The following is a 115,343-nucleotide window of genomic DNA, read 5'->3' as shown; positions in this document are numbered from 1 at the left end:
TCGGAAGTCCACCGGGCCACTGTAACGAACCGCCGGTCTGTTGTTCAGCTCCGGACGGCCAGGTCGAGCCGGTCCAGGGCGTCCGCCCAGGGCCGGGCGGCGAGCACCGGCAGCCCGTGCCGGCGTGCCTCGGCGGCCAGCCACTCGCCGTAGTGCGCGCTGTCCGCCGCCCGCTTGCGCTGCACGCCCGCGTCCGGCTCCCGGCTCGCGTAGTTGCGTTCGAGCTGCGCGGGATCCGGCTCGTGCACGAACACCGCCCGCACGTCCCCGTGCGTCCACTTGGCACAGAACGCGGGCAGCAGGTAGTCGCCTTCGAGCACCAGCGGCAGATCGGTCTCCAGGTGGTTGGCGATGACCGCCTCCAACGCCGGTTCGATCGCTTCGGCGAGCGCCACCTGGGCCGCCGTGACCTCTTCCGCCGACATCCCGTCGTCGGACCGCGTCCGCCAGTGGTGGAGTGCGGGGTGCTGGGCGGCTGTGGTGATGCTCTGCAACGCGACCACGAGGTCGTCCACCTCCACGAGCGCCGCTCCCCGCGCCCGCGCGACCGGATAGGACAGCGCGCTCTTCCCGCTGCCCGACGCGCCACCCAACAACAACACCCGCCACTCCGCCATGCCGACACCCTCGCAACCGGCCGTGAACGCGCGCAACTCAATAGGACTGTGCGGCGTGAGGTGCGCCGCAGTCCCTTCGCCGAGACGTGGCAGCTTTGCGCTCAGGAGTACAGCACGCCCAGGAACTCGACCAGCAGCCGTTCGCGCAACGCCGGTGGTGCGGCGGCCAGGAGCGCGTTGACCGTCGCCATCCGCTCGGGCAGCACGCCGTCGCCGCCCAACCCGGCCGCCGCCGGCAATCCGGCGAACTCGGGCGGTGTCACCGAATCCGGGTCCAGCGCGCCGAGCGCGGCGACCACCTCGGGGGCGACCACCACCGGGCCGGCGGCGACCGCCGCCGCGACCGAGTCACGCAGGTCGGCCAGCAACTCGGCCTCGCTGCCCGCGTTCGCGGCGGTCACGGTCAGGTGCAGGTTCGCCGGAGACCGGCCGTGCGCGAACTGGGGCTGTACGTACCAGTTCCGGGCGCGCATCTCGTCGGCGACGGTGAACACGTCGAAGTCGTCACGGGTCACGGTGACCGCGAGCAGGGTCGACTCCGGCTCGCCCAGCACGCGCAGGCCCGCGATCCCGCCGACCCCGTCGCGGATCACCCGGGCGCTGTCCAACGCCCGGCGCGCGAGGTCGCGGTAACCGTCGTCGCCGATGTGCCGCAGCACCGCCCACGCGGCGGCGAGCGGACCGCCGGAGCGGGTGGACTGCGTGGTGGTGTTGAGCATCGTGTAGCCGGGCCAGTCGGCAGCGGCGAAGTACTGCGCGCGCCGCAGGTCCGCGTCCGCGTGCAACAGGACCGACGTGCCCTTGGGGCAGTAGGCGTACTTGTGCAGATCGACCGAGAGGCTGGTGACGCCCGGCACGGACAGGTCGAACGGCTCGACGTCGGCGTGCGGCAGGACCCAACCGCCGATGCACGCGTCCACGTGGCACCGCACCCCGCGCGAGCGGGCCGAGGCGGCGATCGGCGCGACCGGGTCCACCACGCCGTGCGCGTACGACGGCGCGCTGACCACCACCAGCACCGTGTCGTCGGTGATCGCGGCGGCCATGGCGGCCGGATCGGCGCGGAACGTGACCGGGTCCACCGGCACCACGACCGCCCGCACGCCGAAGTAGTGCGCGGCCTTGTGGAAAGCGGCGTGCGCGGTCGCCGGCAGCACCATCGACGGGTTCGCCGCGTCCGGCCGGGACTCCCGCGCGGCGAGCACCGCGAGCAAACACGACTCGGTGCCGCCGGAGGTGACGGTGCCGACCGCCGCGTCGGTGCCGCCGAGCAGCCGGGCGGCGTTGGCGACCACCTCGTTCTCCAGCCTGAGCAGGCTCGGGAACGCGGTCGGGTCCAGGCCGTTGACCGAGGACGCCAGGGCGTGCGCCCGTGCCGCCAGGTCGTCCAGACCGGGCACCGCGCTGTCGTAGACGTAGGCCAGGGTGCGTCCGCCGTGGGTCGGCAGGTCGCCGGCGCGCAGCGCGCGCAACTCGGCCAGCACGTCTTCGGGCGCGGTCATGCGGTCTCCTCGCTTCGCGGTGCCCGCGACGGTTCCGGGGGCAGCAGGGGCAGTGCGACGACGGCCAGCGCGGCCGGTACGGCGGTGAACCCGAGCAGGGCGGCGAGCACCGCGCCGGGGGACTGGGCGACCGCGCCGCCGGCGCTCGCCGCGTAGCCGCCGAGGGCGAGCACCAGGCCGTAGACGCCGGGGCCGAGGGCGAGGCCGAGCGTCTCGCCGGCCGTCCACACCCCGGACAGCAGGCCGGCGCGGGCGGTGCCGTCGCGGCGCTCCTGCGCGCTGATCACGTCCGGCAGCATGGCCAGCGGGAAGACCTGCATCCCGGCGTAGCCGACGCCGACCGCCGCCATCAGCGCGAGCACGCCGGTGACCGGCAGCGACCGCGCCAGGCCCAGGCCGGCCACGGCGGCGGCGAACAGCAGCGACGCCGCCACCAGGCCGAACCGCTTGCCGCGCCGCCGGCCGACGCGCTGCCACAGCGGCATCACCACCAGCGCGGGGCCGACGAACCCGGCGAACAGCAGCGACTGGAGGCCCTGGTCGCCCAGCACCAGCCGGGCGAAGTAGTCCACGCCCGCCAACATCGTGCCCAACCCGACCGCCTGCACCACGAACACGACCAGCAGCAGCCGGAACGGCCGCGACCCGCGCACCACCGCCACCAGTTCGCGGGCCGACGCGGTGGACGGGACCCGTCGGGACGCCGGCACGCTTCGCGTGCCGACGACCGTCGCCACCGCGCCCGCGAGGATCAGCGCGCCGACCGCGACGCCCACGGCCCGGTAGCCGCCCGCCAGGTCCCGCACGGCGGGTGCCCCCGCGCCGCTGACCAGGATCGCCAGCGCGAGGAACGCCATCCGCCACGCCATCAGCCGGGTGCGCTCGTCGTAGTCCTCGGTGATCTCGGCCGCCATCGCGACGTAAGGCACTTGGAAGAACGCGTAGGCCGTCGCGCACAGCAGGAAGACCACCGTGACGTACACGGCACCGGCCGCACCCGTGAACGGCCCGGCGAACAGCAACGCGAACAGCAGTGCCACGGCGATCCCGCCGCGCAGCAGGAACGGCCGGCGCGCACCCGCCCGGTCGCTGATCCGACCCGCGATGGGGTTGAACAGCACGTCCCAGGCTTTGGGCGCGAGCACCAGCAGCCCGGCGACGCCGGCGGGCACGGCCAGCGAGTCGGTCAGGTAGGGCAGCAGGAGCAGTCCGGGCACGGTGCCGAACGCGCCGGTGACGACGGAGCCCGTCGCATAGCCGGCGCGGACCCGAGCGGTGGTCTGCGGCATAGCCCAAGAATCTTCGCATTTTCCGGCGGTCCCGCCCAGCGGTGATTCCACGGGAGGTGTGAACCGTCGCCCGAGGGGGTATTACGCAGGGCGATCTCCGAGGGGAGCACGGGGCATGGGCAAGCACAGCATGGGCGCGACCGACCGCCAGTGGGGCGGTCCGGAACTGGTGGAGGACGCGGAGGCGGCGGCGGAAGCGGCGACCGCCCCGCTGCCCGCCGTGGAGGACGCCGAGGGCCGCACTCAAGTGGAGTGACGACCGCCTCCGGGCGCGACAGCCCGTGGTCGGCGCGCACAGGTGCCGCCCTCGAACGGAGCGCCGTTGCAGCGAGCGCCGAGCCGGGCGGAAGCCACCCGATCGGCCGAGGTTGGGGTTCCGGACCAGGGGTACCCCGGGCCCGGCGTGCCCGACAGCAGCCGGAAGGTGACGTCGTGGAGTGGCTGACCGTCCGCCGGGGCGTGCCCGCCCGCGCGGGCCCGCTGCGCGACATGGACCTGTGGTGGGAGCGCGTCGGTCGCACCCTGGGCCGACCCTGGGACGTGTCCACCGACGACTCCTGCCCGTCGTCGGTGGACGTCGTCGTCACCGAGCGGTCCTACCTGTTCGCCACCTACGTGCCCGGTGCGTGTGCGCACGACGTGACCGTCGAGGCGCACGACCACGACCTGCCGCCCAGCGGGGTGCCGACACCTCGCAGCCGGGTCGGCATCACCGTCCGCCTGGGCCCTGGGCTGCTGTACTGCGCCACCCTGCCCGTGGTCGACGTCGACCTGGTCGAAGCCTGGCTGCTGGACGGCGTGCTGGTGGTCCGCGCCCCGGTCGGCGAGGTCACCAGCCTCGGCGCGTGACCGGCCGGGACCTCAGAGCAGGTCACGCAGCAGGTCCCCGAGGCCGGTGACGGTGTCCGGGCCCAGCCGGCCGGCCAGCGACCGCTCGTGCGCGACGGCCAGCGCCTCCAACCGGTCCAGCCGGGCGTGGCCGAGGTCGGACACGTGCACGGAGACCTTGCGGCGGTCCTCGCCGGACTGCGTGCGGTACAGCAGCGCCGAGTCGACCAGGCCGTCCACGATCCGGGTCAGCGTGGGGTGCGGGATCTCCAGCGCGGCGGCCAGTTCGCCCATCGACCGCTCCTCGGCGGCCAGCGCGCGCAGCACCCGCCACTGGTCGACGGTCGCGCCCTCCTCCTCCAGCGCCGCGCCGAGGTCGCGGACGAACGCGCGCTGGGCGCGGGTCAGCAGGTCGACCAGGTCCGCGCGGCGGGTGTGCTGCTGATCAGGCATGACGGGCCTTTCACCGGGGGACCTGACGGCGAGCATACTGACTCGCATGGACTCGTCGGCGGTCGTGCGCGCGGTGCTGCGCGACCGCCTGGAGGTGGCGGTGGCCGGGCCGGACCCGGGCGCGCTGCGGATCGGGCTGCTGCTGCCCCTGTCCGGCGCGCTCGGCCTGACCGGTCCGTCCGGGCTGCTCGCCGCGTCGCTGGCGGCGACCGAGCTGAACGCGGCCGGCGGCGTGGCGGGCCGGCCGGTGCACCTGGTGCTCCTCGACGCGGGCCGGCTGCCGGGCGAGGTGGCGCGCGACGCGTCCGGGCTGGTCGGGCTGGTGGACGCGTTCGTCGGCTTCCACACCAGCGACGTGCACCGGGCGCTGGAATCCGCGCTGGGCGGGCGCGTGCCGTACGTGTTCACCCCGCCGCACGAGGGCGGCCCCCGGCGGCCGGGGGTGGTGCTGCTCGGCGACTCCCCGGCCCGCCAGCTCGGACCGGCGGTGCGCTGGCTGGTGGCGCACCGGCGGCTGCGGCGCTGGGCGCTGGTCGGCAGCGACTACATCTGGCCGCGCGCGGTGCACCGGGCGGCGGCGGGGATCGTGCGCGGCCTGGGCGCGGAGGTGGTGGCGACCCGGCTGGCCCCGTTCCCGGGGCCGGGGATCGACGCGGAGGAGATCGTCGCGGCGCTGGCCCGCGCGCGGGCGGACGCGGTGCTGCTCAGCCTGGTGGGCCGGGACCTGGCGCTGTTCAACCGGGTGTTCACCGCCTCGCCGCTGGCCGGGAGGGTGGTGCGGCTGTCGGGTTCGCTGGAGGAGAACGGCCTGCTTGCGGCCGGCGGCGACGACACGGGGGAGCTGTACGCGGCCATGCGGTCGTTCGCCGGCCAGGGCGACGAACGGCGGATGGCGCTCGCGCAGCGCCACCACGCGCTGTTCGGCGGTCGTGCCCCGGTGCTCGACGCGTACGCCGAGGGGTGCTACGACGGCGTGCACCTGGCCGCCGCGCTGGCGCTGACCGGTGGCCTGACCGCGCGCGACGCCCAGGCGGGCACGGCGGCGCTGCTGGCCACGGCGGACCGGGGGCCGTGGGCGGCGGCACCGTCCGGACCGCCCCGGCTGGGCGGTTTCCTGGCCCGCGCGGACGGCTTGGACCTGACCGTGATCGCCCCGCTGCTCCAGGCCGGCCACCGCGACTGACCCCGGCACGCGCTGCCCGGGTCGTCGGAGGTCCCACCTGTGCCCGAACGGGTCACGCGCCGACCCGGGAGCACCTCCGGACGACCGGAGGTGACCGGCCCGCGACGCGATGTGGTCGAGTGTCGGCGAGCGGAAAACTCCTTCCACCCGGAATCTTTCCAAATGGAAGGAACGTGTCTAGGCTCGCCGGACCACCGCACGGCAGGAGGACGCATGGCGCAGGATCCGGGCCTCGAACGGTACGGCTACCAGCAGGAACTGCGACGGTCCCTGGGTTTCAAGGACCTGCTGGTCTACGGGTTGATCTTCATGGTGCCGATCGCGCCCTTCGGCATCTTCGGCAGCGTGTTCCAGGGCTCCGGCGGCATGGTCGCGCTGGCCTACGCCATCGGGATGCTCGCCATGCTGTTCACCGCCGGCTCCTACGCCCAGATGTCCAAGGCGTTCCCGATCGCCGGCTCGGTCTACACCTACGCGGGGCGCGGCATCGGCGCCCCGGTCGGCTTCCTGGCCGGCTGGATGATCCTGCTGGACTACGTGCTGGTGCCCGGCCTGCTCTACCTGATCGCCGGCGTGGCGATGAACTCGCTCGTGCCCGCCGTGCCGATCTGGCTGTGGCTGATCGCGTTCGTGCTGCTCAACACCGCCGTCAACTACCTCGGCATCGAGATGACCGCCAAGGTCAACCGGGTCATGCTGGTCGCCCAGCTCCTCATCCTCGCGGTGTTCCTGGTGATCGGCGTCGTCGCGCTGGCCCAGGGCAAGGGGCGCGGCTTCAGCTTCGACCCGCTGTTCAACAGCGCCACCTTCTCCTGGCCGCTGGTCTTCGGCGCGGTGTCCATCGCGGTGCTCAGCTTCCTCGGCTTCGACGGCATCTCCACCCTCGCCGAGGAGAACCGCGACTCCGCCCGCGCGATCGGCCGCTCCATGGTGGCCGCCCTGCTCGTCACCGGCCTGCTGTTCATCACCCAGACCTGGGTGGCCTCGCTGCTCGTGGCCGACCCGGACGGCCTGATCGCGAACGGCGACGCGGGCGGCACCGCGTTCTACGACGCGGCCCGCGCGGCGGGCGGCGGCTGGCTGGCCACGCTCACCGCCGCCGCGACCGCCGTGTCCTGGGGCTTCGCCAACTCGCTGGTGGCGCAGGCGGCGACGTCCCGGCTGCTGTTCGCCATGGCCCGCGACCGGCAGCTGCCGAAGTTCCTGGCCAAGGTGCACCCGACCCGGCGCATCCCGGTCAACGCCACGCTGCTGGTCGCCGGCGTGTCGCTGGTGCTGGGCCTGTACATGCAGTCCCGCGAGGACGGCATCACGCTGCTCAGCTCGCTGGTCAACTTCGGCGCGATGACCGCCTTCCTCGTGCTGCACGTGTCCGTGGTCGCGCACTACGTGATCCGCCGGCGCAGCCGCGACTGGTGGAAGCACCTGATCGCACCCGCCATCGGGTTCGCCATCCTGGCCTACGTGGTGGTCAACGCGAAGGTGGCCGCGCAGACCGTCGGGTTCGTCTGGCTCGGCATCGGCGCGGTGGTCCTGATCGGCCTGCTGGTGGCGGGCCGCAAACCGGAACTGGCCGGCATCGCCGGCGAGGAGGAGGGCAAGTGAGCATCGAGGTCGTCCGGCTGGACCCGGGACCCGCCGACCTGGGCTACGCGTTCGGCGGGCGCGAGCCGCTGCTGACCGTCCGTCCGGGCACCGTGGTGGAGCTGAGCACCGAGGACTGCTTCGGCGGCGCGGTGCGCGGCGTGGACGACCTGCCCAGCCAGGTCTGCCGCTTCCCCTACCTCAACCCGGTGACCGGGCCGATCGCGGTCGAGGGCGCGGAGCCCGGCGACACCGTGGCGGTGCACTTCGTGGAGATCCGGCCGACCCGCGACTGGGCGGTGTCCACGACGTTCCCGCACTTCGGCGCGCTGACCACGACGCACACCACGGCCATGCTGCACGACGCGCTGCCCGAGCGGGTCTGGCTCTACGACGTGGACGTGGAGCGCGGCGTGGTCCGGTTCAACGCCCGGTCGAGCGACTTCCAGGTCGACCTGCCGCTGGACCCGATGCACGGCACGGTCGGCGTCGCGCCCGCCGCGAACGAGGTGATCATGAGCATCACGCCGGGCGCGCACGGCGGCAACATGGACACCCCGGAGATGCGCACCGGCACCACCGCCTACTTCGGCGTCAACGTGCCCGGCGCGCTGATCTCGATCGGCGACGGCCACTGCCGGCAGGGCGAGGGCGAGGTGTGCGGCACCGCCGTGGAGGCCGCCATGTCCACCGTCGTGGTGGTCGACCTGATCAAGGGCTCGACCACCCCGTGGCCCCGGTTGGAGAGCGACACCCACCTGATGTCCACCGGGTCGGCCCGACCGCTGGAGGACGCGTTCCGGATCAGCCAGCACGACCTGGTCGGCTGGACCGGGGAGCTGCTCGGCCTGGAGGCGCTGGACGCGTACCAATTGGTCAGCCAGGCCGGGCTCGCGCCCGCCGGCAACGTCGTGGACACCAACTACACGATGCTGGCGAAACTGTCGAAGGACATTCTTCCGGGTGCTGTGGTATTTGACGGGGTGCATTCGCGCTTGCGTGCCGCGGCGGCCCGCTATCTGTCCGAACGGGGATAGCTCGTCTCGTTTCGTGAATTGGTTGATTCGGAGCAAGGCACGTCCGGGGGCACCCGCTACGTTGAGTGCCAGGCCGCCCACCTAACCAGGAGTGGACGTGCCTGTGATCACAGCGAAACATCGCATCACGGCAGTGGTTGGCGTGGTCGCGCTGCTCATCGGCGGCGCGGCCTCCGCCACCGGGGACACCGCCGGTCACCGGCCCGGCGACTGGCCGGGCTGGACCGGTGACAAGTCCGGGTCGCGGTTCGCCGCGACCGAACGCCGGATCGGTCCGTGGAGTGCCGGAAAACTACAGCTGAAGTGGGCTTTCGCCTATCCGAAGAACGGATTCCCGGCGAAAAGCCAGCCTGCCGTGGTGAACGGCGGCATCTACTTCGGCAGCCCGGACGGCAAATTCCACGCGCTGGACGCGAAGACCGGTGCCGGCCGCTGGACGTTCGACCTCGCCACGGTGAGCGCCGGCAGCGTGGTGATCGACGGGCCGACCGTGGCCCGGGGCAGGGTGTTCTTCGGCGACAACGGCGGGCGGCTGTACGCGCTGGACCAGCGGACCGGGCGGCTCGTGTGGTCCAAGGACACCGAACCGCACGCCGCCGGGATGCACACCAGCTCGCCGCTCTACCACGACGGCCGGATCTACGTCGGGGCCTCCAGCGGCGAGAACGTCAACCCCGACCGCAACTACCCGTGCTGCACCTTCCGGGGTCACGTCGACTCGATCGACGCCGAGACCGGCGACCTGGTGTGGCGCTACTTCACCACGCCGGAACCGCAGGCGGTCGGCACGTGGCCCAGCGGCGCGACCCGCTACGAGCCGTCCGGCGCGGGCGTGTGGAGCTCGCCGGTGGTCGACGAGCGCACCAACACCCTCTACGTCGGCACCGGCAACCTGTACTCCGGCACCACCGGCGACTTCGACACCCTGCTGGCGCTGGACGCCCGCACCGGGTCGGCCAAGTGGAAGCAGAAGGTCACCCAGGCCGACACCTGGCGGCTGCTGTGCGGCTTCCCGGACAACGAGGGCTACTGCCCGGGGCAGAAGGACGGCACCGCGCTGGACTACGACATCGGCGCGACGCCCACCCTGTTCCGGCACGACGGCCGCACGCTCGTGGGCGTCGGCCAGAAGAGCGGCGTCTTCCACGTGTTCGACGCGCGCACCGGCTCGGTCCAGTGGCGGCGGCAGCTCTCCAAGCCGATGCCCGGCGGCGGCCTGAGCGGCATCCAGTGGGGCAGCAGCTCCGACGGCAAGCGGCTGTACATGGCGACGAACTGGGGCAACCCCGGCACGGTGTTCGCCCTCGACCCGGGCAACGGCGACGTCCTCTGGGAGACGCCGAACCCGGAGAACGGCTGCACCACCGGCGGCGCGGCCCAGTTCCCGCAGGTGTGCCAGCGCTCGCACACCCCGGCCGTCACCACCAGTCCCGGCCTGGTCTACGAGGGCAGCGTCGACGGCAAGATGCGGATCTACGACTCCACCACCGGCAAGGTGCGCTGGGAGTACGACACGATCCGCGACTTCCAGGGCGTGAACGGCCTGACCGGGCGCGGCAGCGCGATCTCCGGCAACGGCGGCGCGGTGGTCGCCGACGGGATGCTCTACGTGCAGTCCGGCTACTGGCCCTCGTACCCGAGTGATCACGGCAACGTCCTGCTCGCGTTCGGACTCTGACCTCGCCGCTCCCCGCGCCGGCACCCCCGGCGCGGGGAGCGCACCGCGCAAGGAGTTTCTGACATGCGTACTGCGCACCACCGCCGGTTCGGCGTCGTGGCGCTGGCCTGCCTGCTCGCCACCTCCTCCGTCACCCCCGCCCCGGTCGCCGCACCCCGCCCGAGGACCACCCCGGTCACGGTCAGCGAGGGCACCAACCTCGCGGTCGCCGTGTCGCCGCGCGACGGCACGGTCGTCCTGGACCTCCAGGGGCAGCTGTTCTCGGTGCCGCCCGGCGGCGGCACCGCCAAGCCGATCGGCGGGGACCTCCTCGACCCCTACTGGCCGTCGTTCTCCCCGGACGGCAGCCGGATCGCGATCCAGTCGTTCGCGGACGGCATGTTCCACATCCGGACCGTCGCGTCGGACGGCACCGATCCCCGGCAGGTCACCCGGGGCGAGTACGACGACCTGTACCCCGCGTGGTCGCCGGACGGCCGCACCATCGCGTTCACCTCCGCCCGGCAGGGCAGCGACGACATCTGGACCGTGGACGTGCGCTCCGGGGCGCTCAAGCGGATCACCTCGGCGACGACGGCCGAGACCCACCCGGCCTGGCACCCCGACGGCCGCTCAATCGCCTACGTGCGGGGCAACGCCGTGGAGAGCGTCGACCTGGCCACCGGCGCGGTCCGCGCGGTCGTCCCCGCCGGGCAGGGGTTCATCGGGGCGCCCTCGTGGTCGCCGGACGGCAAGCGGCTCGCGTTCCTGCGCGGCGGGCAGGGCGGCCGGACCCTCCACGTCGTGGAGAACGGTGCGGTGCGCCAGGTGGGCGCCTACCGCGACGTGTTCCCGTTCCCGCCCCGCTGGCGCGACGCGGACGAGCTGGTCTACGGCGCGAACGGCCACATCGCGGTGACCCGGGTGAGCACCGGGGCGTCCCGCGAGATCCCGTTCACCGCCACGTTCCAGCTCCGCCGCGACCGCTACGAGCGCAAGGCGTACGACTTCGACAGCAGGCGCCCCCGGCCGGTGCGAGGCATCGCCGGACCCGCGCTGTCGCCCGACGGCAGGACCGTGGTGTTCAAGGCGCTCAACGACCTGTGGCTGCTGCCGGTCGGCGGCAGCCCGAAGCAGATCACCCGCGACGGGTTCCACGAGTCGGACCCGGCGTGGTCGCGCGACGGCACGCGCGTCGCCTACGCGTCGGACAAGGCGGGCACCATCGACCTGTACGCGCTGGAGGTCGCCACGGGCGCGGAACGGCGGCTGACGTCGCTGCCGGGCGCGGAGATCGCGCCCACCTGGTCGCCGGACGGCCGGTCGCTGGCCTTCCAGGACCAGAACGCGCAGACCTTCACCCTGGACACCGCCTCCGGCGCGACGACCCGCGTGCTCGGGCCGCTCAACACCCCCGGCCGGCCGAGCTGGTCGCCGGACGGCCGGACCCTGGCGATGGCCGTGTCGGCGGCCGAGCGCAACCAGATCCTGCTGCTCGACCTGGCCTCCGGCACGACGAAGACCGTCGAGCCGGCCCCGTTCGCGTCGGTGTCCACCCGGGGCGACGACGGCCCGGTGTGGTCGCCGGACGGCCGGGCGCTCGCGTTCTCCATGGACAGCACCGTCCACGTCCTGCCGGTCGACCCGTCCGGCACGCCCACCGGCCCCGCCCGCCAGGTCACCCGCGAGGCCAGCGACGCGCCGACGTGGGGCCCCGGCAACACCCTGCTGTACCTCAACAACGGCCGGCTCAAGACGGTCACGGCCGACGGCGGCACCTCCACCGACGTGCCGGTCGGCCTGACCTACACCCGGGACAAGCCGGAGAGCCGGGTGGTGATCCGGGCGGGCCGGCTGTGGGACGGCCGCAACGCCGCGCCGCGCACCGACGTGGACATCGTCGTGGTGGACAACCGCATCCGCGGCATCGAGCCGCACCGGCCGGACCGGGCCCTCGCGGGCTGGCGGTACGTGGACGCGAGCGCGCTGACCGTCACGCCGGGCCTGGTCGACATGCACGTCCACCAGGAGATGCGGGCCAAGTACGTCGGCGACCGGCTGGGCCGGCTGCTGCTGTCCTACGGCATCACCACGACCCGGTCGACCGGCGACCCGGTGTACCGGGCGGTGGAGGACCGCGAGGCGCTGGACGCGGGCGCGCGCACCGGGCCGAGGTTCTTCATGACCGGCGAGATGCTGGAGGGCTCCCGCGTGGGGTGGGAGTTCGCCCGGCCGGTGCGCTCCGAGCGCCAGCTCGGCCTGGAGCTGTCCCGGGTCCGCGAGCTGGACTACGACCTGGTCAAGACCTACCAGCGGTTCCCGTTCGACTGGCAGGCCCGGGTCGCCGGCCGGGCGCACGACCTGGGCATCCCGACCACCTCGCACTACCTGTACCCCGCCATCGCGCACGGCGTGGACATGAAGGAGCACCTCGCCGGGCCGACCAAGTGGGGCTTCTCGTTCGCCCGCGACGCCTCGGCGGGCGGGGTGTACGAGGACGTCGTCCAGTTGGCGGCGCGCGGCGGGATGCCGTTCAGCACCACGCTGTTCAGCTCCGGCTCGATGCTCGCCGACGACCCCGGCATGGAGGACGACCCCAGGGTGCGCACCCTCTACACGGCGCAGGAGCAGCAGACCCTGCACGCGAAGGTGCTCTGCGCGCAGGGGCTCGGGCCGTGCGGGTTCCTCGACGGCAACGCCGAGCAGGCGCGGCGCGAGGTCGGTGTGGTCAAGCGGCTGCTGGCCGCCGGCGGGTCGGTGCTCGCGGGCACCGACGCGCCGCTGGACACCATGGCGCTCAGCCTGCACCTGAACCTGCGGGCGATGGGCAAGTACGGCGTCGACCCGTTCCAGGTGCTGCAGAGCGCGACCCTGCTGCCGGCGCGGCAGCTCGGCGTGGAGGACGACCTGGGCAGCGTCGAGGAGGGCAAGCTGGCGGACCTGGTGTTCACCGGCGGCGACGCCTCCCGCGACCTGGCCAAGCTCGCCGACGTGCGGATGGTGATGAAGAACGGCCGCTTGTCCACTGTGGACGACCTGCTGAAGCCGTTCGCCGGTCCCGGCGCGCGGTGACCTGCGGCCCCGGCGCGCGGACCAGCGCGCGCCGGGGCCCGCCGGGCACCCGGTACCGGTCGTCCGGGTTGCGCGGTCACTACCCTGTAGCCCCGTGGCGGACGGCGACGAGCGGGACAAGCCCGTGGACGGCAGGGCCGCCCGGTGGGCGGGTCAGCGGGAGAAGCGGCGCGCGGAGGTCGTGACCGCCGCCCTGGAGGCCATCGGCGAGCACGGGCCGTGGGTGTCCACCGAGCAGATCGCCGAGCGCGCCGGGATCTCCCGCCCCCTGCTCTACCGCCACTTCGCCGACGCCGACGACGTGTACGGCGCAGTCGGCCGGCGGATCTCGGAGCTGATCATCGCCGAGATGGAGCCCGTGCTGACCCGGCCCGGCGGCAGCGCGCGCGAGATCGTCACCCGGGTCGTGCGCACCTTCGTGGTGTGGATGACCGACCACGTCGCGCTCTACCACTACGTCGTGTCCCGCTCGGTGGAGGCCGACCAAGACCGGCGGCTGTGGGCGACCGACATCCGGGCCCGGATCAGCGCGCTGCTGGGCGGGGTGATCGGCGGCTACCTGGCGCTGCTCGGCGTGGACGCACGGGTTGCCGACCCGCTGGCCTACGGGCTCGTCGGCATGGTCGAGTCGACCACCGCGCGCTGGACGGTCGAACCCGGCCCGCTGGACCGGGACCGGCTGATCGGCACGCTGTCGGGCTGGGTGTGGGGCGTGCTGGACGACGTGCTGCGCGACGCGGGGGTGGTGCTCGACCCCGACCTGCCGCTGCCGCCGCTGCCCGACCCCGACGAGCCCGCCGGCTGACACCGGCCCGGTCGGGCCCGCGCCGCCGTCATCACCCTGAGCAGTCGGATTGACACCCTTCGCACTCTTGCTGGTACGTTCGTGTAACCCTTACTTGGACGTACCGCACATTGCGAGGCTGACTCGTGACCGCAACGGGAGCTGTCGCGCGAGGGCACTACTCGGCGGCGAGCGACGACCGGTTGGTGGCGTTGGTGCGGGCCGGCACCGTGGCCGCCTTCAGCCCCCTCTACGAACGGCACCTCGCGGTCGCCCGCGCGCGGGCCCGCCACCTGGTGCCCCGGTGCCCGGCCGAGGCCGACGAGGTGGTGTCGGAGGGGTTCCTGCGGGTGCTGGAGGTGCTGCTGGCCGGCGGCGGGCCCACCCGGTCCTTCCGCGCCTACCTGCTGACCACGATCACCCGCGCCGCGCTGGCCCGCAAACGCCGTGAGGCGCAGGAGCTGCTGACCGGCGACCCGGCGGCGGACGAGGCGGCGCACGCCCGCGCCGATCCGATGCCGTACCCGGAGCGCGCGGTCGAAGGCGTGCTGGAGCGCAGCCTCGCGCTGCGCGCGTTCGACCGGCTGCCCGCCGCCGCCCGCGAGGTCCTGCTCTACACCGAGGTGCTGGGCTACCCGCCGGCCGTCGCCGCACCGCTGCTGGACATCTCGCCCAACGCGGTGTCCTCCCGCGCCCACCGCGCCCGCGAGGCGCTGCGCGCGGCCTACCTCGACGCGCACGTCACCCGGCGGCCCTTCCCGCCGGGCTGCGCGCACGTGGTCGAGGAGCTGGGCACGTGGGCCCGGCGGGCGCTGCGGCCCCGCCGCAGGTCCGTCGTGGACGAACACCTCGGTGAGTGCGGCGACTGCCGGGACCTCGCCGACGAGTTGGCGTCGGTCAACCCGATCCGCGTGCCGGAACCGCCGCTGCGGTTGCAGCCGGTGGGCTGAGGCGTCGACCGGCGGGGCGTCAGCCGGCGCGGAAGGCGGCGCGGTAGGCGTGCGGGCTGGTGCCGACGACCCGGCGGAACCGGTCGCGGAACGCCGTGGGGGAGCCGAAGCCGGTCCGCGCGCCCACCAGGTCCACCGGGTGGTCGGTGCTCTCCAGCAGGTGCTGCGCCTGCCGGACCCGGGCGCGCAGCAGCCACTGCACCGGGGTGTCGCCGGTCTGCTCGCGGAACCGCCGGTTCAACGTCCGGGTGCTCATCCCGGCCTGCCGCGCCAGGTCGGTCAGCGCCAGGTCGCGGGCGGCGTTGTCCTCCATCCACCGCAGCAGCGGCTCCAACGCCGAGCCGCGCGGGACCGGCGGCAGGTCGTGCACGACGAACTGCGCCTGCCCGCCCTCGCGCTCCAGCGGCATCACCGACAGCCGGGCGGCGTCGGCGGCGACCGCCGAGCCGTGGTCGCGCCGGATCAGGTGCAGGCACAGGTCGAGCCCGGCCGCCGCGCCCGCCGAGGTGAGGTACCGGCCGTTGTCGACGTAGAGCACGCCCGGGTCGACCTCGACCGCCGGGTACCGCCGCGCCAGCAGCGCCGCGCACGCCCAGTGCGTGGTGGCGCGCAGCCCGTCGAGCAGCCCGGTGGCGGCCAGGACGAACGCGCCCGAGCAGATCGAGGCGATCCGGGTGGTGCGGGCGGCGGCCCGGCGCAGCGCGTCGAGGACGTCGTCCGGCACGGGCGCGTCGAGGTCGGCGCAGCCGGGCACGATGATCGTGTCGGCACCCGCGAGACCCTCCAGGCCCCACGGCGCCTGCACGGTGAACGCCCCCGCGTCCACGGTCGGCGTCACGCCGCAGACCCGGAGCCGGTAGGCGGGGCGGCCGTCGGGCAGCCGGGTGCGGGTGAACACCTCGATCGGTGTCGACAGGTCGAACGGGATGACCTTGTCGAGCGCGAGGACGGCCACGGTGTGCATGGCCGCAACCTAGCCGGGCCTCTGATTCCCGCCGACCTGGGCTCATCCGGAGAACCGCTGGTCACGCCGTTGGCGAGAATCGGGTGCTCCGTGGCATTCCGGCCGGTTCCGCCGGGTGCGGGCCGTCGTTAGCGTCGGTGCCGCCGACTGCCGAGGGAGGACTGATCCGGAGATGCTCGCCCAGATCGTGCTGTTCGACGGGTTCGACCCGCTGGACGTGATCGCGCCGTACGAGGTGCTGACCGCCGGCGGCGTGACCGCCGGGCTGGTGTCCGCCGAGGGTGCCCGCGAGGTGCCCAGCGGCCTGCCCCCGCTCGGCCTGCGCGCCACCGGTCCGCTGGAACCGGCCCGCGCGGACCTGGTCGTCGTGCCGGGAGCGGCGGCCCCGGTCGAGGCCGTCGCGGACGTGCTGCGCCGCGCCCTCGGCACCGGCTTGCCGGCGCTGCTCGGGCAGTGCCTGGACCGGCCCGGCGTCACCACGGCCACGGTCTGCGGCGGCTCGCTGGTGCTCGCCCTGGCGGGCCTGATCCCGGGCCGGCCCGCCACCACCCACCGCCTGGGCCGGGACCTGCTCGCCGACGCCGGCGCGACGCCGGTGCGCGCGCGGGTGGTGGACGACGGCGACCTGGTCACCTCGGGCGGCGTGACCTCCGGCCTGGACCTGGGCCTGTACCTGCTGGAGCGCGAGTTCGGGGCGCGGGCCGCCCTCGCCGTGGAGGACCTGTTCGAGCACGAGCGGCGCGGCACGGTGTGGCGCTCGGGCGACCGGCACGCCGCGTGACCGGGCTCCTGCTCCTGTCGTCGGGGGCGGCCGCCGGGGCTTGATCGCTTGACAGCGCGCGACCGCGATTGTCATGGTCGGCCCATGGTCCTGCCCGCTGCCGGTGCCGGGGTGCCGCGCCGGCGTGCGCCCCGGCCGCTACCGTCGATCACCGACCGGTTCGGGTGGAGCGCGTTCGTGCTCGGCGGCGATTCGGTGGTGGGGCGGGATTTGCGGGACCGGTTCGCCGCGGACTTGGCCGCGCGGTCGACGGGGCCCGTGCGCGTCGCGTTCCCCGGTGACGATCCTGACCACGAGTCGCCGGACACCACGGAGTTGTTGCAGCGCCCGGAGATCTCCGCGCACGTGCCGTGCGTGGTGGTCGTCGCCGATCCCGGTGTGCACGTGCTGCCGTTCGCCGGACGCGAGGCCGACGACGTGCACCGGCTGCTGGCCGACTGGATCGACCTGCACCACCGCGAGAACGGCGCGTTGCTGGAGCGGTGGACCAACCGGGAGCACGAGATCAACCGGCTGCTCGCCGCGCTGTCGGCCACGCTCCGCGCGGCGCGCAGACGGGCCACCCGCGTGCGCGCCGCGCGGAAGTCGTTGCGCCGCCTCGACAAGCTGAGCACGGCACCGCCCGACGACTTGGACGCCGTGCTCGCCGACCCGAAGGGGCTGCCCGGCGCGCTGATCACCGCGTTGACCGCGTGCCGAACCCGCCTCCGGGAGTGCGCCGCCGTCGAGGCGGCGGGGGAGCGGATGGCCGCTGCCGCCCGGGAACTCGCGGGTTCGGACGACCGGCGGGTGATCCGCCGCGTGCTCGGCCGGCTCACCGACGATTCCGCGCTGCGCCTCCTGCTGGCCCCCGACGCGGCGGAGCGGCTGGCCGCCGCGCGCGCCGCGTTCGGCCGGGACGACGCGGCCGACGTCCGCGAGTGGCGGGCGGAGAACGGGAAGCTGGTCACCCGGCCGGTGTTCGCCGCCGCCGCACAGGCGTGGCGGTGGATCGCCCACCAGGGCCGGCTGCCCCTCGAACCGGCCCACCGGACCCGGCGGCGGGAGTACGACGCGTTCGCCCGCGCGCTCGCCGCGCAACCGCTCGGCCCCGGTGCGGCGGACGGCGTGCTGGCCGCGCTCGCCGCGCACCACGGCGTCACCGACCAGGCGGAGTGGGCTGCCGCGACGGCCGGTTTCCGCGCCTACCTGGTGGACGTGGTGGAGTGGCTGCGCGTCGGCGCACCGGCCGACTTCACCTCGGTGGGCCACTGCCTGCCGACCTCCCCGCCGCCCGTCCGGCCGTTGACCGACGAGCTGCGCGAGCTGCGCGACGGGCTCGCCGACGTATTGCTCCGGGACGTGCCCGGTCCTCAAGCCGACGCCCGGCGGGCCGTGCGCGAGTCCGTGCCGGCGCTCGCCGAGGAGCACCGGGCACGCGTGGCGGCGACCCTCGCCGAACCCGGGCCGGAGCCGACCGGCGCGGCGGAGGCGGCGCGGCTGGCCGAACTGGTCGAGGAGCTGGCCGGCTACGAGGACGCCGTGCGGTCGGTCGTCCTCCCGCACCTGTCCGACCCGGCGGCGGTGCCGGTCGCCGCGCACCCGGCCGCCCTCGACGGGCCGCCGGAGCAGGACCCGGTCGACGCGCTGCGCCGGGTCGCCGAGCAGACCGCCGCCGAGTACCACTCGCTGCGGCAGCCTCGGTGAACCCCTGCGCCCGCAACGGGCGCGATGGCAAGCTGTGCCCCGGCACCAGCGCGTGGAAGGGCACCATGTTCCGAGACCTCGTCATCCGCAAGACGCTCCGGGTACCGGCTTCGGGCGGTCCGCCCGGCGACGGCGGCGCGGTCGCCCGCCAGTTGGACGCGGTGCTCGTCCAGGCCGGGTTCAAGGCGTCGGGGGAGCTGCTGCGGCACGTGTCCGGGCTCGCCGTGCCCGCTGCGCTGGACCTCGCCGTCGAGGTGGTCGGCGCGGTGCGGGCGCTCGTCGGCGACGACGTCGAGCACAACCCGTACTTCAAGGACTTCCCGCACAACGTGCCCGACACCGTGGACTTCTGGGTGTGGTCGCTGCGCACCGCCGTGGGCGGTCCCGGCGCGTCCGACGAGCAGGTGGCGGCGGTCCTGCGCGAGGGCCTGGTCGACCTGCTGCGGCTGCCGGGCTACGGCGTCGTCCAGCACACCTACGCGGAACTGCTCGCCGCGCACGACGAGCTGGTCCCCTCGGTGAAGGACCGCGTCACCGTGCTGCACCTGGGCGGCACGCCGGAGCAGGAGCAGCGCGCGCTCTACCTCGCGCTGGCCGGCAGCCCGGTGCCGCTCGCCGAAGCCGACCTCGACGCGCTGGGCCGGCTGGCCGCGCACTGCCTCGACGGCGAGCAGCCCGAGGAGGTCCCGGTGCGGGAGAACCGGGCCGTGGTCAACGCCTCCCGGTTCGCGGCGGGCCGCCCGCTGCTCGACGTGGACACCGTCACCGACGTGCTCCGGCTGGCCTGCCGGGCATCCGGCGGGGACGTGACCCTGCGCGCGGTCACCCGGTTCCGGTCGTTCCGGCGCCCGGAGCGCCGTGCGCTGCTCGCCGCGCTGGACGCGGTCGTCGCCGAGCACCCCGCCGCGCTCGGCGACGTGGCCGTGCACCGCCGCCGCTGGCAGCGGCTGGGCGAGCGGCTGCACCCGCACGAGCACAAGGGTTTCCCGCACGCCCAGGACGTCTTCGCGGTGGCCCGGGGCGAACGGGAGGTGCGCTCGTCGGCGGGCCGGGTGGAGTTGGCGTTCGCGGACGGCGACGTGCCGCACGCCGTCCGCCTGCTCGCCGTCGCGCCCGGCAGGCTGCTGCGCGCGCTGGACCGGGTGCTGCGGTCCGCCCGCCCGGAGCAGGTGGACGACGTCGTGGCGACGGTGGCGACCGTGCTGGACCGGGTGTCCGGGCGGGTGCTGTGCTCGGTGCGCGAACACCTGGCCAACCGCACCGCACCGGACCCCGTCCGCGTCTTCACCAACCGCGAGCAGCGCACCTGGGTGGCCCCCGACGACCGCGCCCCGCTCGACCCGGGCGCGGTGGCGCGGCTGACCGCCCTGCTGGACGCCGAACTGCTGCGCAGGCTGCCCGCCCACCGCCGGCTGGTGGTCGACCCGGACGTGCTCACCGTCGCGCTCCCGTTGTCCGACAAGGGCACCGCCGACGGGTTCGCGGTGCTGCCGCGCGGTTCGGTCAGCCGCGTCGAGGGAGAACTGCTGCGGTTCTTCGCCTACTGGCGGCAGCACCGGCGCGGCACCGACTACGACCTGTCCGCGACGATGCTGGACCAGGACTTCGGCTTCCTCGGCCACGTGTCGTGGACGAACTACAGCCAGGACGGGGCGTACTACTCGGGCGACGTGACCAACGCGTCCAGCGGTGCGACCGAGTTCGTGGACGTACCGCTGGGAACGGTGTCCGCCCACCACCTGCTGCCGCAGGTGGACATCTACAGCGGCGAGCGGTTCGCGGAGGCGGCGGAGTCGTCGTTCGGCTTCATGACCCGCGCCCTCGACCAGCGCGGCCGACCGTACGAAGCGGCCACCGTCCGGATGCGCTCCGAGCTGCGCGGCTCGGGCCGCGTGGCGCTGCCGGTGGTGTTCAGCCGCGCGGAGGACGGTTCGTGGACGGCGAAGTGGCTGCACCTGTACCTGCGCGGGCTGTCGTGGGGCAACCGGGGCGAGACCAACCGCCTCAGCGCCGCCGTGGTGGCGCGGGCCGTGCTCGGGCGCACGTACCTGACGGTCGGCGATGTGGTGGAACTGCTGCGCGCCAAGGCGGAGGCGTACGAGGTGTGGACGCCGGACGCGGTGTACGACGAGCCGGTGACCTACATCGGCCTCGAACGCCCGGAAGACCTGCCGGAGGGTTCGGAGGTGTTCACGTTGGCCACGCTGAAGAACCTGGTACCCCGGTGACACCGGCCCGGCAGTGCTAACCTGGTGGCGCGAGGCCATGCGGGAACTTCCTCCTCAACTCCCAGACCTAGTCCCCGCCTTCTCCTCGCCCCTCTTCCCCGACCGGCCCGCCGGCGGGACCCGATCACCGGTCAGGCCGCCTTGCGGCCTGACCGCGTCGGCCGCGCAGCAGCCCGCACCGCGCTTCGTCACTGAGCCGGCTCCGGCTGTCGTGCGCACGCGCTCACCGACAGGCGTTGTGGGCGGCGCGGACGAGGGTGTGGGCCAGGTCGGCGGGGTGGCTGTAGAACGGCGAGTGCCCGGCGTGCAGCCGGACCCGGTCGCCGGTCAGGCGGGACGCGTACGCCTCCTGCACCGCCAACGGGATCGCCCGGTCCTGCGTGCACAGCACGTAGGTCGTGGGCAGGTGCTGCCAGCCGGTGGACGTCGGGGAACCGGTCGCGCAGGCGACGGCCACCGGGCGCAGGCGGCGGGCGGCGGCGTGGGCCGGACCGGTAGGGCAGTCGTGGTAGAACAGGTCCAGCGCGTCGGCTGCCGCGACGCGGGTGCGGCCGTCGTCGCCCAGCTCGATCGCGGCGGTCAGTTCGGGGGTCAGCACGGACGTGTGCCCGGCGGGCAGTTCGGACTCGCCGAGGTCCTGCGGCCCGCCCGCCCGGACGACCTTCGCGGTGACGAACACGACGCCCGCCACGCCCGGGGTCGCGCTCGCCGCGCTGACGGGGGAGCCGCCGTAGCTGTGGCCCACCAGCAGCACCGGCCCGCCCGCCGCGACCACCGCGTCGCGCACGGCCCCGACGTCGTCGGCGAACGTGGTGAACGGCAGCTCGACGGCCGTGGTGGACAGTCCCTCCTCGCGCAGCAGCGGCTCCACGCGGGACCACGCCCACGCGCCGTGCCACGCGCCGTGCACCAGGACGACGGTCGTCATCGGACCTCCGGTCGGGTGGCGGCCGGCCCGGTCACCCGGTGGGCCGCGCGGCCAGCTGCTCGGTCGTTCCCGGGTGCCCGCCGAGCGGCCCGGCCAGCGCCCGCCGGGTGTCGGCGAGCGCGGTGCGGACGGGGCGGATCAGGTCGGCCGGTTCGGGGTCGAGCGCGGTCGCCAGCGCCTCCGCGCCCGCTCGGCGGTCGCCGCGCGCGGCGTGGCAGCGGGCGATGTGGGCGCGCACCAGGATCTCCAGGTCGCGCGAGCGCGCGGCGGGTGCCGAGGCGCGCTGGAGTTCCAGCGAGCGGGTCAGCTCCTTGAGCGCGTTCTCGGGCTGGCGCAGCAGCAGGAGCGTGGCACCGGCCAGGTAGGACTGGACGCCGGGCGGGATCATCACCATGGGGTGCCGGCCGCCGGCGGTCTCGGAGCGGGGCAGCGAGCGCCACTCGGCGAGGGCGCGCCGGGCGTCGGCGTCCATCCGCGCGCCCGCCCAGGCGCGCGCCTCCTGGAGCAGGAGGACGGCGTCGAGGCCGTCGCCGCCGGGGCGCGTCGCGCCGTCCGCCGCGAGCTGGGCCGCCTCCACGAAGTGGCCGAGCCAGAACGACTGCCGGGACTGGACGGCGCGCACCCAGCGGCGCGCGTCGTGCTGGTCGGACAGGTCGGCGAGGTCCCACGCGGCGGTGGCGTGGTTGTGCGCGACCGTGCGCTCGCCGAGGTCGTCGGTCAGCCACGCGAGCAGCACGCAGCTCTTGGCGGCGTAGGACAGCAGCCGGACGCGCTGGGCGGGCCGCTGCCGGCCGTGCAGCAGCTCGGCGATCCGGTCGCGGAACAGGGTGGTGCGGTGCGCGAGGGTCCCGGCCGGGACGTAGGCGTAGGACTGGCCGATGGCCGACAGCTCCGCCTCGAACCGGTCGAACGCGGCCTCGTCCACGTTGGTGGCGGCCACTTCCCGGGACAGCGTCAGCGATTCGCACGAGTGCCGGACGAGTTCCGAGCGGTGGTCGTGGACGGCGTGCAGGCCGGCGGCCGGCGCGGGATCGCCCTCCCGCGCCCCTTCGACCGGAACCCCGTCCCGCTGGGCACCGTCGTCGTCCAGCCCGTTGGGCCAGATCACGCTGATGTCGATCGTTTCGTTCAGGTGCTCGGAGAGGATCTCCGCCACGGCGTAGGGGATGCGCCGGCGGGGGTAGGCCCCCTTGAGCCAGTGGTAGGGCGCTTTCGGGCTGATCGTGCCGTCGCCGCACCGGCGGTTGATCTCCCGCGCCAACTGCTCCGGCGGCCAGCCGAGGCGGTCCAGGAAGGTCCTCAGGTGGGTCGGCGTCGTCACGGGTGCCCCTAGTGTCACGGCGATCGGTGTCCGGTGCACTGAATGTACCGAAGCACCCACGCACGGTGAGAGGGTCGCTCATCCCAGGGCTCCCGTCGCGAACACCCGCACCCTGCGCCGATCGCCCGGCAGGTCGTCCCCCAGCACCATCTCCCCGGCCGTCGACCCCTCCGCGAGCCCGGCCCGCCGAGCCCACGTGACCAGCGCGGAGCCCGCCGCGACGTCGACCCGCAACGGCCGCGCCACGTCCCGCGACAGGTCGTCGGCCAGCACCCGCGCGGTGTCGTCGTCGGCGGTCACAAGGGGTCCCAGCACGTGGGAACACGCGCCGCGCCAGGCGATCCCGTAGCCCAGCGGCCCGTCCGGCCCGTCCACCACTCGGGTGGCCGCCGCGACGGAGAACAGGTGGGCGAGCACGGCGTGCCGGGGCACGCCGAGCGCCTCCTCGTCCAGCCGGGCGATCGCGGGCAGGTCGTGCACGGTGGCGGGCCTGCTGCCCGGCGGGCCCGCCACGCGCGGCGTCCCGGAGTACCGGACGTGCGTGGCGATCCGGCGGAACCCGGCGGCGTGGTAGATCGGTGCGCCCGCCGGGGTCGCGGTGAGCCACGCCGTCGCCGTGCCGGCCCGTTCCAGCGCGGCGCGGAACACCGCCGTGCCGACCCCGCGCCGGGCGTGCCGGGGCGCGACCAGCATCGCGCCGATCACGGCCAGCCGGGTCCCGTACGCGACGACGGACACGGTGGCGGCCAGCGCGCCGTCCGGGTCGCGCAGCCCGTAGACCCGGCCGAACTCGAACAGCGGCAGCCACGCGCGGGTCTCCGGCGCCCAGTCCCGCTCGCGGGCCAGGTCGAGGCACGCGGGCAGGTCGCCGAGGTCGAGCGGGCGCAGGTCGGGCGCGACGGTCACGGCACCCGTCCGACGACGGCGGCGACCAGGCCGAACCACTCGGCCAGGTCCGGGCCGTCGGGGGTGGCCAGGAACCGGTGCAGCGCCTGCTCGGTGAGCAGCCCGTCCGCGACCAGGGTCGGGCCGATCTGCTCGACGGTGGCGCGCAGCCACTCGTGGTGCTGCGCGCCCCAGCCGTCCCAGCCCGCGAGCGAGGGCGCGAGCCGCACCGACACGTCGGCCAGGCCCAGCCGGGCGATCAGGGCGGGCAGCCGGCGCGTCCACCGCATGTCCCCGCCCTGCGCGGTCATCCGGTCCACCACGGCCTGCACGACCTCCGCCCACGCGGGGTTCGCGGTCTCGTCGGACGGGAACCAGTACCCGTCCACGGCGACCACCCACCCGCCGGGCTTCACCCACCTCACCAGCCGGGCCAGGACCTCCTCCCGCTCCGGCAGGTGCTTGAGCGCCGACCGGGTGTGCACCAGGTCGAACGACGCGTCCGGGAAGGTCTCCTCGCGGGCGTCGAACGGCAGCACCTCCAGGTTGGGCGCGGCGGTCGGGTCCAGGTAGCGCGGGTCGATGTCGGCCGCCACCACCTCGCCGTCCGGGAACCTCCCGGCCAGCCAGTAGGCGACCGAGCCGCGCCCGGCGGCCAGGTCCAGGCAGCGCGGCGCGGCGGGCAGCGGCAGGCCGTCCACCGCCGCCCGGCTGACCGGGTCCAGCGCCACCTCCAGCAACCGCAGGCGGTCGTCCTCCGCCGGGTTGTCCTTGGTGAGCACACCCGTGCCGTACGGGTCATGGCGCATCGCTACGAACCTCCCCGGTGGACCGCCCCGGTGTGTACCGCACGGCGGTGATCGCCCAACTGAAACCCATCGCGCTGGTGGCGAACAGCACGAGGTCGCCCGGCCGCAGCCTGCGGTCGTCCAGCAGCGACCGCAGGGCCAGGAACACGTCGACCCCGCCCATGTGCCCGAGCCGGTCGTAGCCGAACACGCTGCGCGCCTCGGGGATCCCCAGCTCGCCGAGCACCCTGCGGTGCATGTCGCGGTCGCCGTGGTTGACCAGGAACCACGCCACGTCACCGACCCGGGCGCCGACGTCGGCCAGCACCCGGTCGGTGAGCGCGGTGAAGTTCCGCACGTACGCGGCGCTCAGACCGGGGCGGTGCGGCTCGCGCCGGATCACCACCCGGTCGTCGCGGACCTCGCCGTGGTAGTAGTGCGACCACGTCGGGTCGGTCCGCATCCGCGAGCCGAGCACCTCGAACTCGCCGCCGGCGCCCACCAGCAGCGCGCCGCCCGCGTCGCCGAAGTTGAACAACTCCTTCGAACCCGGGTCGTCGTGGTCGACCATGGTGCTGAGCCGGTCGGCGACCAGCACCAGCACCACGCCCGCCCGGCCGAGGTCGACCTTGTCCGAGGCGACCGCGAGGGCCGCCGCCGAGGCGTTGCAGAAGTTGGTCACCTCGAAGCAGTGCGCGTCGGCCAGCCCCAGTTCGGCGGCGGCGTGGGCGGCGGGCGACCAGAACGGCTCGTCCCACTCGCCCGACCCGGCGTACACCACGTGCGTGACGTCCTCCGGGGCCACCGGCGAGCGCTTGAGCAGCGCCCGCGCCGACTCCACCGCCAGGTCGACGGACCTCTCGCCGGGACCGAGCGCCGGGAACACCGGGCTGTGCGTGATCCGGAGGATCTCCGGCAGCGGCAGCCCGGTGCGCTCGGCGACGGCCCCGAGGTCCAGCCGCCCGGTGGGGAAGGCGACCTCGAAGTCGATGACACCCGCCACGTCAGCCCACTTCGATGCTGACCCGGTGCACCGTGCGCCCCACGCCGGGTTCGACGTCCGTCGCGGCGTGCAGCGTGGTCCGGGTCTTCCACACCACCAGGTCGTTGGTGGTCCAGCGGTGCTCGTAGACCCGCTGCTCGTCCTGGATCAGCCGGTCGAGCAGCTCGAAGAACGCGGCGTTCTCGTTGTGGTCGAAGCCGACCACCGAGTCCAGGTACTCCGGTGCCCCGTAGAGGAAGCGCTTGCCGGTGTGCGGGTCGGTCTGCACGAGGGGGTGCTCGACCTTCGGGTGGTTCTCGTCGATCCACGCCTTGAACTCGGCCACCGAGTAGCCGACGTGCTCGTCGCGGATGCGCAGCCGCTTGGCGACGCTGTGCAGCGCGGTCCGGCCCTCGACCTTGCTCTTCCACTCCTCGGGCAGCCGGTCGTAGACGTCCACCGCGTTGGCGAACAGCGTGTGGCCGCTGGTGCTGGGCACGTTGACGCCGTGCAGCAGCGTGTAGGGCGCGGGGTTCGCCACGAACGACGAGTCCTGGTGCCAGAAGTTGCCGACCCGGGCGACGCCGACCGGCTTGTTGTCGCGCACCTCGTTCGAGGAGATCATGATCTCCTTGACCTCGGGGTGGCGGTAGCGCTCCAGGACGAACGGCACCGGCGTGCCGATCCGGGAGGCGAGCTCCACCTGCTCGTGCGGCGTCAGCTCGATACCGCGCACGATGACCAGCTCGTGCTGGTTGAGAGCGTCGACGAACTCGGCGAACACGTCGTCGTGCTCCAGGTCGGCGTACTCGACGCCGGTCAGCTCGGCCCCGATGAACTCGGTGATGGGCTTGACTGCCATCACACCCTCCTGACTTCTTCGAGCGCGAGACTCTCGTCCAGCGCGGTGGCGAACCGGGTGACGTCCTCTTCGGTGCGGTACGGCGCGACGGTGACCCGCAACCGCTCCGCTCCCGCCTCGACCGACGGGAAGTTGATGGGCTGCACGTAGATCCGGTGGTCGACCAGCAGCCGGTCGGCCACGCCGCGCACCGCCTCGTTGCCGGGCACCAGCACCGGGATGATGTGGTCCTCGCCGTCGACGAACGCGATCCGCCGGCGGCGCAGCTCGTCCTTGAGCTGCCGGGACCGGGCCGCGACCGCGCGCCGCAGGTCCTTGCCCGCCTGCACCAGGTCGAGCCCGGCGGCGGTGGCGTCCATGGCCGACTGGGGCAGCGAGGTGGTGAAGATGAACCCCGGCGAGTGCGACCGCACGTAGTCCAGCGCCGCGTCGGGACCGGCGACGTACCCGCCGACCGTGCCCAGGGCCTTGCCGAACACGCCCTGGATGAACGTGGGCCGGTGCTCGCCGATCTCCTCGGTGATGCCCGCCCCGGTGGGGCCCTTCACGCCGATGGCGTGCGTCTCGTCCAGGTAGGTCAGCGCGTCGTAACGGTCGGCGAGGTCGCAGATCTCGCGCAGCGGCGAGGTGTCGGCGTCCATCGAGTACACCGACTCGAACACGATCAGCTTCGGCGCGTCCGGCGGGCACGCGCGCAGCGCCGTTTCCAGCGCGTCCACGTCGTTGTGCGCGAACACGTGCCGTTCACGGCCGGAGCGGCGGATTCCCTCGATCAACGAGCGGTGGTTCGCGGCGTCGGAGAAGACCACGATGTCCGGCACGGCGGCCAGCAGCACGCTGAGCGTTTCGAAGTTCGCCGTGTACCCGCTGGAGAAGATCAGCGCGCGTTCTTTGCCGTGCCAGCGCGCCAACCGCTCCTCCAGCGCCACGTGCGTGGTGCTGGTCCCGCCGATGTTGCGCGAACCGCCCATCCCGGTGCCGTGCCGGACCGTGGAGTCGACCTGCGCGCGGATCAGTTCCGGGTGCCGGCTCAGTCCCAGGTAGTCGTTGCTGCACCACACCTCGACCTGGTCGCGCCCGGTGCGCCCGGGGTTGGCGGCGGAGTGCGCGGTGGGGAAGAAATGGCGGTAGCGCCCTTCGGCGTGCAGCCGGGAGACGCCGTCGGCGAGCAGCCGGAGCACGGCGGAGGACCTCGGCGGGGTTTCTCCGGCGAGCCGTCCGGCCGCCGATGTCGTTTCGGTGTCAGCAGTAACGGACATGTGCGGTCCACATTCCTGATCGGTCGGCGGAGTTCGTCCGTTCAGCCCATTCCGGGTCACCCGGAAAGGGCTGCGGCCGGGGATGGCCGTGGTTTCACGGAAGTCCCCTCGAATGGTGTTGGATACAGTTCTTACCCGTCCGTCCGGGCGGTCGGAAGGTGAACGGCCGGGTCAACTTGGTCAGCGGCGGCGGACAGCCCGGTCAACACCGCTGACCACGGGCGATCCGGAATGCGTCTGTGCGGGAAGCCGCACGTCGGGTGGAATGGCTGACCAAACTGACCAGGTTGACCCCCCGAACGCACCCGCCGGGTACTCCGAAAGTGCCACAATCGTCCGGCAGTCCGCCGCGCCGGGATCGCTCCGGCTGGGGTGCGGGTTTCGTTCGAATAAAAAAGGGCTCGGTGTCCGAGCTGTTTTCGGGAGGGTGACGTCATGCCAATCGCGGTCTTCGCGCTGGCACTGTGCGGGTTCGGGATCGGCACCACCGAGTTCGTCGTGATGGGTCTGCTGCCCGAGGTCGCGCGCGACCTCGACGTCGGCGTCACCACGGCGGGCGTGCTGATCTCCGGCTACGCGGTGGGCGTGGTGCTCGGCGGGCCGATCCTGGTGGCGCTCGGCATCCGCGTGCCGCGCAAGAGGATGCTGCTGTCGCTGATGGCGATCTTCGTCGTGGGCAACCTGGTGTCCGCGCTCGCGCCGGGCTACGAGCTGCTGATGGCCGGCCGGGTCGCCACGGCGGTGTGCCACGGCGCGTTCCTCGGCCTGGCGTCGGTCGTCGCGGCCGACCTGGCCGACGAGGGCCGCACCGCGCGCGCGGTCGCCCTGGTGTTCGCGGGCGGCGCGTTCGCCAACGTGGTCGGTGCCCCGCTGGGCACGTTCGTCGGGCAGAACTTCGGCTGGCGCACCACCTTCTGGATGCTGGTGGTGATCGGCCTGGTCGGCTTCGCGGGCATCGCGCGGCTGGTGCCCGAGCGGGCGTCGTCGGCCGGCGCGGGGCTGCGCGCCGAACTCGTGGTGTTCCTGCGCCCGCAGGTCCTGCTCGGCCTGGCCATGACCGCGCTGAGCATCGGCGCGCTGTTCACCTCCTTCACCTACGTCGCACCGCTGCTGACCGAGGTGACCGGCTTCTCGTCGGGCGCGCTGACCCCGCTGCTGGTGCTGTTCGGCATCGGCCTGGTCCTGGGCAACACGGTCGGCGGCAAGCTCGGCGACCGGATCGGCCTGATCCGCACCCTGGCCCTGGCGCTGACCGCGCTGACCGTCGTGCTGGCCGCGTTCACCGCCACCGCGCACGCGCAGGTGCCGGCCGCGATCACGCTCGCCCTGGTCGGCTTCGCGGGCTTCGCCACCGTGCCGGGCCTGATGACCAGGGTGATCGGGAAGGCGGTCGGCGCACCGACGCTGGCCGCCGTGGTCACCGTGTCGGCGTCCAACGTGGGCATCGCGCTCGGCGCGTGGCTGGGCGGCGTCGCCATCGACGCGGGCCTGGGCTACACCGCGCCGAACTGGCTGGGCGCGGCCATGGCGGCGGGCGCGCTCCTGCTGACCCTGCTGTCCGGCGCACTCGACCGCCGCACGCCCCCCACCGACCCGGCGCACCCCGTCCCTGCGGACCCCACCCCTGCGGACCCCACCCCGGTCGTCACCGACCCGGTGTCTGCCGCCCCCGCGAGCGCCGCTCCCGTGAACGCCGACCCGGCGTCCACCACTGCGGCACGCGCAGGCGCCGAACCCGGCCCGGCGGCGGGCTGACCCCCGACCGCCTCCCGTGGGCGGCTCGGAACCCCCAGATCCGAGCCGCCCACCACCACGGCCCCCACCACCAACAGCACGTCGGCACCGGGCAGCACGCCCGCCGGCACCCCTGACACCACCGCCGCCACGGCGGCGACCACCCGACCGACCCCGTCCCCACCGCGCCGCCGGCCCGTCCGGCGGCGCTTTCGCGTCTGATCGGTCCCTCCCGGCCCGCCGGTGCCCGCCCACGTCCCCGGCTCGCTGTCAACCCTCCGCCCGGTCGCCGGCCGCCGACGGTATTGGCGGATCTTTGCGGTACCCATTCTATATTTCGGGGAATAGGTTGAGTCGCCCGGTCGCGGCGTGTATACCTCTGCGGGGGTGCGACGCGAATACTGGGGTGGTAAATGGTGGTGGAACGCGGCGTGATCACTTCTCGACAACCCTCCGACAAGACCTCGGCCGAGCTGTTCGTTTTCGGTCGAAATGATCACGGCTCGGCCTCCGGGACGTCCCCGACCTGCGTCGACACCCTCGCTCCGGGCTCTCCGGCAGGTGCCGCCGGGTAGCCCGGGAGATCTGTCCGCCGGTTCTCACCCGGGTCGGCGCGCTGTCACGACCGGTGTTCGCCGACCGGTCCTGGTGACGTGCCCTCGAGGTGGCGAGGATTGCCGCGGTGAGGTCGCCGGCGGGTCCCGTCGGTGTAGGTATCGGTTTTCCGAATAGCTCGTGGGGTGATCTCGGCGAGCATTCCGCCGATTGGTGGAAATGCTCGGCGCGACCACCCGCGCACAATCGATTCACCGCCGTCGGCCGACAGGGCGCGGCGGTCACCGTCCCGGGTCGGTAGCCGCGGGCCGGTCCAGGTCGAAGGGGAGAGGTTGGGATGAACACCAAGAATCCGGAGCACGTGGTCGTGGTGGGCGGGGGGACCGCGGGTTGGATGACCGCCTCGTACCTCAAGGCGGCGTTCGGCGACCGGATCTCGGTCACCCTCGTGGAGTCCGGGCAGATCGGCACCATCGGTGTCGGCGAGGCCACGTTCAGCGACATCCGGCACTTCTTCCAGTTCCTCGACCTCAAGGAGGAGGACTGGATGCCGGCCTGCAACGCCACCTACAAGCTGGCCGTCCGGTTCGAGAACTGGCGGGAGCCGGGGCACCACTTCTACCACCCGTTCGAGCAGATGCGGTCGGTCGGCGGCTTCCCGCTCAGCGACTGGTGGCTGAACAACGGCCCGTCCGAGCGGTTCGACAAGGACTGCTTCGTCATGGCGTCCATCTGCGACGCCGGCCGCAGCCCCCGCCACATGGACGGTCGGCTGCTGGAGCAGGACTTCGTGGAGGGCGCGGAGGAGCCCGTCGGGCTCACCATGTCCGAGCACCAGGGCAAGACCCAGTTCCCCTACGCCTACCACTTCGAAGCCGCCCTGCTCGCCAAGTACCTCAACAAGTACTCCGTGGACCGGGGCGTGCGGCACATCGTCGACGAGGTGCAGGACGTCCGGCTCGACGAGCGCGGCTGGATCGACCACGTGGTCACCAAGGAGCACGGGGAGCTGCACGGCGACCTGTTCGTCGACTGCACCGGGTTCCGGGGGCTGCTGATCAACAAGGCGCTCGGGGTGCAGTTCCAGTCCTACCAGGACACCCTGCCCAACGACAGCGCGGTGGCGCTCCAGGTGCCGCTGAACATGCAGGAGCGCGGCCTGCGGCCGTGCACCACGGCGACCGCGCAGGAGTCCGGCTGGATCTGGACCATCCCGCTGTTCGGCCGGATCGGCACCGGCTACGTCTACGCCAAGGACTACTGCTCGCCCGAGGAGGCCGAGCGGACGCTGCGCGCGTTCGTCGGGCCCGAGGCGCAGGACGTCGAGGCCAACCACATCCGGATGCGGATCGGCCGCAGCGAGCGGTCGTGGGAGAACAACTGCGTCGCCATCGGCCTGTCCAGCGGTTTCGTGGAGCCGCTGGAGTCCACCGGGATCTTCTTCATCCACCACGCGATCGAGCAGCTCGTCAAGTTCTTCCCGGGTCAGGACTGGAACCCGAAGCAGCGCGACATGTACAACTCGGCGATCGCCAACGTGATGGACGGCGTCCGCGAGTTCCTGGTGCTGCACTACCTCAGCGCGAAGCGCGACGACACCCAGTACTGGAAGGACACCAAGACCCGGGTCGTGCCGGACGGCCTGGCCGAGCGGCTGGAGCGCTGGAAGGTCCAGCTCCCGGACTCGGAGAACATCTTCCCCTACTACCACGGGCTGCCGCCGTACTCCTACATGTGCATCCTGCTCGGCGGTGGTGCGATCCCGGTGCGCCCGTCGCCGTCGATCGCCCTGTCCGACGACACGGCGGCGCGCAAGGAGTTCGCGGCCATCCGGGACAAGGCGCGGCACCTGGTGGAGCGGCTGCCCAGCCAGTACGAGTACCACGCCCGCCTGCACTGACCCGCGAGGACCGGCGGCGGGCCCGCACCGGGCCGGGCACCCGGCCGACCACGTCCGCCGCCCCGGTCCGGCGGGTCACCGCGACCCGCCGGACCGGGGCGCACGGCCGGGCGTCCGCCCCGGGCGACCCCGACCCCGCCGCCCGTACCGCGCCCCGCCGCCGCCACACCGGCGGCGGGGCGCGGTCGCGCATACCTCGGAAAGGGCGGGTATTCACCCGTTCGATAGCGGGACGTGTGGTTGCCGGTGCATTCTTTTCCGTGCCGTGGGGAATCCCTGCGCGCAAATAGTTTGTGCACGGGTGCGGACTTCGGGATAACCTGGGGTGGTCGCACTGGGAATGCAACGCGCGACACGCTCGAAGCCGGGGGGTGGAGCGACCGAACAGCGTGGAGTCCCGCCGTGCCGCTGATCCTGGTCGTGGCGTGGTGGTCGAGTGCACAGCGAAGCGATTCGCCGTGCCCCGGCAAGGTTCTGCCGCAGGGGGAAAGTGCGTTGGCCCGATCAGCGGGCGTCCGCCGCAGTGCTCGTCGTGGCGGACGCCCGCTTCCCTGCGCCTTCGGGCGGCCCGGCGGGTCAGAGCGGGTTGCACTCCGCCTGGTGGGTCAGCACGAAGCGGGTGGTCTGGCCCCAGGTGTCGGTGGACCCGTCGCAGAACCGGGTGAACCCGCCGACGACGGACGTGTGCGCGTTGGTGGAGTAGTAGGTGCGCGAGCACTGGTACCCGGCCTTGCACATCGGGATCGCTTGCGCGGGCACGGCGGTCAGCAGCGACGCGGCGGTCAGCGCCGAGACGAGCACGGCCGAGCCGATGGTACGGCGGATCATGGCCACCCCCAGGCTATGTGATTTCGTTTCACGTTAAAGCGCCGGCCCGGCGGGCGAAATCGACCATCCGGCCCCAGCCGGGCCCTCGTGCGACCCGCCGCTCGGACGGCGGCGAAGATGGCCGGGTGACGACTCCGACCTTCGTGTTCGTGCACGGCTCGAACAGCAACTCCTTCTCGTGGGGCCCGTTGCAGCGCGAACTCGCGCTGCTCGGCCACCGGACCCTCGCCGTCGACCTGCCCGGCCACGGTTTCGCCGCCGCCTACCCGCGCGCCTACCAGGCACCGCAGGACCTCGCGGCGCTCGCGTCCGCGCCGTCCGCCTTCGCGGGCCTCACGCAGGCAGACGCGGTGCAGCACGTGGTGGACGTGGTGCGCCGGGCCGCCGGGCACGGGCCGGTGCTCCTGGTCGGGCACAGCCGGGGCGGGTTCACCCTGACCGGTGTCGCCAACGCCGTGCCGGACCTGCTGCACCGGGTCGTCTACATCTCCGCCTGGTGCTGCGTGGCCGCCGACGCCGCCGAGTACGGCCGGTCCCCGGAGAACGCGACCAGCGTGCTCGGCGCCACCACCGGCGTCCTGGTCGGCGACCCGGGCGCGCTGGGCGTGCTCCGGATGAACTGGCGCACCGCCGACCCGGCCCTGCTCGACGCGCTCAAGCTCGCCACGCTCGACGACGGGACCGACGCGGAGTTCCTGGCCTTCCTCGCCACCCTGGAGCCCGACGAGGGCCTGGACGCGGGCACCGACCGGGTAGACCCGGTGGCGTGGGCCGGGCTCGCGCACACCTACGTGCGGTTGGCCGGCGACCGGTCGGTCCCGCCTGCCCTCCAGGACCGGTTCATCCGCGAGGCAGACGCGCTGCTGCCCGGCAACCCGTTCGACGTGCGCACGCTCGACAGCAGCCACGTCGGTTTCCTGGTCCGGCCGGCAGCCGCCGCCGAACTGCTCGCGGACCTGGCGAGCGGTTGACCGCCCGGTGCGGCCCGCGATTTTCACCGTTGTGCTTTCCGGGGAGTCCGCCGAATAGCGCCGGTTGAGCGGGCGGATCCGAGTGGCCCAATTCACGGGCCACTCGGGTCCGAATTCGGGGTAATCGGGCGGTGCGGTGCACTCCAGGCGCGGTGGCGGTGCCGCCGCGCACCCGGCGCGACCACCCCCACCGGCAGTGGTACCGGGCGTGCGCCGGACGCCGGACCAGGGCGCCGAACCCGTCGGCACGGCCGGACAAAGCGGTCCGAACGGCTGTACCGCTTTCCGCCGAACCGGCCATAGCATCCGGTGAATACCCGGCGGTGATGGGGCGTTTGAGCTGCGCGGTCGTTTCCGTCCGAATTTCTCCGGGATGCACCCTGGTGTTGTCGGACGTGCGCCTCTATGCTCTGTCCGAACAGGCGGATCTTGATGCCGTGGTCGGGTGTTCCACGGATATCGGCCCGGCTGTCCGGAAAGCGAATGCAGCGGCGCGTCGGAAGTGGCGGGAACACCTCGGCGACGCCGGGTGCGCACACCGGCGTGGGTGAAAGGCGACTCGTGAACCCCACCGTGGTGCCGGGACTGGTCTCGGTCGTGATGCTCGTCCGCAACCGCCTGGAGTACACCCGGCTGGCGGTCGGGTCGCTCGCCCGCGCGACCGGCGACCTGGAGTTCGTCATCGTGGACAACGCCTCGCACGACGGCACCGCCGACTACCTGGACGAGTTCGCGGCGGCCGGCGGCCGGCCGGTCACCACCCTGCGGTTCCCCGACGACCGGGGCGGCGCGGAACGCCGCAACGCGGGCGCGGCGGCGGCGCGCGGCGAGTACCTCTTCTTCGTCGACAACGACGTGGTGGCCGACGACCCCGGCGTGGTCGAGGCGCTGGCCGCCGAGCTGGCCGCCGACCCGTCGGTCGCGGCGGTGTCGCCGCTGCTGCTCTACCCCGGCGACGACGGCCTGGTGCAGTGCGCGGGCGGCGGCTCCACCGGCGACGGCCGGATCGGCCTGGTCGGGCGCGGCCGGCCGGTCGCCGACGCGCACCGGGTCCGCCGCGAGCAGACCTGGGCCCCGACCGCCGCGCTGATGGTCCGCCGCACCTCCTTCAGCCGGGCGGGCGGCTTCGACGTGGCGTTCGACCCGGTGTCGCTGTGCGAGGACGTCGACCTGTGCTGCCGGCTGGGCGCGGCCGGCGAGCGCGTGGTCTACGTCGGCTCGGTGGCGATGCGGCACTTCGAGGGCACCACGTTCAACCACGTGGGCCACGACAAGCTGCGCGTCTGGAAGCGGCACATGCGGGTGCTGCGCGCCCGCTGGTCCGGCGTGTTCGCGGCCGGGCCCCGGCACCCGGCCACCGACCTGGACTGGACGCCGGTCGGCAAGGACTACCGCGACCTCGACCGGCCCCGGGTGTGGCCGCTCGTGCGGGCCGCCGACCCCGGCTTCTTCACCAGCGACCGGGCGCTGGCGCTGCCCGGCCCCGAGGACGTGCGGGTGCTCGCGGTCGACTGCGCGCCCGCCACCCACCTCGCGCTGCGCACCGTGCCGGGCGTGCGCCTGGTCGGGGTCGCCGACCAGGACCCGACGGCGCTGCTCGCCGCCGTCCGCGCCCACGACGTGCCGTGGGCGATGCGGGACGCGGCCCGGCTGCTCGACACCGTGCCGTGCGAGGGCGTGGTGATCGGGTCGCACCGGCCCGACCTGGCGGTCGCCGCGCTGCGCCGGGGCCTGCACGTGCTGCTCGAACCGGCCGCCATCTCCGACGACGCCGAGCTGGGCGAGGCCGCGCGGTCGTCGGAGGGCCGGTGCGCGGTCGTCCGACCGTGGGCCGAGCACCCCGAGCTGACCGCGCTGGCCCGAGCGGTCGCGTCGGGCCGCGTGGGCGAGCCGACCCGGTTCACCGCCCGCCTGGAGCACCCCGGCGGCGAGGCCCTGCCGCACCTGCTCGACGCCGTGGAGCAGGTGCTCGGCGGCCCGGTGGGGACCGTGGTGAAGACCGTGTCCACGCACCGCATCCGGGCGACGGTCGTGGTCGCGGGCGTGCGCGGCGCGGTGGAGACGACCGGGTCGGCGCGCTCGCGGCTGCGCGTCGCGGTGTACGGCGACGGCGAGCTGTCCATCGACATCGGGCCCACGACCCGGCCGTACGCGGATTTCGTGGAGGCCGCGCGCGGCGGGCTGGTCCGGTGGGCCGGGCTCGGTCCCGCCGTCGCCCGGCTCGTGCGGTGGCGTGACGAGGCGGCGGCGTCCAGCGCCGCCGGGTGACCAACGAGGAGGCACGCGGTGACGGGCAACAGGTCGGCGGAGCGGAACTTACGGTGCCGGTACGACCCCCCGGCGGACGTCCTGGAGCTCGACCTGCGCGACCTGCCCGGCAGGCTCCGCGCGCTGTTGCTGCTCGACGGCACGTTGACGACCGCACTGGAGGCGTACCGGCTCGCACCCGTGGTGGTGGACGTGCTCTCCCACGGCCGGATCGACCTCGACGAGCATTTCGCGCGCTGGCTCGACGCCACCCCCGGCACGTCCGCGCTGGCCCGGCGGACGGCGCTGCACGACGCCCACACCGGTGAGCTGCTGGTCGAGGCCGAGACCGTGATGCTGCCCGACCGGCTGCCGCCCGCCTTCCCCGACGCGCTGCGCGTCGGCGAACCCGGCATCGGCGACGCCCTGACCCGGCTGCGCGTCGCGCACCGCCGGGAGATGCTCTGGTACGGCCACGACTCCGTCGGGCTCGTCCGCTGCCACCGCCTGGTGCACGCGGCCCACCCGGTCGCCTGCGTCCGCGAGTCGTTCCCCGGCCTGGACGCCGTGCCCGAGGCCCGGAGCCGGAGGTGAGGGCCAACCTGGTCGGCGTCCTGCGCGACCGCGCGGCGGCGGGGGGCTGGCTGGACCGCCCGGCCTACGAGGGGGCCGGCACCACCACCCACGCCGAGGTGTACGCGTCCGCCGCGCGGACGGCGGGCGGCCTGCGCGCCGCCGGCGTCCAGGCGGGCGACCGCGTGGTGGTGCTGCTGGACGACGACCCGGACTTCGTGTCGGTGTTCCTGGGCGCGGCCTCCATCGGGGCCGTCGCCGCGCCGGTCAACCCCCGGCTGCACCCCGACGAGCGACGAGCGGCGCTGGTCACCGCAGACCCCGCCCTGGTCGTGTGCCGGCCGGGCGACCTCGCCGCGCTGCGCGACTTCCCGGCCACCGCGTTCGCCGGGCTGCCCGCCGCCGACCCGGTGCGCCCGGTGCCGTGCGGGCTGGACGTGCCGGCGTTCGCGCTGCTCACCTCGGGCACGACCGGGGCGCCGAAGCTGTGCCCGCACCACCACGCCGACCCGCTGGTCTACCAGCGGGCGTTCGGCGGCCCGGTGCTCGGGCTCGCGCCGGACGACGTGGTGCACTCGGTGTCCAAGATGTACTTCGCCTACGGGCTGGGCAACTCGCTGTTCTACCCGCTGCTCAGCGGCTGTCGCGCGGTGCTCGACCCCGACCCGCCGCAGCCCGGCGACGTGCTGCGCATCCTGGCGGAGCACGAGGTCACCGCGCTGTTCTCGGTGCCGACGTTCTACGCGCGGCTGCTGGCGCACCCGGACGGCGGGCGGCTCGCGGCGCTGCGGGTCGCGGTGACCGCCGGCGAGGTCCTGCCGCCGGCGCTGGAGGAGCGGCTCACGGCCCTGCTGGGCGACCGGCTGTTCAACGGCATCGGCACCACCGAGGTCGGCCAGGCGTTCACCTCCACCACGCCGGCCGCGTGGCGGGCCGGCACGGTGGGCCGCGCGCTGCCGCCCTACCAGGTGCGCGTGGTGGACGACGGGGGAGCGGAGGTCGGGCCGGGCGTGCCGGGGCACCTGGAGGTCCGGGGCCCCACCGTGTCGCTCGGGATGCGCGCCGACGGATCACCGCAGCGCAGCACCGGCTGGTCGGCGACGGGCGACCTGGCCACCGTGGACGACGACGGATTCGTGCGGGTGTCGGGCCGGGCGGACGACGTGGAGAACGTCGGCGGCATCAAGGTCCACCCGGCCGAGGTGGAGAACGTGCTGACCCGCCACCCGCTGGTGCGGGAGGCGGTGGTGTGCGCGGAACCGTCGGGCGGCCTGCTCGCGTACGTGGTGCGCGCCCGCGAGACCGCACCCGATGCCGAGGTGACCGCAGCGCTGCTGGCCGCGTGCCGCGAACGGCTGACCGCGTACAAGGTCCCCCGTGCCGTGGTGTTCGTGCCGGCGCTGCCGCGCACCGGTTCGGGCAAGCTGCGCCGCCACGTGGTCCGGGCCTGGGAGCCCACACCCGTCGTGTGACGGGCCGACGTGCCTTGCCCGTGCGTCGGGGGCGTGGCTAGCTTCGGCGGGGTGAGCAGAGCGTTGACGCCCAAGGGCGAGGCGACCAAGGCGCGGATCGTGGCGGGCGCGGCACGCCTGCTGCGCGACCGCAGCGTCGCCGACACCACGTTGGACGACATCCGCGCGGAGACCGGGACCAGCAAGAGCCAGCTCTTCCACTACTTCCCGGACGGCAAGGACGAGTTGCTGCTCGCCGTCGCCCGCCACGAAGCCGACCTGGTCATCGACGACCAGCAGCCGCGCCTGGGCGACCTGTCGACCTGGGCCGCCTGGCACGAGTGGCGCGACATCGTGCTGCGGCGCTACCGCGACCTGGGCGACAACTGCCCGCTCGGCTCGCTGTTCCTCCAGGTCGGCAGGTCCGGGGTCGGCGCGCGGTCCGTCGTGGACGGTCTGCTGCGGCGCTGGGAGGGCCACCTCGCGGACGGGATGCGGGCGCTGCGGGACGGTGGGCACCTCGACCCGGCGTTCGAGGTGGAGCCGGCGGCGCGCGCCCTGCTCACCGCCGTGCAGGGCGGCGTGACGATCATGCTGTCCACCGGCTCCACCGCGCACCTGGAGGCCGCGCTCGACTGGCACCTCGCGCGGCTGCGCGACTCGGCGGTCAGCCGTGGTACCAGTGGCCGTCGAACCGCAGGGTCACCCCGGTGAGGAAGTCGGCCACCGGGCTCGCCAGGTAGGCGACCGCGCCCGCGATCTCCACGGGCCGGGCGACCCGGCCGACGTCGTTGGGCGCGAGCAGGCGCACCGCCGCCCGCTCGACCTCCTCCCACGTCCCGGTGACGCCGTCGGCCGCCGCCACGGCGGTGAACCGCTCGCGGGTCGCCTCGCTGAGGATGCCGCCCGGCGCGACCAGGTTCGACGTGACGCCGGACTCGCGCAGCTCGCGGGCCAGCGAACGGGTCAGGTTCTCCCGCGCGGAGTTGGTGGCGTTGTAGTGCGGCTGCTGCGGGATGGGGTGCGCGGCGGTGGCGCTGCCGATCTGGATCACCCGGCCCCAGCCGCGCTCCCGCATCGCGGGCACCAGCCGGCGGATCAGCCGCACGCCGGACACCACGTTGGTGTTGTAGATGTCCAGCCACTCGTCGGGCGTGGTGGACCACCAGTCGCGGCTGAGGTCGAAGTACCCGGCGTTGTTGACCAGCACGTCGACCGCACCGGCCGCGTCGGCGACGGCGACGGCCGAGGCGTCGGAGCCCAGCGGGCCGACGACGTGGTCGGCCTTGCCGCCGGCGGCCCGGATGTCGGCGGCCACGGCGGCGGCGCGCTCGGCGTCGCGCCCGTGCACGACCACCTCCGCGCCCTCGGCGGCGAGCAGCGCGGCGATCGCCGCGCCCAGGCCGGAGCTGGACCCGGTCACGAGCGCGCGCTTGCCGGTGAGCTGAAGATCCATCGGGGTCCCCTCGGGGTCGTTCGCGGGTCGTCCGCGATCAGGTGGTCGGGATCCACCGTGCACCCGAAAAAATGGACTGGCAAGTCCAGAAAAACCGACATCGCACGGACCTCGGCGACCGCGTCCGGGCCGACCTGCGCGTCCTCGCGCTTGGCCCCGCTCGGCCTCGCGCCGCGCCCGGCCACGTCCGACCCGTCCCGCCCCCGGACGGACGAGGGCCGGTGCGCACCCCGGTGCGCACCGGCCCCGTGGCGTGCTCCGCTACACGCCGGCCGACGCCGGGGCGTCGAAGACGGTGCTCTCGTCCGGCTGCGCGCCGGGTGCCGGGGCCAGGCCCCGCGACGCCCAGAACCGCTGGACTGCGGCCAGTTCCTGCGCGTTCGGCTGGGCGTTGTCGCACCGGCCGCCCGCCATGACCTTGTCGCAGTTGCCGATGTCCTGCGGGTGGTTCAGGCCCAGGATGTGGCCGAACTCGTGCACGACCACGCGCAGCGGGGCCGCGCCCGACGACCGGATCTGGTTGCGGTAGAAGGTGATCGTGCCCCGGGTGCACCCGACGCAGCTCGCCATGCCCGGTGCCGCGCCGTTCTGCGCGGTCGACGCCGAGATGCCGCCCGCGCCCTTGACCAGCTTGACGCTGGTCACGCCCGCGTTCCAGATCTGCGCCGCCTGGTCGACCAGCGGCGCCAGCTCGGCGGCCCGGCTGGAGTCGTAGTAGATGGTGCGCACCGCCGAGGGCTGCGCCTCCCCGGTCGCCGCGGCGGTCGGGGTGCCGACCAGGGTGACCGAGGCGATCGCACCGACGATCGCCGCCACAAGTTTCGCTCGGAACAACGCCCGCTCCTTCGTTCGATGCTGCCGTCGTGTGCCGACCCGTGGCCGTGGCGGTGCGGCTGTGGTGTCGATCTGTGGCGAAGGTAGCGCCACCGACCGCGACCACAGGCATAACACATCGTCATAACGGCCCCCTTGCTGCGGAAACCCGACCCTGGAGTCCACCGTGGACGACTGCCGCGCTTGCTCCGTTCGCCGGCGTCGGACCGCCGCGCGCCGGGGGAGAATGTCTGCCTGCCGGGGACCTCCGAGGGGGATCGATGATCGGGATGCGCGTGGTGGCCGCCGTGTGCGCCGTGGTGTGCGCGCTGGCGCTCGTGGCCGGCTGCGGCGGCGAGGTCGCGCCCGCCGCGCCGTCGTCCTCCGCGCCGGACGTCGTGGCCCGCCTGGAGCAGGCCGTCAGCCCGCTGGAGCGGCAGGGCTTCCGGGGCGTGGTCGAGGTGCGCCGGGACGGCCGGGTGCTGCTGGCCCGCGCGTTCGGGGACGCCGACACCGCCGCCGGCCGGCGGAACGCGCTCGGCACCCGCTTCCGGGTCGCGTCGGTGACCAAGCAGTTCACCGCCGTCGCCGTCCTGCTGCTCCAGGAGCAGGGCAGGCTGAAGGTCACCGACCCGGCGTGCGCGCACCTGCCGTCCTGCGTGCCGGCGTGGTCGGCGGTCACCCTGGAGCAGTTGATCACCCACACCGCCGGCGTGGTCGAGGACGTCGCGGACGCCCACGCGGAGCGGGTGGCGCTGCTGGCCCCGAAGCCGACGCACGCCGAACTCGCGGCCGTGGTGATGGCCCGGCCGCTGGGTACCGCCGGCACGTGGGCGTACAGCAACGCCGGCTACGCCGTGCTCGGCGCGGTGGTCGAGCACGTCACCGGCCAGACCTACGGCGCGTTCCTGCGCGCGTCCCTGCTCGACCCGCTGGGCATGGGCGACTCCGGCACCGACTGGCCCGCCGCCGACCCCACGACCCGCGCGGTCGGCTACGCGGCACCGACCACGCCCGCCGAGCCGGTGGACCACGAACTCCAGGCGGACGGCGCGCTCTACGCCACGACCGCAGACCTGGCGCGGTGGAACACCTTCCTGCTCACCGGCACCCCGCCGCTGCTCACCCCGGCGACCAGGGACCTGGTCCTCGCGCCGGCCGTGCCCATCCCGGGGATGAGCGCGCGCTACGGGTACGGCGTGCAGACCTGGCGGGAGGGCAGGGACGCGGCGGTCGAGCACAACGGGCGGCTGCCGGGGTTCCGCACCTACAACGGCATCCACCCCGGCACGCGGACGTCGGTGACGGTGTTCACCAACCTCGACACGTTCGACCCGTCCACGTCGGGGCACAGCCTGATGGACGTCGCCATCCGGTACCCGTGACCCGCGCGGTGCTACCGTGCGCGGACACCGTGGGAGGGGAGTGGTCGTGACCGCAGTCGAGGAGCCGGACACCGAGTTCCCGCACCGGATCGGGAAGGTCGCCCGGCGCGTGCTCGCGCTCAACGGGTACACCCGCTACGAGCAGCTCACCGCGACCACCGCCAAGGAGCTGCTGAAGATCCACGGCATGGGCAAGAAGGGGATCGCCATCCTGCGCGAGGAGCTGGCGCAGCGGGGCCTCGCCTTCGCCGACGAGTCCTGACCCGGCCGCCGCGCTCGACCCATCCGTCCACTGTGGATGCCCCTGGGTCGTGTCCACGACCGTGAGGAGCTCCCACCGGAGCGGTCCGGCAGGCGAGGGCGTCCGAGGTGGCGCGGAGGTCAGTGCCGGGACGACCCGCGGCGGTGCGCGCGGTAGCGGTCCCAGCTCGCCTTGCACGCCAGGGCCAGTCGGCTCACGCGCGCCGGGCAGAGGTCCGGCCAGTCGGTGCCCGGTGCCCTGAGCCGGGCGGTGGCCTCCGGGCCCAGCAGGTGCTCCCGCAGGAACTCCGCCTGCACCGCCTCGACGCCGGGGAACCGGGCGGCGGTGTGGACGATCTCGTTGCTGCCCAGGTACGGCCGGTTGAGCGCCACGTCGTCCGGGTCGCCGACGGTGAACCCGACCCGGTGCGCGGCGGCCAGCGCCCGCAGCGAGGCGGGGCGCATGGTGACCGGTTCCGGGCCGCGCGGCTCGCCGTGCTCGTCGCCCCGGTTGGACAGGGCGACGACCGGCGGCAGGCGGTCGGCCGGGGGCCGGGGCACGGCCACCGCGCCGTCCGGGCGGGTCGTGTGGTTCATGGTGTCGTGGAACGACAGGAACGTGGCACCGCCGGCCCGCGCCACCAGGTCGTCCCGGGTGCGCTCGTAGACGTCCACGCCCACGGCCGCGACCTCCGCCAGCACCTCGGCCAGTTCGGCGGACCACCCGGTGAACACCGGCAGGAACGAGAACGTCACCGGGCGCACCGCGTCGCAGCCGGACAGGTCGACCCGGTTGCCCGGCCCCGCCGCCCGGACCCGCTCGAACGCCTCCGCGAGCCCGGCCGCCAGGTCGTCGGGCCGCGCCCGGTTGGGGTCGCGGACCAGCCTCGGGTGCGGGTTGACCACGCAGACGACCCCCGGGTCCAGCTCGGCCCACCGCCGCACGACGGGCGCGGTCGAGCAGTCGGTGAAGTCGTACTGGAGCCGCCGGGTCAGCGCCGGGGACAGGAACCCGGCCAGTTCCTCCGGGATGGCCGCCCCGCCGTGCGGGCAGGCGACCACGAGGTCCGCGCCGGCCAGCGCCTCGGCCGGCGACCGGCGGTCGCGGTCCGCGTAGAACGTGATGTCCTCGGCGGTGAAGCGGGTGCCGCGCGGGATGAGCACCGGGGTGGACATGGCCCTCCGATCCGCCGGGGTCAGCCCCCGGCCAGCAGCCCGATCAGGGCACCGAACCCGGCCGTGGTCACGGCGAGCACCACGGCCGGGACGAAGAACGAGTGGTCGACCAGCTTGCTGCCGAGCTTCGTGCTGCCGGTCCGGTCGAAGTTCGCGGCGGCGATCTGCGACCCGTTGGTGGGCAGCACGTAGATCCCCGCGAACGCGCCGCCCCACATGCCGGCGAGCACCCCGGGCGCGAGGCCGGCGGCCAGGCCGATCGGCACGATCGTCCGGGTGGCGGTGGACTGGCTGGTGGTCGCCACGCACACCAGGAACACGCCCAGCGCGAAGATCCACGGCGCGGCGTCCACCCACCGGCCGACCGTGTCGACCACCAGCGCCTGGTGGGCCGAGATGAACGTGTCGGTCAGCCACGCCAGGCCGAACAGGGCGATCGCGGACACCATGCCCGCCCGGAACACGCTCGCCATCGGCACGTCGGCCACCTTGGGCCTGGCGATCAGCAGGATCGCGGTGCCGACCGCGAACATCACCATCTCGATGATCGGCGTCATGCCGAGCTCCGCGCCGCGCGCGTCCTCCGGCCGCAAATCCTTGAACAGCCCGAGCACCACGATCACCAGCACGCCGGACAGGAAGACCAGGGCCGCCGCCCGGCCGGTCGGCGTCGCCCCGGGCAGGTCGCGGGTCGAGCCGGGGGACGCGGGCGGCAGCTCGCCGGACGCCACCTTGGCCGCGATCTCCGGGTCGTCGGCCAGGTCGCGGCCCAGCCGCCGCACCACGAAGAACGACGCGACGATGCCGAGCACGGCGGCGGGCAGCGTCACCTTCACGATGTCGACCAGTTCGAACCGGTACGGGTCGACGTCGGTGAGCGTCACCATGGCCGCCATCGCCGCGCTGACCGGGCTGCACGCCAGCGCGACCCCGGTGGCCACCACCGACAGCGACAGCGGGCGCGACGGGCGCTCGCCGTTGCGGTAGGCCACGTCGCCGATCACCGGCAGCAGCGGGTAGAGGATGTTCGAGGTGCCCGCGCCGACCGAGAACAGGAAGGTCACCAGCGGCGCGATCAGCGTGATCTGCCTCGGGTAGCGGGAGATCACCGTGGCCGCGATCCGCACCATCCAGTCGATCCCGCCCGCGACCTGCATCATCGACGCGGCGAGCACCACGGACAGCACGATCAGCAGCGCGTCCACCGGCGGCGTGCCGGCGGGCTCGCCGAACACGAACACCAGCACGCCGACGCCCAGCCCGCCCCACAGCCCGAGCGCCACGCCGCTGGACCTGGTGCCCATCACGATCGCGCCGAGGACCACGAGCAGTTCGAGCGTGATGATCAGCGCGTCCATGGGCAGCCGGCGTCCCTCGTCTGGCGGAGGGGCCGGGCGGCCCCGGAACGCCAGTATCGGCGAGCCCCGCCGGCCCGGCCCGGACGAGCAGGGCCTTTCACCCCAACGAGCGTCCGCCCGCCGAGGCGCGACCCACGTGGCACCGGCTCGCCGCGACCTGGGCGAGCCGCGACCAGACGCCGGGGCGCGGTCAGCCCGCCGAGAGCCGCAGCTCCGCGCCGTGGTGGGCGGCCAGCCGGCGGGCCGCGCGGTCGAGCGCGTCGCGGTGCGCGTGGGCGAGCGTGGTGAGCAGGTCCAGCTCGACGGTCAGCGTCCGGTGGGTGAGCGTGCCGCGCCACGTCCCGTGCACGACGCCGTCGACCAGCACCACCTGCACGCCCGCCGCGCCCTCGCCGCGACCCGGGTTGGCGCGGCCGGGCACCTGGCGGCGCAGCAGCGGCTTCACCTCGTCGGGCACCACCGCCTCGCGCTGGCCCGAGCCCAGCACCCACGCGTCGTAGCGGGGCAGCAGCCACGCCCCGGTGACCGGGCGTGGCCGGGTGTCGGCGTCCTCGGCCAGCACGCACGAGCCGTTGAGCACGTCGACCACGTCCTGGGCGCGCAGGAGGTCGTGCGCGGCCGGGATGGTCACGCCCAGCCAGCGGGAGAGGTCGCGCGGGGCGACCGGGCCGTAGTTGCGCACGTACCGGCGCACCACTTCGTGCAGCGCCGCGTCCTCGTCCACCGGGTCGGGGGTCACCCGGACGAAGGTCTCCTTGCCGTCCTGCGGCGGGCCGAACGCGAGCACGCCGGCGTGCGCAGCCAGCACGGTGAACTCGGTCAGCGCCTCGTCCACCTCGGTCACGCCGGTCAGCGCCGTCAGCCGGGCGGCGAGCCCGGCGCGGGTGAGCGGCCCGCCGTCGAGCGCCTCGGGGGCCGCGTCGAGCAGCCTGCGCCCGGTGCCCACGACCTCCACCGGGGTCGCCCGGCGCACGGCGGCCAGGTAGAGGCCCAGGTCCCGGGCGGCCAGCAGGTGCGCCGTGCCGCGCATGGCGTACGTGCGCACCAGCACGCCGTCGTCGACCAGCGCCTGGAAGGCACCCCGGCCCAGCCGGGCGGACCGCACGGCCAGGCCCAGTTCGGCGGCCAGCGGCGCCTGCGCGTGGAACGCGCACACCTCGCCGGTCACGGTGGCGGGCCCGGCCCGGGACGGCTCGGCGAGGTGGTTGCGGCGGAGCCGGTGCGCCAGGGCTGCCGCCGTGGTCCAGTTCGATGCCATGACGCCCTCACCCTAGAGCCCCTGCCGCACAACGCGAAGGGGACGCGCACCGATCGGGCGACCGGGACGCGCCGGTCGCGCGGGCGGATGCTGCCCGGGGGTGCCAGGGTGGGCCCGCCGGGTGAACGGGGATGGGGCTGAACGGCTCATGCGCCGGGCACGGCGGCCGGCAAGGTGGGTGACGGATGCAGTCAGCCGCGTTTGGGGGAGCGATGGCACCGCAGGACTTGTCTCGACGGGATCTGCTGACGCGCACCGGTCAGGTGGCGGTGGCGCTGGGCGCTGCGGGCGCCGTGGGCGGTGTGGCGCGCGCGGAGCCCACCGGCAGCGCGCCGGCGGGTGGTCGGCGGGCCGTGCTGAGGGAGGGCACCAACATCTCGGTCACCCCGTCCCCGGACGGGAAGTGGCTGGCCACCGACCTGGTGACGGCGATCTGGGTGCTGCCCGCCACGGGCGGCGAGGCGCGCAGGCTGACCGGCGACCTCCAGGACGCCACCCTGCCGACGTGGTCGCCGGACGGCCGGTCGCTGGTCTTCCAGTCCTTCCGGGACGGGAACTTCCACCTCTACCGGGTCGACGTCGCCGGGGGCGAGCCCCGGCAGTTGACGTCGGGGCGGTTCGACCACCGGGAGCCGGTGTTCTCGCCGGACGGCCGGCGGATCGCGTTCACCAGCGACCGGGGCGGCCACTACGGCGTCTGGCTGCTGGACGTCGCCTCCGGCGAGGTGGCCGCGCTCACCGGCCCGCCGGACGAGGCCGCCGCGCCGCGCTGGTCGGCCGACGGCGCGCGGATCGCGTTCACCGCCGACGAGACGTCCGTCGACGTCGTGGTGGTGGCGACCGGCGAGCGGGTCCGCGTGGTCACCGCGCCCGCCGGCGGCCGGGTGCACGGCGCGAGCTTCGGGCCGGGCGGCGCGCTGTCCTACACGCTGGTCCGGGGCGGCCGGGCGGACCTGGTGCTCGGCGACCGGGAGATCACCTCGGGGGAGGACGTGTTCGGGTTCGCCGCCACCTGGACCGGCGGCAGCGCGCTCTACACCGCCGACGGCCGCATCCGCCGCCGCGCCGAGGACGGGACCGTCGTGGACGTGCCGTTCACGGCGTCGGTGCCGGTGGCCGCGCGCGCCGAGGTCCGGCGGCGGCGCGACCCGGCCGGCCCCGTGGACGTGCGCGGCATCGCCGGGCCGGTGGTGTCGCGGGACGGCTCGAAGATCGCCTTCCGCGCGCTGAACGCCGTCCACCTGGTCGGGGCGGCCGGCGGCCGGCCGCGCCGGCTCACCGACGGCCCGTGGTTCGACTCCGACCCGGACTTCTCGCCCGACGGCCGGTCGGTCGTGTACTCCAGCGACCGGACCGGCGTGCCGACGCTGCACCTGCGCGACCTGGTCACCGGCGAGGACCGGGCGCTGCCCGCCGGGCCGGGGGCGCAGACCGCGCCGAGGTTCTCCCCGGACGGCGGCCGGATCGCCTACGTCGACCACGACGGCGCGGTGCGGGTGCTGGACGTCGCGGCGGGGACCAGCAGGCAGGTGACCCCCGCGCTGTTCATGCCGGGCCGCCCGACGTGGTCGCCCGACGGCCGGGTGCTGGCGCTGGCGGCGGTGAAGCCGTTCTCCCGGCGGTTCCGCGAGGGGACCAGCCAGGTGCTGACCGTGGACCTCGTGGACGGCGGGCTGCGCTACGCCGAACCGATGCCGTTCCGGTCGATCGCCACCCGGGGCGACGACGGGCCGGTGTGGTCGCCCGACGGCCGGCACCTGGCGTTCGTGGTGGAGAGCGTCGCCTGGGTGGTGCCGGTGGACGCGGCGGGCCGCTTCCTCGGCGAGCCGCGCCAGGTCACCGAGGAGGTGACCGACTCGCTGGCGTGGAGCGGCTCGGACGCGCTGGTCTACCTGTGCACCGGCACGCTGCGCCGGATCGGGCTGGCGGGCGGCGAGGCCCGCACCATCCGCCTCGACCTCACCTGGCGCGCGCCCAAGGCACCCGACCGCACGATCGTGCACGTGGGTGCGGTGTGGGACGGCGAGTCCGACAAGCTGCGCCACGACGTGGACGTGGTGGTGGAGCAGGGCCGGGTGCGGGAGATCCGCCCGCACCGCGCGTCACCCGGCGACACCGTGGTCGACGCCCGCGACCTGGTCGCCATCCCGGGGCTGATCGACGCGCACAACCACTGGCACCTGCGCGGCCGGCAGTGGGGCTCGCGGCAGGGCCGGGCGTGGCTGGCGTACGGCATCACCACCACCCGGTCGCCGGGCGACCCGGCCTACCAGATGGTGGAGACCCGGGAGGCGCTGGCCGCCGGAACCCTGGTGGGGCCCCGGTTCTACGGCACGGGCGAGGCGATCGACGGCTCGCGGGTGTACTACAACTTCATGCGGCCCACGCTGTCGCGCCGGCAGTTGGACCTGGAGCTGAAGCGGGCGCTCGAACTCGACTACGACATGGTCAAGACCTACGTGCGGCTGCCGGTGGAACTCCAGCGGGAGACCGTCGAGGCCGCGCACCGGGGCGGGCTGCGGCTGTCGTCGCACTACCTCTACCCGGCGGCGGCCCTCGGCATGGACGGCATGGAGCACGTCGGCGCCACCAACCGGCTGGGCTACTCGCACACCATCAGCCGCACCGGCCGCGCGTACCAGGACGTGGTGGAGCTGTTCGTGAAGTCGGGGATGTCGGTCACCCCGACCCTGTTCCACTCCCGCGCGCTCTACGCCGACGACAAGTCCCTTGTGGACGACGAGCGCACCCGGATCCTGTTCCCGCCGTGGGAGTACGAACGGTACGTGGCCGAGGCGAACGCGGCCGGCACCCCGGAATCGCCGTGGTCGAAGGAGATCCTGGCGGGCTGGGTGGATGCGGTCCTGCGGGTGCAGCGCGCGGGCGGGCTGGTGATCTGCGGGACGGACGCGCCGCTGGACTACGTCGCCACCTCGACGCACCAGAACCTGAGGGCGATGGTGGCGGGCGGCTTCACGCCGGTGGAAGCGCTGCGCACGGCGACCCGCAACCCGGCGGCGTGGCTCGGGCTGTCCGGGCAGATCGGCACCCTGCGGCCGGGCGCGCACGCGGACGTGGCGTTCGTGTCGGGCAACCCGCTGACCGACATCCGGGCCGCTGCGGCGGTGCGCCGGGTGATGGTCGGCGGTGTGCTGCACGAGGTGTCGGACCTGCTCGACCCGTTCCGCACCGCGCCCACGGCGGCACGCGCCGAACCGGTGCCACCGGCGGCGTCGGCGGCCCACGTCCACGAGCACTGGTGGCACCAGCCCGAGTGGTCCGCGCACGTGTGCTGCGGTCAGTTCTGACAGCGGGCCGGGTTCGGCAACGGGCGGTTTTCACGGAGGTCGGCGCGGCGCGCTGCCCGCTCGCCGCGCGGCCTGCCCGCTCGCCGCGCGGCCTGCCCGCCGTGTGACGTCCCACGATCGGAGGTACCCCGGCCGGGCACGGGCGGCCCACCATGGTCTAGACCTCTGCGGTAAACCAGGCCGCCGCAGAAGTGGAGACACCCTGATGAGGCTACGACGCCCCGTCGCCGTGGTGAGCGCCCTCACCTGCGCGTTCCTGGCGCTCAGCACGGCCGTGGTCGCGCCCGCCCACGCACACGGCTCGATGAGCAACCCCGCCAGCCGCATCTACCGCTGCTTCACCGAAGGGCCGGAGAACCCGAAGTCGGCGGCGTGCAAGGCCGCCGTGGCGGTCGGCCAGAGCTGGCCGCTGTACGACTGGGACGAGGTGAACCAGCCCAACGCCAACGGCAACAGCCGCCAGATCATCCCCGACGGCAAGCTGTGCAGCGCGGGCCGCGACAAGTACAAGGGCCTCGACCTGCCCCGCGCCGACTGGCCCGCGACGAACCTGCCCGCGAGCGGCGCGTACACGTTCGCGTACAAGGCGACCGCACGGCACCCCGGCACGTTCGAGCTGTACATCACCAAGGCCGGCTACGACCCGACGAAACCGCTGAAGTGGTCCGACCTGGAGGACGTGCCGTTCTACAAGCAGAACAACCCGCCGGTCACGGGCGGCGCGTACCAGTTGAGCGCGACCATCCCCGCCGGGCACACCGGTCGGCACCTGATCTACTCGATCTGGCAGCGACACAAGCCGGACAGCGGCGAGGCGTTCTACACCTGCTCGGACGTCGTCCTGGGCTGACCGGCCGGCCCGCGCGGCCCCCGGTGCCAATCCGGGGGCCGCTCTCAGAACCGGACTGCGCTTCCCTCGCGGCGACTTTTGAGAGTACACTCTCAAAAGTATGCCGCGTCGAGGTGAGGGGGGAGCGGTGACGGGTGTCGCGCGCCGCAGGCTCGGCCGACCGCCGCAGGTCACGCGGGAGGCGATCGCCGCTGCCGTGCTGGACGTCGGGTTCCACGACCTGACGTTCACCGCCGTCGCGGATCGGCTGGGCATCGGCCAGGCCACGCTGTTCCGGCACGTGCCCAACCGGGACGACCTGGTGCGGCTGGGCCTCGACCTGGCGGTCCGCCGGTACCCGTGGCCGTCCCTCGACGGGACGTGGCGCGAGGTGCTGGAGCGGTACGCGCTCGCCGCGTGGCGGGCCTGGGAGACCCACCCCGGCGCGGTGGTCGAGGCGACCCGGGGCGTGCTGCCGCCGTCCGTCGTCGCCCTGTCCGACGAGGTCGGCGCGGTGCTGCTGCGCGCGGGGTTCCGGCCGGACGCCGCCGTGCGCGCGTTCGACCTGGTCTTCGACCTCGCGGCGGACAGCAGGCGCGGCGTGGAACTGCTCGCGCTGCCGGCCGGGCGCGGCACCGCCGACCAGCGCGGGCTGCTCGACCGGATGTGGGCGGGCGGCGCGGCGGCGGTCGGCCCCGGCACCGCGACCGACGACGAGCGCCGGGCGGTCCGGGCGGCGATGTCGGCGGCGATCCGCGCCGACCCCGTCGAGTGGTTCCTCGGCAAGCTCCGGGTCGTCCTCGCCGGCGTCGAGGCCGAGCTGGCGCCCCGACCCGACGCCGGGAGGGACCGGTCGTGACCGCGCGCACCCACCAGGTCCCCCTGGTGCTCGCCTCGGTGTTCCTGGCCTTCCTCGGCCAGATGACCCTCACCCCGATCATCGCGCCGCTGTCCCGCGAGGTCGGCCTCGCCGAGTGGCAGGTCGGGGTCACCATCAGCGTCGCCGCGCTGATGGTGGTGACCACCAGCCAGTCGTGGGGGCGGCGCTCGCAGTCCTGGGGCCGCAAACCGGTGCTGGTGGCGGCGATGGGCCTGGCCACCGCCGCGATGCTGCTGTTCGCGCTGGTCGCCTACCTGGGCGTCCGGGGCGTGCTGGCCGGCACCTGGCTGTTCGTGCTGTTCGTGCTGCTGCGCGGGGTCGCGTTCGGCACGGCCATCGCCGCCGTGCCGCCCACCGCGCAGGCGTACATCGCCGACGTGACCCCGGACGGGGCGCAGCGGGTCCGGGGGATGGCGGGCATCGGCGCCGTGCAGGGCGTCGCCATCACCGCCGGCGCGGTGGTCGGCGGCGTGCTGAGCGGGTTCGGCCTGATGGTGCCGCTGGTCGCCGTGCCGGTGCTGCTCGCGGGCGGCCTGCTGCTGGTGGCCTGGCGGCTGCGCCGGGAGACCCGTGCGGAACTGGTCGCGGACCCGCCCCGGATCAGCCCGCGCGACGGCCGGGTGTGGCCCTACCTGGTAGCGGGCTTCGGCATGTTCACCGCGCTGGGGTTCGTCCAACTCGTCACCGGGTTCGTGGTTCAGGACCGGTTCGGCCTCGACGCCGGGGCGACCGGCCTGGTCACCGGCGCGGCGCTGCTCGCCTCCGGCGTCGGCCTGATCGCGGCCCAGGTGCTCGTGGTGCCGCGCAGCGGGTGGCGGCCCGGCACCCTGCTGCGGGTCGGCGGGGCCGTCGGCACGGTGGGGTTCGCCGCGCTCGTCCCGGACCTCGGCATCGCCGCGCTGGTGGCGGCGATGCTGCTGGTGGGCCTCGGCCTGGGCATCGGGATGCCGGGCTACACGGCCGGCCCGACCCTGCTGGTGACCCGCGAGGAGCAGGGCGGCCTGGCGGGGCTGATCGGCGCGAACAACGGGCTGACCTTCGTCGTGGCCCCGACCGCCGGCACCTCGCTCTACTCGCTGTGGGCACCGCTGCCGCTGGTGATCAGCGCCGCCGTGATGGCGGCGGTCACCGCGTTCGTGCTGCTGCACCCCGCGTTCGCCCGGCGACCCGCCCCGGTCCTCCGGGAGCCGGTCCCCGACCAGGTGTGACCCGCCTGCTGCCTCCCGGAAGACGCCCGCCGGCACGTCCGTACGCCGTGAACCAGGTCACACCGTTCAACGCGGAGGTGGCCGGCGGGGTTTCCGGGGCGTGGAACGACCCTGCGGCGGGAAGGAACGACGTGCCCGATGACTTCGACCGGTTCGTCGCCGATCGACTCGATCGGCTCCTGGGCTACGCCACGGCCTTGACCTGCGACAAGCACCTCGCCCAGGACATCGTCCAGGACGTGCTGCTGCGCGCGCAGAAGCGGTGGGACCGGATCGGCGCACTGGACGCACCCCACCTCTACGTCAGGCGGATGGTCACCAACGACTACCTGTCGTGGTGGCGGCGCCGGGCGGCACGTGACGTGGTCTCCTCGCACGCCGCGCTGGACGAGGTCGCGCCGGCCGTCGCCGACCACGCCGTCCGGCACGCCGAGCGCGACGCGATGCGCGCCCGGATCGCGGTGCTGCCGCGCCGGCAGCGGGCGGCGGTCGTGCTGCGCTACTACGACGACAGCACCGACGAGGAGATCGCCGCGCTGCTCGGCTGCACGGTCGGCACCGTGCGCAGCCACATCTCCCGCGCACTCAAGACGTTGCGGGCCAACGAGAACGACGCGGTGGAGGTGCTGCGATGACCGACCGGGACCAGCTCATCCGCGAGGCCGTCGAGGCCGAGGCGGCGCAGGCCGTCGACAGCCGGGACGTGCTCGCCGCCCTGCGCCGGGGACGTGCCCGGCGGCGCCCTCGGGCGTGGGTCGCCGTGGCGGCGGTGGCCACCGCTGCGGCAGCGGTCGCGGTCGTGGTGCCGTTGGCGGTGTCGCGCTCCGCCGCGCCGACCGAGCCCGCCGCGCCGCCCGCCGAGTCGCGCACCGTCCTGCTGGTCGGCGTGGACGACGGCACGCGCACCGACGCCGTCGTGCTGGCCCGCGTGGCCGCGAACGGCGCGGTGCACGCCGTGTCGTTGCCGCGCGACGCCTGGGTCGACGTGCCGGGCGGGGGCAAGGCCAAGCTGAACGCCGTCTACGCCACCGCCCACGAGAACGCGACCGGCGACCGGGTGCGGGCGGGCGCGGAGGCGCTGACCGGGGTCGTCGGCCAGTTGACCGGTGTGCACGCCGACCACTACGCCGTGGTGGAGATGTCCGCGCTCGGCCGGCTGGTGGACGCCGTCGGCGGCGTGGAGGTGTGCCTCAACGCCGCCGTGAGCGATGAGTTCTCCGGCGTCGACCTGCCCGCCGGCCGGCACACCCTCCACGGGCAGGACGCGGTGGCGTTCATGCGCCAGCGCCGGAACCTGCCCGAGGGCGACCTGAGCCGCGTGGTCCGCCAGCAGGTGGTGCTGCGCGCCCTGGCCGGGAAGTACCTGAGCCCGGACGTCCTGGGCGACCCGGCGCGGCTGGCCGCGCTGGTGGACGTGGTCACCGCGCAGACCCGGGGCGACGAGGGCTGGGACCTGCTCGACTTCGCCCGGGGCATGACCCCCGGCGCCCCGGTGCGCGCCGCGACGATCCCGGTGGGCGCGGCGGTCTCCGACCCCGAGGCGGGTTTCGTGCTCCCGGTCGACCCGGCGGCGGTCCGGGCGTTCGTGTCCGCCTTCACCTCGGACACCCCGGCGCCCGGCACCCCCGGCACCGCCCCGCCCCCGTCCGGGGACGGGTGCGTGGACTGACCGACCGCCGTCGCCGATCGGCGCCCCTCCCTTGTGGACTACCGTGGACGCGGACCGGGGGAGGGGCTTCGATGGCGGATCTGCGGGGTGTGCTGGAAGCGCACGTGACGTCCGGCGCGCTGCCCGGCGCGGTGGCGCTGGTGGCGCGCGGCGACCGGGTCGAGTTCGCCGCCGTGGGCTCGGTCGACGTCGAGGGGTCCGCGCCGATGACCCGCGAGTCGATCTTCCGGTTCGCGTCGCTCACCAAGCCGATCACGGCCGCCGCGCTGCTGGTGCTCGTGGACGACGGCCGGGTCGGGCTGCACGACCCGATCGGCCGGTGGCTGCCGGAGCTGGCCGACCCGGTGGTCGTGCGCACGCCGCGCAGCGCGGTCGAGGACGTGGTGCCGGCGGTGCGGCCGATCACCGTGTTCGACCTGCTCACCTCGCAGGCCGGGTTCGGGTTCGCGTCGGACTTCTCGCTGCCCGCCGTGCAGCGCCTGCTCCCCGTGCAGCACGACGGCCGCCTGCCGCAGGCATTCCCGCCCGCCGACGTGTGGCTGGCCGAGCTGTCGCGGGTGCCGCTGCTCCACCAGCCGGGGCAGTCCTGGCTCTACGACACGTGCTCGGCGGTGCAGGGCGCGCTGGTCGCCAGGGCCTCCGGCGGGTCGCTGCCCGCGTTTCTCGCCGAACGCGTGTTCGGACCGCTCGGGATGACCGGGGCCGGTTTCTCCGTGCCCGAGGCCGACCGGGACCGGTTCACCAGCTTCTACAAGGTGGAGGACGGCGGCGGCCTGCGGTTGGCCGACCGCCCGGACGGCCAGTGGAGCGTGCCACCGGCGTTCCCGCTCGGCTCGGGCGGCCTGGTCGGGACCGTGGACGACTGGTACGCCTTCGCCCGGATGCTGCTCGCCGGCGGCGCGCTCGACGGCCGCCGGGTGCTGTCCGCCGAGTCCGTGCGCCTGATGACGACCGACCACACCACGCCGGCGCACCGCGAGATCGGCGCGCTGTTCCTGGAGGGCCAGGGGTGGGGGATGGGCGGCTCGGTCGACATCGCCGCGACCGACCCGTGGACCGTGCCGGGCCGCTACGGCTGGGTCGGCGGCACCGGGACGTCGGCGCACGTCGTCCCGACCACCTCGACCACCGCCATCCTGCTCACCCAGGTCGGCGAGGACAGCCCGGTCGCCCCCGCGTGGATGCGCGACTTCTGGCAGTACGCGGCCTGACCGCGCCACCTCCGTGGCACAGTCGCGCCTTCGGCGGAGGGCCCCGCGTCACTCCACAGAGGAGCGACGCGGGGCCTGGTCGCGTACTCAGAACGGCCAGTCGGCGTTCCGGCCGGCCTCCAGCAGCGGAACCATCCGGAACGTGGCGTCGGTCAGGCCGCCGAACTCGTGCCGGTTCCCGCTGCCGGTGGCGAACGCCGCGTGCTCGTGACCGCCCAGGTTGAACCCGTAGACCGGCACGTGCGCCGGCACCGCGTCGGCAACCCCGTAGCCGTACCCGGACAGGGTCTGCATGTCCGAGATGATGAACACGCGGTCGTGGCGGTCGTAGGAGCGCCGGACCGCGCCGACGATGTCCGTGCCGTGCCCGACCTCGCCGGTCCGGCCGAGGAACCGCTCGACCTCCCGGAGCACCGATCCGCCGCGCGGCAGCCGGTGCCGGAACTCGCCGGTGGCGAACCCGCGCACGTCGACGTCCTCGCCCTTCACGCCCAGCGCCACGCCGAAGACCGCCGCGGCCTTGGCCGGGGTCACCTTCGACCGCGCCGAGAGCGTGGCGTTGGTCATCGACGCCGAGGTGTCGACCAGGACCAGCGACCGGCCCGGCAGCGCGGGCAGGTTGGCCAGCGACGCCCGCAGCGCCTTGTCCAGCGCGTGCCCCCAGCGCAGGCCGGGCGCGGACTCGTACGCCGACAGGAACCGGAACGGGAACTGCCGCGAGCGCGCCACCTGGTCCGGGTCGGCCAGCCGCGCGGCGACCTGCTCGGCCACCCGGTCGGACACCCCGGCCTCGTCGAAGTTCCGCAGGTTGCGCAGCACCGCCATGTAGCCCATGGACGGGATCAGCGCCTCCCACACCTGTGCGGTCAGCGGGCCCTGGAGCCACCCGGCCACCGACTCCCACGTCATCCCGGCCGCCCGCAGCACGTCGGTGGCGTCCGGACGCGTGAACAGCGCGCGCCGGTCGGCCACCGGCCACGCCAGCAGCTCCTCCCGCGCCCGCAGCACGCGCAGCGACTCCGGCGCGGCGGTGTCGCGGCCGTGCCGCTGGTCGATCGCGTGCCGGAACAGCTCGCCCTGCCACGGCGCGCGCGGGGCCGGGTGGGTCAGGTCGAGCACGTCGCCGAACCGGAACCCGTGCCGGGCCGAGTCCCACTTCGCCAGCGCCCGCTCGTCGTAGAGCCGGACCGCCGCGTCGGCGACGCCGCGCTTGACCGGCTTCGGGATCGCCCGGCCGTACCGCGAGGTCCAGTAGGCCAGCAGCTCGCCGGGCTCGTCGGCCCGTTGCAACACCGAGTCGACGACGGCGCGGTTGGCGATGGGCGCGTGCGGCGCGTCCTCGGGGGCCGCCAGGCGGGCGCGCACGTACTCGGCCGCGCCGACGAGCGCCGCGGTGCGCATGTTCGCGCCGCCGCGCAGCCACGCCAGCAGCCGCGCGGTCCACTCCGGATCGACCAGCGCGGCCTGCCGGACGAGCTCGGCGTACCGGCTGTCGCGCCGGTCACCGGGCTCGTAGAAGGAGTGCTCGCCGCCCAGGTTCGCCACGGCCAGCAGGAACAGCTCGGACCTGGTGTCCCGCGCGAACCCCGGGCCGCCCTCGAACGTGCTGCCCGACGGCGTGCGCCCGGTGGTGACCGGGCTGAGGCCGCGCGGGCGCGCGGCGGCGGTGTTGTACTTGGCCATCGGGCCCGACCTCCTCTGCGGAGGGAGCGCGGCAACTCCACACGGTGCCCGAGGTCCGAGCGGCGGGGGTGACGTAGTGTCCTGGGCCGCTGGACGACACCGGCTCGCGCCGGCGGCGGGATTCGAACCCGCGTTTCCCTTTGTTGAGAAGGAAGTAACCCCTGCCTGCGCACCGGGCACCGTGTGGAGTCGTGCGCTCCCGAGATCAAGGACGACGAAGGTGACGTAGCTGCTCTGCCAATTGAGCTACGGCGGCGGACCGCCGGCGGGACTCGAACCCGCAACCCGCCCATCAAAAGTGGAAGTAACCCTCGTCTGCGCACCGGGAGTGCAGCGCCCAGCTTAGCCGTGATCTTGAACGGGGCAAGGGAATATCCACGAGCCGTCGACCGGCCCGCGACGGGCTCCGCGGAGGGCCGGCGGCGGCCACGCCCCGCGGGTGGTGCGGCCGGCGTGGACCGCCCGCGCCGGAGCGGTAGCTCAGTAGGCCATGAAGAGGATCTCGTCGCGCGAGTAGTCGTGGCCCGGGTGGTTGTCCTTGAGGTGCTGCTGGGTCTTGGCCACGAGGTCGTCCTCGTCCTGGCCGGTGATGTGCTCACCGCAGGGGCAGGTGATGTTCCGCTTCATCGCTGTCCTCCGTAACCGATCTCCACCCCGACTGTACTGACGCCGGCGCGGCGGGTCAGCCCCGGTCGCGGTGCCGGGCCAGCACCCGGTCGACGAGGTCGTCGGCCGCGCCCAGGTACCGCGCCGGGTCCAGCAGGTCGCGGGCCTCGGCAGCGTCGAGTCCCGGGACGAGGTCGCGCAGAGCGTCGCCGAACGACCGGCCGCCCGCAGCCGCCTCGCGGGTGACCCGGCCCAGCAGCTCCTTCGCGGCGGCCTTGCCCAGGCGGGGCGCGAGCACGGCGGTCAGCCGCTCGGCGACGACCGCCCCGCCGGTCAGCTCCAGGTTGTGCCGCATCCGCTCCGGGAACACCTCCAGCCCGTCCAGCAGCGTCACGGCGGTGTGCGCCGCACCGGCGGCGGTGCGCAGGGCCTCGCGCAGCGGCTGCCACTCCGAGTGCCACGTGCCGGGCGCGCGCTCGTCCTCGGCGAGCATCGCCTGCCCCAGCACCAGGGCCTGCGCGGGCACCGTCCGGGCGGCCGAGACCAGCAGCGCGGCCAGCACCGGGTTGCGCTTCTGCGGCATGGCCGACGACGACCCCCGGCCGTCCGCCGCCGGTTCGGCCAGCTCGCCGACCTCGGTCCGGGACATCAGCTGCACGTCCAGCGCGACCTTGCCCAGCGCCCCGGTGACGGCGGTCAGCGCCCAGCCCAGGTCGAGCAGCGGGGTGCGGCGGGCGTGCCAGGGCGCGTCCGGCTCGCGCAGGCCGAGGCGGGCGGCGAAGCACCGGGCCAGCCGCACGCCGTGGCCGGGCTCGCCCGCGTACTGCTCGTAGGCGGCCAGCGTGCCCGCCGCGCCGCCGAGCTGCGCCGGGAGGTCGGCGGCGGTGCGCCGGACCCGGTCGGAGGCGTCCAGCACGCCCGCCAGCCACCCGGCGGCCTTGAGCCCGAACGTGGTCGGCACGGCGTGCTGGGTCAGCGTGCGCCCGGCGAGCACCGTGCCCCGGTGCTCCTCGGCGAGCCCGGCCAGCGCGCCGGCGCACGCGACCAGGTCGGCGTCCACCCGGCGCAGGGTGCGCGCGGCGAGCAGCATCGCGGCCGAGTCCAGCACGTCCTGGCTGGTGGCGCCCCGGTGCACGTGCGCCGAGGCGGCCGGGTCGACCTCCTCGACGGCGGCGGTGAGCCGCCGCACCAGCTCCACCGCGGGGTTGCCCGCCCCGCGCGCGGACTCCGCCAGGTCCGCGACGTCGAACCGCGCCGACGCGGCCACCTCGGCGATCACCCGGGCCGCCGCAGCGGGCACCGCGCCGAGTTCGGCCTGCGCCGAGGCGAGCGCCGCCTCGACCTCCAGCATCGCGGCGAGCCACGCCTCGTCGGACAGCGGACCGCCCGTGCCCGCCCACACCGGGGACAGCAACGCGGCATCGACTCCTGGACCGGTCATCCCGGCCACGCTACCTGCCGATGCCGCCGGTCAGCGCGCCGGCAGCCGCCCCGCGCCAACCGGCGACGTGGACGATCCCCCGCTCACCCGCCGATCAGGCCGACCACGACCGGGCCGGTCAACGGCAGCAGGATGCTGGAGATCGCGTAGGTGACCGTGTAGCCGATGAGCGGCACCGAGTTGCCCGCCACGCCGGTCACCGCCGAGATGGCCGGCGTGCTGCACTGCTGCCCGGCGATCGCGCCGACCAGGACCGGCGGCTCGATCTTGAGCAGCCGCCGGCCGAGGTAGAGCGAGAGCAGCGCGGGCACCAGGACCATCCCGATCCCGGCGAACGGCAGCAGCACCCCGTACTGCTCGAGCAGCGGCCCGGCCTGCGGCGCGGCGGCCAGCCCGGTGGCGGCGATGAACGTGGCCAGGCCGAGGTCCTTGGTCAGCGTGGCGGCGGCCGGCGGGAAGCTGCCGATCGCCCGGTGCCGCGACCGGAACCAGCCGAACACCAGCCCGGAGACCAGCGCGCCGCCGCCGGTGCCCAGCGACAGCGGCACCGAGCCGAGGTGCACGGTGAGCTTGCCGATCACCATGCCCAGCGTGACGCCCAGGCCGAGGTAGACGAAGTCGGTGGCGAGGGTGCGCGGCACGGCGTAGCCGATCCGCTCGGTCGCGTCGCGCACGTCCGACGGGCTGCCGACGACGGTGAGCACGTCACCGCGCCGCACGGTCGTGGAGTCGGCCAGCGGCATCCGGTGCTCGCCGCGCGTGAGCGAGGTCAGGAACACGCCGTGGCTGCGCAGCGCGCTCAGCGGCTGCTCGGGCGAGGTCATCACGACCTCGCGGGTCTCCAGCGCCGCCTTCGCCTCCGGCAGCACCCGCTCCACGCCGATCAGGTCCTCCGCCTCGACCAGCGCGGCCCGCTCGCCGACCACGACCACCACGTCGCCGGCCGCGAGCACCAGGTCCGGTCCGGGCGTGGGCTCCTCCGCGTCGCGGACGACCCGCTCCACGGTCGCCCGGCCGGGCAGCGACCGCTCCACCTGCGCGACGGTCCGCCCGGCGGCCCGGTCGACCTGGTAGGCCCGCCCGACCAGGCCGGGCAGGGCGGGCGTGGTGCCCTCGTCGTCGTCACCGCCGCCGAGCTTGCGCAGCAGGGCCCGCGACGACTCGCGCAGGTCGACCTTCATCAGCGCCGGGGCCAGGCCGCTGGTGAACAGCACGATGGTGATCAGCCCGAACAGGTAGCAGACGGTGTAGGCGGTGGCCACGTTGCCCTGGAACGCCGCCGCCGTCTGGTCGGGCAGCCCGAGCTTGCCGATCGCCTCGGTGGCCGTGCCGACGACGGCCGACTCGGTGGCGGCACCCGCCAGGATGCCCGACGCGGTGCCGACGTCCAGGTCCAGCGCGGAGGCCAGCACGAGCACCAGCACCACCACCGTGACGGCCTCGATGAGCGACAGCACGCCGAGCTTGAGCCCGGAGCGGTTGAGGTTGGCGAAGAACTGCGGGCCGCCGCCGAATCCGAGGGCGAAGATGAACAGCGCGAACGCGATGGTCCGCACCTGGTCGTCGAGCGACACGCCGAGCAGGCCGACCACCAGCGCCACGATCAGCGTGCCGCAGATCCCGCCGAGCTGGATCGGCCCCACCCGCAGCTTGCCCACCAGGTAGCCCAGGGCCAGGCAGGCGAACAGCGCGATCTCCGGTGTCGACTGCAGGAAGTCGCGCAGCCAGTCCATGTCCCCACCTCACGTCGAGAGCGTCCGGGCACCGCAGGATCCGCCCCGCGCGGGGCGTGCGCGGGCACCACCGCCGCCCGATCCACCCACGCGCGCACCTCCCGTCCGGGGACTATGCCCGCACCGGGCCGCGCCCGCCCGCGCACAGCGCCGCCCGTTCACCTGACCGGGGGACGGCCCTGAGCGCGTCCGGGAAACCCGACCTAGCCTCCGACGGGGGTCCTCCAGTGGACGCCCCGCGGAGGGACGATGAGCTTTCTCAGGGACGAGATCTTCAAGCCCTACCCGGAACTCCTGGTGTTCCTGACCGTCGCGGCCGGCTTCCTGCTCGGCCGCGTCCGGCGCCGGGCGATCGCGCTGGGCGCGGTCACCGGCTGCCTGCTCGCCGGGCTGGCGCTGGGGTGGCTGTTCGAGGTGCCGGTGAACGGCACGGTCAAGTCGCTGTTCTTCGTCATGTTCCTGTTCGCCCTCGGTTACCGGGTCGGGCCGCAGTTCTTCCGGGGCCTGCGCAAGGACGGCCTGCCGCAGGTGCTGGTGGCCGTCGTGGTGTGCGTCGCGGGCCTGCTGGTCTGCTGGCTGTTCGCCGCCCTGCTGGGCTACGGGCCGGGGCTGGGCGCGGGCCTGCTGGGCGGCGCGCTCACCCAGTCGGCGGTGATCGGCGTGGCGGGCGACGCGATCGGCAGCCTGCCCGGCCTGACCCGCGACCAGATCACCGAGCAGCAGAACCTGGTGGCCATCGGCTACGCGGTCACCTACCCGCTGGGCACGATCCTGTGCGCGGTCCTGCTGGCCACCGTGCTGCCCCGGCTGGTCCGCCGGGACCTGGCGGCCGAGAGCGCGGAACTGGCCCGCGAGCTGGACGCGGGCACCGACGACCCGGACGTCGGCGAGGGCTACTACGAGGTGGTGCTGCGCGCCTACACCGTCGCCCACCCGGACGTGGTCGGCCGGACCATCGAGGACTTCGAGCGGCGGCAGGCCGGGCTGGGGCGGCGCATCTACCTGACCCGGGTCCGCCGGGGCGGCGCGATCCTGCCGCAGCAGCAGGGGATCGTGCTCGCCGCCGGGGACGTGGTCGCGGTCAGCGCGATCCGGGGCGACGTCGTCGCCTACGACCCGGAGCGCGAGATCGGGCCGGAGGCCGACGACGTCGAGCTGCTCGGCTACCGCACCGAGAACCTGCACGTCGTGGCGTCCGCCAAGGCCCACCTCGGGCGCAGCGTCGCCGAACTGCGCCGCGAACCGTTCATGGTCGGCGTGTTCGTCACCGAACTGCACCGCTCGGGCGCGAAGTTCCCGTTCCGGCTGTCCACCGAGGTCGAGCGCGGCGACACGCTGCTGCTGACCGGCCCGCAGCGGCTCGTCCTGCCCGCCGCGAAGGAGCTGGGCAAGCCGGTGCCGACCAGCTTCGCCACCGACATGACCTGGGTCGGCCTGGGCATCTTCCTGGGCGGCTGCATCGGCATCCCGGCCCTGCACGCGGGCGGCGTGCCGATCAGCCTGTCCACGTCGGGCGGCGCGCTGATCATGGGCCTGGTGTTCGGCTGGCTGCGGGCCAAGTACCCGACCTTCGGCAACGTGCCGGGCGGCGCGCAGTGGTTCATGGACACCCTCGGCCTGTGCCTGTTCGTGGCGGTGGTCGGCATCAACGCGGGCCCCAGCTTCACCAGCGGCCTGGCCCAGGCGGGGTGGGGGCTGCTGCTGCTCGGGGCGGTCGCCACCGTCGTGCCGCTGCTGGTCGGGTTCGCGGTCGGGCACTGGGTGCTGAAGATGCGGCTGCCGATCCTGGTGGGCGTGCTCGCGGGCGCCCAGACCACCACCGCCGCGATCGGGGCCGTCAACGAGTCCGCGAAGAGCCAGATCCCGACCATCGGCTACACGATCCCGTACGCGGTCGGCAACGTGCTGCTGACCATCTGGGGTGCGGTCATCGTGCTGCTGCACCACTGATCCCGCTCCCGCCGACCCACCGCCGGTGCACAGAAAGGCCGTCGCCATGCCGAAGTCGTCCGTCACCAGGGCCGAGATGGAGAAGCTGGCCGGGCTCAGCCCGTTCGAGCTCAAGGGCGAGTTCATCCGCTTGGCCGAGCACCACCACGACGACCAGCAGGCCCGCTCCGCCCTGCTGATGCTCAACGCCGGGCGCGGCAACCCGAACTGGATCGCCACCGGGCCGCGCGAGGCGTTCTACGCGCTGGGCCACTTCTCGCTGACCGAGAGCCGGCGCGTGTGGACGGCCGACGACCTCGGCGGGATGCCTGCCCGCGCGGGCATCGCCGACCGGTTCGCCGCCTTCGTCACAGCGCACCCGGACCTGCCCGGCATCGACCTGCTGGACCGCTCGGTGCGGCTGGGCGTCGAGCGGTTCGGCTTCGACCCCGACGCCTGGGTGCACGAGCTGACCGACGGCATCACCGGCGACAACTACCCGGTGCCCGGCCGGATGCTGGTGCACCTGGAGCAGGTCGCCCGCGCCTACCTGCACCAGGAGCTGTTCGGCGGTCGCCCGGCCGACCCGGTGCTGAAGCTGTTCGCGACCGAGGGCGGCACCGCCGCCATGTGCTACGTCTTCGACTCGCTGATCGCGAACGGCGTGCTGCACAAGGGCGACCGGATCGCGTTGATGGTGCCGATCTTCACCCCGTACATCGAGATCCCCGAGCTGGACGAGTACCGGTTCGACGTGGTGCTCGTGCACGCCGACCTGTTCGTGGAGGAGGGCGTGCGCCAGTGGCGCTACCCGGCGGAGGAGGTGGCGAAGCTCGCCGACCCGTCGATCCGGCTGGTGTGCCTGGTGAACCCGAGCAACCCGCCGTCGCTGGCGCTGTCGGACCGGGTGCGCGACCAGATCGCGGGCATCGTCGCCGACGACAACCCGGACCTGATCGTGGTCACCGACGACGTGTACGGCACGTTCGTGGACGGCTTCCGCACCCTCGCCGCCGACCTGCCGCGCAACACCCTGCTGGTGTACTCCTACTCCAAGCACTACGGCGCGACCGGCTGGCGGCTGGGGCTGATCGGCCTGCACGACGACAACGTGGTGGACGACCTGATCGCCCGCCTGCCCGACGAGGAGCGCGAGCGGCTGCGCGCCCGCTACGGCACGCTGTCGCTGGAACCGGACGCGATCCCGTTCATCGACCGGCTGGTCGCCGACTCTCGGCGGGTCGCGCTCAACCACACCGCCGGACTGAGCCTGCCGCAACAGGTGCAGCTCGGCCTGTTCTCGCTGTTCGCCATGCAGGACGACGGAAAGGCGTACAAGGCGCGCGTGCAGCAGATCGTGCGGACGCGGCTGGACCTGCTGGTCGAAGGCGCGGGCATGAAGATCGCCGACGACCCCCAGCGCGCCGGCTACTACCTCGAACTGGACCTGCTGGCGGAGGCCGAACGCGTCTACGGCGCGGAGTTCGCCCGGCACCTCGAAGCCACCTACGAGCCGATCGACCCGTTGTTCCGCCTGGCCGAGAACGCCTCCGTGGTGCTGCTCAACGGAGGCGGGTTCGAAGGGCCGAAGTGGTCGGTGCGGGTGTCGCTGGCCAACCTGGACGACCTGGACTACCTCAAGATCGGCCACCACCTGCACACCGTGTTCGCCGAGTACCACGACGAGTGGCAGTCGTCCTGACCTGACCGATCCCCCGTGGAGGGCAGCCGCCCGGCGTGCGTCGGGCGGTGTCGTCGTGTGCGCCCGCTCCTGCTCCCGGCGGACCGCCCGTTGCGCCGTGCGCGCCGGACACCGTCCGTTCGGCGGGTTCCCGATCACGGAGTTGTCGAGGTTTCGTGGAGATTCCCCGTTCCGGCCCGTGAAATCCCGCCCGGATGTTCAATGAGTCGGTCACCGGAAAACGTGAGGAGATGTCGTGGGATTCGCACGACGCATGGGGGCCTTGTTCGCCTCACTCGTGGTGGTCGCGGCTTCGGGGGTCGTCGCTGCGCAGACGGCCGACGCCGCGCCGCGAGTGCACCGCGCGATCGACCCGGCGGAGGTCCGGGAGTCCGTCCGCTACCTGACCGAGACCTACGGCGTGTCGGAGCGGGAGGCGCTGCGCCGCCTGCAACTCCAGGACGACGCCACGCGCCTCGACCGGGCGCTGCGCCCCGAGGCGGGTTACGGCGGCATGTGGCTCGACCACGCCGCCGGCGGGGTGCTGGTGGTGGCGATGACCAGACCCGCCGACGCCGACCGGTACCTGCGCGCGCTACCCGACCGGCGCAACGTCCGCACCAAGGCCGTCCGGTACTCGCTGGCCGAGCTGAACGCCGCCCGCGACCGGATCGCCGCCCGGGTCGGGGCGGGGCCGGACGCCGTCCACCTGCCCTCGGTCAGCGAGGCGGACAACCAGGTCGTGGTGTGGGAGCGCGGCTGGGTGGCCGCCGAGAAGCAGAGCCGCACCGGGACCGCCGCCGCCGAGGCGGAGTCCGCCCGGTCCGCCGTGGCGGCCGAGCCTGCCGGGCTGGCCACGACCCGCGTGCTGGTCAAGCCCGAGCCGCTCGACCCGGCCGCGACCCGCGCGCCGGCGATCGGGCCGATGGCCACGCCGAACGTCGACTGGGGCTTCTGCCACCCGCTGTACTGCTCGAACCACGGCCCGATGCGCGGCGGGCTGCGGCTTGACATGCAGCGCGACCCGGTGTCCGGCCAACCGCCGACGTGGGGCGGCTGCACGAGCGGGTTCAACCTGCGCTCGACCGGCGGCGGGTTCCCCGGCAAGGCGTGGGTGCTGACGGCGGGCCACTGCATGGCCACCAAGACCAACAACACGCCGACCCAGCACAACGGTACCAGCGTGCTCAACCAGCACGGCATCGAGAAGAACTCCTACCCGTACGACTACGCGGCGCTCCAGTACGTCGACGCCGCCACCGCGAACACGTGGCTGGGCAACCACACCGGCCGCAACCGGGTGCTCAAGTACTGCCGCAACGGCGGTGCGGACAGCAACTCCGACACGCCGTGCGGCGAGCAGGCCACCTCGGTCGACGAGTACATCACCGGCACGCACGCGCTGGCCGACATCAAGGCCGGCTGGGTGGTGTGCGCGACCGGGTCGGGCTCGAACGCGGTGAACTACCCCGACTCGCACGACAGCGGCGCGGGCACCGGCTACCTGGTCGGGACGCGGTGCGGCCGGGTGCTGTCCACCGACGTCGGCATCAACACCGACCTGTGCGCCCGCGCGGGCGACAGCGGCAGCCCGCTGTTCAGCCAGGTCGACCACACCGCGCTGGGCATCCTGGAGGGCAGCCAGCAGTCCCGGGGCGGGGCGTGCTGGGCGGGTGAGCTGAACAACTACGCGCCGATCGAGACCGTGATCACCGACCTGAACGAGCGCATCGCCGGTCAGGGCACGGTGTTCTCGGTGATCACCACCCCGAACGGCTGACCCGGTACCACGCCCGCCGCACCGTCGCGGCGGGCGTGGTACGCCGCGCACCTCGTCAGCCCGGACGGCCCATCAACGCCTCGGCGATGGCGCGCTGCACCGGGTCGACGGCACCCTTGCCGTCCTCTACGTCCCACAGCGTGTTCTGGAGCACGCGGCCCAACGTCCACGCGGTGGCTTCCGCGCGGTCGAGGCCCAACTCGTCGGTCATCAGGTCGAACCGCCGGTGCACGGTCTTGGTCGGGTCGTCCACCCGCTCCCAGCGGTTGTCCAGGGCGGGTTGCAGGTCGAACCCGGGGTGGCCGGCCAGCGGTTCGGGGTCGATGGCCAGCCACGGCTCCCGCTGCGCGGCCAGCACGTTGTCGTAGTGCAGGTCCCAGTGCAGCAACCGGTCGCCGGCCTCGCCGACCACCTCGGCCACGGCCGCCGCGCACGAGCGCACCAGTTCCCGGTCGGCCGGGTCGGCGAGCGCCGGCAGCGCGGCGGGCACCTCGGCGAGCATGGCGGCGGCGATGTCGGCCAGCCGGCGCACCCCGGCGGGCGCGGGCACGGACGTCAGCCTGCGCAGCAGCCCGGCCAAGACGGTCAGCGCCTCGTCGTCGTCCTCGACCGCCGACAGCGGGCGGGTGGCGTCGAGGCGTTCCAGCAGCACCGAACCGCTGACCGGGTCGTGGTCGAGCAGGCGGACGATCCCGTCGCCGCGCCAGGTCCGCAGCCCGGTGACGATCGCCGAGGTCTGCTCGCCCCGGGGTTGCAGCCGCAGCACCGCCGGGGTCCCGTCCGGCCGGGTCACCGGCACGACGAGCGCCGCCATGCCGTTGCGGTGGGGGCCGTCCGGGCGCAGCTCCCAGCGGTCCACCAGGTCGCGGACCAGGCCCGGCAGCGCCGCCAGCCACACCCGGCCCTCGGGGTCGTCGTGCGACGCGCGCAGCGCGTCGGGGACGTGGACGGTCACACCCACAGCAGCTCACCCAGTTCGTCGGGGTCCCGGACACCGGACAGGTCGAACGGGACCCGGGCCAGGACGTCGAAGTCGTGCAGGAACGTGAAGGCCACCATCTCGCGCGGGTCGACCCGGAGGCCGAGGCCGTCCAGGGCCGCAGCCAGCAGCCGGCGGTCCGCGCGGAAGGCGTCGAGGTGCAGTTGCACCAACGCGTAGCGCAGGTCGCCCGCGTAGACGTCGGTGAAGTCGATCAGGCCGGAGATCCCGTCCCCGTCCACGAAGATGTTGCTTCCGCTCAGGTCGCCGTGCACGAACACGGGCGGCTCGCGCAACAGCGACGCGGGATCGGGCAGGTCGCGTTCCAACCGGTCCAGCAGCACGGGGGAGAGGCGACCCCGCGCGCGGTGCTCGGCGACGGTGACCGCGCGCCGGTCGTCCAGCACCCGGGTGAACGCCGACCGGCTCAGCGACCCGACCGGCACCCCGGCCAGGTCCCGGACCAGGCAGCCGATCCGGTGGGCCGCCGCCGTCCGGGCGTCGGGGTCCATCCGCTCCGCAGCGGACTCCCACGTCCGACCGGCCACCTGCGTGATCACCAGGAACCGCCACGGCCGGCCCCGGCCGTCCCGCAGCACGCCCGCACCGGCCACCTGCGGCACCAAGGCGATCCGGCCGGCGAGGAGCCGGTAGGCGGCGACCTCGGTGGCGTGGCTCTCCGGACCGCACCAGTACTCGCCGTAGAACTTCACGACGAACCCGTTGTCCCCCGCCACCACCGGGTAGGTGCCGACACCGGGCACGTGCAGCACGCCGGGCTGCGGCACCCCCGCGACCTCGAACGCCCGCCGGGCCCACGGCCCCCACAAGTCGAGATCGCCTCGGCACGCCGCGTAGGACTCCTCGGAGTCGATGGCGCCCGGATCGGACAGTCGCGTCACGGCACCCGTCGGCCCGGCTCACCCGACGTCCACGCCGGCAGCGCGGGGACGGCGATCACTGCGGTCCTCCCCACCCCGACAAACGATCCCACCTCCCGGACCCTACTTCCCCCGCGCGGCGCGCGCTGCCGAATTTCCGCCAGGCCCGACGTGTTCGGCGGTGTCCCCGCGTGCGACCGTCGCGGAGCGGGCCGGAAAGGACCGGTTCCCGGGGCTGAGTGGACCTCGCCCGCGCCGGTCGTGCCGCCGGATGATCGGGCGATGAAGCACGCGATCCTGGCCGTGACCGCGCTGGTCGTCGTCGCCTTGGCCACCCCGCCCGCCGGCGCGAGCCCGGCACCCCGGTGGCACGCCTGCCAACTGGACCACGACGACCAGACCGGCAAGGCGATCGACGCCGCCGGCGGGCAGTGCGCCGACATCTCCGTGCCGCTCGACCACGCCCGCCCGCACGGCCGGCGGATCACCGTGGCCGTGTCCCGCATCCCCGCCACGAAACCGAAGCTGGGCACCCTGTTCCTCAACGGCGGCGGCCCCGCGCCCGCCCTGGACATGGGCCTGTTCGCCGGACCGGCGCTAGAGGACCTGGCCGGCCGGTACGACTTGGTGGCGATGGACCCCCGTTTCACCGGCCGCAGCCGACCCACCGTCGACTGCGGGTGGGACGAGGTGTCGGAGTGGCGGCGGTCGGCCGGCTCGGACCGCGCCGGGTTCGACCGGATGGTGGCGTTCAACCGTTCGCTGGCCGACGACTGCCGACGCGCGCACGCCGCCGAACTGCCGCACGCGTCGACCCGGAACATCGCCCGCGACATGGACGTGGTCCGCCGGGCGCTGGGCGAGCGCCGCATCTCCTACCTCGGCTTCTCCTACGGCACCGCGCTCGCGCTGGTGTACAACGAACTGTTCCCGGGCCGCTTCGACCGCGTCGTCCTGGACAGCCCGATGGACCTGCGCAAGTGGGGCCCGATGTTCAGCGCGGACCGGGCGCGGGCCAACGAGGACGCGCTGCGCGAGTGGGCCGCGTACACCGCCGCGCACGACACGACGTACCACCTCGGCACCACCGTGGACGCCGTGCTGACCACCGCCCGTGCGGTCTACGCGACCGCCGAACGCACCCCGCTGCGCATCGCGGAGTTCACGGTGGACGGTCACGTCGCGCCGCTGATCCCGTTCGCCCGCCTGTGGAACGGCACCGACGCGGGCAACGCGCTCATCGCGTCCGAGATGCGCCTGCTCGCCGACGCGGCAGCCGGCCGCGCGGTCGTGCCGACGCCCCAACTGCGCGCGCTGCTCACCGAATTCACCACCGGCACCCTGTCCCGGTACGGGAGCTCTAACCTGGCGATCATGTGCGCCGACGGCACCGTGCCGCGCGACCCGGAGCGGTACTGGCGCGACATCCAGCGGCACCGCGCCGACGAGCCGGTGTTCGGGCCGATCGAGCGGAACATCCGGCCGTGCGCCTTCCTGCCGCCACCCCGGGAACCGGCCACGCGCGTGACGAGGGACCTGCCGGCCCTGCTGGTCGGCGCGACCCGCGACAACCTCGTGCCGCACGGCCAGGCGCTCGCGGTGCGCGCCGACCTGCCCTCGTCCCGACTGGTCGTGGTGGACGCGCGCAAGCACGTCGTGTTCGGCGACCTGGGCAACACGTGCGTGGACGACACCGTGCGCGCCTACCTCGCCGGAGGCGCACTGCCGGCAGACAAGACGTGCCCGTAGATCGGTGCACGCCACCACGGTCCTCGTCAGTCGTTGCGGTCGTGGCATGAGCGCAGAGACCACCCGACCCGCCGCCGCTCATCGCTGGGAGTCGCAGTGCCGCAGGTAGGCCAGCACGGCGGCGACCCGGCGGTGCCGTTCGGTCTCGGAGGCCAGGCCCAGCTTGGCGAAGGTCGCGTTCACGTGCTTCTCCACGGTCGACTCGGCCAGGCGCAGGGTCGCGGCGATCGCCCGGTTCGCCCGCCCCTGCGCCATCAGCCCCAGCACCTCCAGCTCGCGCGGGGTCAGCAGGTCCAGCGGCGAACCCGTGCGCCGGGCGCGCAGCAGCACCTCCACGACCCTCGGGTCGACCACCGACCGGCCCGCGACCACCTCCCGGATCGCCCGCACCAGCTCGTCCACCTCGCCCACCCGCTCCTTGAGCAGGTAGGCCAGCCCGTCCGTGGAGCCCTGGAAGAGGCTCAGCGCGTAGTGCTCGTTCGCGTGCTGCGACAGCACCACGACCCCGACACCGGGGAACCCGGCCCGGATCGCGTGCGCGGCGGCGATGCCCTCGGTGCCGTGGCCGGGCGGCATCCGGATGTCGACGACCACCGCGTCCGGGCGCAGCCGGCGCACCGCGTCGAGCAGCTCCACGGCGTCGCCCACGGCGGCCGGCACCTCGACCTCGCCGGAGTCCTCCAGCAACCGCCGGGTGCCCTCCCGGACCAGGTAGTGGTCCTCGGCCAGGACGACCCGCAGCCTCCGCCCCACGACGGCCGTCCCGCTCACCTCGGGAACCGCGCGGTCACGGTCGTGCCGCCGCCGGGCGCCGTGGCCAGCGACAGCGCACCGCCCACCGCCTCGACCCGGTCCCGCATCCCGGTCAGGCCGGACCCGGACGGGCGGTCCGGGAGGCCGCAGCCGTCGTCGGCGACGGTGACCACCAGCGCGTCCTCCTCGTGCCCGATGCCGACGCGCGCACCGGACGCGCCAGCGTGCTTGAGCACGTTGGTCAACGCCTCGGCGATCAGGAAGTACGCCGACTCCTCCACCCCGACGTCGTACCGGGCCGACGCGCGGGCGTCCACCACGACCGGGATCGGCAGCCTGCGCGCCCGCGAGCGCACCGCCGCGACCAGGCCCTGGTCGCTGAGCAGCGGCGGCTGGATGCCGTGCGCCACCTCGCGCAGCTCGTCGATCACCCGGTAGGCGTCCTCCTGGATCTCGCCCAACGCGTCGTCCCGCCCACCGGAGCGCACGACTTCGTTGCGCGCCAACCGGATCTTCGCCACCAGCGCCACCAGCTCCTGCTGCACACCGTCGTGCAGGCGGCGCTCCAGCCGCCGCCGCTCGGTGTCCTGCGCGGCCAGGATGCGGCTGCGCGACTCGTCCAGCTCGCGTGCCTGCCGCACGTTGTGCACCGCCAGCGCCGCCTGCCGGGCCACCGTCGACACCAGCTCGACGTCGGCCGCCGACAGCGGCGCACCGTCCACCTTCGGGCCGCACTCGACCACGCCGAGCACGACCCCCGCGTGGGTCAGCGGAACGCTGGCCACCGGGTCGTCACCCCCGCCCGCGCGCACCGGACCGTCGGGGCCGGCCAGCTCCACCGCCGCCCACCGCAGGCCCAGCCCACCGCGCACGACCTCCGCGAGGTGCGGCGCGAGTTCCGCCGGGTTGAACGCCCGCTCCAGCGTGCCGCCCAGACGCGCCACCAGCTCGTGACTGCTCACCTGCGGCCCGAACACCAGCCTGCGGGCCAGCGCGGCCAACCGGGCGCGCAGCGGCGCGAACAGCACGGCAGCGGCCACCGACACCATGACGACGGCCTCGACCGGCACCGCGCGACCGACCGTGAGACCCGGCAGCGCCGCCGACGCGACGTACGCGGTGCCCACCGCCAGCCACAGCACCCGGTAGGTCACCGAGCGGCGCACCACGATGTCGACGTCGAACAGCCGGTCCCGCACCGCCGCGACCACGATCCCGGTCAGCAGCACCAGGCCGTGCGCCACGGTGCACGCCAGGATCCACGGCCCCTGCTCCGCCCGGCTGTCCACCACCAGCAGCACGACCAGCCGCACCGGCACCGCGACCACCCCGCCGACCGCCGCGACCGCCACCCACCGCACCTTCACCCGGTCGGCCCGGGAGCCGCCCGCGAACCGCAGGTAGAACAGCGCCAGACCGGCCGCCACCTCGGCCAGTTCCAGCCCGTCGAACAGGAAGGGGTTGCGCACGATCGTGTCCGGCGCGACCGCCAGGACCACCAGCGGCAGCAACGGCGCGCACCACATCGGCCGCAGCACGAGCCGTTCCCGGCGGAACCGGTAGCGGCCGTCCGGCAGCAGCGCGACCAGCCGGACCAGGAGCACCGTGGCCAGCATCTCCGCCGGCAGCACCACGCCGACCATGGCGGGGGAGTGGAACGCACCCGGCGCCACCGCGTTCACCACGTACTGCGGCGCGTACACCACCGCCTCCAGGCAGCCGAACAGGAACAGCCGTCGGGCGGTGGGGTGACCACCGGCCCGCCGCCACGCCACCAGCCCCACCGCGAAGAACGGCACCGGGAAGCTCAGCAGCAACGCCACGGCGGCCACCGGGTCCGGCCCGACCAGCGCCGAGACCACCGACACCACCGTCGCCGAGGCCGCCACCACCGCCGTCGCGCGCAGCAGGCCGGCTCTCACCGGGCCAGTCTCGGCGCACCGCGTCCACCGGGCAAGGCACGCCGTGGCGGAAACCCGCACCCCCGCGTGGAGGCCCACCGGGTGTCGGCCGCGCTCCGGGACCGCGACAGTGCCGACCATGCGCTACGCGGCCCCGCTCACCGTCCCGGTCGACCTGGACCCGGACGGCGGCCCGCTGCCCGGACAACTCGCCGCCCGGCTGCACGACTCGATGCTCACCGGCCGCCTGCCCGCCGGCGCGCGCCTCCCGTCGACCCGGACGCTCGCCGCTGCGACAGGGGTGTCCCGAGGAGTCGCCGCTGCGGCCTACGACCTGCTCACCGCCCAGGGGTGCGTCCACGCGATCCGAGGCTCCGGCACGTTCGTCGCCGGCCGCCGAGCTGCGGAATCGTCTTGGTCGATCGCCGCGCCACCTGCCGGACTTCGTGCCGACCCGGTTCGACCGCGTGCACAGGCATGGCCCGACCTGCGTCCTGGCCAACTGTGCGTCGAGGCTTTCCCCCGTGCGGCGTGGCGTGCGGCCTGGCGGTACGCGAGCAGCGCGCCACCGCCCTGCTCGGAGGACCCGCGCGGCGCTGCCGAACTGCGGCACGCCCTCACCGCTCACCTGATCGCGGTACACGGCTTGCGGCCGGCGCACCTGGTGGTCACCACAGGACGTGGCGCCGGCCTGCGGATCGCCGCCGACGCCCTGGTCCTCGACGGGACGTCACCGCGCCCCATCCCGCCCGGCCGTGCCGTGGTGGGCGACTTCAGCGGACTGTTCGGCCCCGCACTGCGAGTCGGCTACGCGGTCGACCCGACCATGCGACCCGCCGAGCAGCCGTCACACGTCGCGCAGGTCGCCGTTGCGAGACTGCTGGACAGCGGCGCGGTGGCGAGCACCATGCGGCGACGCGCACGTCTGCTGTCCCACAAGAAGTCCATTGTGGACGAGGTGCTGACCGGGATCCCGCTCAGGCACGGAGAACCGGGAACGGTGGAGATCCCCCACCACCCGCCGATCGGCTACGGCCACCTCACCGACGACGAACTCCGCGCGGCCCTGCTCGCGGTGCGGCGCACCATCACGCCTCGTGGGCGCTCCACACCGCAGACGCCTGCTCGTGCGCGTTGACGCCCTCGAAGAACGCGTCACCCAGCGCCTCGAAATCCGGGTTGTCGAGTCCGACCAGATCCAGGAACGTCGGGCGGTGCACGACGAAAGCGGTGGTGTCGGTCGGCGGCACGTACGGGACGGCGACCTTCAACGTGACCGGCGACGGCCCGTAGAGCACGGCCTCCACCACCAGCGCGTCCACCTTGCCGCCGTCGGAGTGCAGGAAGGTGTCCATGACGAAGACCGCGCGCACCGCGTCGTTCTCGTTGGTGTGCAGAGCTTCCTGTGCAGCACGGGCGGCGTCGGCCAGGTCGTCGGTCATGTAGCGCTGAAGCGTCCGCTGCCCGTCGAACGTCTCGTAGGCCAGGATCGGGATCAGCGTCTCTCCTTCGGAGACGGACCAGACACCGTGGGCGGCCAGGTGCCCCGCCATCGTCGCGGTTTCGATCATGCCGGCGAGTATTCCACCGGACCGCGCACGGCGTGGCGACTTCGTGACTTCCGCGCCTCCCTAGGGCTCGTCCCATTCCGCGTACTCGTCCTCGGGCAGGTCGCCGGTGCGCCACAAGCGGATGAGGTACTGCTCGACCCCGTCGGGGTGCTCGCCCCGCACCTCCTCGACGGCGACCGCGATGTCCTCGTGTCCGAGTACCCGCCGGAGAGTCGCGGCGGCCTCCTCCCGCCCCCGGTGGACGACGTCGAGCGTGTAGTAGCCGGGACCCTCCGGCAGTCCGCCGTCGACCACCGCCCCGGTCGGCGAGCCGAAGAAGAACGCGCCGCTGGGGAAGTCCAGGGTGAACACTTGGGCCTCCGACCAGGATCCGTCGACCGGTGGGGGCGGCCCCGGCCACACCTCCACGTCGACCGCGACCGGCAGAAGGTCCTGGGTGCACTGGATGAACAGCTCGTAGTCCGTTGCCGCGACCACGTCGGTGTACGACCGGAGGAGTGCGTCGTCGGCGTCCACCCCGGCGTCGTTCTCGACGTCCCGGAAGTTGATCAGCCGGTAGTGGGCTGCGCTCACCAACCGGTGATGACCGACCCGTCCGGTCGCAGTTCGTTCGTCCCCCACGGCAACCCCCACGCTCTCGATCTTGCAGGTGGGCCCACCGTATCCAGGAGGTACGACAGTCCTTCCTTCCCGGGACGAGCGGACCTCGTGGGGGCCGAGCCGCTGCCGGTGGGGCCGATTCGCGCAGACACCGTTCGATCGGGGGATCTGACACTGCAATATTGACACTGTCAGACCTGAGGTGCAGGATGAGTTCTGTGAGTGACGAGCTGTGGACGATTGAACAGCTCCCGGAGCGGGTCGCCGCGCTGCTGGCCGAGAACTACGACGGGCAGCGCAACGGCCGGGTGCGGGAGCTGCCGAACGGGCGCGCGATCCGGTGGTACACGACCATCGGCCTGGTCGACCGGCCGGCCGCGCACCAGGGGAGAACCGCTCTCTACGGGCGGAGGCACCTGCTGCAGATCGTCGCCGTGAAGAAGCTCCAGGCATCCGGTCACTCGTTGGCCGAGATCCAGTTGGTGATGATGGGCGCGACGGACGCGAAGCTCGCGGAGCTGGCCGGCGTGCCCAGCCGGGCGGGGGGTTTCTGGCGGGACCGGGCGGTCGCCCCGGCCGCGCCGGAGCCGCCCGCCGGCACCGATCGTGACACTGTCAGGGTCGTGCCGACCGTCCGGTTGAACGACAGTGTCACGGTCGTGCTCGACGCGGCCCGGCGGGTCCCCGACGCCGGGGAGCTGGCCGAGATCGCCACCGCCGCGGCACCCCTGCTCGACCTGCTCGCCCGCCTGGGCCTGGCCCCGACCACCGGAGAGGACGACCAATGACCACCCCCATCGAGGTGATCGACGCCGGGCCCGCCGCCGGCGACGAGGGCCTCGGCTGCCTGCGCACCGATCGCGGCAACCTGCCGCTGGAAGCGGTCGACGTGCGCGCCGCGATCACCGGTCTGGCCTCCCGGACGACCATCACGCAGACCTTCCACAACCCGCACGACGAGCCGCTGGAGGCGACCTACATCTTCCCGCTGCCGTCCCGGTCCGCCGTGACGGCGCTGCGGATGGAGGCCGACGACAGGGTGGTCGACGGCGTGCTCAAGGAACGCGGGGCGGCGCGCGCCGAGTATGACGAGGCCGTCTCGACGGGCAAGCGGGCCGCCATCGCCGAGGAGGAGCGGCCCGGGGTGTTCACCACCCGCGTCGGCAACGTGCTGCCCGGCGAGCGGGTCACCGTGCGGCTGACCCTGGCCGGCGTGCTGGCCTACGAGGACGACGCGGCGACCTACCGGCTGCCGCTGGTGGTCGCGCCCCGCTACGTCCCCGGTGCGCCGTTGGCGGGCGGTCAGGTCGGGGCCGGCGTCGCGGCGGACACCGACGCCGTGCCGGACGCGTCGCGGATCAGCCCGCCGGTGCTGCTGCCCGGGTTCCCCGACCCGGTGCGGCTCTTGGTGGAGGTGGAGGTCGACACGGCGGGCCTGCCCGCCGCGACGCCGTCCGCGAGCCTGCACGCGACCGTGACCGAGCGGACGGAGCAGGGGTTCCGGGTCACCGTCGAGCCCGGTGCGCGGGTGGACCGGGACTTCCTGCTGCGGCTGAGGTTCGCCGACGAGGGCGTGGTGCGCACCGCGCTCGCCGTGCGCCCGGACGAGACCGGCACGTCGGGGACCTTCGCGGTGACCGTGCTGCCGCCGAGCTCCGACGCCGCCGTGCGGGGCCGGGACGTGGTGCTGGTGCTGGACCGGTCGGGGTCCATGCACGGCTGGAAGATGGTGGCCGCGCGGCGGGCGGCCGGGCGGATCGTGGACAGCCTGACGACGGCGGACCGGTTCGCCGTCCTCGCCTTCGACAACGTGGTCGACACGCCCGCCGAGCTGCCGGCGGGCCTGGTCGAGGCGACCGACCGCAACCGCTACCGGGCGGTGGAGTTCCTGGCCGGGCTGGACGCCCGAGGGGGCACCGAGATGCTCGCGCCGCTGCGCCGCGCCGGCGAGCTGCTCGGCCGCCCCGACGACCGGGAGCGGGTGCTCGTCCTGGTCACGGACGGCCAGGTTGGTGACGAGGACCGGCTGCTGCGCGAGCTGGCGATCCCGCTGTCCGGGGTGCGGGTGCACACCGTCGGCATCGACCGGGCGGTCAACGAGGCGTTCCTGCACCGCCTGGCCGGGTCGGCGGGCCGGTGCGAGCTGGTCGAGTCCGAGGACCGGCTGGACGAGGCGCTGCGCGGCATCCACCGCCGCATCGGCTCGCCCGTGCTGACCGGCCTCGCGGTCCTTGGCGACGGCGTGGACGGGGAGTCGCTCGCGCCGTCGCCGCTGCCGGACCTGTTCCCCGGGGTGCCCGTGGTGGTCACCGGGCGGTACCGGGGGGCGTTGGCCGGGGTGGACCTGACCGGCGACGGTGGGTGGCGGCAGCGGGTGGCGGCCGTGTCGAGCGACAACCCGTGCCTGTCGGCGCTCTGGGCGCGGGCGCGGGTGCGGGACCTGGAAGACCGGTACGTGGTGGGCGTCGGCGACCTGGCGGACCTGGAGCGCCGGATCGTGGCGACGTCGCTGGAGTTCGGGGTGCTGTCGCGGTTCACCGCGTTCGTCGCGGTCGACTCGCGGGTGGTGAACGAGTCCGGGGAGGTCCACCGGGTCACGCAGCCGGTCGAGTCGCCCTCCGGTTGGGCGCAGCCGTCCTTCGGCGGTGGTGGCTTCGCTACGACACCCGCCGCACCGGGCGGGGCACCGATCGCGCCGCGTCGGCTCCGCATGTCCTCCGACGCCGTGGCCATGCCCGAGACGACGGGTGTCGCACCGCAGTTCGCCGCCGCCCCACCCTCCTTCGCCGCGCCGGTACCTCCCCCTGCACCCAGCCCCGCCGCACCCCCACCCGCCGCACCCAAGCCCGTCGCGCGCAAATCCGCCGCGCCCGGCCCCGCCGCGCCCAGCCCTGCCGCACCCAGCCCCGCGCCCGCTGCCGGCCCCGCGTCCGGTTCCGCGCCGAGTCCGGTGCCGTCCGTCCCGGAGGCGTTGGCCCGGTTCGTCGCCCGGGAGCTGGGCACCCTGCGGGCCGCCGACCGGTCCGGTGCGGCGGCCGCCCTGGCGCGGCTGGCAGCGGAGATCACCCGGCTGGAGCCGGGGTGGACCGCTGCCGGCGAGCCGGCGGACCAGGTCCGCGCGCTGGCCGAGCTGGCGGCGGCGCTGACGCGGGCGCTGTCCGGGTCGGCGGGGTCAGGCGCGGGCGCTGCCGAGGAGGCCGAGCCGGGGCGGCTGCTGGCGCGCGCGGTCGCCGTCCTGGAGGGCATCGCCGCACCTCGGAAGCGGGTGCCGTTCTGGAAGCGCCGGTGAAAAGGAGAGTGACATCCGACACTTCGCCGTTCAGCGGGGGTGACCTGGGTTAATCCATACCGGAATGGGTGAATGCTTAGGCTGTCGTCGCATGTCATCGCACTCTCGCTACTGGAAGTGGCGAAATTCCTCCGTGATCATTGCTCCGTTGTGCCACTATTAGCCCGTTCGAGCGGGACGAGGGGCCGCTGAACATGACTCGCCGCAGTTGTGCGAATCGAGGCTAGGCAGATCCTCAGGGGGAGGAAGATCGCTATGTCGACGACCACCGAACGGGAATTCCTGGGCGAAGGGGTTACGACGGCCGACGAAACGTCGCCGGACACCCGTCAGGGCCGTGCGGACGTCCAGCAGGAGCAGGTCAAGCACGACCACGCCCACGAGCACCACCACGAGGGCGCGGAATCCGATCCGCTGTGCACCGGTCACGGTTGCGTGCAGACGCCGCCGAATCCCTGATCGTCAATCCTTGATCACTCGATCGTGATCACGAAGCCCGCCGACCGGACCTGGTCGGCGGGCTTTGTTCGGTTGCGTCGTGTGATGTCATGGGTAAGTGCCTGTGACCGTTGTTCCCAACGAGGCCGTGGTCATCCGAGAAGCGCGCGAGTTGCACCGCAGCGGGGTGGACGCGTCGTGCGCCGGGCAGCACCGCGCGGCAGTGCGTGATCTTCGCCGGGGATTGAGCCTGGCCGATGCGATCAATCCGGTCGACCCGGACATTCGGACGGACTGGCTGGTGGCGCGAATCCGGTTGTCGTCCACCCTGGCCGCCCTGACGTCGGAGACGGCCGGGCCGACCGCCGGGCTCGCCGGGCTGGACGACGTCCGGCGGCTGATCGGGCAGGTCGCCGACCCGGTGCTCCGGGACGAGCTGTTCGGGAGCGTCGGGCACAACCAGGGGCTGCTGCTGCTCCACGCCGGGCGCACCGAAGAGGGCGTCGCCGTGCTGGACTCCGCGCTGCACCACGAGGAGCGCCGGCTCGCCGCCGGGCCCGACGAACCCCGGCTGGTCGAGGCGGTGGTGAAGACCCTGTGGAGTCGCGGCACCGCGCACACCAAGCTCGGGTCGGTCGCGCGGGCGCGGCAGGACCTCGACCGGGCCGTGTGGCTGGCCACCGAGCACGGGCTGACCACCCGGGCCGCCGATGCGAGCTACGCGCTCGGTCGGCTCGACCTGCGGATCGGGGACGTGCCGGCGGCGCTGCGGCGCTACGAGAGCAGCGAGCGCTCCTACCGCGCGCAAGACCTCGACGTGCCGGTCCTGCTCGGCCTGCACCGCGCACAGGCGCTGATGGCCGCCGGGCTCGCCGACGAGGCGGGCAGCCAGCTCGACGGCGTGCTGCCGGTGATGCGCGCCGAGGAGAGCGTCACCCGCGACCTCGCCGACGTGGAGCTGTACCGGGCGGTCGCGGCCTACATGACCGGCGACTTCGGCGTGGCGCGGACGATGGCGGCGTCGGCGCGGCAGCGGATGCGGCGGTGGGGGTGCGAGACCTGCGTGGCGAACGCGACGCTGGTGGCGCTGCGCGTGGACACCGTCGTGGCGCTCTCCGCCGAGGACCCGAACACGGCCGGGTCCCAGGCCGGAGGGGAGACGGCAGCCGAGTCCGGGGCGGGTGCCGGCGGGTCGGGTGGTGTTGCGCCGCCCGCGGTGTCGTTGCGGGTGTTGGCTCGTCGGGCGCTCGACTTCGCCGACGGGCTCGCCGTGCCCCGGTTGGCGGAGCAGGCGGCGCTGGCCCGGATGTTGGCGGTGCGGCTGGAGATCCGGCGCGGCGCGCTCGACTCGGCGGAACGGGTGCTCGCCGCCGTGCCCCGGCCGGGGCGGCTCACGCCGATCGAGCACCGGATGCTGCGCCGGCTGTGCCGCGCCGAACTCGCCGTGGCGCGGGGACAGCACACCTCGGCGCTGGCCGAGATCCGGGCGGGCCTGACCGACCTCGACCACGTGCGCGACCGGATGGGCGGCCTGGAACTGCTGTCCGGTACCGCCCTCCACGGGCGGGACCTGGCCGAGCTGGCGGTGCACCTGGTGCTGTCCGGGGGCAGCCCGCGCCGGTTGTTCGCCTGGCTGGAGCGCACCCGGGCGCAGGTCTACCGCTACGAGCCGCTGACCCGGTTCGACAACCCCGTGCTGGCCGAGCGCATCGCGGAGATCCGCACCCTCACCCAGTCGATCCACCAGGCCAAGCACGAGGGCCACCCGACCGCCGCGCTGCGCGCCCGGCGGGCCGAGCGGATGCGCGAGGCCAACCGCCTCGGCTGGCACACCGGCCAGTGGGGCCGGTCGCGCCCGGTGGCCGGGCTCGCCGAGGTGATGGCGCAGCTGGGGGAGCGCGCGCTGGTCAGCTTCGCCAGCTCGGAGGACTCCCTGGTGGCGCTGGTCGTGGTCGCGTCCGGTGTGCGGTTGGCGCGGCTCGGCTCGTGGGAGCGGGCCGGGGAGGCCGCCCGGATGCTGAACGCCGACCTCAACGCCCTGGCCCCGGACCACCTGCCGCCGCAGTTGGCTGCCGTGATGTCGGCGTCCGCCCGCAAGCAGGCCGACCTGATCGACGAACAGCTGATCGCGCCGCTGGCCGACCTGGTCGGCGACCGCGACCTGGTGGTCGTGCCGACCGGCGCGCTCTACGCGATCCCGTGGGGCGTGCTGCCGTCGCTGCACGGCCGCCCCACGGTCGTCGCCCCGTCCGCCACGGCGTGGCTGGCGGCCGACCGCGCCGAGCGCAGCCCGGACGGGCGCACCGTGCTGGCCCGTGGGCCGGAGCTGCCGGCGGCGGTCGGCGAGATCGACAAGCTGGGCGCGTACCACGCGACCGCCGCGCTGCTGTCCGAGGAGCGCGCCACGGTGGCCAACGTGCTGGCCGCCCTAGACGGCGCGGAGATCGCGCACCTGGCCGCCCACGGCGTGCACGAGCCGGAGAACGCCCTGTTCTCCAGGCTGGAACTGGTCGACGGCCCGCTGTACGCGCACGAGGTCGCCGGGCTGTCCCACCCGCCCCGGCAGGTGGTGCTGGCGTCGTGCGAGCTGGCGCTCAACCGCATCCGCTCCGGTGACGAGCCGCTCGGGTTCGCCAGCGCCCTGCTGGCCAGCGGCTCGCACATGGTGGTCGCGCCGCTGAGCCGGGTGGGCGACCAGGCGTGCGCGGCGGCGATGGACGACTACCACCGGCACGTGGCGGCCGGTGCCGAACCGGCCGTGGCGCTGGCCGAGGCGATCGCGGTGGACCCGCTGCGCCGACCGTTCGTCTGCCTCGGCAGCGGTCGCGGCTGACGCCTCGGCAGCGGTCAGCCGGCGTGGTCGGCCAGGTGGCGGCGGACGGCGTCGGCGTCGGCGGTCCGGTGCTGGGACTGGTAGAGGGTCAGGGCCTCGTGCCACGCGGCGCGGGCCTCGGCGGGGCGGCCCCGGGCGAGGTGGGTCTGGGCCAGGCGGTTGAGGGTGCTGGCGGTCTCGTAGGTGTCGCCCAGCTCGCGGTAGAGGTTGATCGCCTCCCCGTAGTGGGTGGCGGCTTCCTCGTGGTGGCCGGTGTGGTGGTGGATGAAGCCGAGGCTGTCGAGGGTGTTCGCCTCGCCGTCGCGGTTGTTGTGCTTGCGGTGCAGCGCCAGCGCGGCTTCGCAGTGCTCGCGCGCCCGGTCGGGGGCGCCCGTCTTCGCCTCGTACCAGCCGACCTGGTTCAGGGCGATGGCCAGGCCGATCGGGTCCTCCATCCGCTCGTGCAGCGCCAGCGCGCGTCCGGCGTGGTCCAGCGCCTGGTGGTCGCCGCCGCGCATCTCCCACGCCCAGGCCAGCGCCCAGTGCGTGACGGCCTGCTGCGCGGGGTCCCGGTCGGCCAGCTCCAACGCGGCGTGCAGGTGGTGCAGCGCGTCGTCGTGCCGCGCGGTCACCGAGAACTCGCGGCCGAGCTGGCGGTGCGCCTGGATGCGCGCGGTCGGGTCGGGCAGGTGCTCGGCGGCGGTCAGGGTGGCCTGCCACGCGGCCAGTTGGTCCGCTGAACGGCCGGTGCGCTTGTGGAACGTCGACAGCGCCCACGCCAGGTGCCACACCGCCGGGTGCCGGCCATGGTCGGCGGCCACCTGCTGCGCGGCCAGCAGGCACGCGTGCTCGGCCTCGAACCACGCCAGCGCGGCGCTCTCGTCGGCCCACGGCACCGGCGTGACGCCGGGTGCGGCGGGCTCCAGGCGGACCGGGGTGCGGTGCGGGTCCAGCAGGACGTCGCCCGCGTGCGCGGTGTGCAGGTAGAAGTCCACCGCGCGCCGCAGCGCCGCGCCGCGCTCGTCGGCCGACAGGTGCTCGTGCGCGCGCTGGGCGGCGTACTCGCGGACCATGTCGTGCATCCGGTACCGGCCCGCGCCGTCCACGTCGACCAGCGACGCGTGGTGCAGTCCGCGCAGCGCCGCCGCGACCCGGCCGGCGGGCAGCCCGGCGAGGCTCGTCGCCGCGCGCAGGTCGGTGGTCGGCCCCGGCGCGATGCCCAGCAGCGCGAACACGGCGGCCTGCTCGGCGGGCAGCGCCAGGTACGACCAGCGCAGCACGTCGGGCAGGCTGGCGGCCGGGTCGCCGTCGTCCAGCGCGGCCAGGCCCAGGTCGCGCAGTTCGGCGGCGGCCGAGGCGAGGCTCGCGCCGGGGCTCGACCCGGCGCGGCCGGCGATGATGCCCAGGGCGAGGGGGAAGCCGCCGCACCGCGCGACCAGCTCGGTCACCGCCTCGGGTTCGGCGGCGACGCGGTCCGCGCCGAGCCGCCCGACCAGCAGCGCCCGCGACTCGGCCTCGGTCAGCACGTCCAGCGGCACGGGGCGCGCGCCGTGCCGGGTGACCAGGCCGGGCAGCCGGTTGCGGCTGGTCACCAGCACCGCGCAGGACCGGGTGCCGGGCAGCAGCGGGACGACCTGGCCGGTGTCGGCGGCGTTGTCCACCACGAGCAGCACCCGGCGGTCGGCGACGGTCGTGCGGAACAGCGCGGTCTGCGCGTGCGGTTCGACCGGGACGCGGTCGCGGTCCACGCCCAGCGCCTCCAGGAACCCGCGCACGGCCGCCGAGGGGTCGACCCGGTCGGCCTCCGGGCCGAACCCGCGCAGGTCGACGAACAGCTGGCCGTCGGGGAAGCGGTGCGCGTTGCGGTGCGCCCAGTGCAGGGCCAGCCACGTCTTGCCGATGCCGCCGACGCCCGCGATGGACGAGATGACCGCCGTGCCGTCGACCTCGTCCAGCCGGGCCAGCTCGTCGGGGCGGCCGACGAACGGACCGGGCGCGGCGGGCAGTTGGCGCGGCGCGGCCCGGGGCGGCGCGGCGGGTGCGGGCTCGACCGGGGCGGTGGGGACGAGACCGGGGTCCGCGTTCAGGATGCGGCTGTGCAGGGAGCGCAGCGGCTCGCCGGGGTCCGCGCCGAGGTGGTCGCGCAGGTGCGTCCGGACGCGGTGGAAGTGCTCCAGGGCGTCGGCGGACCGCCCGGCCCGGTGCAGGGCCAGCAGGTACTGCCCGGCCAGCCGCTCGTCCAGCGGGTGCGCGGCGACCAGGCCCGCGAGGTCGGCCACCATCCCCTCGCCCCGGCCCTGCCGCAGCCGGTCGTCCACCAGGTCCAGTTCGGCGGACAGCCGCTCCTGGCGCAGCAGCTCGCGCTCGGCGCGCGCCCAGTCGCTGTCCAGCCCGGTCAGCGGTTCGCCGCGCCACAGCCCCAGCGCGGTGACCACGTCCCCGGCCCGGCGCAGCGCCCGGAACCGGTGCAGGTCCACGTCCTCCGGCGGCACGTCCAGCAGGTAGCCGCCCGAGCGCCACACGATGCGGGCGTCGGGCAGCGCGGCCCGCAGCCGGGAGGTGTAGGTGGACAGGGTGGAGCGGGCGTGGGCCGGCGCGTCGACGCCCCAGACCCGTTCGACGACCCGCCCGACCGGCACCACCCGCCCGGCGTCCACCGCGAGCGCGGCGAGCACGCACCGCTGCATCGCCGGCCCGAGGTCGACCGGCCCACCGGACGACCGCGCCGCAACCTCACCGAGCAGGAAGAACTCCACCACACCTCCGCAGGCAGTCGCGGACCATTGTCCCCGCCGCCGCGACTCCGACCCGCCACCCCCGTGCGCCGGGTGCCCGCTGCGGGGGTCAGGGCGCCAACTGGGTCAGCACGACCACTTCGGACTGGTCGTGCGGCAGGTACTTCACCCGCACCACGGACCCGGGCTGGAGCTGCCCGAGCGAGGAGGCGGGCACGGCCTTCTGCTGGGTCACGTCGAACATCGCGCGGTCCGGCCGGGTGACCCGCAGCGTGAGGACGACCACCGACCGGTCGTGCCGCACCTCGCCGGTCGGCGCCATCGACAGCACGACGGCCTGCGCGTCGACGCCGGCGCGCGCGATGTGCAGCTGCTGCGGCGTGATGAGGCCCTTGGCCAGGTGGACCTGGTCCAGGGCGGCTTGCAGCTCGTCGGGTGAGGCGTCGGTGGCCAGCGCGGCGCGGCCGTCGGGCAGGTAGCGGACCGGCAGGGTCGCGCCGACCCGCACCGCCGCCAGGTCGGTCAGGTCGACCAGCTGCCGGGCGGTCCCGGGCAGCGTCCGGCCGTCCGGCGTGTCGATCTCCAGCCGCAGCTCGAGCTGCGGCTGGTCGTTCACGGTCAGACCGGTGCGGGTCACGCCCACCACGCGGCCGATGCCGATCGGGGCGCCGTGGAACGACTTGTGCACACCGCCCAGCAGCGACATGCCGCTGGTCAGCCGCGCCGCGCTGAACAGCATCGGCACCGCGAACAGCAGCAGCAGCGGGCCGGCCATCCAGCCGTTGAGCCAGGCGAACTCGTCGTCGCCGGTGACCCCGGTGGCGACGTAGCCGACGGTGCAGGCGGTGCCGATCAGCAGCACGAGCCAGGCGAAGAACTTCATGGTGGGTCCTTTCTCACGATCGGGGGTGGTGACGGGTGAGGGGATCTCAGGAGGGGGTGCCGAAGAAGTCGGCGGAGCCGATCGGCACGGCGGTGAGGCGGCCGTCCGGAGCCAGCGCGGCCACGACGTCGCCGACTCCGATCGCGGTGACGCCGTGCGGGCTGGTCACGGCTGCGGTCGTCGCGGTGGTGGGGATCGGCGTGCTGCCGGTGACCTCCCCGGTGGTCAGCGAGACGGCGCTGAGCTGCTTGGCCGGGTCGTTGACGCCCCGGCTGTGCACGACGAGCACCTGCGCGGACCCGGCCCCGGCGGCGGCGGTGCCGGTGACCACGAGGCCGGCCTGCTGGAACACCGCGCCGCCCACCGGGGTGCGACCGCCGTCCGGCGCGACCTTGACCAGGGTGTGGCCGGGTCCGCCGTCGCCCCGGGCGACCAGCTCGACCTGGCCGCCGGCGTACTCGGCCTGGGACCTGGTGCCGGTCGGCGGGGCGGGCGTGGCCCGCTCGGAGAGCTGCCCGGCCCAGGCGGCGGTCGTCGGGGGGTCGGCGGGCGTCGCGGTGGTGCTGTCCAGGGCGATCGTGGACACCCGGCCGTCGCCGCCCATGGTGACCACCCGGCGGTTCTCGGCGTCGTACCGGTAGGCCCACGGCGCGGCGATGTGGGCGGGCCCGAGGCCGTCGACCTCCGCGCCGCCGGTGACCCGCGTGCCGTCCGCCAGGTCCAGCACCACCAGCCCGTCGTCGGTGGCCAGGTAGGTGTAGCGCTCGCCGCTGGCCAGCACGTCGGCGTCCCAGATCAGCTCGTCGGACAGCTGGGTGTCCCAGCGCAGCTCGCCGGTGGCGACGTCGCGCGCGGCCAGCCGCACCTGGAACATGTCCTGGAACAGCAGTTGGAACATGCCGCGCGGGCCGTGCCGGGTGTAGGGGACGAGGACGACCTCGCGGCCGTCGACGGCGGCGAAGCCGGGGGTGCCCCCGGCCTCGACGTCCGGTTCGGGCGTGACCAGGTAGGAGCCGCCGAAGAACAGCCCGGCGAACAGGACCAGCGGGATCAGCAGCAGGGCGGGTCCGCGCCGGCGCGGCGGCTTGCCGTAGGGCAGGGCCGGGTAGAACTGGGGCGGCGTCCCGTGCACCGGGTCCGGCTGGGGCAGCTTCATGGTGCCGAGGGTGCCGCTCGACCTCGGCCTACCGATCACAGGAACGCCGCCGCATCTGCCTGCGACCAGCGCGTACGTCCGACCGGCTAGGCTCGCCGGGTGACTACTGGCGCGCGGGCGGCGACCCCGGGGACGGCGTCGCCGAGGGGGTTGCTGGTGGAGCGGGCGTGGGCCCGGCTGGGCGACGCGGTTGCGCCGCTGAGCAACGAGGCGGGCCGCCCGCTGGCCCGCACGGTCAAGCTCGTGCTCGACCCGCTGGTGCTGCGGCCGGTGCTCAACCCGGAGTTCGCGGCGGGCGCGGTCGCCGCCGAGCACGCCGACGCGCTGTGCGACCGGATCGTCGAGGCGGGCCCGGTGCTGGCCGCGACCGCCGCCTGGTTCCTGGTGCTGAAGAAGGCCCGCCGGCGGGCGGGCATCACCGACGGCAACCCGCAGGACCTGTACTTCCAGCGCTGCTACGAGCTGGCCACCGCGCACGGCGACCCCCGGCTGAGCCCGAACGCCGCCGACCGGGCCGCCGCCGTGCTGGCCGAGGTGCACGACCAGGGCGGGCCGACCGTCGCGGACCTGCGCCGGTTCGTGACCGACCCGGCCCACGCGGCCGGGCTCACCGCGCTGCTGGACGCCGCGTGGTCCGGCCGGTCCGCACCGGAGCCGACCGACCGGACCGGCACGGGTCCGGACCGGGTGGCCGAGTTCCTCGCCACCTGCGCCACCGACCCGGACCAGGCGCTGTTCGACGCGCTGGTCGCCCGGCGGGCCGGTGCTCGCGGCGCGGCCGACCTGGACGGGCCGGGCGCGGCGCGGGCGCACGGGCTGTCCGACCGGGACCGGCCCGCACGCCCGGAACTCGGCGAGACGGCCGCCAAGCAGACCCTGCCCAAGCCGTTCGACCGGTCCATCGTGGAACGGCTGTTCGTCCCGCTGACCACCGCGCACCGCGACGCCCTGGCCGACGTGCCGGCGCTGGTGCGCACCGAGATCGCCCGCAGCGCCCAGCCGTGGCAGCTCGCCGAGGAGGCCGGGCGGGTGGTGATGGTGCTCGGGCGCGAGGCGGTCGCGGGGCTCGCCGGCACGGCGACCGGCGACGCGGCGGCCAGGCTGCGCGGCCGGTGGGAGCGCGAGTCCTACGTGCGGCGGGCCCGGCGGATGCCGGCGGCGGTGCCGGAGGGCGTGCGGGCGGACGTGGCGGGCGTGCGCGAGGCGTACCTGCGCCGGCTGTGGGTCCGCGTGCACGGCCGTGAGCTGAGGCGGGAGGCCGTGCCGGCGGACGGGCTGTGGGACGTGCTGGACGGCGTGCTGCGGTCGGTGATCCTGGACCAGCGGGACCGGCTGCGCGCGGCGCTGGAACGGCGGGCCGCCGGGTGAGGATCACCAGGGGCGACGGCATCGAGGTCGGCGACCGGCCGCACCCGGAGCGCGCCGCGCTGCTGGAGGCGCGGGGCGCGGTGCTGGCGTGGGACGTGCTGGGCGGGGCCGCGCCGACCGCCCGGGTGCACGACCCGGCGCGCGCGGCCGACTGGCTGTGGGAGGTCTACGGCGAGCAGGCCGCCGCCGCGATCCTCGGCGACGCCGACGAGGTCACGGCCGGCCCCTGGCCGGAAGGCCGCGCGCTGGCCCAGCTGAACTGGCTGGAGGCGTGGTGGCCCGCGTCCGGCGAGGCGGGCGTGCCCGCGCTGGACCTCTCGGTGCTGCACGCCGAACGCGCCCTGGCGACCGCCGCCGTGGAGCACCTGCTCGACGACGAGGACGCCACCGCCCGCGCGGTGGCGGCGGTGCCCGCCGACCCGGTGGTGGCCGGGCTGTCGGAGCGGCTGGCCGCGCTCGCCGAGGACTGCGGCGTCGTGCTGCCCGCGCCCGCCGTGACCCGTGCGGAGTTCGCCCTGGCCGCCGGCGACGCGCCCGCGACGGACGGCGTGACCGTCCACAGTGGAGCGGACCCGGTGGACTGGGCGCTGGTCCCGGCCGGCGCGGTGGACGCGGCGGCCGACGCGCGGTGGGCCGTGGTCCGGCGCGGCGGCGGCACGTTCCTCGACGTCTCGGTGGCCGTCGGTCCCCGGGCGGGAGTGCCGCTGGCGGCCCGGTTCGCGGCGGTGGACGTCGTGCTCGACGGCACCGACGGCCTCGGTCGGCGCACCGGCCGGACCCCCGTGCCGCCGACCGTCCTGCTACTGCCGCCCGCCGCGCGCCGGCTCACCGTGTACGCGCCGGGGTTCGCCCCGCCGGACGCACCGGGCGACCCGGACGCGGCCGGCCGGCGGGCCGCGCTCATCGCCTACGCCCGCACCCGGCCCGGCGCACCGGACGCCACCGCCACCGAGCGCCTGGCGGGCCGCCGGTGAGCCGGTGGGCGGAGCTGAACGACGACGGCGTCCACCGGTTCCAGGCCGGTGACGTCGCGGGCGCGGTCGCCGCGCTGGAGGGCGCGCTGGGCGTGGCGGCGGCCGGGCAGCGGGCGACGACGCTGGTCAACCTCGCGGGCGTGCTGGACGCGTCCGGTGACCAGGAGCGGGCGGCGGCGCTGCTCACCGACGCGCTGGCGGTCGCCGGACCGGAGGCGCGCGCGGTCGTGCTCGGCTCGCGCGCCGACGTCCTGGCCAAGCTGGGCCGGACGGCCGAGGCGCGGCAGGACGTGGAACGCGGCTTCGCCACCGCCCGGCCGCACGAGGCGGTGGTGCTGCACCTGGTCCGCGCCCGCCTGCTGCTGGCCGAGGGCCGCTTCGCGCAGGCCGAGGCCGAGGCGTCGACGGCGGCCGGGCTCGCCGCCGCGCACGCGCCCCACCTCGCCCCGCACGCCCACGCCGACCTGGCCGCCATCGCCGAGGCGGCCGGCGACCCGGTCCGGGCGGCCGAGTACGGCCGGCTGGTCGACCGGCCCGACGGCGTGCAGCCGATTGGTCCGCGCTGGCACCGCTGCGGCACGCTGAACAGCCACGGCGCGATGCTGGCCATGTCCGGTGACGCGGCGGGCGCGCTGGCCGCGTTCGAGGCCGCGTACCGGGAAACCCTCGGCTCGGACGAGGACGAGGCCCTGGTGTGCCGGGCGGGCGTGGCGGCGAACCTGGCGGGCCTGGTCGACCCGCTGCGCTGGAACACCGAGGCGATCACCCTCGGCCGCACCGTCCTGCACCGCGTCGGCAACGCCTACGGCACGGCGGGCGTCCTGGTCAACGCGCTGGTCGCCCGCGCCCAGCACCTGCGGCACGAGTCGCGGTCGGCCGAGGCCCTGGCCGACCTGGACGAGGCCGAGGGCCTGGCGGGCGGGCAGCCGCCGATCCTCGCCGTGCGCGCGGCGGTGCTGTCCGCGTGCGGCCGGTTCGGCGAGGCGACCGAGGTGGCGACGGCGGCGCTGGACCTGGCCTACGCGTCCGCGCCGCAGCTCGCCGCCTTCGTGCACGCCACCCTGGCCGACGTCGCGGACGGGACCGGCGACCGGGCGGGCGGTGCCGAGCACCTCGGACTGGCCCGGGAGCTGGCGGCGGCGACCGGCGACGTGGCGGCCCAGGCCGCCGCCGTGCTCAGCCTGGCCCGGCTCGCCTACCTGGACTCGGCCAACGACCGGGCGGTGGCGCTCTACGGCGAGGCCGAGGAGCTGCTGCGCGCCTCGGGCGACGAGCGCGGGCTCCTGGTGTGCCTGCACGGGCGGGCGGCGGTGGAGGTCGTGCGCGGCCGGCCGCGCGAGGCGCTGGAGATGCTCGACCGCGTGGCGGCCGACCACTCCGGGACGCCCGTCGAGCGGATCGCCGTCCTCCAGGTGCGCGGGGCGGCGCTGGAAGCGCTGGGGGAGTACGCGGCGGCGGACGGGCAGTACGGCGAGGCGGCGGAGGTCGCGCAGCGGGCCGGGCTCTGGCACGTCGCCCTGGGCGGCGCGTGGTGGCGGGCCGACGCCCTGGTCCGCTGGGCGTCCACAGTGGACGGACAGGCCCGGCGCGAGCTGAGCGAACGGGCGCTGGACCACGCGCTGCCCGGGGCGCTGGCGGCCGAGGCGGTGCGGCAGCGGTTCGGCCACGGCCCGGTGCGGGAGCGGTGGGTCGCGCTCGCGGCGGCACCGGCGCTGCGGTCGGCCTTCACCGCGATCGCCGCCGTCGGGGACGTGGAGCTGGCGGCGGCCTACATCGACCACGTCGCGGGCACCGCGTCGCTGAGCCTCGCCGAGGCCGTCCCGGAAACCTCGGCCGCACGCGGTGAGCTGGTGGGCCTGCCGGTGCCGCCGGTACCGCGATCGCCGTCATCCGCAGCGGGAGAACGTCCGCTGCCCTCCTCAGAGGGCGACCACCTCCCTTACGCGGCCTCGTTCGCGGCGAGCACGGGCGAGGACCCGGCGTTCCCGGCCACCGGGTTCGCCCTGCCGCCCAGGGTGCGGCCGGACCCGGCCGTGCCGTCCGCCCTGGACCGGTGGATCGACGTGGCCGAGCGCCGCTACGGGTTCCCGGTGCGCTCGGAGCAGGCGGTGGCGTCGTGGTAGCGGTGCAGGTCAAGTTCGTGGACGCGGGCGAGCTCTACGTCTCGTGGCGGTGGGAGCACGAACCCTCGCGCCCGCGCGTGCTGGTGCTGCCCCGGGCCGAGGTGCGGGGCCCGCTGGCAGACCTGGCGCGGGCCACCCCGTCACCGCTGCCCGGCGAGAGCGCGGGCGACGCGCTGGCGCGGGCGCTCGGCCGGGGCCCGCTCGTGGACCGCGACCGCGAGGTCGCGCTGTCCGCCCGGCTGGCCTCGGCGCTGCTGCCGCACCCGCTCGCGGTCGAGCTGAACGCGGTGATCACCTCGGGCCGGCGGCCCCACCTGCGGATCAGCCCGTCGCCGTCGACCGCCCTGGTGCCGTGGGAGGCGCTGCGGGTCGACGACGGCGAGCGGACGGTGCACAACGCCGACGTGTCCGTCCTGCCGCCCGCGACCGTCCGCAACGCGGTGGCACGCCGGGTGTCGCCGTTCACCGGGCCGGTGGTCGGCGTGCTCGACCCGAGGGTGCCGGGCTTCGGCGACGCGTCCGGCCTCGGGTCGGTGCTCGGTGCGCCGGGGCCGGAGCTGACCGCGCTCGCGGCCCGGCTCGCGCCCGGCGGCGTGCGGCGGGACGACGTCGACCGGGACGTGCTGGAGGAGGCGCTGCGCGACGCGGGCCGGCTGCTCTACGTCGGGCACGTCACGACCGGCGGGCACGCGCTGGACGCGCGCCTGCACCTGTCCTGCGGGACCGCCACCACGGGCCGTGCCGCGACGGTGGGCGCGCACCGCCCGCTGACCGCCGCCGACATCGCACTGGGGCACCGCCCGGGTGCGCCGCGCCCGTGGCGCATCCCGAACCGGGTCGCGCTGGTGGCGTGCGAGAGCGGCGGCGACGCCCGCTTCGCGGAGCCGACCGGGCTGGTCGCGGCCCTGGTGCACGGCGGAGCGGAGCACGTGGTGTCGACCCGGTGGACGCTGCCGACCGACGCCGGCCTGGCCGCGCTGGTGCCCGGCTTCCGGCCCACCCCGGTGCTCGACCGCGCGGTGGTCGCGGTGGACGCGGCCCAGTCCGCACCGGACCCGGTCGCGGCGCTGGGCGCGTGGCAGCGCGAGCAGGCCACCCGCTGGGAGCGGACCGGCGACCCGGCGTTCTCCCCGGTCGTGTGGGCCGCGTTCGCCTCGGCGTGGGCCCCGCAGCGCCCGGTCCGCGCGTAGAGCGCCCGGTCACCGCGACCACTTCGGCCGGTCACCGCGACCACTCCGGCCGGTCGGCGCCCCACCGGCCCGGTGGGCGGCTCCACGTGTCGGGTGCGCCCGCGTAGCCGATCGGGGACCGCGCGTACCGGAGGCGGCCGTACGACGAGTCCACCTCGGCCAGCCACCGTGCCGGGTCGTGCTCCGCACCCTCCACCCCGGACGGCCGCAGGTCGTGCAGCAGCCAGGAAGCGGTGCCCGCCAAGGAGAGTCGCACGTGCCGCCCACCCGTTCGCGCGCGTTCGGCCAGCCCGCGCAGGACGGCGGCGGCCAGCAGGTACCCGGTGCCGTGGTCCAGCGCCTGCGCCGGCAGCGCGCCGGGCCGCTCGTCGCCCTCGACCACGGCGATCCCGCTGCCCGCCTGCACCAGGCTGTCGAACCCGCGCCGGGTCGCCCACGGACCGGACCAGCCCCACGCGCCCAGCTGCGCGACCACCAGCCCCGGCCGCCGTTCCAGCAGCGCGTCCGGGGCCAGGCCGAACCGGTCCAGCGCGCCCGGCCGGTAACCGGTGACCACGACGTCCGCCGTGGCCAGCAGGCTGTCGACCAGCTCCCGGTCGGTGGCCAGGTCCAGCACCGCCGACCGCTTGCCCAGCCCGGTGTCGGCGGACGCGGCGTCCAGCTCGGGCAGGCCCGGCGGGTCCAGCCGCAGCACGTCCGCGCCCAGCAGCGCGAGCGTCCGGGTGGCCACCGGGCCCGCGATCACCCTGGTCAGGTCCAGCACCCGGACCCCGGACGCGGGCAGCCCGGCCGGCGGCAGGCCGCGTTCGCCGCCGCCGACCACCCGGGTCTCGACCAGCGGGTGCCGCTCACCGGTCACCCCGCGCACGGCGACCGCCAAACCGCCCGCCGCGTACACGTCCTCCTGCACCCGCTCGGCGGGCCGGGCCGCGAACACCTCGGCGACCCGTGCGGCGACCACGTCGTCGTCACCCGCGTCGGGCACCCCGGCCGCAGCGAGCAGCCGCGCCCGGTGGTGCGGGTAGTTCGCGTGCGTGCGCACCCAGCCGTCCGCCGTCCGCCAGAACCGGGACAGCGGCGCGAACGGGGGCAGGGCGCGGCCGTCGACCCGCAGGTGCCGTTCGCTGATGAACGCCGAGGCCACCGCGCCCTCGTGCACCCGGACCCCGGGCGGTGGCACCCCGTTGCGGTGGGCGAGCAGCTCGGCGGCGGCCAGCGAGCACGCGGCAACCGTCGCGCGGGCCAGCTCGCGGACCGGCAGGCGGGCGTCCAGCGGCCCCCGGACCAGGTCGAACTCCACGGCGGTGGCCGACCCGCCCAGCGCCGCCCACGCCTGGGCCGTCCCCGCGTCGTCCTCGTGCGTCACGCACCCATCCTCCGGCAGGCCCGCGCACCCGAGCCGACCGGCGGCCTATTGTGGAGGCCGATGTGGACGAAGGGAGGGTCGGCGGTGCACTACGCGGCCATCGGCGACAGCTTCACCGAGGGCGTCGGGGACGAGCGCCCGGACGGCACGTGCCGGGGCTGGGCGGACCGGGTGGCGGAGGGACTGGCGGCCGTGCTCGACGAGCCGGTCCACTACGCCAACCTCGCGGTCCGGGGCCGGCTGCTGGAGCCGATCGTCACCGATCAGCTCGACCTCGCGCTGGCGATGGACCCGCTGCCCACCCTGATCACGCTCAACGGCGGCGGCAACGACATGATGCGGCCCGGCGTCGACGCGGACCGGCTGGTCCGGCTCACCGAGCACGCGGTCCGCCGCTGCGCCGACGCCGGCGTGCGGCTGGTGGTGCTCAGCGGCGCGGACCCGTCGCGCCGGCTGCCGTTCGGCCGCACCGTCCACCGCCGGGGCGTGGCGCTGACCCGGGCGGTCAAGGCCCTGGCCCGGCGCAACGACCTGCTGATGGTGGACGCGTTCAACGACGTCGAGGTGACCCGGGCGGCGTACTGGTCGCCCGACCGCCTGCACCTCAACCCCGCCGGGCACGCCCGGGTCGCGTCCCTGGTGCTGTCCGCGCTGGGCCACCCGACCACGCCGGACCCGGTGGAGCACCCGGTGGTGGCGCGGCGGTTGGCCACCGAGGCCCGCTACTACCGCGAGCACGTCGTGCCGTGGCTGGGCCGCCGGCTGCGCGGCCGGTCCTCCGGCGACGACCACCCCGCCAAGCACACCGGCTGGACGTCGGTCGAGGCGCAGCCGGCGGTCTGACCCCACAGCTCTCTCGCGGCCGAACCGGTGGGCGGCAAACCCGGGGACACGGCCGGTCGGGTGCGGGTGATTCACGTCACGGCACCCGACATGCGGTTTCCAGGTCAACCGGAACCGAACTCGACGTGGCCGCGTCGGCATTCATACAGTGACCGCCGACGGCGGGCGCCGTGGGCAACGCGATTCGGGGGACGGGGCATGGCCGGGTTCGAGATCGTCGCGGGGACGCTGGACGGTCACAGCAAACAGCTGGACGATCTGAGCGCGCGGATCGAGGGCGCGGTGCAGGCGGCGCAGACCGTCTCCATGCCCACCGACGCCTACGGGATCATCTGCCAGCCGTTCCGGATGATGCTCGACCCCGTGGAGTCGTGGGGGCTCCAGGCGTTGCAGGGCGCGGTCGCGGCGATGGAGGCCGCCGGCACGGAGGTGCGCGGCACCGTCGCCCAGTACCGCGAGATGGAGGAGTCCATCCGCGACAGCTTCCAGGCGGGTGGCTGATGGCCGGCGACAACCCCCTGGTGGCCGCGCCGCCCGCCGAGTCGGGCTCGTCCTTCAACGCCGGCACCGGGGACAACGGCTGGGCCACGGGCGTGTCGATCGCGGAGTCCGCGATGGACACGTTCAACGGGGTCAAGGACGGCAACTGGGTCGAAGCCGGCCTGGGCATGGTCGGGCTGGCGGCCGACGCGGCGGCGATGGCCATCGACCCGTTCGGCACGCTGATGTCGTCGGCGGCGTCGTTCCTGATGGAGCACGTCCAGCCGTTGAAGGACATGCTCGACTGGCTGGCCGGCAACCCGCCGGTGATCGAGTCGTACTCCACGACGTGGAACAACGTCGGCACCGAGCTGGGCAAGGTCGCGGAGGACTACAAGGCGGCGGTGGCCAGTGGCACGGCCGGGTGGGAAGGCGCCGCCGCAGCCGCCTACCTGACCAACGCGCAGGTCCACGGCGACGCGCTGAGCGGTGCCGCGTCGGCCTCCTCGACCGTGGGGACGGTCGTGGGCCTGATGGGCATGGTGGTCGGGTTCGTGCGCGAGATGGTGCGCGACCTGATCGCCGACCTGGTCGGCAAGCTGATCGCGTGGGTGCTGGAGGCGGTGTTCTCGCTGGGCTTCGGGACGCCGGTCATCGTCGCGCAGGCGGTGACGGCGATCTCGAAGTGGGCGGCCAAGATCGCCAAGATCATCCAGGACCTGCTGAACACCATCAAGAAGGTCTCGCCGATGCTCAAGCGTCTGGTGGAGGTCTTCGAGAAGGTGATGAAGGTCGTCGGCAAGCTGGCCGGCAAGGCGACCGGCCTGGACGTGCTGGACCCGAAGAACATCAAGAAGGGCGGCTTCCTCCAGACCGGCCGGGCCGACGTGGACGCGCCGTCGGCCGGCACCGGGCGCGGCAGCGGGCGGGACGGCTCCGGCGACACCCCGGGCGGTTCCGGCGACGGCAACTCAAGCAACTCGGGCGATGCCGGCACCTCGGGTACCTCCGGCAACTCGGGGAACTCCGGCAACTCGGGGAACTCCGGTGACCCGGGCAGTCCCGGTGATGCGGGCAGCCGGTCGCCGAGGCCGGGCGAGGGCACCACGTCCACGTCCGCCTCCGCCCCACCCGACGCCGGCCCCCGGCCGGGCTCGGGGGACCCCGGTGCGCCGGCCAACCCCGGCACCCGCCCCGGACGGGGCGACAGCACCGGCAACCCCGACACCGACCCGCCGCGCGGCAACCCGAACGCCGCCCCACCCGGCACGACCACCCCCGCCGGACGCCACCCGGTCGGCGAAACCCGCGGCGGGCCCGGCGGAAACCCCGCACCCGGCAACCACTCGCCGGTGGGGGAGCACCGTGGTGGGCCGGGCGGCAACCCCGGTCCGACGCGCACCGACCACCCGCAGACCAGTCACCCGCAGACCAGTCACCCGCAGACCAGTCACCCGCAACCCGGTCACACCCCGACCGGCCACACGCCTTCCCCTCAGCCGCAACCCGGCTACACGCCTTCCGGCAGCCCGCAACCCGGCCACACACCTTCTGCGCACACACCTCCTGCGCACACGCCTTCCGGTCACACGCAGACTTCGACGGCGGCCACGCCGGACGCTCCCGCGCGCCCCGGCCAGCCGCACACCCCGTTCGGGCCGCAGCGAGAGCCGAACTTCACCTCGCCGCAGGGGAGTTCGTCCCCGGGCGGTCCCGGGCACGCGCCCGGCGGCGGTACGCCCGGCGCTCCGCACAGTGGAGGTCCGAACAGCGGCGGTCCGGGGACTGCACCTGCGAGGCCCGGTGGCGGCGGCTGGACCGGGACGTCCGGCAGTCGCGGCGACGTCGGGTCCAGCGCGCCCGGTGCACGCGGCCCGCACCCCTCGCACGAGGGTCCGGTGCCGCACGGGCGGCCCACCCCGCCGCAAGGCCCGTTCAACGGCCCACCGCCCGGCACGCACAGTCCATCCGGCACCCCGCCGATGAGCCGTGGCCCGCACGCACCGGGCCAGCACGCGCCGAACCATCACAACCCGTCCCACCACAACCCGTCACACGACAACCCGCCGCACAACGACCCGCCCCACACCGAACCGCAGCAGCACGCGCCCCAGGAACGGCCGGGTCCCGACGAGGTGAACCGCCGGCACGCCGAGTCCACCCCCTCCGGCACGTCGTTCCACCGGGGTGACGACCGGATGGGCGACCTGCCGCACCGCGTGCAGCCCGACCCCGACGGGCGGTACACGGTCGACGTGCACGTCACGCCGGACGGTCGGGCGCGGATCGGCGACCACACCTACTCGCCCGAGGAGTTCGCCGACGTCCTGCGCCGCAACGGCGACTACGACGGCCGGCCGATCCGGCTGATCGGGTGCGACGCGGGTTCCAACGACTTCGCCCGCCGGCTGTCCCGCGAACTCGACACCCCGGTGCTGGCCCCGACCAAGCCCGCTTGGACCGACTCGCAGGGGCGGGTGTTCTCGTCCGACTACGACGTGGACGCCAACGGCAACCGCACGCCGCGCATCCCGCCCAACGGCGAGTGGGACACCCACCACCCGGACGGCAGCACGAGCCGCGCGGGCGACGACGCGTTCACCCCGGACACGCCCGACGCCGACAAGCACGACCTGGACCCCGACGACGCGCAGGCGCGCGGTGACGGCGACGACCCGGACGGGCTCGACGCGGACGACGACCCGGCCTTCGACCCGCCGCCCCCGACGCGGGTCATCGCCCCCGACGACCCGGCGTTCCACGAGCGGTTCGTCGACTGGGACCGGCCCACGCACCGGCCCGGCGAGCCGCCGCAGCCGATCGCCGTGCACGACCCGCCGATCGAGGTGCCGCACCAGCAGCGGCCGATGATCCCGGACGGCAACGCCGACCCGGACTTCCACCGGCCGGACGCGCCCGACCCGGTGCCGGCCCCGCTGCGCGGGCACACGCCGCTTGACGGGTACACCGCCTACCCGGTGCAGCACGCGAACGGCACCCGGACGACGTTCTTCACCGACGAGCACGGCACCGTGAAGTGGGTCGAGGCGGAGCCGGGCTCGAAGCAGAACACCGTGCTGGGCGCGGACGGCAAGCCGGTCGGCAAGGAGGAGCAGAAGTGGGCGGGGTTCAACCCCGACCTGGGCCACCCGCTGCTGCCCGACGTGCAGTACCGGGTGCCGAACTACCACAACGACGAGCTGTTCCTGACCTTCCACACCGACCGCCACGGCCAGACCGACTCGATGACCGGCGACGTGGAGGCCGGCGGCCAGAAGCCGGACTACCGCGACGACCAGAAGGACCGGGGCGCGCAGCGGCGGGCGCAGATGGAGGGCGAGGCGGCGTTCCCGCCGGAGACCCCCGACCGGCCGCGCACCGCGCAGGAGGTCGAGGACGCGCGGGTCAAGTGGGCGGGCGGCCACCTGGTGTCCAACGAGCTGGGCGGCCTGGGCGAGTACCTGAACATGCACCCGCAGATGGCGTCGTCCAACTCCGGCAACTACAAGGACGGCTGGACGAACGAGGCGTCGTGGCGGGCCCAGGAGGTCGCGCTGAAGAACTTCGCCGAGGTGCCCGGCCAGGACGTCCGCAACTACCAGGTGCGGATGCAGCGGGACGCGGACGGCGTGCCGGGCGAGGTGACCATGCGCTGGCAGGAGGTCACCTACAAGACCGGCCCGGACGGCAAGCCGCTGCTGGACGCGGACGACAACAAGATCGTGGACGGCGTGGTCACCAAGGAACGCGTGTTCCCGAACAAGCCGGAGGTGAACTATGGACCCCTCCAGCGATTCAAGGGCCGGTGAGCTGGTCGCCGAGGCCGCGAACGCCCTCGCGTCGGCGGCCCCGGCGGGCTGGTCGGAGCTGGCGCTGTCGGTGACGGCGACCGTGTCGGCCTACGACTTCGCGGTGTCGGTCGTGGACGAGCGGGGCGCGGACCCCGGCACGGTGGTGCTGTCGCCGGTGGTGACCGACGCGTTCCAGGAGCTGCGCGGCGTCCTGTACGAGGAGGGGCGCGGCACGTGGTTCTCGGCGCGGGTGGTGCTGCGGCGCGGTGCCGCCCCGCAGGTGTCGTTCAACTACGACGAGGACCCGCAGTGGTGGCCGCCGCTGCACCCGGCGGCCTTCGTGCGGGACCTGGAGGTCTTCCCGCGCGACGCGGAGCACGTGCCGCCGTGGCTGCGCGCGGTGCTGGACGAGGGCGAGGCCGCGCTGCGCGCGCGGGAGGACGGGCAACCGCAGCGGTAGGCTGCGGACGGACGAGTACCGCGCCCGCCGACCGGACGCGTTCGAGGAGGACTCCACACGATGGCGAACTGGCCGCAGCTCAGCCCCGTCGAGCAGCAGCAGAAGCTGGCGGAGATCACGCAGGCCGTGATCGCCGCGCTGCCCGAGGGCTGGCAGCGCCTGGTGCTGCGGGCCGACATGGTCGGCCGGCACACGCAGGCGGAGGCGGGGGTCCGGATGGCCGACGGGTCGGTGCGCGGCTGGGACATCCCGCCGGAGGTGTGGCGGGAGTTCCAGCAGCTGCGCAAGGGCATGTACGCCGAGGGCCTGGGCACGTGGGTCGGGTTCGAGTACATCGCGGACCCGCCGTTCCGGTACCAGATCCGCTACAACCGCGACGAGCGGCCGAAGTTCCAGGCGCCGCCGACGTCCGACGACTTCGCCACCGAGAACCGCTGGTTCCCGCGCACGGAGGAGAACATGACGTCGTGGTTCCGCGAGGGGCTCGGCGACCAGACCTCTTGAGCGACAAGACCTGGCCGACCCCGTCAGTCCACTGAGGACGTCCACATCGGACGTCCTCAATGGGCTCAAGACCTGCTGAACGACGCGGCGAGCAGTTGGCGGGTCGACGTGTCGGGCAGGTAGGCGCGGACCAGGGCCAGGCCGATGCGGGGCAGGTCGGCCTCGTCGCGGTACGCCAGGTGCACCGGCTCGTAGCGCGGTGAGAACTTCGCCTTGAACGCGTGCAGCGAGCGGAACCCGTACAGCGGTTCCATCGCGCCGCCCAGCTTGTCCAGCACCCGGTCGACGCCGTCCAGGTCCGCCGCACCGCCCCGGGCCAGCGGCGCCCCGGACAGCGACACGAACAGCGCGCCCCGGTCCCGCAGCTCCAGGCACGCCGACGCGATCATGAACTCCATCACCGGCCGGAAGCCGTCGGTGCGCCGGCGCATGACGTCCAGCGTCCACCCCCGGACCACCCCGCCCGGCCCGAACACCGGCAGCCACGACGTCACGCCGTGCACGCTGCCCGTCCCGTCGACCGCCAGCCCGACCCACACCTGCGGGTCCAGCGCCTCGTCCACGCCGCCCAGGGTGAACCCCATCTCCGGCAGCCCCTTGTCGCCCACCCACTGCTCCGAGATCGCCCGCACCTGGGCGAGCACCGCGAACGGCTGCTCGGCCAGCCGCACCAGCCGGAACTCCAGGCCGTCGCGCGCGGCGTGGTTGAGCGCGGTGCGCACGTCCTGCCACTTCCGGCCCTTGAACGCCAGGTCCGGCAGGTCCACCACGGTGTCCTCGGCGATCTGCACGGTCTGCCAGCCCTCGGCCCGCGCCGCCCGCGCCACCTCGTCGGTCACCGAGAACAGGCACGGCACCAGCCCGCCGTGCTCGCTCATCGCGGCGAACTCGCGCACCGCCTCGGCGGCGGTGCCGGCGGGCACGACCGGGTCGGCCAGCGCGATCGCCACCCCGGCGTGCCGCTGGTAGCCGACGTACCCGCGCCCGTCGGAGGTGAAGTAGAACCGGTTCTCCGGCCACACCGTCATCCACGACATGGTCGAGCCGCCCACCTCGGTGAGCAGGCCGCGCGCCCGGGACAGGTTCAGCTCGTCGGCGGCCACCCCGCCGGGCAGCCGGCGGCGCAGCGGCACCCGGAACGAGCCCCGGTCGAACAGCAGCAGCGCCAGCTCGCCCACCCAGAGCACGCCGCTGCCCAGCGCCACCGGGGCGCCGCCGGGCAGCTCGTCGAGCAGGATGAGCGCCAGCGCGACCGCCGCGCCCAGCACGTTGAGCACCCCGAGCACGACGGCCACCCACCACGCCCACCGCTTGCCGCAGCGGAGCTGGTTGGCCACGAACCCGACCAGCACCAGGTCCACCAGCACGTCCAGCAGCGGCGCGGCGTCACCGGACGTCTCGCCGAACGGCCCGTGGTTCGGGAACAGCAGCACGACCAGCTCGGTGAGCACCAGCACCACCAGGCCGCCGAACGCCAGGATGCGGGTCTCCCGGCGGGTGCGCGGCGCGTACCCGGGCTCGACGCCCCACAGGCGCTGCCCGACCACCATGCCGACCAGCACCGCCAGCCCGTGCGACACGTCGGTCAACGTCCCCTCGAACAGGAACGCCACGGTCGCGTAGAACCACAGCGCCGCCCGCACCCGCAGCCGCCACGGCGACCGCAGCGTCGCCGACGTGACCGCCACGACGGCCAGCGCGCCGGTGGTGAAGCCCACGTCACGGGCCTGCGCGACGTGCTGCGCCCACGTCCACGGTGTCGCGGACAACGCCCACACCAGCAGCGACGCGCCGACGATCCCGCCGAACTGGCCGAGCACCGCGACCAGCGCCGCGCGCCGGGTGCCCAACCGCAGCTCGCACGCGCCGACCAGCACCGCGAACAGCAGCACACCGCCCGCGAACTGGGCCGGGGTGAGGGTGAAGAACCACCCGACGACGAACGTCCACAGCTTGCCCTCGCGCAGCGCGGGCGCGCCGTAGGCGACCTCGGCGAACCACGGCTCGCGCCACAGCGGGCGCCACACCGTGCGGCTGACCAGGCCGACCACCACCAGCACGGCGACCACCGAGCCGGTGAACGGCACCCGGCGCACCACCTGGGGCAGCGCCCCGACCGCGCGCGACGCCCACGCCTCGAACCCGCCCCCCGCCGGGCGGCCACCCCGGTCCGGTGCCCCGCGCTCTGCGCCCGGACGGTCGGCCTGGGTTCCCGGGTTGCCGTCGACCGCTCGTTCGTCCACCCCTGCACCTCGGTCCCGTCGACGCCGAGGCCCAACCGTAGGGTCTCCGCGCGGTCCCCGCAGGCCGCCCGGCGGGTGTGCCGAGCCCTCGGGGAAACGCGCGTCGACCGTCCGCAGTGGACGGGGGTGGCGCGCGCCGGCCGGGCGCTGCCCGATAATTGCACTATGTCGGTGGTCGAGGTGCTGCGCAGGGTGCCGTTCACCGCGACCGTGGTCGCGGTGATGCTCGTGGTCGGTGTCGCCACCGGGTCGCTGTGGACCGAGGCGTCGGAACAGCCGTGGTACGAGTGGGTGGCGTTCGGCTTGCCGGCGTTCGAGCAGGGGCGGTGGTGGACGCCGGTCACCGGGGCGTTCCTGGCCTTCGTGCCGGTGGCGTACGTGCCGATGGCCGGGTCGTTCGCGCTGTTCGTCGGCGCGGCGGAGTGGCTGCGCGGGACCCGGTTCGCGGTGGTCGCGGCGGTGGTCTCGCACTTCGCGGCGGTGCTGCTCAGCGCGGTGCTGCTGCTGGCGCTGCGGGCGACCGGCTGGGAGTGGGCGGTCCGCGTCGCGGGCACCTCCGACGTCGGCTTCTCGGCGGGCGCGCTGGCCGTGGGCGCGCTGGTGTCGGCGGGCATCGCCCAGCCGTGGCGCAGCCGGATCCGGCTCGGCCTCGGCCTGTACGTGGTGGCGTCCTTCGTCTTCCTCGGCTCGCTGGCCGACGTGGAGCACCTGGTGGCGGGGGTCGCCGGCCTGGCGGTGGGCGCGCGCGGCGACCGCGTGCCCCGGCAGGAGGCGCTGCTGCTGGGCGCGGTCTCGGTGGTGGTCGTAATGGCGGCCGGGTTCGGGCTGGGCGCGCTGCTGCCGACGCAGAGCCCGCTGGGCGACAACACGCAGGTGGCGACGGTGCTGGCGGGAGCGGTGACGGCGCTGGTCGTCGGCCCGCTGCTGGCCTTCGGCGTGCCGGGGAAGGTGCTGCGATGACCGGCTCGCGGTGGCCGCGCGGCGTCTACGGGTCGGGCGACGAGCCCGACTACCGGTTCAGCTTCGCCAACGAGCGGACGTTCCTGGCGTGGATCCGCACCGCGCTGGCGCTGCTGGCGTCCGGGGTGGCGGTCGACGCGGTGGACCTGGGCCTGCCCGGCGCGCTGGAGACCGGGCTGTCGCTGCTGCTGGTCGGCCTGGGGCTGGTGTGCGCGGTCGTGTCGTGGGTGCGGTGGGCGCGCAGCGAGCGCGCGATGCGCGACCAGCAGCCGCTGCCGTCGTTCGCGATCGGGCTGGTGCTCGCGGTCGGGGTCGTGGTCGCGGCGGTCGTCGTGCTGGTGCTCAAGGCGTAGCGGGTGGACCGGGGCGCGCAGAACGAGCGGACGGCGTTGGCGTGGCAGCGGACCGCGCTGGCCATGATCGCCGGGTCGGCCGTGCTGGCGCGGCTGACCGTGCCGAGGGTGGGCCTGGCCGCCGTGGTCGGCATGGGGGTCACCGCCGCGCTGGGGATCGTGGTGCTGGTGGCCGCCCGGTGGCGGTACCGGGAGGGTCGGCGGGGCCGCCGGACCGGCGCGGTGCTGCCGGCGGCGGTCGCGGCGGGCACGGTGGTCATGGTCCTGGTCGAGCTGGCGGCGCTGCTGCTCCCGCGCTGACCGCGCGCCCCGGCGGGCCGGCCGTGGTCAGGCCGGGACGGGCCAGGCGTCCCGCGCGCGCAGGTGCAGGACGAGCGCGGCGATGTTCCACGCGTCGTCCTCGCCCCGGTGGTGGCGGCCCTCCAGCGGCAGGCCCGCGATCTCCAACGCCTGCGCCATCCCCGGCCGCTTGCGCAGCCCGTGCGCCTCGGTGAAGGCGACCTTCGCGTTGGTGTGGACCCGGCCGAACGGGTACCGCGCCCCGGTGGCCCGGCACTGGCGGGTGAACTGGTTGCGGTCGTAGTCGCCCCAGCTCGCCCACGGGCGCGCGCCGGCGTCGTGCTCGGCGGCCAGCAGCCGGCACGCCTCGGCGAACGACACCCCGGTGTCCACCTCGGCCTGGGTGAGCCCGGTCAACTCGGTGCAGAACGCGCTGACCGCGCTGCGCTGCGGCCGGACCAGGACGCGGTGCTTCGACACCCGCACGCCGGCGGCCAGGTCGACGACGGTCAGCCCGACCTCGATGATCTCGCTCGGTCGGCCGGGCGGCGGCTGCCCGTCCCAGCAGGTCGCCTCGACGTCGACCACGTTGACCAGGGCGTCGTCCACGCCCCGGACGGTAGCCGACGGACCCCCTCCCACACCCCCGGATTTCGCCGGTACGGTGGTGGCGTGAACTGCTTCGCCGCACTCCGCACCCGCCGCGCCTGAGCGCGGCCCCGCTGCCGCGCCCGTACGCAGCCCAATCACTCCCACGGGTACGGAGAAGTGCCATGTTCACGCCCTACGCCGAACTCGACGCGCTGCTGGCCGACCTCGTCCGGTCCGCCCGCCGCATCCTCGGCGACACCTACGTCGGCGCGTACCTCCAGGGCTCGTTCGCCCTGGGCGCGGGCGACCTGCACAGCGACTGCGATTTCGTGATCGTCACCACCACCCGGCCCTCCGGCGCGGCGGAGGCCGGCCTGCGCGCGCTGCACGACGAGATCCCCACCCGCGAGGGCTTCTGGGCGGGGGAGATCGAGGGTTCGTACGCGGACACCGCCTCCCTGCGCACGGTGGCGGGCCTCGGCGTGCCGTGGCTGTACTGCGACCGGGGTCACCGCGTGCTGGTCAACGACACCCACTGCAACACCCCGCACACCCGCTGGATCCTGCGCCACCACGGCATCGCCCTGGACGGCCCGCCGGCCGCGAGCCTGGTGGACGAGGTCCCGCCGGCGGCCCTGCGGGACGAGATGCGCGCCGCGCTGCCGACCCTGCTGGACGACATCGCCACGTGGGCGCCGCTCGACGTGGCGTGGACCCAGCGCTACGCGGTGACGGCCTGCTGCCGCGCGCTCTACACCCTGCGCACCGCGCAGGTGGCGTCCAAGCGCGCCGCGCTGGAGTGGGCCGTGGACGCGCTCGACCCGCAGTGGCGGCCGTTGCTGACCCAGGCGGCCGAGGACCGCGCACTCGGCTGGGACCCGGCGCAGCCGCCACGCCCGGGGAGCATGGCCGAGACCCGCCGGTTCGCCGCCTACGCGGCATCGCTCGCCTGACGTCCCGCTCCCGGCGGGCGTGCCGACCTCGCGCCCGGCGGGCGTGCCAACGTGGCGCCCGCCGGGCGGGACGGCCTCGCGCCCGGCGGACGTGACCCCGGGCCCGGTGCGTGCCGCACGTCACCACCGCGCCCGGCGGTCCGGCGTCGGGCCGTCTGATCCGCGAGTTTCGCCCGATGTGGGCGCACGACTGTAGTGCGTCCCACACCTGCTGGTTCCCGGCAGTCCTAGCACGGCCGGCGCGATCTGCTTACGGTGATCGGACGGCGGCCCGGTGTGCCCAGACCACCCGCCCGCGTCCTGAACGCCGCCCGGGGGCGGCAGCCCGAGAGGAACCCGACCCATGTGCGCCGCCTGCGGTGTCCCGACCCACCAGGCCGAGCCCGTCCCGGCCGCCGGCGTGGCCACCGCGCCGCCCCGGCGGTTCGCCGCGCTGCGCAACCGGGACTGCCGGCCGTACCTGTTCGGCACGGGCCTGGCCATGATGGCCGACAACATCGAGCACGTCATCACCTACTGGGTGCTGTGGGAGAAGTTCCAGTCGCCGGCCCTGACCGGGTTCCAGGTGATCAGCCACTGGGCCCCGTTCCTGCTGCTGTCGGTGTGGTTCGGGTCGCTGGCCGACCGCTTCGACTGCCGCCGGGTGATCCAGGTCGCGCAGGCGCTGTTCATGGCGGTGTCCATCGCCTGGGGCGTGCTGTTCCTCACCGACTCGCTCCAGATGTGGCAGGCGTGCGTCCTGCTGGTGCTGCACGGCATAGCGGGCGCGCTGTGGGGGCCGGCCGAGCAGTTGATGCTGCACGACTTCGTCGGCCACGACGAGCTGCCCAGCGCCGTCCGGCTCAACTCGACGTTCCGCAGCCTGGGCATCCTGTTCGGCCCCGTGGTCGGCTCCGCGCTGCTGCTCGGGCTGGGCCCGACCGCCGGCATCTTCGCCAACGCGCTGATCTACCTCCCGCTGACGATCTTCCTGTTCCGCACGAAGTTCACCGGCCACACCCGCGACCACCACCCCCGGACCAGGGTCGGGCTGCGCGACTCGCTGCGGGTGTTCCGCGAGGTCAGGTCCAACCGGACGCTGATCAGCATGATCGTGCTGGCGGGGCTGGGGTCGTTCTTCATCGGTGCGTCGATGCAGACGTCCATGCCGATCTTCGCCCAGGAGCTGGGCGTGGGCGAGGCGGGCACCGCGTACGGGGTGCTGCTGTTCGCCAACGGCGCGGGCGGCGTGCTCGGCGGCCTGCTGATGGAGGTGACCCGCCGGATCAGGCCGACCGTGCCCACCGCCGTCCTGGCCACCGCCGTGTACGGCCTGACCGGGCTCGGCTTCGCGCTGACCGGCAGCTACCCGCTCGCCGTGGGGCTGCTGGTGGTCGGCGGCGTGGCGAACCTGGCGTCCATGTCGATCACGCAGACGGTCGTGCAGCTGCTCAGCCCGCCCGCCGACCGGGGCCGCGTGCTGGGGCTCTACGGCCTGTCCTCGGGCGGCCTGCGCACCGGCAGCGGGTTCACCGTGGGGCTGCTCGGCGTGTACGTGGGCGTGCCGATGGCCTTCGCGTACAGCTCCGCCGCGCTCTGCCTGGGCACCCTGGCGGCGGGCCTGCACGCCCTGCGCGGTCGGCGGGCGGCGTCGGCGGCATGATGTAGGGCGTGGAGTCGACCCGTGTGGACCGCTGGCTGTGGGCCGTCCGGCTGACCAAGACCCGCCCGGACGCGGCGGCGGCGTGCCGGGGCGGGCACGTCCGGGTCAACGACCGGCCCGCCAAGCCCGCGACCGTCGTGGTACCCGGTGACGAGGTGCGCGCCCGGGTCGGTGACACCACCAAGGTGGTCGAGGTGGTCCGGGTGATCCAGAAGCGGGTCGGCGCGGCGGACGCGGCGACGTGCTTCATCGACCGCACCCCCGCCCCGCCGCCCGAGGCCGCCATCCCGGTCGCCCGCCGGGAACGCGGCGCGGGCCGCCCCACCAAGCGCGAACGCCGCGTCCTGGACCGCTTCCGCACCGGCGACCGCTGACCGTCCGGCCCGGCCACCGCCGGCCTGCCACGCCGGCGTGCCGGTGGTGCAGAACCCGCAATTCGGCCCTACCGGACAAGCCGGGACAGCGGGACCGTGGAGTGGTCGACGACCGGACGCCTGACCCCACGGGTCAGCCGGTCGGCGGGACCCGGTGTCCAGCTCCACCGGCCCGCCGGGTCGGGCACGGGGACCGAGGCGGACGCCGACGCGGACAATCCCGCGATGCCGCCGAACGCGGCTGCGGTGTCCCCGTGCCCGACCACTGCCCGCCGACCACCGAACACCGCTTGCGGTGCTGGGAACCACGACGCCCCCGTGCCGCGTCTGTTGTCGCATGGGTCGTGCGTGGTGGCGTTCGCCGTGGCTGCCGTCGGGTGCCGTGGTGGTGCCGGTCGTGCTCACGCTGTGGGCGGGTTCGGTGCCCGGCGGGTACTGGACGACGGGGCTGGCTGCGTTGGCGTGCTGGACCGTGGTCGTCTTGTGGTGGGCGGTGCTCGCAGTGCTCGCGCTGCGCGGGCGGAACCCGGTTCGGCCGTGGGCTTTCCTCGTGGTGCCCGTGGTCTTGGCGGCCACGGCGGTGTTCGCCGGCAGCACGGTCGCGGAGAGGGCGGCCTTCACCGCGCACCGGTCGTCGCTCGACGCGTTGGCGGCGGAGACCAGGGCGTCCGCCGACGGGCGCGTGCTCGACCGGCCGTTCGCCCTGTTCACGATCTCCAGCGCGGTCCGGTACGCCGACTGCGTCCTGATGACGGTGGCGGACGCGGGTTTCCTCGACTCGACCGGGTACGCGCACTGCCCGGACCGCGTGCCGGCGAGCACCGTGGCCGGTGGGGAGGGCTACTCGTTCCACCACCTCGACGGCCCGTGGTACGAGTTCGCGCTCGTCTGGTGATGTCATCCGGATGGCGGCGGTCGGCTGGGCCGACTGTCCGCGATGCCGTGGGAACCTGAGCTCCGGCAGGGGTGCGAAGACCGGGTGGCAGCCGCTGTCCTGGTGCGAGGCCCTGGCGTTCGGCGTCTCCTGGCTGATCAAGGGGCGCACGCTGCTGCGCGACCGTCGCGGACCGGTGCCGGTGCCCACGCGCCGAGCACCCGGCCCGGCCGGCGGAGCCGCGCGACCGGCACGCCTCACCCGGGGTACTCCGCGGTGACCTCCCCGTCGAACAGCCGCCAGTAGAAGCTGTTCATCTTCGCGGCAGTGGGTGCGTGGCGGGCCAGGATCGCGGCCACGGTCGGGGGTACGCCGTCCGGGACGCGGCCGGCGGCGCAGCGGCGCACGTACTCGTTGCGGGCGGTGGGGATGCCGTCCGGCGGGACGGTCACCCCGCACACGTCCGTCACGAGCCAGTTGACCAGGCGCATCGCCGCGTAGTCGGCGTCGTGCGCGGCGTTGCGCCGGACGAAGTCCCGTTCGGCCGGCGACAGGTCGAAGTGCGGCGAGGTGGCCAGGCCGAAGTCGGTCAGGTGGATGCGCTCGCCGTCGCTGCGCATGTTGCCGAAGTGGCCGTCCAGGTGCAGCAGTTCCCGGCGGCGCAGGAAGGTCACGATCTCCGACAGTTGCCGCTCGACCGTTTCGGCCTTGCCGACCGGGTCGTCGGCCAACCAGTCCGACAGCGCGTGGGGGACGTGCTCGCTGAACAGCACGAGGCTGTGCGTCGCGCCGGCCAGGGCGTCGAGGCGGGCGCGCACGGCCGGGGAGCCGTCGAGCGCCGCGACGACCGCGTCGGTGTCGGCGTGCTCGGCCGCGACCGGCGGGCGGCCCGGCAGGACCCGCCAGTGGTGCAGCAGCGGGAACGCCTCCGTCTCACCGGCCCGCGCCGCCTCGGTGACGATCAGGTTCGCGGCCAGCTCGCGCCACGCGGAGAACCCCGGGCTGACGACGCCGTACTGGCAGTGCACTGGCAGGTCGAACAGGTTCGCGGTGGAGCGGGGGTGGGCGATCTCCCGGTCGGTCAACGGGATGCGCTTGACGAACACCGCGACCCCGTCGACGTCGACCGTCGCCGCGCCGCCGCCCACGCCCACGCTGCCCGCCCGACCCGTGTCCGCGAGCGCGGCGAGTTCGGCACCGGTGCACGACGCGAGGAGGGTGGACAGCTCGTCGTGGCGGGCGATCCTGGCGGGCGTCATCGTCCGATCATGCCGGCGACGCCGGACCGGTGGTCGTGGGAGCCGGCTTGACCTCGACCTTGGTCGAGGTCGCAGACTCGGTGCCGGACAACGGGAGGGGGATCCGGTGAAGGCCGTGGGAGCGACGTCGTTCGGTGGGCCGGAGGTGCTGGGGGTGCTCGACGTGCCCGAGCCGCACGCCGGGCCGGGGCAGGTCCGGGTGCGGGTCCGGGTGGCCGGGGTGCAGCACTTCGACACCGCCGTGAGGCGCGGGTGGGCACCGCTGTCGCTGCGGGTGGAGTTCCCGGTCGTGCCGGGCAACGAGTTCGCCGGCGTCGTGGACGAGGTGGGGGAGGGGGTGACCGCCTTCGAGCCCGGCGCGGCGGTCTACGGCTACACCACCCTGGGCTGCTACGCCCAGCACGTGGTGGTGCCGGCGGACCAGGTGGTGGCCAAGCCCGCTTCCATGCCGTGGGAGGTGGCGGGCGGGTTCTCCGCGAACGGGCAGGGCGCGCACCTGGCCCTGGGGGGAGCTGCGGATCAAGCCCGGCGAGACGGTCCTCGTGCACGGGGCGGCGGGGGCGCTCGGGACGTTCGCCGTGCAACTGGCCAGGGCATGGGGTGCCGGCGCGGTGATCGGCACCGCGAGCGAGGCCAACCACGACCACCTGCGGTCCATCGGCGCGATCCCGGTCACCTACGGGGACGGTCTGGTCGACCGGGTGCGCGCGATCGGCCGGGTGGACGCCGCGCTGGACCTGGTCGGCGGGGACGCGCTGCGGGCGTCCGCCGCGCTGGTGGAGGACCGGGACCGCATCCGGACCATGGTGGACGACGACACGGCGGCGGAACTCGGCGTGCCTGCACTGACCCCGGGCCGGTCGGCGGCCCGGCTGCTGGAGCTGAACGAGCTGTACGAGCGCGGCCTGATCACCGTCCACATCCGGCACGCCTACCCGTTCACGTCGGCCGCCGACGCGCACCGCGACCTGGAGACCGGTCACGGGCGCGGCAAGGTGGTGCTGATCGTGCCGTGACGGCAGGACCCCGGCCGCAGCGGGAACCGGCGGCCGTGGTCACGGCAGGCGACGGCCAGGGGGCATGACAGGCGACAGCCCGGGGTCACGGCAGGCGGCGGCGGCCGGCGAAACCGAGGTCCGCCCGGTGGTACCAGTCCAGGCCGGCGTCGCCCTCCAGCCAGCACAGCAGCACCGGCACGCCGTCCAGCTCGGACGGGAAGTCCACCAGCAGCGGCGCGAAGCCCTTCAGCTCCGCGCCGGTCGCCTGCACCGCGCTCATCAGGTCGTCCAGCCGGGCCTGCGCGGCCTTGAACTCGGGCAGGCCGCCCAGCCCGGTCGGCTCGCCCGATCCGAGCGAGGCGGACAGCTCGGCGGCGTCGGCGCGCAGCGCCACGATCTCGTCCAGCACCGGCCGCAGCCGGTCCAGCTCGTGCCGTGCCTCGGGCAGCGTGAACAGTGCCAACGTCGTCCCTCGTGAGTGGTCCGGACCTACCGGACCAGCCTACGGGTCCGCCGGGGACGGGGAGCCCGTTCCCGGCGGTGGGGTCGTCCCTTCGCGGTGGGGTCAGCGGATCCAGCCCAGGCGCAGGAACACCGACTCGCCCGGAGCGTCGTCCACGCCGTCGTTGTCCACCACGCCGACCAGGCGGCGCAGCGGGCCGAATCCGACGACCGCGAGGCCCTCGACCTTGTCGTGCGCGGTCGCGCCGTCCGCCTTCAGCGCGGGCAGCAGGTCCCGCGCGGGAGCTTTGGCCACCACGGGCTTCGGCTCGCCCGCCGCGACCGGCGCGAGCGCGCCGACGTCCACCCGGTAGACCTTCTTGGTGGCCGCCGCGTCGCCGCGCTGGTTGTCGCGCTCCAGCACCAGCAGCGTCCGGTCGTCCAGCGCGGTCACCTCGGACAGGCCGACCCAGCCGCCCGCCGGGGCCGCGTCCAGCGGGTACGCCGCGAACGCCCACTGGCCGGTGGCGGGCGTGAAGCGGGCGAGCGTCGCCTGACCCGGCCGGTCGGCCTTCCACTCCCGCTGCACGGCCAGCCACACCTGCTCGCCCGCGCCCCGGCCGGTGACCGCGACGCCCTCGAAGCCGTTGCCGGTGGCGGTCGCCGCGACGGTCGCGGGCAGCGGCACCTCGCGCACCACCGCACCCGACCGGTCGACCTCGACCAGCAGGTTCGGCACCTTCTTGCCGTCGCCCTCGGACGCCACCCAGTAGCCGCCGCCCCGGCGGGCCGCGATGCCCTCGCCGTCGTAGCCGACCGGCTGCCCGTCCTTGGTCAGGATCAGCTCGGCGCGCACTTTCGCGGGGGCGGCGAGCGTGTCGACGGTGAGGACGCGGGTCGGCGAGTACGCGTTGTCGGTGACCGCGACGACGTTGCGGTGGTCGCCGGGGATGCCGGACAGGCCCGACAGCGCGCCGAACCCGATGCCGTCCGACACGATCGACGGCGTGCCCTGGTTGCGCTGCAACGACAGCGCGAGCGGCGTGCGGGTCAGGCGGTAGGAGGTCAGCGACGAGCGGACGCCGTCGCCGGCCGAGTCCTCCTCGGCCGAGACCACGAGCGTGCCGGTCGCCGGGATCGGCAGCAGCCCCTCGGGGCCCACGCCGGTCGGCAGCGCCTGGAGGAACTTCGGGCGGCGCGGGTCGTCGACGTCGTAGACCGCGACGAGGTTGGCCCGCTCCAGGCCGACGAACGCGTACCGGTGCCGCCCGAACGTGGCGACCGCCAACCCCTCGGGCTCGACGCCCTTGTTGTCCGACCGGCCGTCCGGGTACTGGCCCTGCCGGATGGCGAGCCGGTCCAGCTCGTTGCCGGAGGAGAACACCACCCGCCCGGACGCGGCGTCGAACACCGTCCACGTCCGCGAGCCGCCCCGGTAGTCGCCCTCGTCGGCGGTGCCCAGCGTGCGGTCGTCCAGCCACGCGACGGCGTCCGGCTCGCGCGCGGCGGTGGTGGTGCGCGACGGGTCGATCCGGCCGTCGTCGGCGGTGTCCACGCCGTGCACGGTGGCCGTGCCCGCCGAGAAGTGGGTGACCAGCGCGCCGGAGCGCAGGTCCACGACGGCGATGTGGTTGTTCTCCTGCAAGGTGACCGCGACCTGGTTGCGGCCGTTGATGCTGACGTACTCGGGTTCCGGGTCGTCCGGCGCGACCTCGGCGATCCCGGTCAGCTCCACCCGCCGCTGCGTCCACGCCGTGGGCGCACCCTTGAGGTCCACGACGGTGAGGAAACCGGCGGGCGCCTGGGGGATCTCGCCGTCGTTCACGTCCTCGTCGCGCTCGTTCTCGATGGCCACGGCTGCGTACCGGCCGTCCTTCGAGACGTCGATCGAGTCCGGCTGCCCGCCGAGGTCGTGCGTGGCGACGACCGCGCGGCGGTCCAGGTCCACCACCACGAGCACGCCGGACGGGGTGGCGCGCGACGGCGAGGTGTTGACCGCGACCAGCGCGAGCCGCCCGAGCACGTCCACCGACGTGGGCTCGCCGGGAACGGCCAGCGTGCCGCGCGGGGTGAACTTCCCGTCGCGCACCTCGGTGAACCCGATCCTGCGGCCGGGCGAGTCGGTGTAGACGACGGTCCGGCCGTCCTGGGTGGCGGCGGCGATCTCGGCGGCGGTGTGCTCGGCGGCCGAGCTGTTGCGGAACACCGGCATGGTGTCGACCCGCTGGAACCGCTCGGTCCCGGTCGCGCCGGCGGGCGGCGCGACCGGGATGGTCAGCCCGCAGGCCAACAGACCTGCGACAACACGAACCGTACGGGGCACGGTGCCTCCAACCTCGACGACGGGCGCGCGCTTTGTAACCCACGCGTGCGTCCACGAGGTGAACGTGCCATGGCCGACCGGCGACCGGTGCCGCCGGTCGGCCCACGAAGCCGCGCGTCCCGTTCCGCGCGCCGGTCCCGGGCCTGATCACCGGCCGAGCCGGGCGTGGGCCGGTCCCGCGCGCCGGTCCGGGGTCAGCGCCGGGCGAGCAGCGCGAGCAGGGCGGCGTGCGTCGGCGCGTCGGCTGCCGCCACCAAGCCGAGCGGCCCGGTGTGCACCGGACCGCCGCCGATGCCCGTGACGACGCAGCCCGCCGCCTGGCACAGGGTGATCGCGCCGGTGAAGTGCACGCTGTCGCGCAGGTCCCCGGCCGTCACGTAGGCCGCCCGCCGGCCGCTCGCCACCCACGCCAGGGCCAGCGTCGTGGACAGCACCCGGGGCCGGAACGCGGTGGTGAACGCGTCGTCGGCCAGCATCCCCAGCACCGCCTGGTCCGGCACGTCCAGGTTCACGTCCACCAACCGGCTCGACGGGTCGGGGCGCAGCGGCTCGTCACCGCCCGACCGCACCCGCGCCACCGCGCCGTCGGTCCAGAACACCTCGCCGGTGAACGGGTCCGCCACCGCCGCCGCGACCACCTCGGAGCCGACCCGCAGCGCCACGTTCACCGCTGCCAGCGGCGTCCGGGCGGCGTAGTTCGCGGTGCCGCACAACGGGTCGACGAGCCACACCCGGCCGGACGCGGGTGCCGTGCCGCCGGACTCCTCGCCGACCACCACGTCCTGCGGGCGCGCGTCGGCCAGCACACCGGTGATCGCCCGCTCCGCCGCGAGGTCGGCGGACGTGGCGAAGTCACCGCCGGGCTTGGCGTACCGCTCCACCTCGCCCCCGAACCGGGAGCGGACCTCGGTCGCGCCGGTCACGGCCGCGCGGATCGCCACTTCGACGTCGGATTCCACCTCGCCGACGCTACCGCCTCGCGCCGGACCCGTGTCCGCCGCGATGTGCCCCGCCCGGTTGTCGGCCGACGAGCGCCGCGTGCGGGGAAAAGCCGACTGCTGCTTGGCTTTCGCCCGGTATGCGCCAGCACGTCCTCCCGCAGCAGCCCGCCGGAACCGGCCGCTGCCAGGCGCAGGCCCAGTGCGTGCTCCGTGACGCCCAGCGCCTCGGCCGCGCTGGGCAGGTGCCACCGGTGGGCGGCGATCCGGGACAGCAGGAGGCCGCCCATCCGGTGCACGCGGTGCACCTCGTAGGCGGCGTCCAGCAACCCGGCCGCCATCGTCGCGTCGTGGAACCGCTCCCACGCCACCTGCTCGCGCTCCGGTGCCGCCGTCCCGGGCTCAGGTGCCGGATTCGGTGTCCGGGCGGGCGTGCGCGCGCAGGCCGTCCAGTCCGAACAGGACCAGCAGCTCGACCGGGTGGCCGTCGGCGGTGCCCAGCCAGTGGGGTTGCGACGTGTCGAACTCGGCCGCTTCACCGGGCGGGAGCGTTACGTCGCTGTCGCCGACCACGAGCCGCAGGCGGCCGTTGAGCACGTAGAGCCACTCCAGGCCCCGGTGGGTCTGCGGGGTCGGGTCGAGCGGCTCGGCCTCGCCGGGGATGATCAGCTTGAACGCGTGCACCCCGCCCGGCCGCCGGGACAGCGGGACGAGGGTCATGCCGAACCGCCGCACCGGCTTGAGGTGGATGCGGGGGTCCCCGGCGCGCGGTGCACCGACCAGGTCGTCCAGCGGGACGTCGTAGGTGCGGGACAGCGGCAGCAGCAGCTCCAGGGTCGCCCGCCGCTGTCCGCTCTCCAGCCGGGACAGGGTGCTCTCCGACACGCCGGTCGTCGCCGCCAGGTCGGCCAGGGTGATGCCGCGTGCCCGCCGCAGCGCGCGCAGGCGTGGGCCCACCGCGTCGAGCACGTCTTCGGTTGCGCGGTCCACGGCGCCATCCTGCCAGGACGGCGAGCCGCCGCACCCGGTCGTCGATCCACTCCGGCGCGCGGGTGCCCGGTGCCGCGCGCCCGGCCCGGTCGGACGTGGTCAGCGCCGCGCGCCCAGCCCCCGGCGGGGTGGAGGCGGGGTCGGTTCGGGCTCGTCCTCGGCGGCCGGCGCGTCGTAGGCGGCCAGCCAGCCGGTCGCGCGGTAGTCACCCCGGCGGGTGAACACCGCGACGCCCCGGTCCGACTCCGCCGAGTCGGCGGTGTCCGGGTCCGGGTAGCCGACGTCCGTGGCGGCCTTCGTCGGGGTCGCCGGGCCGTGCTGCTTGCCGCGCCAGGCCACGGCGGTGGCGGCGACCGTGCCGGCGACCGACGCGCGGTCCGCGTGCGCGGTCAGCACGGCGGTGGTGGCGCGCTCGCGCAGCAGCGCCGTGTAACCGGCCTGGTCCAGCTCGCAGCCGGCCGGCGGGCGGCCGGGCTTCCAGTCCGGCGACCGGACTCCCCGGGCCACCGCCGAGCGCCACATCTCCGGCACCAGGTCCTGCGCGCGGGCGCGGGTGGCCATCTGCTCGCACAGCCACAGCAGCCGGCCCGCGCCGCGCCGGGGCGCCAGCCGCCGCCAGCGGACCCGCTGGTCGAGGTCCGCCGCGACGATGGCGATCCACGGGTGCACGGTGCCCAGCGCGCCCTGCGCCGCCAGCCACGACAGGTAGCGCGGGGCCTGCTCGAAGACCGGGTGCAGGGTGGACAGCGGGATGCCCGCCGCGACCCTCCGGCCCCGGCCGCCGCCGAACAGGTGCGGCGACCGGGCCGCGAGCAGCAGCGCCGCGCGGGCCAGGTCGCCGGGCGCGGTGGTGGTCTGCGAGCCCAGGCCCTTGACCGACGCGGTGTGCGTGATCCGCGACGCGCGCCCGCCCGCCTTGATCGCCGTCGCCACCGCCGGGCGCACCTGGTCGGGCACGGCGATCGCGGCCAGGTCCCGGACCGCGACCGACAGCACGAGGGTCAGCGCGTCCTCGGCCGCCTCCGGGTCCGGCGGGGTCGGCAGCAGGCCCAGCGCGTACCGCAGCCGGTGGCCGGCGTGCGTGGACACCATCATCCGGGCGGTCAGCCGGCCCAGGTCGGTGATCGCCAGGCCGCCGTCCGGGCGGGCCGCGAGGTGGCCCTCCGCCACCAGGAACGCCACCGCGTCCTGCACGGGCTGCGCGGCGTCGTCGCCCTGCGCGTGGGCCAGCGTCTCCACCCACCACGCCTCGGCGTCGGCGGTGCTGGTGATCCGGCCCTGCAACACCTCGGCCAGCACGTGGTCGGGCAGGCTCTCGTGGATGCGCGAGTAGACCGAGTAGCCCGCCACCAGCCGCGCCTGCCACCCGGCGCGCTGGTGCTCGTCCACCACCAGGTAGGACCAGCCCTCGGTCTCGCCCGCCCCGATCCGCCCGGCCCGCCCGAACATCTGCAGCACCATCGAGGTGTCCATCGGCTCGCCGCCGACCGAGGTGTCCCGCACGACCACCGCGCGGGCGGGCAGGTTGACGCCGGCGGCCACCGTCGACGTGGCGACCAGGACGTCGGCCCGGCGTTCCCGGAACGCCCGCTCGGCGGCGTGCTTGTGCTCGTAGTCGGCGTAGTGCAGGCGGACGCCCACGTCCGCGCACACCGCCGTCAGCCCGTCCACGTCGTCGGCCGCAACGGTGTGCACAGGTGCCCCGCGCTCGGCGGCGATCGCCATCGCGGTCGAGC

Annotated in this window: 96 protein-coding genes, 1 tRNA gene and 1 pseudogene (2 of these 98 only partly in view); 55 read left to right on the top strand and 43 right to left on the bottom strand. The window is 74.7% G+C overall.

Going from position 1 to position 115,343, the window contains the following annotated elements; translation table 11 throughout:
• From AB0I60_RS21305 to AB0I60_RS21290, 4 genes are all read right to left on the bottom strand, one after another.
• On the bottom strand, window positions 1–12 hold the 5' end (the start) of the coding sequence (locus AB0I60_RS21305; RefSeq protein ID WP_360732214.1) for a TetR family transcriptional regulator. The gene continues 654 nt to the left of window position 1, outside the view; 12 of the gene's 666 nt are visible here — the first part of the coding sequence; the start codon lies at window positions 10–12; its stop codon lies off the left edge, out of view.
• Between the two features lie 32 nt (window positions 13–44).
• Complete coding sequence (locus AB0I60_RS21300; protein WP_360732213.1) at window positions 45–617, bottom strand: hypothetical protein; 573 nt, start codon at window positions 615–617, stop codon at window positions 45–47.
• Between the two features lie 101 nt (window positions 618–718).
• Window positions 719–2,119, bottom strand: coding sequence for an aminotransferase class V-fold PLP-dependent enzyme (locus AB0I60_RS21295; RefSeq protein WP_360732212.1), 1,401 nt, complete (start codon window positions 2,117–2,119; stop codon window positions 719–721).
• Complete coding sequence (locus tag AB0I60_RS21290; RefSeq protein WP_360732210.1) at window positions 2,116–3,408, bottom strand: MFS transporter; 1,293 nt, start codon at window positions 3,406–3,408, stop codon at window positions 2,116–2,118. The genes AB0I60_RS21295 and AB0I60_RS21290 overlap by 4 nt, the downstream gene beginning before the upstream one ends.
• 115 nt (window positions 3,409–3,523) lie before the next feature.
• Here AB0I60_RS21290 and AB0I60_RS21285 point away from each other — a divergent pair, with 115 nt between their 5' ends.
• Complete coding sequence (locus AB0I60_RS21285) at window positions 3,524–3,664, top strand: hypothetical protein (protein ID WP_360732208.1); 141 nt, start codon at window positions 3,524–3,526, stop codon at window positions 3,662–3,664.
• A 176-nt stretch (window positions 3,665–3,840) separates the two neighbouring features.
• Window positions 3,841–4,257 carry a hypothetical protein gene (locus AB0I60_RS21280; protein ID WP_360732206.1) on the top strand — a complete coding sequence of 139 codons (417 nt, stop codon included), beginning with the start codon at window positions 3,841–3,843 and terminating at the stop codon, window positions 4,255–4,257.
• Between the two features lie 12 nt (window positions 4,258–4,269).
• Here the strand turns inward: AB0I60_RS21280 and AB0I60_RS21275 are convergent, their stop codons facing one another.
• Window positions 4,270–4,689 (bottom strand): MarR family transcriptional regulator, encoded by a 420-nt coding sequence (locus AB0I60_RS21275; RefSeq protein ID WP_360732204.1) that lies wholly within the window; start codon window positions 4,687–4,689, stop codon window positions 4,270–4,272.
• A gap of 46 nt (window positions 4,690–4,735) precedes the next feature.
• Here AB0I60_RS21275 and AB0I60_RS21270 point away from each other — a divergent pair, with 46 nt between their 5' ends.
• The 7 genes from AB0I60_RS21270 (at window position 4,736) to AB0I60_RS21240 (ending at window position 14,956) form a co-directional block, all read left to right on the top strand.
• Complete coding sequence (locus tag AB0I60_RS21270) at window positions 4,736–5,872, top strand: substrate-binding domain-containing protein (RefSeq protein WP_360732203.1); 1,137 nt, start codon at window positions 4,736–4,738, stop codon at window positions 5,870–5,872.
• 213 nt (window positions 5,873–6,085) lie between these two features.
• Window positions 6,086–7,477, top strand: coding sequence for an APC family permease (locus AB0I60_RS21265; RefSeq protein WP_360732201.1), 1,392 nt, complete (start codon window positions 6,086–6,088; stop codon window positions 7,475–7,477).
• Window positions 7,474–8,493: an acetamidase/formamidase family protein gene (locus tag AB0I60_RS21260; RefSeq protein WP_360732200.1), complete on the top strand. Its 1,020-nt coding sequence runs from the start codon at window positions 7,474–7,476 to the stop codon at window positions 8,491–8,493. The genes AB0I60_RS21265 and AB0I60_RS21260 overlap by 4 nt, the downstream gene beginning before the upstream one ends.
• A 142-nt stretch (window positions 8,494–8,635) precedes the next feature.
• Window positions 8,636–10,171, top strand: a complete 1,536-nt coding sequence (locus AB0I60_RS21255; RefSeq protein WP_360732327.1) for a PQQ-binding-like beta-propeller repeat protein — start codon at window positions 8,636–8,638, stop codon at window positions 10,169–10,171.
• 63 nt (window positions 10,172–10,234) lie between these two features.
• Entirely contained in the window at window positions 10,235–13,222 is a 2,988-nt protein-coding gene (locus tag AB0I60_RS21250) for an amidohydrolase family protein (protein WP_360732198.1), read from the top strand.
• Window positions 13,223–13,316: 94 nt separating this feature from the next.
• Window positions 13,317–14,027 carry a TetR/AcrR family transcriptional regulator gene (locus AB0I60_RS21245; protein WP_360732196.1) on the top strand — a complete coding sequence of 237 codons (711 nt, stop codon included), beginning with the start codon at window positions 13,317–13,319 and terminating at the stop codon, window positions 14,025–14,027.
• Between the two features lie 125 nt (window positions 14,028–14,152).
• Window positions 14,153–14,956, top strand: a complete 804-nt coding sequence (locus tag AB0I60_RS21240; RefSeq protein ID WP_360732195.1) for an RNA polymerase sigma factor — start codon at window positions 14,153–14,155, stop codon at window positions 14,954–14,956.
• Window positions 14,957–14,975: 19 nt separating this feature from the next.
• Here AB0I60_RS21240 and AB0I60_RS21235 read toward each other — a convergent pair whose 3' ends face one another.
• Complete coding sequence (locus AB0I60_RS21235; protein ID WP_360732194.1) at window positions 14,976–15,920, bottom strand: helix-turn-helix domain-containing protein; 945 nt, start codon at window positions 15,918–15,920, stop codon at window positions 14,976–14,978.
• 172 nt (window positions 15,921–16,092) lie between these two features.
• Here AB0I60_RS21235 and AB0I60_RS21230 point away from each other — a divergent pair, with 172 nt between their 5' ends.
• The 3 genes from AB0I60_RS21230 (at window position 16,093) to AB0I60_RS21220 (ending at window position 20,615) form a co-directional block, all read left to right on the top strand.
• Window positions 16,093–16,701 (top strand): DJ-1/PfpI family protein, encoded by a 609-nt coding sequence (locus AB0I60_RS21230; RefSeq protein ID WP_360732193.1) that lies wholly within the window; start codon window positions 16,093–16,095, stop codon window positions 16,699–16,701.
• 84 nt (window positions 16,702–16,785) lie between these two features.
• Entirely contained in the window at window positions 16,786–18,387 is a 1,602-nt protein-coding gene (locus tag AB0I60_RS21225) for a hypothetical protein (RefSeq protein WP_360732191.1), read from the top strand.
• Window positions 18,388–18,452: 65 nt separating this feature from the next.
• Window positions 18,453–20,615: a hypothetical protein gene (locus AB0I60_RS21220; RefSeq protein ID WP_360732189.1), complete on the top strand. Its 2,163-nt coding sequence runs from the start codon at window positions 18,453–18,455 to the stop codon at window positions 20,613–20,615.
• Window positions 20,616–20,838: 223 nt separating this feature from the next.
• Here the strand turns inward: AB0I60_RS21220 and AB0I60_RS21215 are convergent, their stop codons facing one another.
• The 7 genes from AB0I60_RS21215 to hemA all read right to left on the bottom strand — a co-directional run bounded on the left by AB0I60_RS21215 (window position 20,839) and on the right by hemA (window position 27,640).
• Entirely contained in the window at window positions 20,839–21,543 is a 705-nt protein-coding gene (locus AB0I60_RS21215; RefSeq protein WP_360732188.1) for an alpha/beta fold hydrolase, read from the bottom strand.
• A 31-nt stretch (window positions 21,544–21,574) separates the two neighbouring features.
• Complete coding sequence (locus AB0I60_RS21210) at window positions 21,575–22,864, bottom strand: hypothetical protein (protein WP_360732187.1); 1,290 nt, start codon at window positions 22,862–22,864, stop codon at window positions 21,575–21,577.
• 78 nt (window positions 22,865–22,942) lie between these two features.
• The gene (locus AB0I60_RS21205) at window positions 22,943–23,770 is read right to left on the bottom strand and encodes a GNAT family N-acetyltransferase (RefSeq protein WP_360732185.1); all 828 of its coding nucleotides are present in this window, start codon (window positions 23,768–23,770) and stop codon (window positions 22,943–22,945) included.
• Complete coding sequence (locus tag AB0I60_RS21200; protein WP_360732183.1) at window positions 23,767–24,558, bottom strand: class I SAM-dependent methyltransferase; 792 nt, start codon at window positions 24,556–24,558, stop codon at window positions 23,767–23,769. Before AB0I60_RS21200 ends, AB0I60_RS21205 begins: the two co-directional genes overlap by 4 nt.
• Window positions 24,548–25,540, bottom strand: coding sequence for a 3-oxoacyl-[acyl-carrier-protein] synthase III C-terminal domain-containing protein (locus AB0I60_RS21195; RefSeq protein WP_360732181.1), 993 nt, complete (start codon window positions 25,538–25,540; stop codon window positions 24,548–24,550). Before AB0I60_RS21195 ends, AB0I60_RS21200 begins: the two co-directional genes overlap by 11 nt.
• Window position 25,541: 1 nt before the next feature.
• Window positions 25,542–26,381, bottom strand: coding sequence for a TauD/TfdA family dioxygenase (locus tag AB0I60_RS21190; RefSeq protein ID WP_360732180.1), 840 nt, complete (start codon window positions 26,379–26,381; stop codon window positions 25,542–25,544).
• A complete protein-coding gene (hemA, locus tag AB0I60_RS21185; protein WP_360732178.1) occupies window positions 26,381–27,640 on the bottom strand; it encodes a 5-aminolevulinate synthase in 1,260 nt (419 codons plus the stop codon). The genes AB0I60_RS21190 and hemA overlap by 1 nt, the downstream gene beginning before the upstream one ends.
• Window positions 27,641–28,075: 435 nt before the next feature.
• Here hemA and AB0I60_RS21180 point away from each other — a divergent pair, with 435 nt between their 5' ends.
• Both AB0I60_RS21180 and AB0I60_RS21175 read left to right on the top strand, forming a co-directional pair.
• Window positions 28,076–29,395: an MFS transporter gene (locus tag AB0I60_RS21180; RefSeq protein WP_360732177.1), complete on the top strand. Its 1,320-nt coding sequence runs from the start codon at window positions 28,076–28,078 to the stop codon at window positions 29,393–29,395.
• A gap of 871 nt (window positions 29,396–30,266) precedes the next feature.
• Window positions 30,267–31,829 carry a tryptophan halogenase family protein gene (locus tag AB0I60_RS21175; protein WP_360732175.1) on the top strand — a complete coding sequence of 521 codons (1,563 nt, stop codon included), beginning with the start codon at window positions 30,267–30,269 and terminating at the stop codon, window positions 31,827–31,829.
• Window positions 31,830–32,405: 576 nt separating this feature from the next.
• On the opposite strand, the gene AB0I60_RS21170 is transcribed toward AB0I60_RS21175, so the two are convergent.
• Complete coding sequence (locus AB0I60_RS21170) at window positions 32,406–32,657, bottom strand: DUF6289 family protein (protein ID WP_360732174.1); 252 nt, start codon at window positions 32,655–32,657, stop codon at window positions 32,406–32,408.
• Window positions 32,658–32,782: 125 nt separating this feature from the next.
• Here AB0I60_RS21170 and AB0I60_RS21165 point away from each other — a divergent pair, with 125 nt between their 5' ends.
• The 5 genes from AB0I60_RS21165 (at window position 32,783) to AB0I60_RS21145 (ending at window position 38,613) form a co-directional block, all read left to right on the top strand.
• Window positions 32,783–33,628 (top strand): alpha/beta fold hydrolase, encoded by an 846-nt coding sequence (locus AB0I60_RS21165; RefSeq protein ID WP_360732173.1) that lies wholly within the window; start codon window positions 32,783–32,785, stop codon window positions 33,626–33,628.
• A gap of 561 nt (window positions 33,629–34,189) precedes the next feature.
• Window positions 34,190–35,896 (top strand): glycosyltransferase, encoded by a 1,707-nt coding sequence (locus AB0I60_RS21160; RefSeq protein ID WP_360732171.1) that lies wholly within the window; start codon window positions 34,190–34,192, stop codon window positions 35,894–35,896.
• An 18-nt stretch (window positions 35,897–35,914) separates the two neighbouring features.
• Window positions 35,915–36,469, top strand: coding sequence for a hypothetical protein (locus AB0I60_RS21155; protein ID WP_360732169.1), 555 nt, complete (start codon window positions 35,915–35,917; stop codon window positions 36,467–36,469).
• Window positions 36,466–37,920, top strand: a complete 1,455-nt coding sequence (locus tag AB0I60_RS21150) for an AMP-binding protein (protein WP_360732167.1) — start codon at window positions 36,466–36,468, stop codon at window positions 37,918–37,920. The genes AB0I60_RS21155 and AB0I60_RS21150 overlap by 4 nt, the downstream gene beginning before the upstream one ends.
• 51 nt (window positions 37,921–37,971) lie before the next feature.
• Entirely contained in the window at window positions 37,972–38,613 is a 642-nt protein-coding gene (locus AB0I60_RS21145) for a TetR/AcrR family transcriptional regulator (RefSeq protein WP_360732165.1), read from the top strand.
• Here AB0I60_RS21145 and AB0I60_RS21140 read toward each other — a convergent pair.
• Complete coding sequence (locus AB0I60_RS21140; protein WP_360732163.1) at window positions 38,567–39,355, bottom strand: SDR family NAD(P)-dependent oxidoreductase; 789 nt, start codon at window positions 39,353–39,355, stop codon at window positions 38,567–38,569. The two genes, AB0I60_RS21145 and AB0I60_RS21140, sit on opposite strands and share 47 nt — an antisense overlap.
• 261 nt (window positions 39,356–39,616) lie before the next feature.
• Window positions 39,617–40,189 carry a snapalysin family zinc-dependent metalloprotease gene (locus AB0I60_RS21135; protein WP_360732162.1) on the bottom strand — a complete coding sequence of 191 codons (573 nt, stop codon included), beginning with the start codon at window positions 40,187–40,189 and terminating at the stop codon, window positions 39,617–39,619.
• 260 nt (window positions 40,190–40,449) lie between these two features.
• Here AB0I60_RS21135 and AB0I60_RS21130 point away from each other — a divergent pair, with 260 nt between their 5' ends.
• On the top strand, window positions 40,450–41,553 hold the full coding sequence (locus AB0I60_RS21130; protein WP_360732160.1) for a serine hydrolase domain-containing protein: 1,104 nt from the start codon (window positions 40,450–40,452) through the stop codon (window positions 41,551–41,553).
• A gap of 46 nt (window positions 41,554–41,599) precedes the next feature.
• Window positions 41,600–41,815, top strand: a complete 216-nt coding sequence (locus tag AB0I60_RS21125; RefSeq protein ID WP_360732158.1) for a hypothetical protein — start codon at window positions 41,600–41,602, stop codon at window positions 41,813–41,815.
• A 119-nt stretch (window positions 41,816–41,934) separates the two neighbouring features.
• Here AB0I60_RS21125 and AB0I60_RS21120 read toward each other — a convergent pair whose 3' ends face one another.
• The 3 genes from AB0I60_RS21120 to AB0I60_RS21110 form a co-directional block, all read right to left on the bottom strand.
• The gene (locus AB0I60_RS21120; protein ID WP_360732156.1) at window positions 41,935–42,969 is read right to left on the bottom strand and encodes an N-formylglutamate amidohydrolase; all 1,035 of its coding nucleotides are present in this window, start codon (window positions 42,967–42,969) and stop codon (window positions 41,935–41,937) included.
• Between the two features lie 20 nt (window positions 42,970–42,989).
• On the bottom strand, window positions 42,990–44,327 hold the full coding sequence (locus AB0I60_RS21115; RefSeq protein WP_360732154.1) for an anaerobic C4-dicarboxylate transporter family protein: 1,338 nt from the start codon (window positions 44,325–44,327) through the stop codon (window positions 42,990–42,992).
• 190 nt (window positions 44,328–44,517) lie between these two features.
• Window positions 44,518–45,585 (bottom strand): crosslink repair DNA glycosylase YcaQ family protein, encoded by a 1,068-nt coding sequence (locus AB0I60_RS21110; protein ID WP_360732152.1) that lies wholly within the window; start codon window positions 45,583–45,585, stop codon window positions 44,518–44,520.
• A gap of 212 nt (window positions 45,586–45,797) precedes the next feature.
• Here AB0I60_RS21110 and AB0I60_RS21105 point away from each other — a divergent pair, with 212 nt between their 5' ends.
• From AB0I60_RS21105 to AB0I60_RS21075, 7 genes are all read left to right on the top strand, one after another.
• Complete coding sequence (locus AB0I60_RS21105; RefSeq protein ID WP_360732151.1) at window positions 45,798–48,893, top strand: amidohydrolase family protein; 3,096 nt, start codon at window positions 45,798–45,800, stop codon at window positions 48,891–48,893.
• 205 nt (window positions 48,894–49,098) lie between these two features.
• The gene (locus tag AB0I60_RS21100) at window positions 49,099–49,743 is read left to right on the top strand and encodes a lytic polysaccharide monooxygenase (RefSeq protein ID WP_360732149.1); all 645 of its coding nucleotides are present in this window, start codon (window positions 49,099–49,101) and stop codon (window positions 49,741–49,743) included.
• A 127-nt stretch (window positions 49,744–49,870) separates the two neighbouring features.
• Window positions 49,871–50,581 carry a TetR family transcriptional regulator gene (locus AB0I60_RS21095; protein ID WP_360732148.1) on the top strand — a complete coding sequence of 237 codons (711 nt, stop codon included), beginning with the start codon at window positions 49,871–49,873 and terminating at the stop codon, window positions 50,579–50,581.
• Window positions 50,578–51,810: an MFS transporter gene (locus AB0I60_RS21090; protein ID WP_360732146.1), complete on the top strand. Its 1,233-nt coding sequence runs from the start codon at window positions 50,578–50,580 to the stop codon at window positions 51,808–51,810. Before AB0I60_RS21095 ends, AB0I60_RS21090 begins: the two co-directional genes overlap by 4 nt.
• A gap of 131 nt (window positions 51,811–51,941) precedes the next feature.
• A complete protein-coding gene (locus AB0I60_RS21085) occupies window positions 51,942–52,445 on the top strand; it encodes a SigE family RNA polymerase sigma factor (RefSeq protein ID WP_360732145.1) in 504 nt (167 codons plus the stop codon).
• Window positions 52,442–53,479, top strand: a complete 1,038-nt coding sequence (locus tag AB0I60_RS21080; protein WP_360732144.1) for an LCP family protein — start codon at window positions 52,442–52,444, stop codon at window positions 53,477–53,479. The genes AB0I60_RS21085 and AB0I60_RS21080 overlap by 4 nt, the downstream gene beginning before the upstream one ends.
• A 71-nt stretch (window positions 53,480–53,550) precedes the next feature.
• Window positions 53,551–54,690 (top strand): serine hydrolase domain-containing protein, encoded by a 1,140-nt coding sequence (locus tag AB0I60_RS21075; RefSeq protein ID WP_360732143.1) that lies wholly within the window; start codon window positions 53,551–53,553, stop codon window positions 54,688–54,690.
• Between the two features lie 87 nt (window positions 54,691–54,777).
• Here AB0I60_RS21075 and AB0I60_RS21070 read toward each other — a convergent pair whose 3' ends face one another.
• From AB0I60_RS21070 to aspT (AB0I60_RS21050), 5 genes are all read right to left on the bottom strand, one after another.
• A complete protein-coding gene (locus AB0I60_RS21070; protein ID WP_360732141.1) occupies window positions 54,778–56,373 on the bottom strand; it encodes a TROVE domain-containing protein in 1,596 nt (531 codons plus the stop codon).
• A gap of 107 nt (window positions 56,374–56,480) precedes the next feature.
• A tRNA-OTHER gene (locus tag AB0I60_RS21065) sits at window positions 56,481–56,629 on the bottom strand.
• Window positions 56,630–56,853: 224 nt separating this feature from the next.
• Window positions 56,854–57,000, bottom strand: a complete 147-nt coding sequence (locus AB0I60_RS21060; RefSeq protein ID WP_360732140.1) for a DUF1059 domain-containing protein — start codon at window positions 56,998–57,000, stop codon at window positions 56,854–56,856.
• A gap of 55 nt (window positions 57,001–57,055) precedes the next feature.
• Window positions 57,056–58,420, bottom strand: a complete 1,365-nt coding sequence (locus AB0I60_RS21055) for an adenylosuccinate lyase family protein (protein ID WP_360732139.1) — start codon at window positions 58,418–58,420, stop codon at window positions 57,056–57,058.
• An 83-nt stretch (window positions 58,421–58,503) separates the two neighbouring features.
• A complete protein-coding gene (gene aspT, locus AB0I60_RS21050; RefSeq protein WP_360732137.1) occupies window positions 58,504–60,153 on the bottom strand; it encodes an aspartate-alanine antiporter in 1,650 nt (549 codons plus the stop codon).
• Between the two features lie 249 nt (window positions 60,154–60,402).
• Between aspT (AB0I60_RS21050) and aspT (AB0I60_RS21045) the strand changes: the two genes are divergently transcribed.
• The 3 genes from aspT (AB0I60_RS21045) to AB0I60_RS21035 all read left to right on the top strand — a co-directional run bounded on the left by aspT (AB0I60_RS21045) (window position 60,403) and on the right by AB0I60_RS21035 (window position 65,543).
• Window positions 60,403–62,103 (top strand): aspartate-alanine antiporter, encoded by a 1,701-nt coding sequence (gene aspT, locus AB0I60_RS21045; RefSeq protein WP_360732135.1) that lies wholly within the window; start codon window positions 60,403–60,405, stop codon window positions 62,101–62,103.
• A gap of 25 nt (window positions 62,104–62,128) precedes the next feature.
• The gene (locus AB0I60_RS21040) at window positions 62,129–63,784 is read left to right on the top strand and encodes a bifunctional aspartate transaminase/aspartate 4-decarboxylase (protein ID WP_360732134.1); all 1,656 of its coding nucleotides are present in this window, start codon (window positions 62,129–62,131) and stop codon (window positions 63,782–63,784) included.
• A 235-nt stretch (window positions 63,785–64,019) separates the two neighbouring features.
• Window positions 64,020–65,543, top strand: a complete 1,524-nt coding sequence (locus tag AB0I60_RS21035) for a trypsin-like serine protease (protein ID WP_360732132.1) — start codon at window positions 64,020–64,022, stop codon at window positions 65,541–65,543.
• Window positions 65,544–65,598: 55 nt separating this feature from the next.
• Here AB0I60_RS21035 and AB0I60_RS21030 read toward each other — a convergent pair whose 3' ends face one another.
• Window positions 65,599–66,498, bottom strand: a complete 900-nt coding sequence (locus tag AB0I60_RS21030) for an aminoglycoside phosphotransferase family protein (protein ID WP_360732131.1) — start codon at window positions 66,496–66,498, stop codon at window positions 65,599–65,601.
• The gene (locus AB0I60_RS21025) at window positions 66,495–67,424 is read right to left on the bottom strand and encodes an aminoglycoside phosphotransferase family protein (protein WP_360732129.1); all 930 of its coding nucleotides are present in this window, start codon (window positions 67,422–67,424) and stop codon (window positions 66,495–66,497) included. Before AB0I60_RS21025 ends, AB0I60_RS21030 begins: the two co-directional genes overlap by 4 nt.
• 261 nt (window positions 67,425–67,685) lie before the next feature.
• Here AB0I60_RS21025 and AB0I60_RS21020 point away from each other — a divergent pair, with 261 nt between their 5' ends.
• Window positions 67,686–69,152: an alpha/beta hydrolase gene (locus AB0I60_RS21020; protein WP_360732127.1), complete on the top strand. Its 1,467-nt coding sequence runs from the start codon at window positions 67,686–67,688 to the stop codon at window positions 69,150–69,152.
• Window positions 69,153–69,230: 78 nt separating this feature from the next.
• On the opposite strand, the gene AB0I60_RS21015 is transcribed toward AB0I60_RS21020, so the two are convergent.
• A complete protein-coding gene (locus AB0I60_RS21015) occupies window positions 69,231–69,893 on the bottom strand; it encodes a response regulator transcription factor (RefSeq protein WP_360732325.1) in 663 nt (220 codons plus the stop codon).
• 26 nt (window positions 69,894–69,919) lie between these two features.
• Window positions 69,920–71,827: an ATP-binding protein gene (locus AB0I60_RS21010; RefSeq protein WP_360732125.1), complete on the bottom strand. Its 1,908-nt coding sequence runs from the start codon at window positions 71,825–71,827 to the stop codon at window positions 69,920–69,922.
• Window positions 71,828–71,945: 118 nt separating this feature from the next.
• Between AB0I60_RS21010 and AB0I60_RS21005 the strand changes: the two genes are divergently transcribed.
• The gene (locus AB0I60_RS21005; protein WP_360732123.1) at window positions 71,946–72,944 is read left to right on the top strand and encodes a GntR family transcriptional regulator; all 999 of its coding nucleotides are present in this window, start codon (window positions 71,946–71,948) and stop codon (window positions 72,942–72,944) included.
• Here AB0I60_RS21005 and AB0I60_RS21000 read toward each other — a convergent pair.
• Window positions 72,895–73,377: a hypothetical protein gene (locus AB0I60_RS21000; RefSeq protein ID WP_360732122.1), complete on the bottom strand. Its 483-nt coding sequence runs from the start codon at window positions 73,375–73,377 to the stop codon at window positions 72,895–72,897. The two genes, AB0I60_RS21005 and AB0I60_RS21000, sit on opposite strands and share 50 nt — an antisense overlap.
• 60 nt (window positions 73,378–73,437) lie before the next feature.
• Window positions 73,438–73,950, bottom strand: a complete 513-nt coding sequence (locus tag AB0I60_RS20995) for a hypothetical protein (RefSeq protein WP_360732121.1) — start codon at window positions 73,948–73,950, stop codon at window positions 73,438–73,440.
• A 236-nt stretch (window positions 73,951–74,186) separates the two neighbouring features.
• On the opposite strand from AB0I60_RS20995, the gene AB0I60_RS20990 reads away from it, so the two are divergent.
• The 4 genes from AB0I60_RS20990 to AB0I60_RS20975 all read left to right on the top strand — a co-directional run bounded on the left by AB0I60_RS20990 (window position 74,187) and on the right by AB0I60_RS20975 (window position 80,537).
• The gene (locus tag AB0I60_RS20990) at window positions 74,187–74,765 is read left to right on the top strand and encodes a MerR family transcriptional regulator (RefSeq protein WP_360732119.1); all 579 of its coding nucleotides are present in this window, start codon (window positions 74,187–74,189) and stop codon (window positions 74,763–74,765) included.
• The gene (locus AB0I60_RS20985) at window positions 74,762–77,266 is read left to right on the top strand and encodes a VIT domain-containing protein (RefSeq protein WP_360732118.1); all 2,505 of its coding nucleotides are present in this window, start codon (window positions 74,762–74,764) and stop codon (window positions 77,264–77,266) included. Before AB0I60_RS20990 ends, AB0I60_RS20985 begins: the two co-directional genes overlap by 4 nt.
• Before the next feature lie 255 nt (window positions 77,267–77,521).
• Window positions 77,522–77,725: a hypothetical protein gene (locus AB0I60_RS20980; RefSeq protein ID WP_360732117.1), complete on the top strand. Its 204-nt coding sequence runs from the start codon at window positions 77,522–77,524 to the stop codon at window positions 77,723–77,725.
• Window positions 77,726–77,828: 103 nt separating this feature from the next.
• Window positions 77,829–80,537, top strand: a complete 2,709-nt coding sequence (locus AB0I60_RS20975) for a CHAT domain-containing protein (protein ID WP_360732116.1) — start codon at window positions 77,829–77,831, stop codon at window positions 80,535–80,537.
• A 14-nt stretch (window positions 80,538–80,551) separates the two neighbouring features.
• On the opposite strand, the gene AB0I60_RS20970 is transcribed toward AB0I60_RS20975, so the two are convergent.
• The 3 genes from AB0I60_RS20970 to AB0I60_RS20960 all read right to left on the bottom strand — a co-directional run bounded on the left by AB0I60_RS20970 (window position 80,552) and on the right by AB0I60_RS20960 (window position 85,290).
• Window positions 80,552–83,272, bottom strand: coding sequence for a BTAD domain-containing putative transcriptional regulator (locus AB0I60_RS20970; protein WP_360732114.1), 2,721 nt, complete (start codon window positions 83,270–83,272; stop codon window positions 80,552–80,554).
• Between the two features lie 88 nt (window positions 83,273–83,360).
• The gene (locus AB0I60_RS20965; RefSeq protein WP_360732113.1) at window positions 83,361–84,134 is read right to left on the bottom strand and encodes a hypothetical protein; all 774 of its coding nucleotides are present in this window, start codon (window positions 84,132–84,134) and stop codon (window positions 83,361–83,363) included.
• A gap of 46 nt (window positions 84,135–84,180) precedes the next feature.
• Entirely contained in the window at window positions 84,181–85,290 is a 1,110-nt protein-coding gene (locus AB0I60_RS20960) for a PA2928 family protein (RefSeq protein WP_360732111.1), read from the bottom strand.
• A 99-nt stretch (window positions 85,291–85,389) separates the two neighbouring features.
• On the opposite strand from AB0I60_RS20960, the gene AB0I60_RS20955 reads away from it, so the two are divergent.
• From AB0I60_RS20955 to AB0I60_RS20940, 4 genes are read left to right on the top strand one after another with little or no spacing between them, the layout of a single operon-like run.
• Complete coding sequence (locus tag AB0I60_RS20955) at window positions 85,390–86,658, top strand: hypothetical protein (protein ID WP_360732109.1); 1,269 nt, start codon at window positions 85,390–85,392, stop codon at window positions 86,656–86,658.
• A complete protein-coding gene (locus AB0I60_RS20950) occupies window positions 86,655–87,632 on the top strand; it encodes a hypothetical protein (protein WP_360732108.1) in 978 nt (325 codons plus the stop codon). The genes AB0I60_RS20955 and AB0I60_RS20950 overlap by 4 nt, the downstream gene beginning before the upstream one ends.
• Window positions 87,629–89,755 carry a hypothetical protein gene (locus AB0I60_RS20945; protein WP_360732106.1) on the top strand — a complete coding sequence of 709 codons (2,127 nt, stop codon included), beginning with the start codon at window positions 87,629–87,631 and terminating at the stop codon, window positions 89,753–89,755. The genes AB0I60_RS20950 and AB0I60_RS20945 overlap by 4 nt, the downstream gene beginning before the upstream one ends.
• Entirely contained in the window at window positions 89,749–90,945 is a 1,197-nt protein-coding gene (locus tag AB0I60_RS20940) for a CHAT domain-containing protein (RefSeq protein WP_360732104.1), read from the top strand. Before AB0I60_RS20945 ends, AB0I60_RS20940 begins: the two co-directional genes overlap by 7 nt.
• Window positions 90,946–90,976: 31 nt before the next feature.
• Here AB0I60_RS20940 and AB0I60_RS20935 read toward each other — a convergent pair whose 3' ends face one another.
• Window positions 90,977–92,311, bottom strand: coding sequence for a CoA transferase (locus AB0I60_RS20935; RefSeq protein ID WP_360732102.1), 1,335 nt, complete (start codon window positions 92,309–92,311; stop codon window positions 90,977–90,979).
• Window positions 92,312–92,371: 60 nt separating this feature from the next.
• Between AB0I60_RS20935 and AB0I60_RS20930 the strand changes: the two genes are divergently transcribed.
• The 5 genes from AB0I60_RS20930 (at window position 92,372) to AB0I60_RS20910 (ending at window position 98,389) form a co-directional block, all read left to right on the top strand.
• Window positions 92,372–93,154 (top strand): SGNH/GDSL hydrolase family protein, encoded by a 783-nt coding sequence (locus AB0I60_RS20930; RefSeq protein WP_360732100.1) that lies wholly within the window; start codon window positions 92,372–92,374, stop codon window positions 93,152–93,154.
• A 198-nt stretch (window positions 93,155–93,352) separates the two neighbouring features.
• Window positions 93,353–93,655: a type VII secretion target gene (locus AB0I60_RS20925; protein ID WP_360732098.1), complete on the top strand. Its 303-nt coding sequence runs from the start codon at window positions 93,353–93,355 to the stop codon at window positions 93,653–93,655.
• Window positions 93,655–97,443, top strand: a complete 3,789-nt coding sequence (locus tag AB0I60_RS20920) for a hypothetical protein (protein WP_360732096.1) — start codon at window positions 93,655–93,657, stop codon at window positions 97,441–97,443. Before AB0I60_RS20925 ends, AB0I60_RS20920 begins: the two co-directional genes overlap by 1 nt.
• Window positions 97,412–97,885, top strand: a complete 474-nt coding sequence (locus AB0I60_RS20915; RefSeq protein ID WP_360732094.1) for a hypothetical protein — start codon at window positions 97,412–97,414, stop codon at window positions 97,883–97,885. Before AB0I60_RS20920 ends, AB0I60_RS20915 begins: the two co-directional genes overlap by 32 nt.
• Window positions 97,886–97,945: 60 nt before the next feature.
• Window positions 97,946–98,389, top strand: coding sequence for a hypothetical protein (locus tag AB0I60_RS20910; protein ID WP_360732093.1), 444 nt, complete (start codon window positions 97,946–97,948; stop codon window positions 98,387–98,389).
• A 65-nt stretch (window positions 98,390–98,454) separates the two neighbouring features.
• Here AB0I60_RS20910 and AB0I60_RS20905 read toward each other — a convergent pair whose 3' ends face one another.
• Complete coding sequence (locus tag AB0I60_RS20905; RefSeq protein ID WP_360732092.1) at window positions 98,455–100,632, bottom strand: DUF2156 domain-containing protein; 2,178 nt, start codon at window positions 100,630–100,632, stop codon at window positions 98,455–98,457.
• Between the two features lie 165 nt (window positions 100,633–100,797).
• On the opposite strand from AB0I60_RS20905, the gene AB0I60_RS20900 reads away from it, so the two are divergent.
• The 3 genes from AB0I60_RS20900 to AB0I60_RS20890 are packed head-to-tail and all read left to right on the top strand — an operon-like array spanning window position 100,798 to window position 102,245.
• A complete protein-coding gene (locus tag AB0I60_RS20900) occupies window positions 100,798–101,592 on the top strand; it encodes a hypothetical protein (RefSeq protein WP_360732091.1) in 795 nt (264 codons plus the stop codon).
• A complete protein-coding gene (locus AB0I60_RS20895; RefSeq protein WP_360732089.1) occupies window positions 101,589–101,945 on the top strand; it encodes a DUF202 domain-containing protein in 357 nt (118 codons plus the stop codon). Before AB0I60_RS20900 ends, AB0I60_RS20895 begins: the two co-directional genes overlap by 4 nt.
• Before the next feature lie 3 nt (window positions 101,946–101,948).
• Entirely contained in the window at window positions 101,949–102,245 is a 297-nt protein-coding gene (locus AB0I60_RS20890; RefSeq protein ID WP_360732088.1) for a DUF202 domain-containing protein, read from the top strand.
• A 27-nt stretch (window positions 102,246–102,272) separates the two neighbouring features.
• On the opposite strand, the gene AB0I60_RS20885 is transcribed toward AB0I60_RS20890, so the two are convergent.
• Complete coding sequence (locus AB0I60_RS20885) at window positions 102,273–102,833, bottom strand: 3'-5' exonuclease (protein ID WP_360732087.1); 561 nt, start codon at window positions 102,831–102,833, stop codon at window positions 102,273–102,275.
• Window positions 102,834–102,997: 164 nt separating this feature from the next.
• Here AB0I60_RS20885 and AB0I60_RS20880 point away from each other — a divergent pair, with 164 nt between their 5' ends.
• The 4 genes from AB0I60_RS20880 (at window position 102,998) to AB0I60_RS20865 (ending at window position 106,679) form a co-directional block, all read left to right on the top strand.
• Window positions 102,998–103,768: an aminoglycoside adenylyltransferase domain-containing protein gene (locus tag AB0I60_RS20880; protein WP_360732086.1), complete on the top strand. Its 771-nt coding sequence runs from the start codon at window positions 102,998–103,000 to the stop codon at window positions 103,766–103,768.
• A 343-nt stretch (window positions 103,769–104,111) separates the two neighbouring features.
• The gene (locus AB0I60_RS20875) at window positions 104,112–105,410 is read left to right on the top strand and encodes an MFS transporter (RefSeq protein ID WP_360732085.1); all 1,299 of its coding nucleotides are present in this window, start codon (window positions 104,112–104,114) and stop codon (window positions 105,408–105,410) included.
• An 8-nt stretch (window positions 105,411–105,418) separates the two neighbouring features.
• The gene (locus AB0I60_RS20870) at window positions 105,419–105,784 is read left to right on the top strand and encodes a S4 domain-containing protein (RefSeq protein ID WP_360732083.1); all 366 of its coding nucleotides are present in this window, start codon (window positions 105,419–105,421) and stop codon (window positions 105,782–105,784) included.
• A gap of 337 nt (window positions 105,785–106,121) precedes the next feature.
• Window positions 106,122–106,679, top strand: a complete 558-nt coding sequence (locus tag AB0I60_RS20865; RefSeq protein WP_360732081.1) for a hypothetical protein — start codon at window positions 106,122–106,124, stop codon at window positions 106,677–106,679.
• A 236-nt stretch (window positions 106,680–106,915) separates the two neighbouring features.
• Here AB0I60_RS20865 and AB0I60_RS20860 read toward each other — a convergent pair whose 3' ends face one another.
• Entirely contained in the window at window positions 106,916–107,917 is a 1,002-nt protein-coding gene (locus tag AB0I60_RS20860) for a serine/threonine protein phosphatase (protein WP_360732080.1), read from the bottom strand.
• Between AB0I60_RS20860 and AB0I60_RS20855 the strand changes: the two are divergent.
• Together AB0I60_RS20855 and AB0I60_RS20850 are read left to right on the top strand one after the other, a co-directional pair.
• Window positions 107,829–108,248 (top strand): annotated as a pseudogene (locus AB0I60_RS20855) (alcohol dehydrogenase catalytic domain-containing protein); the annotation flags it as partial. The gene AB0I60_RS20860 and the pseudogene AB0I60_RS20855 overlap by 89 nt on opposite strands.
• A 211-nt stretch (window positions 108,249–108,459) precedes the next feature.
• Window positions 108,460–108,933 (top strand): zinc-binding dehydrogenase, encoded by a 474-nt coding sequence (locus tag AB0I60_RS20850; RefSeq protein WP_360732078.1) that lies wholly within the window; start codon window positions 108,460–108,462, stop codon window positions 108,931–108,933.
• 85 nt (window positions 108,934–109,018) lie between these two features.
• Here AB0I60_RS20850 and AB0I60_RS20845 read toward each other — a convergent pair whose 3' ends face one another.
• From AB0I60_RS20845 to AB0I60_RS20820, 6 genes are all read right to left on the bottom strand, one after another.
• The gene (locus AB0I60_RS20845) at window positions 109,019–109,378 is read right to left on the bottom strand and encodes a DUF2203 domain-containing protein (RefSeq protein WP_360732077.1); all 360 of its coding nucleotides are present in this window, start codon (window positions 109,376–109,378) and stop codon (window positions 109,019–109,021) included.
• 102 nt (window positions 109,379–109,480) lie between these two features.
• Window positions 109,481–111,679, bottom strand: a complete 2,199-nt coding sequence (locus AB0I60_RS20840; RefSeq protein ID WP_360732076.1) for an esterase-like activity of phytase family protein — start codon at window positions 111,677–111,679, stop codon at window positions 109,481–109,483.
• A gap of 194 nt (window positions 111,680–111,873) precedes the next feature.
• Window positions 111,874–112,638 (bottom strand): inositol monophosphatase family protein, encoded by a 765-nt coding sequence (locus AB0I60_RS20835; RefSeq protein ID WP_360732075.1) that lies wholly within the window; start codon window positions 112,636–112,638, stop codon window positions 111,874–111,876.
• Window positions 112,599–112,988, bottom strand: a complete 390-nt coding sequence (locus AB0I60_RS20830; protein WP_360732074.1) for a hypothetical protein — start codon at window positions 112,986–112,988, stop codon at window positions 112,599–112,601. The genes AB0I60_RS20835 and AB0I60_RS20830 overlap by 40 nt, the downstream gene beginning before the upstream one ends.
• 31 nt (window positions 112,989–113,019) lie before the next feature.
• Window positions 113,020–113,607, bottom strand: coding sequence for an XRE family transcriptional regulator (locus AB0I60_RS20825; RefSeq protein ID WP_360732072.1), 588 nt, complete (start codon window positions 113,605–113,607; stop codon window positions 113,020–113,022).
• 99 nt (window positions 113,608–113,706) lie between these two features.
• Window positions 113,707–115,343, bottom strand: partial view of a DEAD/DEAH box helicase gene (locus AB0I60_RS20820; RefSeq protein WP_360732071.1) — the final stretch only. The gene runs 1,795 nt beyond the window's last position; only the last 1,637 of its 3,432 coding nucleotides appear in the window; its start codon lies beyond the right edge, outside the window — the gene reads right to left on this strand; its stop codon occupies window positions 113,707–113,709.

It is taken from the genome of Actinosynnema sp. NPDC050436 (assembly GCF_040655415.1).
GTDB lineage: Bacteria > Actinomycetota > Actinomycetes > Mycobacteriales > Pseudonocardiaceae > Actinosynnema.
The sequence above is the reverse complement of the archived record's forward strand: the minus strand, read 5'-3'. Positions and strand labels throughout refer to the sequence as shown.

What these genes read in the sequence shown, in the direction of transcription:
- AB0I60_RS21075 (WP_360732143.1), top strand. Translation starts at nt 53,551, where the DNA reads ATGGCGGATCTGCGGGGTGTGCTGGAAGCGCACGTGACGTCCGGCGCG.
- AB0I60_RS21225 (WP_360732191.1), top strand. Translation starts at nt 16,786, where the DNA reads ATGGTCCTGCCCGCTGCCGGTGCCGGGGTGCCGCGCCGGCGTGCGCCC.
- hemA (WP_360732178.1), bottom strand. Translation starts at nt 27,640, where the DNA reads ATGTCCGTTACTGCTGACACCGAAACGACATCGGCGGCCGGACGGCTC.
- AB0I60_RS20880 (WP_360732086.1), top strand. Translation starts at nt 102,998, where the DNA reads ATGTTCACGCCCTACGCCGAACTCGACGCGCTGCTGGCCGACCTCGTC.
- AB0I60_RS20925 (WP_360732098.1), top strand. Translation starts at nt 93,353, where the DNA reads ATGGCCGGGTTCGAGATCGTCGCGGGGACGCTGGACGGTCACAGCAAA.
- AB0I60_RS21290 (WP_360732210.1), bottom strand. Translation starts at nt 3,408, where the DNA reads ATGCCGCAGACCACCGCTCGGGTCCGCGCCGGCTATGCGACGGGCTCC.
- AB0I60_RS21055 (WP_360732139.1), bottom strand. Translation starts at nt 58,420, where the DNA reads ATGACCGGTCCAGGAGTCGATGCCGCGTTGCTGTCCCCGGTGTGGGCG.
- AB0I60_RS21080 (WP_360732144.1), top strand. Translation starts at nt 52,442, where the DNA reads ATGACCGACCGGGACCAGCTCATCCGCGAGGCCGTCGAGGCCGAGGCG.
- AB0I60_RS21180 (WP_360732177.1), top strand. Translation starts at nt 28,076, where the DNA reads ATGCCAATCGCGGTCTTCGCGCTGGCACTGTGCGGGTTCGGGATCGGC.
- AB0I60_RS20900 (WP_360732091.1), top strand. Translation starts at nt 100,798, where the DNA reads ATGTCGGTGGTCGAGGTGCTGCGCAGGGTGCCGTTCACCGCGACCGTG.
- AB0I60_RS21140 (WP_360732163.1), bottom strand. Translation starts at nt 39,355, where the DNA reads ATGGATCTTCAGCTCACCGGCAAGCGCGCGCTCGTGACCGGGTCCAGC.
- AB0I60_RS20915 (WP_360732094.1), top strand. Translation starts at nt 97,412, where the DNA reads ATGGACCCCTCCAGCGATTCAAGGGCCGGTGAGCTGGTCGCCGAGGCC.
- AB0I60_RS21230 (WP_360732193.1), top strand. Translation starts at nt 16,093, where the DNA reads ATGCTCGCCCAGATCGTGCTGTTCGACGGGTTCGACCCGCTGGACGTG.
- aspT (WP_360732137.1), bottom strand. Translation starts at nt 60,153, where the DNA reads ATGGACTGGCTGCGCGACTTCCTGCAGTCGACACCGGAGATCGCGCTG.
- AB0I60_RS21270 (WP_360732203.1), top strand. Translation starts at nt 4,736, where the DNA reads ATGGACTCGTCGGCGGTCGTGCGCGCGGTGCTGCGCGACCGCCTGGAG.
- AB0I60_RS21250 (WP_360732198.1), top strand. Translation starts at nt 10,235, where the DNA reads ATGCGTACTGCGCACCACCGCCGGTTCGGCGTCGTGGCGCTGGCCTGC.
- AB0I60_RS21285 (WP_360732208.1), top strand. Translation starts at nt 3,524, where the DNA reads ATGGGCAAGCACAGCATGGGCGCGACCGACCGCCAGTGGGGCGGTCCG.
- AB0I60_RS21190 (WP_360732180.1), bottom strand. Translation starts at nt 26,381, where the DNA reads ATGGCAGTCAAGCCCATCACCGAGTTCATCGGGGCCGAGCTGACCGGC.
- AB0I60_RS21120 (WP_360732156.1), bottom strand. Translation starts at nt 42,969, where the DNA reads ATGTCCACCCCGGTGCTCATCCCGCGCGGCACCCGCTTCACCGCCGAG.
- AB0I60_RS21130 (WP_360732160.1), top strand. Translation starts at nt 40,450, where the DNA reads ATGATCGGGATGCGCGTGGTGGCCGCCGTGTGCGCCGTGGTGTGCGCG.
- AB0I60_RS21265 (WP_360732201.1), top strand. Translation starts at nt 6,086, where the DNA reads ATGGCGCAGGATCCGGGCCTCGAACGGTACGGCTACCAGCAGGAACTG.
- AB0I60_RS20860 (WP_360732080.1), bottom strand. Translation starts at nt 107,917, where the DNA reads ATGACGCCCGCCAGGATCGCCCGCCACGACGAGCTGTCCACCCTCCTC.
- AB0I60_RS21100 (WP_360732149.1), top strand. Translation starts at nt 49,099, where the DNA reads ATGAGGCTACGACGCCCCGTCGCCGTGGTGAGCGCCCTCACCTGCGCG.
- AB0I60_RS20980 (WP_360732117.1), top strand. Translation starts at nt 77,522, where the DNA reads ATGTCGACGACCACCGAACGGGAATTCCTGGGCGAAGGGGTTACGACG.
- AB0I60_RS20920 (WP_360732096.1), top strand. Translation starts at nt 93,655, where the DNA reads ATGGCCGGCGACAACCCCCTGGTGGCCGCGCCGCCCGCCGAGTCGGGC.
- AB0I60_RS21200 (WP_360732183.1), bottom strand. Translation starts at nt 24,558, where the DNA reads ATGCGCCATGACCCGTACGGCACGGGTGTGCTCACCAAGGACAACCCG.
- AB0I60_RS21005 (WP_360732123.1), top strand. Translation starts at nt 71,946, where the DNA reads ATGCGCTACGCGGCCCCGCTCACCGTCCCGGTCGACCTGGACCCGGAC.
- AB0I60_RS21105 (WP_360732151.1), top strand. Translation starts at nt 45,798, where the DNA reads ATGGCACCGCAGGACTTGTCTCGACGGGATCTGCTGACGCGCACCGGT.
- AB0I60_RS20930 (WP_360732100.1), top strand. Translation starts at nt 92,372, where the DNA reads ATGTGGACGAAGGGAGGGTCGGCGGTGCACTACGCGGCCATCGGCGAC.
- AB0I60_RS21020 (WP_360732127.1), top strand. Translation starts at nt 67,686, where the DNA reads ATGAAGCACGCGATCCTGGCCGTGACCGCGCTGGTCGTCGTCGCCTTG.
- AB0I60_RS20990 (WP_360732119.1), top strand. Translation starts at nt 74,187, where the DNA reads ATGAGTTCTGTGAGTGACGAGCTGTGGACGATTGAACAGCTCCCGGAG.
- AB0I60_RS21295 (WP_360732212.1), bottom strand. Translation starts at nt 2,119, where the DNA reads ATGACCGCGCCCGAAGACGTGCTGGCCGAGTTGCGCGCGCTGCGCGCC.
- AB0I60_RS21000 (WP_360732122.1), bottom strand. Translation starts at nt 73,377, where the DNA reads ATGATCGAAACCGCGACGATGGCGGGGCACCTGGCCGCCCACGGTGTC.
- AB0I60_RS21070 (WP_360732141.1), bottom strand. Translation starts at nt 56,373, where the DNA reads ATGGCCAAGTACAACACCGCCGCCGCGCGCCCGCGCGGCCTCAGCCCG.
- AB0I60_RS21060 (WP_360732140.1), bottom strand. Translation starts at nt 57,000, where the DNA reads ATGAAGCGGAACATCACCTGCCCCTGCGGTGAGCACATCACCGGCCAG.
- AB0I60_RS20985 (WP_360732118.1), top strand. Translation starts at nt 74,762, where the DNA reads ATGACCACCCCCATCGAGGTGATCGACGCCGGGCCCGCCGCCGGCGAC.
- AB0I60_RS21215 (WP_360732188.1), bottom strand. Translation starts at nt 21,543, where the DNA reads ATGACGACCGTCGTCCTGGTGCACGGCGCGTGGCACGGCGCGTGGGCG.
- AB0I60_RS21220 (WP_360732189.1), top strand. Translation starts at nt 18,453, where the DNA reads ATGTTCCGAGACCTCGTCATCCGCAAGACGCTCCGGGTACCGGCTTCG.
- AB0I60_RS20865 (WP_360732081.1), top strand. Translation starts at nt 106,122, where the DNA reads ATGGGTCGTGCGTGGTGGCGTTCGCCGTGGCTGCCGTCGGGTGCCGTG.
- AB0I60_RS20910 (WP_360732093.1), top strand. Translation starts at nt 97,946, where the DNA reads ATGGCGAACTGGCCGCAGCTCAGCCCCGTCGAGCAGCAGCAGAAGCTG.
- AB0I60_RS21170 (WP_360732174.1), bottom strand. Translation starts at nt 32,657, where the DNA reads ATGATCCGCCGTACCATCGGCTCGGCCGTGCTCGTCTCGGCGCTGACC.
- AB0I60_RS20895 (WP_360732089.1), top strand. Translation starts at nt 101,589, where the DNA reads ATGACCGGCTCGCGGTGGCCGCGCGGCGTCTACGGGTCGGGCGACGAG.
- AB0I60_RS20965 (WP_360732113.1), bottom strand. Translation starts at nt 84,134, where the DNA reads ATGAAGTTCTTCGCCTGGCTCGTGCTGCTGATCGGCACCGCCTGCACC.
- AB0I60_RS21275 (WP_360732204.1), bottom strand. Translation starts at nt 4,689, where the DNA reads ATGCCTGATCAGCAGCACACCCGCCGCGCGGACCTGGTCGACCTGCTG.
- AB0I60_RS21235 (WP_360732194.1), bottom strand. Translation starts at nt 15,920, where the DNA reads ATGCACACCGTGGCCGTCCTCGCGCTCGACAAGGTCATCCCGTTCGAC.
- aspT (WP_360732135.1), top strand. Translation starts at nt 60,403, where the DNA reads ATGAGCTTTCTCAGGGACGAGATCTTCAAGCCCTACCCGGAACTCCTG.
- AB0I60_RS20875 (WP_360732085.1), top strand. Translation starts at nt 104,112, where the DNA reads ATGTGCGCCGCCTGCGGTGTCCCGACCCACCAGGCCGAGCCCGTCCCG.
- AB0I60_RS21175 (WP_360732175.1), top strand. Translation starts at nt 30,267, where the DNA reads ATGAACACCAAGAATCCGGAGCACGTGGTCGTGGTGGGCGGGGGGACC.
- AB0I60_RS20960 (WP_360732111.1), bottom strand. Translation starts at nt 85,290, where the DNA reads ATGAAGCTGCCCCAGCCGGACCCGGTGCACGGGACGCCGCCCCAGTTC.
- AB0I60_RS21115 (WP_360732154.1), bottom strand. Translation starts at nt 44,327, where the DNA reads ATGGACGCGCTGATCATCACGCTCGAACTGCTCGTGGTCCTCGGCGCG.
- AB0I60_RS21300 (WP_360732213.1), bottom strand. Translation starts at nt 617, where the DNA reads ATGGCGGAGTGGCGGGTGTTGTTGTTGGGTGGCGCGTCGGGCAGCGGG.
- AB0I60_RS21110 (WP_360732152.1), bottom strand. Translation starts at nt 45,585, where the DNA reads ATGGCATCGAACTGGACCACGGCGGCAGCCCTGGCGCACCGGCTCCGC.